We start from the raw sequence: 115,343 nt of genomic DNA on the forward strand, positions 1-115,343 counted from the left end.
TGCCGAGATGATCGGAGCCGCGCTCGTCGCGCTGATCGGACCGGCAACGAAAGCTTCGCCCGCATCGGTCTCGTCGACCGAGACCGAGCTGCCCAGCTGCACGTTCGTGACCGAGGGGCCATCATCGAAGAAGGTGACCGCATCGCCGACCTGGACAGTGCCCTCGTCGGTATCGCCGTCGTTGTCGGTGATCGTGACCGTGGCGGTGACGAGCCCTGCAAGGTCGAGCGTGTCGTTGTCGTCGGTCGGGATGGTGTGCTCGAGAGCGACGTTCTGCGTCACCTTGAGCGAGCCGTCAGCCAGGATCTCGACCGTGAAGGCCGTATCCGCACCGCCGTTGTAGGTACCGGTGATGACGGAGTCGCTGGTCTGTTCCAGCGTGATCGACAGGTCGCCGTCCGAAGTCTTGAGCGTGGTCGTGCCGTCACCGACGATGTCGATCGAGTAGACCGGATCGCCCGCGGCATCGTCGGCACCGAACATCAGCGTTGCCGAGATGATCGGAGCCGCGCTCGTCGCGCTGATCGGACCGGAGACGAAAGCTTCGCCCGCATCGGTCTCGTCGACCGAAACCGAGCTGCCCAGCTGTACGTTCGTGACCGAGGGAACGTCATCGACGATCGTCACGTCGAATTCGCCCGGCTGCGTATCGTTGTCGCTATCGGTAACCTGGAAGTCGATGCCGGCAATGATCGCGGTGTTTTCACTGTTGCCGGTGTCGGAATGATCGATCGCCTGCGAAAGCGTGACCGAATAGGTGTAGGTGATGTCACCCGCGTTGGGGCCAGCGACGAAGCTGTCCAGCGCGATGGTGATCACCGGCGTCGCGCCGCCATCTACGGTGCCGACGATGTCGCCGCCGACCAGCGAGAAATCGACCGGCTGACCATCCGACGAAATCGATCCGTCCAGCGAGTCGACGTTGATGAATTCGAAAGCAGCAGCCGGGTCTGCCGGAACGTCGGCGAAATAGCTGACGACGATCGTGCCGGTGGTGCTGGCCGATCCGGTCGAAGTCACTTCAAGCGGATCAGTCTGGCCCGAGTCCGGATTGGCGCCGGCAAGACCGTCTTCGTCAACGACAACGTCGTTGGCGACGATCGTCGGGGTCGAATCCGGTGCAAGGTTCAGAGTGACGACTGCGGTGGCCGTGTCGCCATCGGCATCGGTGATCTGGTAAGTGAAGCTGTCGGGGCCGACCTGGCCCGGAGTGGGCGTGTAGTTGAAGGTTCCGTCACCGTTGTAGGTGACCGTACCCTTGGAAGGATCGCTGATCACGATAAGGTCGGTTGCCAGATCAATGCCGTCTGTGCCTGCATCGTCATTCGCAAACACGTCGATGTTGAGGAGCGGCAAGTCTTCCATGACCTGGTAGACGCCGTCGTCGTTGGCGTACGGGCCGTCGTCTTCGATCTGGAAGGTGCCGTTGCCGATGTCGATGCTGGCCGTGGCGATATCGCCGTCATAGTCGGTGGCAGTCGCGGTGAGCGTCAGGGCGCCGTTCGCGACGATCAGCGAAGCGGTGTCGTCATCGCTCGTCGTGTCGCCGTGCTGTACGTTTTCCGACTGGGTGAAGGTCACGACACCCGTGTCGGCATCGACCGAGATGCGAACATATTCGGTGCCGCCTGACGTGCCGACGATATCGCCGCCGACGAGGTTCAGGACGATGGCGTCACCGTCGAGAGTGAACAGGCCCGATGCCACGTCGCTGCCGACGAGGCCGAGCGAATAGCTGACATCGCCCGGGACGTCGGCGCCGAAAGCCGTTGCGTTCGGGTCGGTGTCGCTGGGCTGGAAGCTGACCGAGAAGTCGACATCGACGCTGGCAACACCGGCAGGATCGAAGTCGCCGCCTTCATCGAGACCAGCGGGAGATTCGTCGAGGACCGCGACCGGAATGACGCCGGTTGCGACGATGCTCGGCAGGTCGTCGTTGAACTGGATGTTTCCGCCCAGATCGAAAGAGCTCGACGCGGATTCGCTGTCACCGTCGGCGTCGACGATGGTCGCGGAGTAGGTCGCCTGGACGAGTCCGTTGGCGAGAACCGCAAGGTCGCTGTCCGCCGCGTGGTCGATCGGAGCCGACTGCGTGAGGGTGAGTTCGCCGGTCGCCTTGTCCACGCTAATGGTGAAGACCGAGCCTTCACCGGTTGCGCCGGTGACCGTGACGGTCGATGCCGTTTCGCTCAGCGAAAGGGTGATCGGTTCGCCGCCGCTGGCAAGACCGGTCAGTGCGCTACTTTCTACAAGGAGCGAGAGGCCGAAGGTTTCGGTCAGCGAGCCGGGGCCGTCGGTGCCGAAGCTGGTGGCGGCAGTCGTGCTGAAGATGTCCGAGAGAGCAAAGCTGTCGGTGTTCGGATTGCCGTCGTCATCGGTCGTGGCGATATAGTTCGCCTCGCCGGTCGCCTGGGCGCCGATCTTCGGGCCGTCGTCTTCGATCTGGAAGGTGCCGCTGCCAAGATCGATGCTGGCCGAGGAGGTGTCCCCGTCCGCATCAGTGGCGGTTGCCGTCAGGGTCAGTCCGCCTTCGGCGACGAGCAGGGCGGCGGTATCGTCGTCGCTGGTCGTGTCGGCGTGCTGTACGTTTTCGGACTGCGTGAACGTGACGACGCCGGTGTCGGCGTCGACCGAGATGCGAACGTATTCGACGCCGTCAGCCGTACCGACGATATCGCCATCCACCAGGTTCAGAACGATCGGGCTGCCGTCGAGGGCAAGGAGGCCCGAGGCGACGTCAGAACCCGAGAGGTTCAGCGAGTAGCTGACGCTGCCCGGAACGTCGGCCCCGAAACCTTCGGCGTCGGTGTCCGCGTTGCTGAGGCTGAAATTGCCGGAATAGTCGACGCTGACGCTGGCGAGACCGGCGGGATCGAAATCGCCGCCTTCGTCGGCGCCAGCGGCGGATTCGTCGAGGATGGCGGCCGCGATGGCGGCATCGACGGTCGTAATGACCGGGCTGTCATCGTCGATCAGGATCGCGATTGCGCCGGTGGCTGCGTCGCCCTCGGCATCGGTGACGGTAACGGTCACCTGCAGGGTGGCGTCATCTTCCGGGCCTGCAACCGCGTGGGTCACGGGCTGAAGCAGAGTGAAGGTATAGGCACCGGTCGCCACGTCTGTGATTTCGAGCGTGAAGACCGTTTCGCCGGTCACCGAATCTTGGCCGGCAAGGGTGTGCGATGCCGCGTCCCAGACCGTTTCGACCGGATTGCCCGCGGCGGAAACGAGGCCCGTATCGGCCGAAGCCGCAAGGACGACGTCGCCCATGCCGTCGACGCCGAAAGCAAGACCATCGAGCGTGCCGGTCTGCACCGTGGCTTCGCCAGGCAGGTCGGACGCCGGGCCGCCGGCGAGACCGCCGAGGCCTTCTTCGTCGACCGCGATCGAAGCGGCCAGTTCGGAGATCGACGGGCCTTCGTCGGTCAGCGTGACGGTGAAGGTCGAGGGATTGCTGACGTCACCGTCGCCATCGAGGATGGTGTAGGTGAAAGTTTCGACGGCCGTTTCGCCCGGTGCGACATCAGTGCCCGAGGTATAGACGAGGTTGCCGTTCACGATCTGGATCGTGCCGCCAAGGTCGCCCGTGGCGATGGTGATCGCCGGGGAACCGGCGCCGTCCGCGCCGTATTCGTCATTGCCAAGCAGGCCTGCGACCGTACCGACGACCACGCCCGCGGCATTGTCGTCCAGCGTGGCGAGATTGCCGTCGTCGTTCGTGAACGGGCTGTCGTCGATGATGTCGATGCGGGCGGTACCGGTGTCGGAATCGCCGTCGGGATCGATGACCGTGATATCGAATTCGACGAAGGTGTCGTCGCCCAACGTATTGTCGTTCAGCGTGTAGGTGTAGGTGATCGAGCCGTTGACGATGTCGACGGCGTTGATGACCAGCGTGCCGTTGCCGATGGTATAACCCGATACGAACGGTTCCTGGATGACCAGTTCGCCGTCGACTATCTGGAAAACGTCCATGCCGTCGATCAGCAGGCGATCAGTGCCGTCGGGCGAAACATAAAGGATCGTGCCCGTCGTCGCTTCGTCGTCGGTCTGGTCCATCGTGCCCGGCGATTCGGGACGCTCTTCGGTGTTGCCCTGCAGGCCGTCTTCATCGACGATTGTGCCGTCGCCCGTTTCCGGGATGAAGGTGATTTCCGGGATTTCGTTGACGAGACCCGGGATGATTTCCTCGTCCTGCGGTTCGGGGAAGAACAGTTCGGTGTAGGGCAGCAGGTCGCCCAGCGCGTAGGCTGGATCGATCGGGTTCACCGGATCGGCGAAGTCGCCGCCCGAGCTCTGGCTGTCGCCGGCCGCGGGCTGAGGCTCTTCGGAAATCAGCAGGGCGGCAAGGTTCATCGGCGGGACGGTGACGCCGTCGATGACGATCTCGGGCACGTAGATCGCGCCGTTGATGACGACCATCTCGGTGCCGTCGGGCAGTTCGATGATGAGGTTGGCACCGTCGACCTTGATATCGTCGAGCGAGACGCCCGCGGGAAGGACAAGGACGTTTTCGCGGGCCGGGTCGGCGATCACGCGCTTCACCGCACTGCTGCCATTGAACACCGGAGTGGTCTCTGCCAGGCCGTTGGTTTCGTCAGCGCCGTTCGAGCCGTTCGACTGATAGTCCATTTCCATCGCCTCGTCACAACTGCGTCACGCCATGCGCGTGGACACAGAAAAAAGGTTCAGGCCGCCCGTTCGTCTGGACGGCCACTGCCTGTGGTTTCGTGAAGAGCCGAACAGGTGCCCCACATGGTTTCCTGTTCGCGAGGAGCTGACTGTGTCAGTAGCGATGCCCCCCGGCTGAGCTACTTCTTGAAAACGTTAAACAAGCCTTCTGCGTAATCTGTCTTAGGCCACTAGGATGCAATTGTTAAAGCAGATCGTTCAAGCGACCTGATTGCCATGACCCATAATGGGATAAGCGCCGGCCATTTGGCTGTGACCGCAATCACAGACACCTGAATCTAAAAGGTTTTGGAAAATATCGGTCGCTGCGCCCGAAAGGCCGGGAACTAAAAGCATGTTTAACATTCGCGGTTAATGAATCTTAACCTTTTTTCCGACTCGGCGAATCGGTCTTACGCAAAAGCAAAGACCGCCGCGTTCCTGCAGGAACGCGGCGGTCCTTTTTCCGTGAGGTTTGAGAGCGTTATCAGGCGTCTTCGGCGACCTTCGACTCTGCTGTCTGCAGCATCTCGATGAGGGCCTTGCTGAAGGCCGGGATGTCATCGGGATTTCGGCTGGTGATGAGGTTGCCGTCGATGACGCATTCCTCGTCAACGACATGGCCGCCCGCATTGCGCAGATCGGTGCGGACCGAAGGCCAGCTCGTGACCTTGCGGTCTTCGACAATGTCCGCCTCGACCAAAAGCCAGGGGGCGTGGCAAATCGCGGCGATTGGCTTGCCGGCCTCGTTGAACGAGCGGACGAGCGAGATCACGGTATCGTTCATGCGCAGGATGTCGGGGTTCATCTGACCGCCGGGCAGCAGCAGGGCATCGAAATCGTCCACGTCCGCATCTTCGACCGACATGTCGACCGAGACGGATTCGCCCCAGTCCTTCTTATCCCAGCCACGGATAGAGCCTTCTTCGGGGCTGGCGATCGTGGTGATCATTCCTGCGTCCTTGAGGTTCTGGCGGGGCTTGAGAAGTTCCGACTGTTCGAAACCGTTGGTGGCGACGATGAGGACCTTGCTGGTCATTGTATTCTCCGGGGGTTTGCGTTTGTGCATTTACCCTTATAATGCCCGGAAATCCTTGGCGTTCCGTGTCATGCGACGACCCGTAGCCAGCGTCCGCTCAGTCGCTTTCAGGACCCGTTTTTCGTTCGGAAGCCGTCGGCGATGCCGATGGCCTGAACCGGCGAAACAGCTTGAAACCGCCAAGGGCGACAAGGCCGAGCGGTATCAGGACCGTCAGCAGCACGATGGCAAAAGCCAGCATGTTGCCGAGGATGCCCGACACGCTGGACATCGCCTGCCTGACCGGGCTGGCGAAACTTCCCGTTTCGGGCATGCCGGATTCGTACGAGACGTTCACGCGGCTGAAGTCGACGCGTCCGCGCATTTCGGCAAGCCAGCTCTGCGCCTGGTCGATTTCCTCGTTCACCTGGGCGACGGCGCGCTCGGCCTCGACCAGTTCGGCAACGGTTCCGCGCCGCGTTGCCAGCACTTCGAGCAGGCGGTCGCGCAGGATCGTGCGTGCCTTGATCCGGGCCTCGGTATCCACGATCTGTTTCGACAGGTCCTCTCCGCTGATGGCGCTGGAAACCTGCGTTCCGCCTTCCTTGCCTGCAAGCTGGCCCAGCTTTGCCCCGAAAGCCCGTGCCTGCGGTGCGGCTACGGCCAGAGTCAGCGAGCCGGACGAATATTCGCCCTCCATGCCAGACTGGCGCATGTCGAGAATGCGGCAGGTGGCCGGTCCCTGCGTGTCGCACAAGTCGGCATGGGCCAGCTGGAGCGGGGCGATCCTGTCTGCGGGCAGGCGGAAACCGTAGCTGTAGACATAGGCTATTTTCGGAAGCGCGACGGCGATTTCCCCGCCGGTCGCGGCAGATGGCGGCGCTTCTGCGTCGGCAACGGCCTCTTCGGCGACGTCGATGGCGGTCATGCTCTCGGTGCCTTCGTGGACCGCCACGGGGCTACTGTCACACGATGCGAGCGCGAGTGCGAGGATGGGGAGTGCGAGAGCTGTCTGCCGCATTAAGGCCTCCTTTATGCCATATTTTCGCCTTATTCTGACCCTGATCCGACTTGAGCGCAAGTCGCCAGGTTCGCAGCGTAATGGTGGATCAATCGAAACCCGCCGTTTCCGCGGCCTTGCACCGCTGCTAGATCGGCAGGTCTGATGGCTGACGATCTGACTGACATGACCGAACCCGATCCCTTCGACAGGCTGATTGACGCGCCGTTCGACGCGGCGCTGTCCGAGCGTTACCTCGTCTATGCCTTGTCAACGATTACAGCACGTTCGCTGCCAGACCTGAGAGATGGTCTGAAGCCCGTACACAGGCGCCTGCTGTGGGCGATGCGGATGCTGAAGCTCGATCCGCAGTCGGGATTCAAGAAATCGGCCCGCGTCGTTGGCGACGTCATCGGCAAGTATCACCCGCACGGGGATGCTTCGGTCTATGACGCGATGGTCCGCCTCGCTCAGGATTTCGCGCTGCGGTATCCGCTGGTCGAAGGGCAGGGTAACTTCGGCAACATCGACGGCGATAACGCCGCTGCCTACCGTTATACCGAGGCGCGGCTGACCCGCACCGCCATCCTGCTTATGCAGGGGCTGGACGAAGGTACGGTCGATTTCGTCCCGACCTACAACGGGGAAGAGGAAGAGCCGGAGATTTTCCCCGGCCTGTTCCCGAACCTTCTCGCCAATGGTGCCAGTGGCATTGCGGTCGGCATGGCGACCTCGATCCCCAGCCACAATGCGGCCGAGATCATCGACGCAACGCTGAAACTGATCGACAACCCGAAGACCGAGCATGCGGAGTTGATGGAAGTCTTTCGCGGTCCCGACTTCGCGACCGGCGGGCTGGTCGTCGATAGCCCGGAAATCATCAGCCACGCCTACGAAACGGGTCGCGGATCGTTTCGCATGCGCGGGCGCTTCCACGCGGCGGAGGCGGAGAAGGACGAGGATCGCGAAGCCGGGATCGAACGGCTGGGCGGCGGGCAGTGGCAGCTGGTCCTATCCGAAATCCCCTATCAGGTTCAGAAGGGCAAGCTGATCGAGCAGATCGCCAACCTGATCGGCGATCGCAAGTTGCCCATCCTTGAAGACGTGCGCGATGAAAGTGACGAGCAGATACGCATCGTGCTCGTCCCCAAGAGCCGCAATGTCGATCCTGACCTGCTGAAGGAAAGCCTTTACAAGCTCACCGACCTGGAAAGCCGGTTCTCGCTCAACATGAATGTCCTCGACGCCAGCCGCACGCCGGTTGTGATGGGGCTGGGCGAAGTGCTGCGCCACTGGATCGTGTCGCAGATCGATATCCTGGTGCGGCGTTCGCGCTATCGCCTGGAACAGATCGCAAAGCGGCTCGAATTGGTCGAAGGCTACATCATCGCCTTCCTCAACCTCGACCGGGTGATCGAGATCATCCGCAACGAGGACGAGCCCAAGCCGATCATGATGGCCGAATTCGGCCTGACCGACCGGCAGACCGAGGCGATCCTCAACATGCGTCTGCGCAGCTTGCGCAAGCTTGAGGAAATGCAGCTTCGCAAGGAGCGCGACGAGCTTCTGGCCGAGCGGGACGAGCTGGAAAAGCTGATCGAGAGCCCCGGCCGTCAGCGCACCCGGTTGAAGCGCGATCTCAATGCCTTGCGCAAGGAATATGCCGAGACGACCGCGCTGGGCCGTCGGCGCACGACCATTGCCGAGGCAGAGCCCACGGTCGAATTCTCGATGGATGCCATGATCGAGAAGGAGCCGGTGACGGTCATCCTGTCCCAGCGCGGCTGGATTCGCGGGATGAAGGGGCACGTCGACCTTGGCCCCGACGGGATCGGGAGCGAGTTCAAGTTCAAGGAAGGCGACGGCCCGGCCTATGCGCTGCACGCGCAGACGACCGACAAGCTGCTGATCGCCAGCGGGGATGGGCGTTTCTACACCCTGGGCTGCGACAAGTTGCCCGGCGGGCGCGGGTTTGGCGAACCACTACGCACCTCGCTCGACATCGACCCCAATGCGCCCATCGTCGGGCTTATCCTGCACCGTCCCAAGGGCCAGATCCTGCTGGCCAACAGCGCCGGGCGCGGTTTTGCGGCGGGGATGGACGAACTGCTCGCCGAAACGCGCAAGGGCAGGGCGGTCGTGAACCTGAAGCCGGGCGTGACGTTGAAAGTCGTGCGCGAGATACCGGCGGATCACGATCACGTCGCCGTAGTGGGCGAAAACCGCAAGCTGGTGATGTTCAGCCTCGAGGAACTGCCGGTCATGACGCGCGGGCAGGGGGTTCAGCTGCAACGTTACCGCGATGGCGGCATGTCGGATGCCACGACGCTCAAGCTGGAAGAGGGCCTGTCTTGGAAGATGGGCGGCGATAGCGGACGTACGCGAACGGAAAGCGACATGTGGCAGTGGCGCGTCGCGCGCGGGGCCGCAGGTCGTCTTCCACCGCAGGGTTTTCCCCGCGACAACACGTTCGACTAGGCGCGCTTACTCGTCAGGTGTGAGCGAGGCCTTGAACGCTTCGAGGTTCGGCTCACGCCCGAGGAAATCGCGTACCAGTTCGATCGCAGGCTTCGAACCGCCGGGTTCGAGGATCAGTTTGCGATACCGCTGTGCCGTCGCCTTGTCGTTCAGGCCGTTCTTCTCGAACACGCTGAACAGATCCAGTGCCAGGGTTTCCGACCAGTTGTAGGTATAAACGGTCGCGGAATAGCCTGTTAGGTGGCCGAACGAGTCCTGGTACTGCGAGAAATCGGCCACGCCGATCGGGTTGTATTCCGCTCGCAACGCCCTTGATGCGGCACCCAGGTCGTCCGGTGCGGGTCCGCGGTGCAGACCCAGCGAGAGATTCGCCGCACTGAGCAGCACGAGGTTGTTGACCGCCCGGTTGAAGTAGTTCGACCGGCGCATCTTCTCGAACATGTCGCGGGGCATCACGTTGCCGTCCACGTCCATCGCGAAAGTCGTCAGCGTGTCGTAGTCTTCCAGCCACAGCGGCATGATCATCGACGGCGCTTCGACGAAGTCGCGTTCGGTCGCGGTGCCGGATTGTGCGGCCCACTTCTGGTGACCGCCCAGGATGTGATGCATCAGGTGCCCGAATTCGTGGACCATCGTTTCGACAGGCGCCGGGTCCATAAGGCCGTCCGGCAAGTTCATCACGAGAGCTGCGGTCGGTATCGAGCGGCCGCCGGAGAGCCCATGCCGCAACGGCATCATGGCGCCGTGGCTGAACTTGCCCTGTCGGGGATGCGGGTCGATGAAGAACCGTCCGATCAGGGCGCCGTGGTCATAGACTTCATAGGGTTCGACATCTTCGTGCCAAACCTCGATATCCCATGGCCGAATGTCGATGTCGTACATGCTCTCGGCCAGCGCGATCGTCGCGTTGCGGACATTGTCGTAGGAGAAGTATTTCCGCGCCTCCTTCGCATCGAATCCGAAATCGCGCTCCTTCACCAAGGTGTTGGCAAAGGCGTAATTCCATGGTTCCAGCGATTTAGCGTCGGGATGTGTTTCGCGCCAAACCTCCATCGAGCGGGCCACGTCGCTTTCGGCGACCGGAGACGCAGCGGCGTACAGTTCCTCCATGAACGTTTCGACTTTTTCAGTCGTGTTCAACATCATGTCTTCCAACACGAACGCGGCGTAGTCTGGCTGGCCGAGAAGCACCGCATATTCGTGACGCTTGTCCAGCAGTTCGGAAAGAACCGGATCGTTCTGGGGGTAGGCGCGTGTCGAGTTCGCCTCGGCGAGGCGCCTGCGAAGGTCGAGATTGGTGGCAAACGCCATCACCGGGCTGAGATCGGTATAGTCGGTGCTGATCTCCACCAACCCGTCATCGCCGACCGGGTGGGAGGCGATGAAATCTTCGGGCAGGCCGTCCAGGTCTTCGGGACGGGCCCTGATAACCTTGCGGCTGTCGGAGATATTGCGCCGAAATCGCGTTTCCAGTTCGCCGATTTGCGATTTCAGCTCCTGAACTTTCGCGCGTTCTTTTTCCGGCAAGGCAAGACCGCTACGCTCCATCCATGCCAGGTTGCGGGAGAGATATTGTCGCGTGGCAGGGTCTGCATCAGTGGTATCGATTGATTTCAGGCGTCTGTAGATCGGCTCCGAGATCAAGACTCTTCCGCTAAGATCCTTCGTCCGGTTCTGACAGGCGGATCCGGCATCCCGCAGTTCGGCGGTCTGCGCAAAGTGCTGGTAATTCGACGTCCCGTACAGCGCGCTGATCAGGTAGGAGATTTCGTCGAACCGGCGAAGCGTCGTGTCGACCGTCGCAGGGCCGGTCTCGGCCACGATCTCGGCCTCGATCCGCTTGATTTCGCCAATCAGCCGGTCGCACTGGTCCGTAACCGACTGCGCGCTGGCGGGGGCGGGGTCGAACTCGCCCGCGAATTGCCACGCCGGTTCCCGTGCTGCAGCGGTGGTGGAAATTGCGACAAGGCTTGCGCCCAGTAGTGTGCTGCGAACCCAGGATGTCATGGTAATCCCCCCAATGGACATTACGGCAGGCTATGACCTGTTCGTTTGGGGGGCAAGAAAAAGGGGCGCCACAACGGACGCCCCTTTCAAAAATCGATTTGGGATCGATCAAAGCTGGCCGAGCATATGCTCCGCGCTCGACACTTCGAACTGACCCGCTTCTTCGACGTTCAGTTCGACGACTTTGCCGTCATCGACGACTGCCGACCAGCGCGAGCCGCGCTGACCCAGGCCAAAGCCCGAACCGTCCATGGTCAGGCCCAGGGCCTGTGCCATGTCGCCATTGCCGTCGGCGAGCATCGTGATGCTTTCCGAACCGTCGCGTTCCTTCCATGCCTGCATGACGAAAGGATCGTTGACCGCGGTGCAGGCGATCTCGTCGATGCCCTTGCTCTTCAGGTCGTCGGCCTTTTCGACGAAGCCCGGAAGGTGCTTGGCCGAACAGGTCGGGGTGAAGGCACCCGGGACCGAGAAAAGCGCGACCTTCTTGCCAGCGAAATATTCGCCCGACTGGACCTTTTCCGGCCCTTCGCTGGTGGCTTTCACCAACGTCACGTCGGGAATCGTGTCTCCCACCTTGATCGTCATTCGTAATCCTTTCGATGCGTGTTGTGCGCGCGGGTTCACATAGGTTCCGCATTCGCCGCCACAAGGTGCGATCCGCCCAAGTCTGGTTAATTTCCTTTTACCGCCCGCCTTTAACTTTCGGTAAAAGGTTTGGCCGATGATGCTTCCCATAGAGACCAGACAATCTGAATTGGGATTTCACGGGGAGCATCGGACATGGGGAAACTGGGTAAAGCGATCGGTGCCGTTGCTTCGGCTGCCGTTCTGGCGACGGCGATGCCGGCACAGGCGGGCGGTTATGCCGATGCCGAAAAACTGCGCAAACTGGACATCATGCTGATGGTTACGGCCCTGCGCTGCCGCCACGGCGCGGATAATTTCCAGCGCGACTATGAAAAGTTCGCGGTGAAGCACAACGTCGCACTGCAGGGCGCGGCACGGTCGCTTCAGTCGTCCTATCGCGGCAAATACGGCGCGAAGGGCGCCAAGCGCCAGCTCGACAAGATCAGCGTCAGCATGGCCAACGTATACGGCCAGGGTCACCCCTGGCTCGAATGTGCGGAACTCAAGCAAGTGACCAACGGTCTTGCCGCACACCGTGACAGCAGCCAGCTCCTGGTGGCTGCTGACGAGTTGCTTGCAACCAGCCGGCCCGCACAATTTGCCATGAAGCGTTGAGCGCGGACGGCAAGGTCACGGATCGGACAGGATCGTCCACGCACGGGACGGCGGTCACCAAGGGGAACGGGGTGACCGCGGACAGGGCCGCGAGGCGGATATAAAGTTTTCTTTATATTTGCCCTCTGGACGGAGAGCGGGTAGAGGCCTCGGCAACGCCGGGCTTCTGCCCGCTTTTCGTTTTTATGGCCCGTCAAAGGGCCGCAGCCAAGCTCAGGAGTTGCCCGTGGCCACTGCCGCCGTCGAGAACGACTACGTCATCGCCGATATTTCCCTTGCCGATTTCGGGCGCAAGGAAATCGCCATCGCCGAAACCGAAATGCCGGGCCTGATGGCCCTGCGCGAGGAATATGGTGAAGCCAAGCCGCTGGCCGGTGCGCGCATCACCGGATCGCTGCACATGACGATCCAGACCGCGGTTCTGATCGAAACGCTGGTCGCGCTGGGCGCCGAAGTGCGCTGGGCGACCTGCAACATCTTCTCCACGCAGGATCACGCCGCCGCGGCAATCGCCGCGCAGGGCATTCCCGTCTTCGCGATCAAGGGCGAAAGCCTTGCCGATTACTGGGACTACGTCGGCCGCATCTTCGACTGGGGCGCCAGCGACGGTAGCGGCGAGACCGCCAACATGATCCTCGACGATGGCGGCGATGCCACCATGTTCGCGCTTTGGGGTGCGCGTCTGGACGCGGGCGAGAAGATGCCCGATCCCGAAAACGCCGAAGAGATCGAGATGCAGCGCGCGCTCAAGGCGTTCGTGGCCAAGCACCCCGGTTACCTGATGAAGTCGGTTGCCAACATCCGCGGCGTTTCGGAAGAAACCACGACGGGCGTCCATCGCCTCTACCACATCGCCAAGGGCGGCAAGCTGCCTTTCCCGGCGATCAATGTGAACGATTCGGTCACCAAGTCGAAGTTCGACAACCTCTATGGTTGCAAGGAATCGCTGGTCGACGCGATCCGCCGCGCGACCGACGTGATGCTGGCCGGCAAGGTCGCCTGCGTCGCCGGGTTCGGCGATGTCGGCAAGGGCAGCGCGGATTCGCTTCGCAACGGCGGCGCGCGCGTCATGGTGACGGAAATCGACCCGATCTGCGCGCTTCAGGCCGCGATGGAAGGCTACGAAGTTGTCACGATGGAAGAAGCGGTCGAACGCTGCGACATCTTCGTGACCGCCACCGGCAACGAAGGCGTGATCACCGGCGAACACATGAAGTCGATGAAGAACATGGCCATCGTGTGCAACATCGGCCACTTCGACAGCGAGATCCAGATTTCGGCGCTCGACAACTACGACTGGAACGAAGTGAAGCCGGGTACCGACCTGGTCACGCTTCCCGATGGCAAGCAGATCATCATCCTGGCCAAGGGCCGCCTAGTGAACCTGGGTTGTGCCACCGGTCACCCCAGCTTCGTCATGTCGTCCAGCTTCACCAACCAGGTGCTGGCCCAGATCGAGCTTTACACCAAGGCCGACGAGTACAAGAACGAGGTCTATGTCCTGCCCAAGCACCTCGACGAAAAGGTCGCGGCGCTGCACCTTGAAAAGCTGGGTGTGAAGCTGACGACGCTGTCGCAGCGTCAGGCGGATTACATCGGCGTGCCGGTCGAAGGGCCGTTCAAGCCGGACCATTACCGCTACTGATCGAAAATGCCGCGCGGACGGACGCAACTTTTCCCAACTCTATCGGGCGGGGCAGTTGTTTTCGTCCGCGCCAGCGAATAGCCAAGCCCGATGGGAAACTGGTGGGGCGCAGACTCGATCACGATCGGCATACCTGCACTGGTATTGCTTGGGTTGATCATGGCTTGCTGGACGGCTGCGGCCGTCTGGACATTGCTCATGGCGCGCCGCCGGCACGGCTCGTCCCGCAAGACCCGCATCCAGATGCTGCGCATGAGTCGCATGATGGAAGAAGCGCCCGCGCTTCCGCTCATCGTCCGGGCCGATGGCAAGCTTGAAGGCAGCGAGCGGCTGGCGACCTGGTTCGGGCTCGAAGAGGTGCCCAAGAACCTCGACGGTCTTGCCCGTGAAGGCGCACGCGGTGTCGGTCCCGCAGAACTCGAAAAGCTGAAACAGAACGTACAGCGCACGCTGTCTTCGGCCGCCCCGTTCAGGATGATGCTTCATCCGACGGGAGAGGGTCATGCCCTCTCGGTCAGCGGCCACCTTGCCGATCCGCAAATGGCACGCGGCGGTGCGGTCGTCATCTGGGTCATCGACGCCAGCGACAGCGCCGCTGAAATCACCCGGCTGACCGAGGCGCTGGAAAAGGCGCTGGCCGATTTCTCGGCGCTGGTCGGCCTGATCGAGGCGGCGCCCGTGCCGATGTGGTTCCGCGGGGCCGATGCGCGCCTGCGGCTGGTCAACAGCGCCTATGTCTCTGCCGTCGGCGGCGAAAGTGCCGAAGAGGTCGTGGGCAACAACATCGAACTGGTCGAACCGGTCGAAGGGCTCAGCGCGTCCGAAGTCGCGGTGCAGGCAAAGGAAAGCGGCCGCGCGATCCAGCGCAACGTCATGGTCACGATCGAAGGGGAACGGCGCGCCTACAAGGTCAGCGATCTTCCCGTGGGCAGCGAAGGCATCGCCGGATACGCCATCGACGTCGAGGATCTCGAACAGCTCAGCCGCGAATACCGCGCGTTCCGCGCCGCGCAGCGCGCCTTGCTGGACCAGATGTCTTCGGGCGTGGCGCAGTTCGACGCGGCTCGCAACCTGATCTTCGTCAACCTGCCGATGCAGCGCATCTTCCGCCTGCCGCCTACGATCGGGCAGGAAGCGACACCTTTGAACGAGGTGTTCGAGATCATGCGCGATGCAGGACGCTTGCCCGAGGTCCGGGATTTCCCGGCCTGGCGGCGCGAGAAGGAGGCGTGGTTCACCGCGAACGACGTGAAGGACGAGGAATGGGTCCTTCCCGATGGAACGCACTTGCGTATCGTGGCCCAGCCGATGCCCGACGGCGGGTTGATGATGATCGTCGAGGACCGCACCGAGCAGCTTCAGCTGGCCAGCGCCCGCGACACACTCTTGCGGGTCCGCACGGCGACGCAGGACAGCCTGTTCGAAGGTCTTGTCGTGCTCGCCCCCGATGGCCGCCTGCAATTGTGGAACCGTCGTTTCGCTGCCGAGTGGGGGCTGAGCGAGGAGTTCCTTGGCACGCACCCCCATATCGATGCCTTGCTGGAGGCGCTGACGCCGCAGCTGGCGACGGGGGGCGATGCCCGCCGCATCGGCATGGTCATCGAGGCCGCGACCCTGCGCCGCGAACAGTCGGGCGGGCGCGTCAGCCTGGCCGACGGGCGCACCTTGGCGCTGATGGGCGTGCCGTTGCCCGACGGGAACGGCATGTTGACCAGCCTCGACATCACCGACAGCCAGAAGGCCGAGGCCGCCCTGATGGAGCGTAACCAGGCCCTGGTCGAGGCGGACGCGGTGAAGACCCGCTTCCTTGCGAACATGAGCTATGAATTCCGCACCCCGCTGACTTCCATCACCGGCTTTGCCGAAATGCTGCGCGATGGCGTGGCCGGAGAGCTTTCGGAAACCGGCAGCGAATACGTGGCGGCCATCCTCGATTCGACGGCGCGTCTTTCCGACCAGATCGAATCCGTGCTCGACCTGACGCAGAGCGAGGCGGGGCTTTTGCCGCTGACGCGCGAAGTGGTGGAACTCATGCCGCTGGTCACGCGCGTCGTCCATGATCGGGCGGCCTTGATCGAGGGGGCGGGTATCACGCTCAACTTGCGCGGCGATCGCAGTTCGGGAACGGTGCACGGCGATGCGCGCAGGCTTGCCCGCGCGATCGGCAACGTCCTTGACAACGCCATCGCGTCGAGCGGACCCGGCGGGCGGGTCAACGTCGACCTCAAGCGCCGCCGCGACGGGGCCCAGGTCGTGATCCACCACGTGCCGGGCGCGGAAGGGCCGGAGGCGGAAATGGCGCGGCAGAACGCCGGGCTTGGCCTGCCGCTCGCTCGCGAGCTGATCGAGGCGCATGACGGCGCTCTTGAATTCGTGCAGCACGCACGGTCGGGCGTGACCGCGACGATCAGGCTGCCATGACGGCAAAGAAGACTTGTCCGCTGCCCAATGCGGCGGCGACCGAACGGCTGGGGAGGCGCATTGCCGGGCACTTGCGCGCCGGCGACGTGGTCGCGCTTTCGGGCGGGCTGGGTGCAGGCAAGACCACGCTGGCCCGCGCAATCATCGCGTCGCTTGGCCATGAAGGCGAAGTGCCGTCGCCCACTTTCGCGATCATTCAGACTTATGAACCGCCCGCCGTCAGCCTGCCGCTCGTCCATGCCGATTTCTACCGGCTGGAAGATCCATCCGAGGTCGAAGAGCTGGGCCTCGACGATTATCGCCGTGACGGGGCGTTGATCGCGGAATGGCCCGAACATGCCGGCGGTTTCGCGCATGAACGCGCCTGTCTTTCGATCCGGCTCGAAACGGCGGATGAAGGACGCTTGGCGATTGTCGAGGCAGGGCCGGATTGGTTAGAGCGGATGCCATGACCGAGCCAGCCAGCATTCCGAATCCGTCAAATTCAGTGCCGCCCCATGCGCGGGAATTTATTGCCCGCGCCGGATGGGGTTCGGCTGCGATCGAACCGCTGGCGGGCGATGCCTCGTTCCGCCGCTACTTTCGCATCAATCGCGATGGCGAGAGCGCGATGCTGATGGACGCGCCGCCCCCGAACGAGGATCCGCGCCCGTTCTTGAGCGCGGCACACTACCTGCTGGACCACGGCTTCCGTGCGCCCAGGGTGCTGGCCGAAGATGCCGACATGGGGTTGGTCCTGCTGGAAGATTTCGGCCACCGCCGGATGCGCGATCATCTCGATGTCGCCCCCGATGACGAAACGGCGATCTACCGTGATGCGGTGACGGTTCTGTCGAAGCTGCACCGCGTGCCGGCCGGCCCGTTCCGGCCCTACGACCTAAACGAATACCTGCGCGAGGCGAAGCTGTTCACCGAATGGTTCTGCGTGGCTCACAATCTTGCGGTCGACGACGACGGTTACGAGGCGGCATGGCGTGAGGTTCTGGGCCCGCTTCTGGATAATCAGGGGGACGGCGTGACCGTCCTTCGCGATTACCACGCCGAGAATATCATGCTGCTCGATGACGATGACGGCTTTGAGGCCTTCGGTCAGGGTCTGCTGGATTTCCAGGACGCGCTCGTCGGCCACCCGGCCTACGATCTCGTATCGCTGCTGCAGGATGCGCGGCGCGACGTCGATCCGTCGTTGGAGAGCGAAATGCTCGACCACTATCTTGCCGACATCGGCGACCGAGAGGGCTTCCTTGCCGATTACGCACGGCTGGGCGCACAGCGCAACGCCAAGGTCGTGGGCATATTCGTGCGGCTGTCGCAGCGCGACGGTAAGGACCGTTATCTCGACCTGATCCCGCGCGTCTGGGAGGCGATGGAACGCGATCTGGCGCATCCCGCGCTGGGCCCGGTTGCACGCTGGCTGGACGCCAACATTCCCGGCGAACTGCGCGCCGCGCGCGGGTTTACCGGCGCATGAGCGATCATGCGAAACTGGGGCAGGAACCTCTCGCCTCCGACGTGGCGATGGTCATGGCCGCAGGGCTGGGAAAGCGGATGCGACCGCTGACGGTCAGCCGCCCGAAGCCGATGGTGAAAGTCGTCGGCAAGCCGCTGATCGATCATGCGCTCGACAAACTGTCCGCGGCCGGTGTCGGGCAGGCCGTCGTCAACGTGCATTACCTCGCCGATGCGATCGAGGCGCACATGAAACTGCGCAGCGCTCCGCAAGTCACGATTTCAGACGAGCGTGAGCAATTGCTGGAAACCGGGGGCGGACTGGTCAAGGCGCAGGACCTTCTGGGCGACACGTTCTTCTGTCTCAATTCCGACGCCATGTGGCTTGACGGTCCCCGCGACGTGTTCCGCCAGCTGTCGGTAAGCTGGGACGCGGAAAAGATGGACGCGCTGCTCCTGCTCGTGCCGCATCAGCGTGCGCACAATTATCGCGGGAAGGGCGATTTCCATCTCGACGCACTCGGCCGCGTATCACGTCGGAAATCGGGCCGGGTCGCGCCTTTCGTGTTCAGCGGTATTCAGCTGTGTTCCTCTCGCCTGCTGCGCGATCCGCCTGAACAGGCGAAGTTCAGCACCAACCATTTCTGGTCCCGCGCGATCGAGGAAGGCCGCCTTTACGGCACGATCCACATGGGAGAGTGGATAGAGATCGGCCAGCCCGAACATATCGCCCCGGCCGAGGAGCTGTTCACGCGTGTCTGACGGCACGCGGCTCTCCCTCTATTCGATCGCTGCGCACCGCGGTTTCGCCGATGCGCTGGTGGCTGGCCTGATCCCGCGTTATCGCGAAGACCGCTTTGGCCTTGCCCGGCTGACGCTGCTTTTGCCCAGCCGCCGCGCGATCCGCACCGTGACCGAGGCTTTCGTGCGGCTTTCGGGCGAAGGCCTGCTGTTGCCGCGCATGGCGGTGATCGGCGATATCGACCTCGACGAAACGCTGGGGCCCTTGCTCGATCCGATCGGCGAAGGCGCGGCCATTCCGCCCGCCGCGGACCCGACACGGCGCTGGCTGGCACTGGCCTCGATGTTGCGGCAGGCGATGGAGGCCGAAGGGCTGACCGTGCCGGGCCGCGCCGCGCTGCTGCGGCAGGCCCGCGAAATCGCGCGTACGATGGACCGCTTGCTGGTCGAGGATATCGACCCCGACGAGCTGATGGGCGAACGCGTCATCGGCATTGTCGGCGACCTGTCGAAGCATTGGGAGCGCAACTTGCGCCTCTTCATGATCGTGCAGCGCATGTGGCTGGCAGAGCTCAATTCGCGCGGCGAGATCGACGCACCGGCGCGGCGCAATGCCCTGTTCGAACACGTGTCCCGAAGGTGGAGCGTGGTGCCACCGGCGCATCCTGTCGTTGCGGCGGGCATTACCAGCGCCAGCCCCGCCATCGCGCGGCTGCTGCGCACGATCGCGGGGTTTGCCGATGGGGCCGTGATCCTGCCCGATCTGGACCTGACGCTGGACGACGAGGTGTGGAACGCGCTGGGCAGTGCGGGTCATTCGGACAATCCCGACGACCCGCCGCTGTCGCCGGGCGATGCCGTGACCCACCCGCAATACCACCTGAAGCTGCTACTGAACCGTATGGGCGTGAATCGTGGAGAGGTTCGTCCATGGCACAGGCGGGGCCTTGGGGCCGCGCCTCCGGAGCGCAGCAAGGCGATTTCGAACCTGTTCCTGCCGCCGGAACAATCGGCCACGTGGGTCGATCTGCCTGCGAACAGGCGGCGTCTTGCCGGTGTCCGCATCATGGAAACCGCGCATCCGGAGGAAGAGGCGCAGGCCATCGCCGTCCTGATCCGCGAGGCCCTCGAACAGCCGGAGCGACGTATCGCGCTGGTCACGCCGGATCGCGGTCTTGCCGGACGCGTCATCTCGCATCTTGCCCGCTGGAACGTGATCGCGGACGATTCCGCCGGCCATCCGCTGCCCCAGACGGTGGCGGGGCGATTGTTCCTGCACCTGGCCGACGTGATGGGCACGCGCGCTGCCCCGATCCCGTTGCTGTCTGCCCTGTCGCACCCGCTTGCGGGGGCGAGCGGGAACGAGGAGAGGCGGCTCTGGCTGGCCAATGTCCGCAAGTTCGATCTGGCCTTGCGCGGGCCGCGACTGGACGCGGGGCTGGAGCCGCTTGGGCGTGCGGTGATGGAACGTGCGCACAGGCGCGATGACGCCGCGTTGGCGCAATGGTGGCAGGACGCGGCGGACATGCTTGCCCCGCTGACGCAGATGGGAGAGGCCGAGAGCGTCGATCTGGCCGAAGTGCTCGACTGCCTTGTCGTGACCGCCGAAAAGCTTTGCGGAACGCGCATCTGGGGCGAGCCGGACGGCCGTATGCTGGCCTCTTTCGTGGAAGACTTGCGCGAGGCGGCACGGGCAGAGCCGACGACGCTCGACCCGGCGGAGATACCCGCCATCCTGCGCGATGCGATGGATCAGCAATCGGTGCGTCCGCCGTGGGGCGGGCATCCGCGTATCGCGATCTACGGCTTGATCGAGGCGCGGATGAGCCGGGCCGATCTCGTCATCTGTGGCGGGCTTACCGAAGGGTCCTGGCCTGCTTCTGCCTCATCGGACCCGCTTGTCGCGCCCGCCGTTCTGCGCGGTCTGGGCGTTCCGGGCGGCGATTTCCGTATCGGACTTGCCGCACACGACCTTGCCGCCGCGCTGGGCGCGCCCGAAGTCGTGCTCAGCCATGCGTCCCGCGATGTCGGCGGGCCGGTGATCGCCAGCCGGTTCGTGCTGCGCGTGAAGGCGATGTTGGGCGAACAGTTCGAAAGCCACCGGGAGCTTGAGGCCGTGAAGCTGGCCCGCGCACTGGACGACACCGAACCGGCACCACCCTATCCGCGCCCCGCACCCCGGCCCGACGCCGAACAGCGCAAGGTCGCGATCAGCGCCACCGCGCTCGACCGGCTGCGGTCGGACCCTTACCAGTTCTACGCCAGCCACATCCTGCGGCTGCGCGCGCTGGACGCGATCGACGAGGAACCGACCCCGGCGTGGAAGGGCACGGTCGTGCACGACATCCTGCAGAAATGGCACGAACGCCACGACTGTGCACCCGGCACGCTTGCGCCGCTGGCTCTGGAGGAGTTGGGCAGGCTTTCGGGCCATCCCTTCATGCGCGGGCTGTGGCAGCCGCGCCTTCTGGCGGGTCTGGAATGGGTCGAGCAGGAGCAGGCGGCCCTTGTCGAAGCGGGGCGCGAGGTTTTGCTGGTCGAGCAATCGGGCGCGATGACTTTCAATGGCGTCAAGGTCACGGCCAAGGCCGACCGTATCGACCGCCTGCCCGACGGGACGCTGGCGATCATCGACTACAAGACCGGCAAGCCGCCCAGCGCGTCGATGGTGGAACAGGGGTTCGCGCTGCAATTGGGGACAACAGGCCTGATCGCGGAGAACGACGGTTTCGATCGCGTCAGGGGAACGCCGACGCACTTCGAATACTGGTCGCTTTCGCGTGGCAAGGAAGGGTTCGGATATCGCGAAGAACCGATCCCCGAAGGCCGCCGCAAATCGGGCATCCCGCGTGAGGATTTCCTCTACGAAAGCGCGCGTTATCTGGGTGAGGCGATCGATGCGTGGATCACGGGTGACGAACCTTTTACCGCGCGGCTCAACCCCGATCTGGGCGGCTACAACGACTATGACCAGCTGATGCGGCTGGACGAATGGCAGGGCCGGGGCGAACTCGGCACGAAGGACACGGCGGGATGAGCGCGAAGGTCTATCCGCTTCAGGACCGGCAGGCCGATGCCGTCGATCCGCGCGATACCGTCTGGCTTTCGGCCAGCGCGGGAACCGGCAAGACGCAGGTGCTGTCCGCCCGTGTGCTGCGCCTCCTGCTACAGGCCGAGGTCGAGCCTTCGCAGATCCTGTGCCTCACCTTCACCAAGGCCGGCGCTGCGGAAATGGCGACGCGCGTCAATGACGTGCTGGCCAGCTGGGTGCGCGCCGACGACACGGCGCTGGCGCACGATTTGCGGGCCATCGGCGCAGATTTCGGACCCGAAGACATTGCCCGGGCACGCACGCGGTTCGCCGCCGTGCTCGACTGTCCGGGCGGGGGGCTGAGGATCGAGACGATCCACGCTTTCTCGCAGTGGCTGCTCTCCGCCTTCCCGCTGGAGGCCGGGCTGGTCCCCGGCACTCGGCCGATGGAAGATCGCGACCGAGAGCTGCTTTTGCGCGAGACCCTGTCCGACCTCCTGCTCGATGCCGAGGCAAGCGGCGACGAGGCGCTGACCGATGCGCTTGCCATGCTGTCCCTGCGCACCGACCAGTCGGGTATCGAGCGGTTCCTGATGGCTTGCGCCGATGCGCGGACCGCATGGCATGGGCCGGGTGCGTGGCAGCCGCCCCTGTTGCCCCGCGTGCATCGCCTGCTGGGTCTGTCAGCAGACCACGATGCCGATGCGGTTACTGCGCTGTGTGAAGACGCCGCTTTCGATGTCGCGTCGCTGCGTCAGTGTCTTGCCGCGCAGCAGGAATGGGGCACCAAGACCGCGAACGAATTCTGCGACGTGGTCGGGGCATGGCTGGCCAGCGATGCGGAAGGCAGGCTGGCGATGCTCGATGCGCTCCGCAGTGTCGTCTTCACGCAGAAGGGCGATGTCAAATCGCTGAAATCCGTCATGAAGTTTCTGCCCGACTATGCCGAATATGCAGGCCGCGTAGGCGAATGCCTTGCCGAGGTAGAACGGCTGCGCAACCTTGGCGAGCTGGCCCGCTGGCTTGCCCCGGCTTTGACGCTGGGGCGTGCTTTCGCGCTGCGCTGGGCAGAGGCGAAGACCCGCGAAGGGCTGGTCGATTTCGATGACCAGATCCACGAGGCGGCGCGCCTCCTCAAACGGTCCGACATGGCGGACTGGATCCGCTACAAGCTCGACCGCAGGTTCGACCACATCCTGATCGACGAGGCGCAGGACACCAATGCCGCGCAGTGGGATGTCATCGACGCGCTGACCGAGGAATTCTTCGCGGGCGAAGGGGCGAGGGGCGATCGTTCGCGCACGCTTTTCGTAGTGGGCGATTACAAGCAGGCGATTTTCCGGTTTCAGGGCACCAGCCCGGAAAACTTCGAGGCCGCGAAGATGCGCGTGAAGAACCGTATCGACGCGGTTCGCGAAAATTTCGCCCAGCTGCGCGGTGACGGTCAGGTCCGCCCCTTGCGTGAATATGGGTTGGGCCGCAGTTACCGGACCGCACAGCCCGTGCTGGATTTCGTCGATGCCGCGATCAAGTCGATCGGCCCTGAGAACCTGGGCCTGAAGGACGAGCCGGAGCGTCATGTCGGCGAGGAACGGCCGGGGCAGGTCGTGCTGTGGCGCGCCGTGGGCGTCGATGCGGGGGATGAGGGCGACGAGCCTGAGGACGAACATTCCTGGCTGTCGCGTCCCGACCGCAAGGTCGCCGAAGGCATCGCGGAACAGGTTCGGACCTGGCTCAGGACCGGCTATCCGCTCGCCAAGGGCGGGGCGCGCAACGCGCAGGCCGGCGATATCATGATCCTGGTGCGCAAGCGCAAGGAACTGGCTGGCCTCATCGTCGCGCGGCTTCATGCCAAGGGCGTGCCCGTTGCGGGCGTGGACCGGCTTCGCCTTGGCGCGCCGCTGGCCGTGCGCGACCTGATGGCCGCGATCCGCTTTGCCGCGCAGCCCGCGGACGATCTTGCGCTGGCGTGCCTGCTGACATCTCCGCTTGTCGGGTGGAGCCAGGAGGACCTGCTGGCCCATGGCTATCGCGAAGGGAAGGCGACCTTGTGGGATCACCTTCGCAAGGCAACCGAAGAGACCCCGCGCCGTGCCGTCGCCATGTTGCTGGACCTGTTGCAACGCGCCGATTTCACGCCGCCACAGGCTTTGCTGCACTGGATGCTGGTCGGCCCGTGGCAGGGGCGCAAGCGTCTTGTCGCGCGGTTGGGCAAGGAAGCGAACGACCCGATCGACGAGCTTTTGAACGCCGCGCTGGCCTTTTCGGCGAGCAACGTGCCCAGCCTTGCCGCTTTCATCCGCTGGTTCGATGCCGGTGATGGCGAATTGAAGCGCGAGGCCGAGCAGCAGGGCGGGTTGGTCCGCGTGATGACCGTCCACGGATCGAAGGGGTTGCAGGCCCCGATCGTGATCCTTGCCGATGCCGCCGACGATCCGGACATGTCGCCGCCGCGCACGCTGGAACTGGAAGAGCCGGGCGATGCCGCGCTGGGCTTTGCGACCCGCGCCCTGCCGCTGCCGGGGCTGCGCAAGGAAGAGAAACTGGGCCGGATTGCCGAGGCGCAGGACGCGGCGAAACAAGCCGAGGACGAAGAGCACTGGCGCTTGCTCTACGTCGCAATGACGCGGGCCGAAGAAGCGTTGTTCGTGGCAGGCGCCTTGTCGACCCGGCGCAAGGAATTGCCGGCCAAGAGCTGGTACGCCGCGCTTGAGCCCCTGTTCGAGGATGACTGGGCCGAAAACCCGGTCTGGGGCGCGTCAAAACATTGGGGCGTGGAGGCGGAGGCGCAGCCCGGCATGCCGAAGGGCGCGGCGCAGTCGATGCTGCCGCTGGTGCCCGCTTGGTTGACCAGGAACGCGGGTGACGAACCGCGTCCGCCAAGGCCGCTTGCCCCGTCGTCTCTGGGCGAACACGAAGCGCCCGATCCGCCGCGTCCGCCGGGTACGGGCATTGACGCTGCGCGTCGCGGCGTGCTGATCCACCGCCTGCTCGAAAGATTGCCCGAGCTGGCACCCGATGCGCGGGGCGCTGCGGCAAAGAAGTGGTTGTCGCGGCAGGGAAAGGACCTTTCCGAAGAAGTTCGGCAAGAGATGGTCGGGGCCGCGCTGACGGCATTGTCGGACCCTCGGTTCGCCGACGTTTTCGGCCCCGATGCCCTTGCCGAGGTTCCGGTCGCGGCGGTTGTCGGCGGGCAGGTCGTCGCAGGGACGATCGACCGGCTATGTCTGCCCGATGGGGACGCGCCGATCCGCATCGTCGATTTCAAGACCGCCCGCCGTCCGCCCGACACGCTTTCGGACGTTCCGGCCGCCTATATCCGCCAGATGGCGGCCTATGCCTGCGCGTTGGAGACGATCCATCCGGGGCGGCGGATAGAGGCGGCCTTGCTCTATACCCATGCCCCGCGGCTGTTCCTTTTGCCAAACAGCCTGCTCGACCCGGAAAAGGCACGGTTACGCGGGGGTTAGAAATCCTTGGCCCAATCGCGGATTGCGCTTGGCCGCATGCCACCTATCTTGGGGGCAAGATTTTTCAGGAGACGTTTCCAATGCCGACCAAAGCCGTAACCGACGCCAGCTTCCAGAGTGATGTTCTGGATTCCGACAAGCCCGTGCTCGTCGACTTCTGGGCGGACTGGTGCGGTCCGTGCAAGATGATCGCCCCTGCGCTGGAAGAGATCAGCGACGAGCTGGCCGACAAGGTCACGATCGCCAAGGTCGACATCATGGAAAACACCGACATCGCGGCGAAGATGGGCGTGCAGTCGATCCCGCTTATGATCCTGTTCAAGAACGGTGAAGCGGTCGCGAACAAGCTGGGCGCGGCGCCGAAGGGCGCGCTCAAGGCCTGGATCGAAGGCGAACTCTAGGCTTTCTGGCGCTTAAGCGTTCAGGCGTTCGGCCAGTTCGTCCCAAAGGGCCGGGCTGGCCGCGCCGATCATGCCTTTCCGGTCCCATTCGTCGGTCCGGTAAGGCGAACCATCGGGCCGGGCGACCTTGCCGCCCGCCTCGTTCAGCCACAGCGCACCGGGCGCGTGATCCCAGGCAAGGGTTCTTTCGAAAATCGACAGGTCGTTGACGCCCAGCGCAAGGCGCGGGTACTGATCCGCTGCGCAATAGGGGATATCGGCCAGTTCGTAGAAGGGCGCGATCGATTCCTTCATGCGTTCGCGTTGCGTATCGTCCATGAACAGCAATGAGATGGCGGCAATCGGCGGGTTCTGGCCGGTCGTTTTCGCCGTCACCCGGTCCTCTCCGATGTAGGCGCCTTCGCCAAGGCGCGCGTGGCAGAGCCGTTTCTGGATCGGGTCCCAGATCCACCCGGCCTGCGTCTCTCCGTTTTCGGCCAGCGCGATCATCAGGCCGAAGGGCGGCTTTCCGGCGGCGAAGTTCCTCGTTCCGTCGATGGGATCGATGATCCAGCACAGGCTGTCGCCCAACCGCTCGATCAACGAAGGGTCGGCGTGGCAGGCCTCTTCCCCAACGATGGTGGCTTCCGGCAGTATGCGGGAAAGGCCTTCCGACAGGCGTTCCTCGCTCTCCCGGTCGGCTATGGTGACGAGGTCGCCGGGGTTCTTCTCGATAATCTCGTGACGGGCTAGCGTCTGGTAACGCGGCATGACGATCTCGTCGGCCACTTCGCGCATCAGCGCAAAGACCTGTCCGGTCAGGGCATCGATCATGTGCGGTAATCCGCGTTGATCGAGATGTATCCGTGCGTCAGGTCGCAGGTCCACACGGTCGCGGTGCCGTCGCCAAGGCCCAGGTCGACATCCATGCGAATGTCCTGCCCCTTCAGGTGCTGCGCCACGGGTGCTTCGTCGTAATCGGCAAGCGGCAGGCCGTTCTTCGCCGCCCAGATGCCGCCGAACCCGATGGACAGCTTGTCGCGGTCCGCCGGTTCGCCCGCCTTGCCCACGGCCATGACGACGCGGCCCCAGTTTGCGTCCTCACCCGCAATCGCGGTCTTCACCAGCGGCGAATTCGCGATGGCCAGCGCCACCCGGCGTGCGCTTTCGTCGGACACGGCACCCGATACGGCGATTTCGATGAATTTCTGCGCACCCTCACCATCCCGCACGACAAGGTGGGAAAGTTGGCGGCACACGTCATGGATCGCGACGGCAAAGGCGTCCGCGCCGGGGCTGTCCGGTCCAGTTAGCTCGGCATTGCCTGCCTTGCCCGTTGCAAAGGCGAGCACGGTGTCGCTGGTCGATGTATCGCTGTCGACGGTAATGCACGAAAATGTCGCTTCGTTCGCGGCGGAAAGGCACTGCTGAAGGAAGGCGGGGGACACTTTTGCGTCGGTGAAGAGATATCCCAGCATCGTTGCCATATCGGGCGCGATCATGCCGCTGCCCTTGATGACGGCGCTGATCTCGATCCGGGTGTCGCCGATCATGGCACTGGCGGTCGCACCCTTGGCGAAAGTGTCGGTCGTCCCGATGGTCTCGGCCACCGCTTCCCAATCGCAGGGCTCTGCCGAAAAGGCGTTGCGCACACCTTCTTCCGCCTTGTCCTTGGGCAGGGGCACGCCGATCACGCCGGTCGACGAGACGAACACGTCGCTCGGCTCGCAATCGAGATGCGCGGCGACTTGTGCCATGATCTGTTCGACCGCCTCACGCCCGCGATAGCCGGTGAAGGCATTGGAATTGCCCGCGTTGACGACCAGCGCGCGGGCGTGGCCCAGCTTTACCTGTTCGCGGCCCAGTTCCACCTCGCTCGAACAGCAGACGTTTTTGGTGAAGACGCCCGCTACGCTCGTCCCCTCGGCCAGTTCGACATATGTGAGGTCGCAGCGGTCCCACGTCTTGTACCGAGCGCGGGCGACGCGCGGCACGGCCCCGTCGATCGGCGGCATGGCGGGAAAGGGGCGGGCGAGCGGCGAGGTATCCATATTCAGCGCGGGTTAGCGCCGGGCTTTGGTCGCGACAAGCGGGCATTGTGCGCCGCCTTGTGCATCTCTTGCGGATTTCGCGGCATTGCGGGTGGATTTTAGGTCGCGTCGACCTTATCTTGCAGCCCGCATGAAACGGTTTCTTGCCTATATCGCCCTGATGCTGGGCCTTGCTGCGCTGGTCTCGCCAGCGCAGGCACGCCTGCATTACGAGGCCGGGGGCGCGGAAATATCGCGGGTCGATCGCCCGTCTTCCGGGATCGAGGCTATTCGCCGCGACGCCGAAGAAACCAAGCCGAGCACCAGCAGGGCCAAGCGCAACCGCGATCTTGGTGCCCCTGCCACCGGCCAGTCGCGCACGGTGCTGATTCCGCTCGTCATGCTGGCCGACCGGCCGCTCGAGTAGCATTCCCGACGCGCGGGACCTGTATCCGGCGCGCTCCCCCATGCCATCTTTCGCGCGCCGCTCTGCTGCGCGTCATTCCAGCACATTGCACGGCCCGCGCGTTTGTCGCCCGCCAAGACCCAAGGAAAACCCCGAGCCATGTTCGGATCGATTGCCAAAAACCTGTTCGGTTCCTCCAACGACCGTTACGTCAAGTCGATGGGCAAGACCGTCGCCCGTATCAACGCGCTTGAGCCCACTTACGAGGCGATGAGTGACGAGGAACTGCAGAACCAGACCGTCCTGTTCCGCGAACGGCTCGATGCCGGGGAAACGCTGGACAGTTTGCTGCCCGAGGCTTTCGCCGTCGTGCGCGAAGCGTCGAAGCGCGTTTTCGGCATGCGTCACTTCGACGTGCAGTTGATTGGCGGTATCGCGCTTCACCGCGGCGAAATCGCGGAAATGCGCACGGGTGAGGGCAAGACGCTGGTCGCGACGCTGGCCACTTACCTGAACGGCCTGACGGGCAAGGGCGTCCATGTCGTCACCGTAAACGACTACCTCGCCCGCCGCGACGCGGAATGGATGGGGCAGCTCTATCGCTGGCTTGGCCTGACCGTCGGCGTCATCGTGCCCAACATGCACGAACAGGACCGCCGCGCGTCCTATGCCTGCGACATCACTTATTCGACCAACAACGAATTGGGCTTCGATTACCTGCGCGACAACATGAAGCAGTCGCGCGACCAGCAGGTCCACCGCCCGTTCAACTATGCCATCGTCGACGAAGTCGACTCGATCCTGATCGACGAGGCGCGTACCCCGTTGATCATTTCCGGCCCGACCGAGGACAAGTCCGATCTTTACGTCGCGATCGACATGGTCGTGAAGCGGCTGGACGAAGAAGACTTCGAGAAGGACGAGAAGACCAAGAGCATCACGCTGACCGAGGACGGCACCGAGAAGGTCGAGAAGATCCTGTTCGAAGAAGGTCACTTGGAGACCGAGAATCTCTACGACTATGAGAACACGCAGGTCGTTCATCACCTCGACCAGGCCCTGAAGGCCGTGCACATGTTCAAGCGCGATACCGACTATATCGTGAAGGACGACAAGGTCGTCATCATCGACGAATTTACGGGCCGCATGATGGACGGTCGCCGCTGGTCCAACGGCCTGCATCAGGCGGTCGAGGCCAAGGAAGGCGTCAAGATCGAGCCCGAGAACCAGACGATGGCCTCGATCACGTTCCAGAACTACTTCCGCATGTATCCCAAGCTTTCGGGCATGACCGGTACGGCCGCGACAGAGGCGGCGGAATTCTTCGACATCTACAAGCTCAACGTCGTCGAAATCCCGACCAACGTCCCGATTCAGCGCATCGACGAGGAAGACCAGTTCTTCAAGAATACCCACGACAAGTTCCGCGCCATCGCCGCATCGATCCGCGACCATAACAAGAAGGGTCAGCCCGTTCTGGTCGGCACTGTCTCAATCGAGAAGTCGGAACTGCTGTCGAAGTTCCTTGAAGAAGAAGGCGTGCCGCACAGCGTTCTCAACGCCCGCATGCACGAAAGAGAAGCGCATATCGTGGCGCAGGCGGGCCGCATCGGCGCCGTCACCATCGCCACCAACATGGCGGGTCGCGGCACCGACATCCAGCTTGGCGGTAACGTCGAATTCCGCGTTGAGGACGAATTGTCCGATATGCCCGAAGGGCCGGAGCGCGATGCCGCGGTCGCCAAGATCAAGGAAGAGGTCGGGGCAGAGCGTCAGGCCGTGCTGGACGCCGGCGGCCTGTTCGTGCTGGGCACCGAACGTCACGAAAGCCGCCGCATCGATAACCAGCTGCGCGGCCGTGCGGGTCGTCAGGGCGATCCGGGCCTTTCGCGCTTCTACCTGTGTCTTGAAGATGACCTGCTGCGCATTTTCGGCCCCGACACCCTGTTCGCCAAGATGATGAATTCGAACCTCGAGGACGGCGAAGCGATCGGGTCGAAGTGGCTGTCCAAGGCCATCGAGACCGCGCAGAAGAAGGTCGAGGCGCGCAACTACGACATCCGCAAGCAGGTCGTCGAATACGACAACGTGATGAACGACCAACGCAAGGTCATCTATGAACAGCGCGAAGACATCATGGATTCCGAAACGGTCGACGACGTCGTTGTCGACATGCGCAACGACACGGTGAATTCGCTGGTCGGTTCGGCGTGCCCTCCGGGCTCCTATCCCGAACAGTGGGATGTCGATGGCCTGAAGGAAAAGATCGAGCAAATCTTCGGCGAACCGGCCCCCATCGAAACGTGGATGGAAGAAGACGGCATCGAGCCCGAAGACATAGAGCAGCGCCTTGCCGCGATGGCCGATGCCAAGATGGATGCAAAGCTTGCCGAGACCGATCCGTCGATTTGGCGACAAGTCGAAAAGTCGGTCCTGCTCGATCGGCTCGACTATCACTGGAAGGAACACCTCGCGACGCTGGACGCGCTGCGGCAGGTGGTCTTCCTGCGTGCCTATGCGCAGAAGACGCCGATCAACGAATACAAGCAGGAAGCCTTCGGCCTGTTCGAACGCATGCTCGAACAGATCCGCGAAGACGTGACCAAGATCCTGATGACCAGCCAGCTTCGCATGGCAGAGCCCGAGCCTCAGCGCGCGCCTTTGCCCGAACTGCCGGACTTCCTGACCAATCCCGACCTGATGACCGGCCATATCGATCCGCTGACCGGGCTCGACAACTCGAACGACGGTGACGGTTCGTCGCAGCGCGCGGCACTGTTCGGTGCTCTTGCCGGTTCGACGTTCGCACAGGCCGGACCGGGCGGCGCGGAAAGCGAGAATCCGTGGAAGGACCTGGACATTTCGCGCAACGCGCCCTGTCCTTGCGGGTCGGGCAACAAGTACAAGCACTGCCACGGCGCAGCCGCCTGACAAATCACGCAGAAAGCCGGGCCGGAGTTGATCCTGTCCGGCTTTTTTCCATAAAATCGCCCTTTCACGGTGCGGATCGCGATCTAGTCACGATTGCGTCATAGAAGCACGGCATTTGCCCATGGAATTGACCATTCCGGGGGCAATGCGTGGACGTCGTCAATATCTTCCTGAGCGATCCGATCGGCGAGATTCTCGAGCCGTTCGAACACGACGGCACGCGCTTTACGTTCGACAGGCTGGACTGCAATGGTCCGCGACGATTGGTCGAAGGGCAGATGTGGGCGTTCGTCGACTGGGTCATGGACGAATGCTCCGGACTTGAACTTTGCCGCCGCCTGCGGGCCGATCCCCGGACGGAAAACGCACACGTGACTATGGTGCTGGAGGAAGACGACGCCGATGACCGGCGCCGCGCCCTTCGCGCAGGGGCCGACGATTACCTTGTCGGGCCGCTGGACCGTACCGTCGTGCTGGACCGTGTCTTCGCGCTTCAGGATCGCGGGCGTCCGCGTCACGTGACGCAGCAGGTTCGCCTGGGCGACCTGGTGATCGATCTGATGGCGCTTCAGGCGCGGTGGAAAGACCAGGCGATTGGCTTGCGCCCCAACGAATTCCGCCTGCTGCGTTTCTTCGTCGAAAATCCCGACCGGGTTCTGACACGGCTGGAACTGATCGAGGGTCTGGGCAAGCTCGATCCGCCGATCGATGAACGCACGGTGGACGTGTGGATCGGCCGCCTGCGCAGGGCGCTCAAGAACGTGGGCGCAGGCGATATGCTGCGCACTGTCCGCGCGATGGGTTACGTGCTCGACAGCCCCGCCGGGGTCTAAGGCCGTTCAGATCGGCGGTGCGGCAAACTGGCCGTAGTAGTCGAAGACCTTTGCCAGCTTGGTCGCCGGTGCGGCGCCACCGAATTCTGCCAGCTCTTCTGCGTCGTAGTGGGGTGCAGCCTCAAGTTCCTGCCGGCTGAGCGGGACGATGAAGCCTTTGCGCGATGCATCGTAGCTCAGGATCGACCAGGGCAGGGGATGCAGCCGGTTTCCCACGCCCAGGAATCCGCCGAACGACATGATTGCATGTTCGACCTGTCCGGTTTCCCGATCGATGGACAGGTCCTTGATATGCCCGACCAGCCAGCCGTCTTCGTTGAAGACGGGCGTATGCTCAACCCGGCTGGCGAGGATCAGTCTGTGATCGCTTGCCATGTGCCATTCCTCTCTCGAAGGAAGGGCATTCTACGCCTTTCCGCGCCTTTTCGCCACTGTGCCCAAATGTCTGGCCTGGAACAAATCTGGGCCGAAACAAAAAGACCCGGGCTCCCGCTGGGTAACGGGAGCCCGGGTACAGTGATTCCTGCATGAGGGCAGGGTGGCTCGTCAGAACTCCATCGATACGCCCAGCGAGAAGCTGGTGCCGACCGCATAGGTGTTGTTTTCGATCCGGTACGTGTCATTGGCCTGATATTCAAGGTTGTCGCGGCCAAATATGTTGCGAGCCTCGAATTCGAGCTCGACCGGCACACCCAGGAAATCGGCACCCTGCCGGGCCACGAAATCGACGTTCAGACCCGGATTTTCGATGATGTCGGGACGCTGGAAATCGCGGCGGGTCACGCGCTTGCTGGCATAGCTGAGCAGGAACGTGAACTGCGACAGTTCCTCGGTATCTTCGAGACCCAGTTGCAGGTTCGCGATGTGATCGGACTGTCCGGTCATCGGATCGCCCGGATCGACGAAGTTCGATACCAGCGTCTCGCTACCCGGGATCAGCGTGGTGTCGCCGTCTGAATAGCTGAGTTCCGACTTGGTGTAGGTGTAGTTCGCAATCGTGACGAACTGCTTGTTCATGAACCATCCGCCCATGTCGAACAGGTCCACGCTGTACTGCACTTCCAGTTCCGCGCCATAAAGCTCGGCCTGGGGCACGTTGGCGAACGTGGTGTAGCGCCCGCCGCCCGGAAGCGAGAGTACGATGGCCTCGATCGGGTTGTCGATCTTCTTGTAGAAACCGGCGAGGCTGACGTGGTCCTGGCCCGCGATGTAGTATTCGGCGCGCGCTTCCAGGTTCAGCAGTTCGCTGTCCGACAGGAAGGGGTTGCCGCGGTACTGGCGGTTGTTGTCCGGATCGAAATAGGTCTGTTCGACCAGTTCGCGGAACTGCGGACGGGCGATGGTTTTCGAACCCGACACGCGGAACTGCAGTTGGTCGGTCGCTTCCCAAGTCACCGTGCCCGCGGGCAGCAGGTAGTCGTTGGCGATGTAGGTCCCGTTCGCGCCGACGATCGGGGTGTTGAACACCGACTGGTCCAGCGCGACGGTCTGCGTCGCGTCCTCATAGCGCACACCCAGATCGATCGTGACGGTATCGACCGGCAGGTAGCTGATCTTGCCATAAGCGGCATTTATCTCGAGCCCGGCATCGAAGGCCGGGAAATTGGTTGTTTCAGCAAGGCCCACGGCGAAACCGGCCAGGCTGGCGCCGTTGACGAGGTCGCCCGGACGGCGCAGCGAAACCGCGTTCAGGACTTCCTGCGTCAGACCGAGGCCGACCGTGTTCGGATCGGTCGCCATCTGCAGCTGGAATTCGCGGCGGGTCGAATAGCGGCTCGTGTCCGAATAGGCATAGCCGACCGTGCCGGTCAGGTTGTCGAGCACTTCGTAACTGGCGTCGATGCCGCCGAACCACAGCTTTTCGGTCAGGTCGTCGAAGGCCGAAGTGATCGGATCGACGTTGTTGATCTGGTTCGTGACGTTGGCGACATACTGGTCACCCGTCGGCGTATCGAGGTTGGTGCGGACGTAGTTGAACGTGAGGTTGTAAGGCGCCTCGCGGTCCGTCTGCGCATAACCGCCGCGCACGTCGAGCGAGAAACGGCCGAATTCGAACTCGCCCACGAACTGGCTGTCGATCAGCTGGCGTTCGTACCAGCCGGTGTTCTGTTCGATAAGGTCGTAGTCGTCTTCGTAGGCATAGCCGACACCAAGCGACGCCTGTTTCAGCGTGTCGCGGATGTAGAGGTTGGTCCAGCGCAGCGTGTGATCATCGATGTCGAGCCCGACGCCGAGCAGCGCGTTCATCAGGACGCGGTTGTCGGTGATGAACGTGGTCATCTCGTCGGTGATTTCCGACAGGTCCGTGGTCGCCTGCTGCGACAGGACCGAACGGTTGCGCCAGCTGTTCTTGAGCCCGACGGTCGCCACGACGCCAAGGATGCCGTCGCTGCCCACGTCCATCGACGTGCCCGCGGTGACCGAGCCGGAGAAGTTGGGCGGCAGGTCGCCGTCGCGCGTCACCGTGGCGAGATTGAGCGGGAAGAGCTGGGCCGCGATGCCTTCCTGCACGTCGGTCGAGACGTTCTGGAGCCGTTCGCCGCTGTCGATGAAGGCCTGCAGGTTAGAAGGCACGTCGCGGTTGCCGTTGTCGAACCCGACCCAGTCGAGATCGGACCCGTAATAGGTCAGTCCGTCGCGGCCCAGCGTGCGGGTGTCGCCGCCGGCCGATGCCGAGATCTTGACGAAGGATTCGTCGGGAATAGCGCGGGTTGTCAGGTTGATGACGCCGCCGCCGAATTCGCCGGGGAAGTTGGCCGAGTAAGTCTTTTGCACCAGCGAGGATGCGATGACGTTCGTCGGGAAGATGTCGAGCGGAACGACGCGGCTGAGCGGTTCGGGGCTAGGCAGCGGGAGACCGTTCAGCATGGCGAGCGAGTAACGGTCGCCAAGGCCGCGGACATAGACGCGGCCCGAGCCGACGACGGTAAGGCCGGTCACGCGGCTCAAGGCGCCCGCGATATCGCCTTCGCCGGTACGCGCGATGTCTTCAGCCGAAAGGACCGAGACAACTTGCGTCGAGGCGCGAACGGGATCGCGATTGCGGCGGCCGGTCACGATGATCGCGCCGCCCGGGATCGAGACGTCTGGACCTTCGTAGGTTTCTTCACCGAGCTCATCCCGAGCCGGATCCACCTGGTCGAGCATTTCCTGTTCGGCGGCATCGGTGCTCGGGCCGTCGCCCGGCGGTACGCCGATGGCTTGCGCGAACCCGGATACCGGGAACGAAAGCGCGGTGGTCAGCATAAGCAGCCCCGCAAGGCGCTGGCCGGTGGACATGGTGTGGAACCCCCTCAATGGTCCGAAAATCTGGTGCCGGTCGCCCGGCCGTAAAAAGCAGGGAAGGGGAGAGATCCGAACGCCTTAAGGCAGTCCGGATCTCTCCCGCGTATTCCCAACGATTATTAGTAAACCGGCAGCTGGGTGCAGGAGCCGGTGCCGTCGCCGAAGGTCAGGACAGCGGAGTCGCAGGTCCAGCCCGCGTACCAGTCGTCCGACGCGTCCTTGACGGCGCCGATGTAACCGGCATCGTCGAAGAACGACGAGAGCTGGGTCGGGTTATAGTAGAAGCCGGTCGCGTTGATCGCGTCCGAGTTGATGAAGCCGCTCACGAGGTCGATCGTGAAGTTGCTGTCGGTCTGCGCGCTGTTGTTGAACAGGTCGGCGACCTGCTGTGCCGTCACGCCCGAGCCGCCCTGGAAGGGTTCGGTCTGGTCGCAGTCGGCAACGACGGCGGCGAAGAAGGGCGCACCGTCGCCAACTGCGGCGTTGATGGTCGGATCTTCGTCGATGCGCAGGCACGCTCCGTTGTCGGTGTCGATGACCGAGTTCACCAGGCTGAAATCAGCACCGCCGCGCAGGCGCAGAGCGCGCGAGTTGGCCGTGCTGCGTTCGATGAACGTGGCGTTCGAGATGCGCAGGTTGGTGCGGGGCAGGGCGTCGAAGTCGTAGTCGCCATCGGGCGAGTCGAGTTCGATGATGTGGTCGCCGCCTGCCGCACGCTGTGCGACGATGACGTACTGCATGTCGGCCTGTGCGCCGGTGTCGACGTCGATGGAGTCGTCGTCCGCGCCAACGGCCACGACATACTTCATGTTCACGGTGCCGCCGAAGAACTCCATGCCGTCGTCAGAGCTGTTGAAGCTCTGCCAGTGGTCGATGGTCGTGCCTGCGCCGATACCGCCGGTGGTGAGCGACTGAAGCTCGCTGCCGCCGGTAAGGGTGAAGCCCGAATAGCGGATCTGGAAGTACTGCATCGTACCCGAGCTGTCGTTGGCATCGTCGCCGCCGAACAGCGTGGTGAGCGCCGCACCTTCGAGTTCCTGTTCGCAGGAAGCCTGGTTGAAAGCGGTCGAACCGTCGTTGAAGACGCCGCTGCGGCAGTCGGAAACCGGTGCACGGCCCAGAAGGACCACGCCGCCCCACTGGCCGATCGATGCCTCGGTCGCGATGCCAAGGACGTTGTCGCGGCTGGTGAAGACGATCGGCATGTCGGCGGTGCCGACGGCGTCGATCTGGTTGCCGCGGTTGACGACGAGGTAGCTTTCGCCGTTCGGCGTGGTCGCGTTACCGGCGAACAGGATGACGCCCGGTTCGATGCTGAGCGTGACGTCGGTGTCGGCCGACGAAGCGACTGCGCCGCCATCGGTGCCGACGTCGACACGTCCGTCCATCGCGTAGAGCAGGCCCGAGATATAGGGCAGGTTCGTGTCGGCATCGATCGTCGAAGGCAGGACGCAGACGCGGTACGTGCCGGTGTCGCCGGTGATCGTGCCGTCATCGGTCAGTCCGCCACTGGCGCTGATCGTCGGGCAACCGCCGGCCGGGGTCACCGCGGCCGAAGTCGGCGCGGGCGTCGGCGTGGGCGTCGGCGTGGGCGCCGGGTTGTTGATGATGATGTCGCCGCCCGTGCCGGGCGATACGATTTCGTCGCCACCACAGCCGGCAAGTGCCAGCATGCTGCAGCCAATAACGAGATTGCGGTGAAGTTTTGTCACGGCGAGCGGTCCCCTCAAGTACCGAGAATCGAAGATGCGCGAATGCGTTTCGCGAGGCCTCGCCTAGGGGTCGCAAGTGACAGTTTGTTTGCCTGCGTGTGACAGTTCGATGGCAGGCCAAAAGTTTTTCGAATGCGGGAGTATGACCGATCTGTGTCGCGATCGTGTCTGGAATGCCGAATTCTGCCCATGCCCGAATATTACAGTTCAGTGACAATATGACATTTTCATTGCGACTGGGCCTTGCTCGTCGCATCCTCGGGGCAAGATAACGAACGTTGGGAGTAGAAAATGGCTGCGACTTTCATTCTCGCGACCGTCCTTGCCGCAGGAGCACCCGCCGCTGCCGACTCGGTCGATGTCGCTTACGACGCCTTGATCCAGGGCCAGCACGAAGTTGCGATCGAGAAGCTTGAAGGCACCTCCGATGCCGCGCGTCTCATCAACCTGGGTGCGGCATACGCTGCCGAAGGCCGCGTGCTCGATGCACGTGCCGCCTATGAAAAGGCCGCCTTCGCCGAACGCTACGAACTCGAAACGGCCAGCGGGGAGTGGGTTGATTCACGTGTCCTTGCAAGGCAAGCTCTGGCGTCGCTTGATCGTCCGTACCTGGACACGCGGATGGCCAAGATCGACTAAGGGAAACGGGTATAGCGATAGAGGCCCGCATCCGAAGCCACCCCCACGGTTTCGGTTACTGGCTACGCAAGGACACTAACCGTTCCTCGTTTCCGGGGCCGGGCTGGGCGACCAGTCCGGCCCCTTTGCTTTATTATCATGGTACGTGTGCATCACGGGTGGTTCGTCTCGCACTTGCGGGATCGTGCCTTGGCGCTCATTATAAAGATGTCGCGACGGGGCGGGATGGCCCGGCTTGATCGGTATCAGCGCCATGGCCGTAATACGATTGTAACGTGCCGTGACCATGAACCCGCCGATGTCGCAAACCGAAACGCCGCCAAGAGGGCCGATGAACGAGAGAACCTCTCCTCCCCGGGAAAACGCCGCATCGCTGGACTCCATGCCGGCCGAGGCGCTTTACACCAATCGGGAATTGAGCTGGCTCGCCTTCAACCGCCGCGTCCTGGCAGAGGCGCAGCGTGAGGCCTATCCGCTTCTGGAACGCCTGCGCTTTCTCTCCATCTCGGGCAGCAATCTCGATGAATTCGTGATGATCCGCGTGGCGGGGCTGGCCGGACAGATGCAGCGCGGCATCACCAAGATGAGCATCGACGGACGCACTCCGTCGCAGCAACTCGCCTCGATCCGCCGCGCGATCCGCGAACTGGAAACGAAGCAGCAGTCGATATGGCGCGAACTGCGCGGGCTCCTGTCGGACGCAGGGCTGCACGTGTGCGACGAAAGCCGCCTGGATGCGGGTGCCCGTGCCTGGCTGAAGGACTATTTCGAAGAGCACGTTCTTCCCGTCCTGACACCGCAGGCGATCGACCCGGCGCATCCTTTCCCCTTCGTCGCCAACCAGGGCATGGGCCTGCTGTTCAACCTGACACGGCTTCAGGACGGGCAGGGCGTGGTGGAAATGATCCTCGTACCCGCTGCCGTGCCCCGTTTCATCCGGGTGCCGGGGGAGGGCGCGGAAGCGACCTATATCCCGGTTGAAAGGCTGATCTGTCGCTATGCGGACCTGATCTTCCCCGGCTTTCGCGTGAACGGCGACGGCGCATTTCGCGTCATCCGCGATTCCGACATCGAGATCGAGGAAGAGGCCGAAGACCTCGTCCGCTATTTCCGCAGTGCGATCCAGCGCCGACGCCGCGGGCAGGTCATGATGCTGGAACTGGAATCGGACTTCGATCACGATGCCGAACAGCTGCTGCGCGAACAGCTGGGGCTGGAAAATGCGATCGTCATCAAGACCGACGGCATCGTCGGGGTCGAGGGTCTTGCCAGCGTGGTCGAGGAAGACCGCCCCGACCTGAAGTTCGAGCCGTACAGCCCGCGCTATCCCGAACGTATCATGGAACACGACGGGGACTGTTTTGCCGCGATCGGCGAAAAGGACATCGTCATCCACCACCCTTACGAAAGCTTCGAGGTGGTGGTCGATTTCGTCCGGCAGGCCGCCAAGGACCCGGACGTCGTCGCGATCAAGCAGACGCTCTACCGCGCGGGCAAACAGTCCTCGATCATCAATGCGCTTATCGCCGCAGCAGAGGCCGGAAAGTCGGTGACCGCCGTGGTCGAGTTGAAGGCCCGTTTCGACGAGGAACAGAACATCCTCTGGGCCAGCCAGCTCGAACGCGCGGGCGTTCAGGTAATTTACGGCTTCGTCGACTGGAAGACCCATGCCAAGGTGTCCATGGTCGTGCGGCGCGAAGGTGATGGCTATCGCACCTACTGCCATTTCGGCACGGGGAACTATCATCCGGTCACGGCGCGTATCTATACCGACTTGTCCTACTTCACCGCCGACCCGCGCCTTGGCCGCGATGCCGCGCGGCTGTTCAATTTCGTGACCGGTTATGTCGAGCCGCGCCGCATGGAGGGCCTGGTGATGAGCCCGATCCACATGCGCGAGACGATCTATGAAAACATCGATCGCGAAATCGCCAATCATCGCAACGGCAGGCCGTCGGGCATCTGGGCCAAGTTCAATTCGCTGACCGACAAGGGCGTGATCGACAAGCTTTACGAAGCCAGCATGGCCGGTGTGCCCATCCGCCTGGTCGTTCGCGGCATCTGTTGCCTGAAGCCCGGTATTCCCGGCATTTCCGAGACGATCGAGGTGAAGTCGATCATCGGACGGTTCCTTGAACACAGCCGCATCTGGGCCTTTGCCAACGGCTATCGCATGCCCAGTCCGCGCAACCGGCTTTTCATCACTTCGGCCGACGCGATGAGCCGCAATCTCGACCGCCGGGTAGAGGCAATGGTGCAGATCAGGAACCGAACCGTGCACGATCAGGTTCTAGGACAAGTGCTGGTAGCAAATCTTCTCGACACCGAACGCAGCTGGGTGCTGCAGGACGACGGACAATACGTGCGCGCCAGCACGGGCGAACGCTCGTTCAACCTCCACCGATACTTTATGACCAACCCCTCGCTTTCGGGTCGCGGTCAGGCCCTTGCCGAAGACCAGATCCCGCGTCTTGCCCTTCGCCGGGGCGCGACGGCGTGAGAGGATCGAAAAGCTCCTACCGCCGCCGGATCGAGAATTCGTGGACGACCGACGACGGCAAGCGCGCGATCATCGACATCGGTTCGAACACCGTTCGTATGGTTGTTTATGGCGGATCGCCGCGCGCGCCGCATATACTCGCCAACGAGAAAGTCACCGCCCGCCTTGGTCGCGAACTGTCGCAGACCGGGCGCATGGCGGACGAGGCCGTAAACCTGGCGCTCGAAGGGCTGGGCAGGTTCGCGCTGATCCTCAAGGACTTGCAGATCGATGACGTCGAAACCGTCGCTACCGCCGCGGTGCGCGAGGCGGAGAACGGCCCGGAATTCATCGCCAAGCTTGCGGACATGGGCTTCCAAGTCCGCGTCATCAGCGGAGAGGAGGAGGCAAGGACCAGCGCGCTCGGCGTGCTAGGCGCCTTTCCGGGGACAAGCGGCGTGGTTGCCGACCTTGGCGGCGGCAGTCTCGAACTTATCTCCGTTGCGCCGGACGGGCCGGGCGAGGGCGGTACGGCTCCGCTTGGTACGCTGCGGCTTGCGGCCTTGCGCGACAACGGGGACGACAAGTTCCAGTCGCGCGTTGCCAAGGCGCTGAAGAAGATCGGTTGGCAGGACGCGGTGGGCGGCAATCTCTTTCTCGTCGGCGGCACGTGGCGAACGATGGCGATCCTTGCCATGCGGCTTCAGGGGCATCCGCTGTCGGACCCGCACGGCTTGCGCGTTGACGGTGCGACCGCGCTGAAACTCGCCAAGCGCACGGCGAAAAGCACGCCAGAAGAACTCAAGACCATTCCGCGCGTGTCGAGCATGCGCGCGCAGATCCTGCCCGACGCGGCGGCCTTGCTCGTCTGCCTGCTCAAGGTCCTGAAACCCGACAACCTGATCTTTTCGGCATGGGGTCTGCGTGAAGGGCTGCTTTATCAACGCCTGACCGATGCGGAACGCGGACGCGACCCGCTGCTTGCAGGCATCTCTCTTTTCGCCGGGCAACACGGCACGCCGCCCACGCTTGCCACGCGCATCGCGGCCTGGACGATGGATGCCATCGCGCCGACCCGTAATTCCAGTGAACGCCTGCGCCTTGCCGCCACGATGCTTGCTCTGGCCTCGCTTCAGGTAGAACCCAATTTGCGGTTGCAGCAGGCGGTTGATTGGGCCTTGTACAAACGCTGGCTCGACGTCGACGATACCGGCCGGGCGATGATGGCGATGACTGTCCTTGCCAATGCGGGCGAGTTCGAATGGCCGCCGATGCTCGCCGAACTGGCGCCTGACGAAAAGTTGGCCGAGGCGCGCATCTGGGGCCTTGCAATACGCTTGTGCCGCAGGCTGGGACTGCAATCGCGCGCATCGCTGCAGGCGACGCAGCTTCGCATCGCGGGTAAGACCCTCGTGCTTGCGTTCAACGAAAGCCATGCGGCGCTTGCGGTCGGCCAGGCGCGAAAGGACTTGAAGAACCTTGCCGACTGCCTCGATCTTTCGAGCGAGGTCAGAATTCTGGATAACGCCGAGTTTGCCGCATTCCGCGATGACGCTGTCACCTCAGGGCAAAGCTACCGCGAAGTCAGCGGCGCGAAATAGCTCATGCACTTCGGGCACGAAAAAGGCCCCGGAAGGACAAACCTTCCGGGGCCTTTTTCATGGTTTCGTCGGCAGACGATCAGATGTCGTTACCAAGCTTGCCTTCGACTTCGCCCTTGAACTGCTGGGCTTCGCCCTTGGCTTCCTGATTGCGGCCTTCGGCGCGCGTTTCCGGATTGTTGCTTTCCTGCTTCACGTTGCCGATTGCTTCGTTGACGTTACCCTTAACCTTTTCCGTAAGTTCACCCATGGTGATTCTCCAATTCGTTGATAACTGGCGACTTTCGCCTGTCTTTGCATAATCAACGTATGGGAACGGCAAGTGTATCCGATCGCGAATGCGCCCTGTCCGATGCACGGCGCCGCTGACCGCAGCATTGCGGCCAAAGCATGGCGAAGGCCCGATTTCAGAGCCTGCCGGTGTCAGCGATGTGGAAGAAAATGGCTCCCCGAGTTGGATTCGAACCAACGACCAAGTGATTAACAGTCACCTACTCTACCGCTGAGCTATCGGGGAGCAGCCCTGAAAGGGCGCTGCTTGCTGGGCAGGGGTGCGCCTATATGGGGCGCAAAAGATTTTGGCAAGCCCGTTCCGGCACCAAATTTCACCTTTTTTCAAACCGCGAACTGTTCGCCCACGATGCGTTCGTCCAGGCTGTGCCCGCGATCGAAAAGAAGGGTCAGGTCGCGTTCGTGCGCGACCTCCACGTGGATGCTGGAAACGTCGCGGATTTCGCGCTGATCGGCAACGGCGGAGACGGGGCGCTTTTCCCCTTCAAGGCTGCGAATCTCGATCGGAAGGTGATCGGGCAGGATCGCCCCGCGCCAGCGCCGCGGACGAAACGCGGAAATCGGGGTGAGGGCCAGCAACCCGCAGCCCAGCGGCAGGATCGGGCCGTTCGCGCTGAAATTATAGGCGGTCGATCCGGCGGGTGTGGCGACCAGCACGCCGTCGCACATGAGTTCGGGGATGCGCACCTTGTTCCCGACCTTGATCTCCAGCTTGGCCGTCTGGCGCGTTTCACGCAGCAGGGAGACTTCGTTGATGGCGCAGATCCTGTGGGCTTCGCCCGACTGGGTTATCGCCTTCATGATGAGCGGCGACACGTCGAAAGAGCGCGCCCTGTTCACCCGCTCAAGGATCGGCATGCGGCTTGCCTCGCGCTTGTTCATCAGGAAGCCGACCGTGCCCAGGTTCATGCCATAGGCGGGCAGGATGCGCCCGTCGTCGATCATCTGGTGCAGGGTTTGCAGCATGTACCCATCGCCGCCCAGCACGACGACAGCATCGGCCTCGTCCATGCTGACGAAGTCGAACCACGTGCGCAGGCTGGACGCAGCCTTCTGCGCCTTTTCTGTCGGCGATGCGGACAGCGCCAGCTTCTCGTACTTCGCCATTTGCGACTTCCCCCCTTTAGGTCCCGCACCACGACTATGGGTTGGGGTGCGGCATTACAATGGAGTTCAGGGCAATGATAGTCAGGCCGGTTCCTTGACCTTGGCCGCGCGCCGCACAATGCCCGACAGGCCCTTGGTCAGCTGGAACAGCCCATTGAGCCGCGACTTGGGATCGCCCCAGTTGCGTTCGATCACCATCTTGTTGTCCGGCCGCAGCCGCGCGGTGCCTTTCAGGCGCTCTACATAGGAGATGAGCCCCATCGGATCGGGGAATTCGTCCTTGTAGAACGTGACCAGCGCACCGCGCGCGCCAAGGTCGATCTTGGCGATGTTCGCCTCGCAGGCCTGCTGCTTGATCTCGATAAGCTTGACCAGGTTCTCGGTCGGATCGGGCAGGGGGCCGAACCGGTCGATCATCTCTGCGGCCAGAGCTTCGATCTCTTCCTTGTCCTTCGCCTCGTTCAGGCGGCGATAGAGCGCCATGCGGACGGCAAGGTCGGGGACGTAGTCTTCGGGGATCATGATCGGTGCATCGACCGTGATCTGCGGGCTCAAGCCGCTGCGATCTTCCTCCAGCCCCAGTTCGCCAGCCTTGGCCGCGATGATCGCGTCTTCCAGCATCGACTGGTACAATTCGAACCCGACCTCGCGGATATGGCCCGACTGTTCGTCGCCCAGCAGGTTGCCCGCACCGCGAATGTCGAGATCGTGGCTGGCAAGCTGGAAACCGGCACCCAGCGTATCGAGATCGCCCAGCACTTTCAGGCGCTTCTCCGCGACTTCGGAAAGCTGGTTGTCGGCCCCCGTCGTCAGGTAGGCATAGGCGCGCAGTTTCGATCGGCCGACTCGACCGCGCAGCTGATAGAGCTGGGCAAGGCCGAAGCGGTCGGCGCGGTGGATGATGATCGTGTTCGCGCTTGGGATGTCGAGCCCCGATTCGACGATCGTGGTCGATAGCAGGACATCGTATTTCTTCTCGTAGAAGGCGCTCATCCGCTCTTCAACTTCGCTGGGCGACATCTGGCCGTGGGCCGAGACGTATTTCACTTCCGGCACGGTCTCGCGCAGCCAATCCTCGATCTGCGCCATGTCGGCGATGCGCGGCACGACGATGAAGCTCTGCCCGCCGCGATGGTGTTCGCGCAGCAGCGCCTCGCGCACGACCATGTCGTCCCATTCCATGACGTAAGTACGCACGGCCAAACGGTCGACCGGCGGGGTCTGGATGACGGACAATTCGCGCAGGCCTGACATCGCCATCTGCAATGTGCGCGGGATGGGCGTGGCGGTCAGCGTCAGGACGTGGACGTTCGCGCGCAGGGCCTTGAGCTTTTCCTTGTGGTTGACGCCAAAGCGCTGCTCCTCGTCGACGATGACGAGGCCTAGGCGCTTGAACTTCACGCTTTTCGACAGGATCGCGTGCGTGCCGACGACGATGTCGATGGTCCCGTTCTCAAGCCCTTCGCGCGTCTCGCTTGCCTCCCTTGCGGGGACGAGGCGCGAGAGGCGGCCAATGTTGAGCGGGAAACCGCCGAAGCGTTCGCAGAAGTTGCTGTAGTGCTGACGCGCGAGAAGCGTGGTCGGCGCGATCATCACGACTTGCCGCCCGCTCATCGCCGCGACGAAGGCTGCGCGCAAGGCGACCTCGGTCTTGCCGAAGCCGACGTCGCCGCAGACCAGTCGGTCCATCGCCTTGCCATCGGCAAGATCGCCCATGACGTCCTCGATCGCGCGTTCCTGGTCGTCGGTTTCGTTCCAGGGAAAGCGGTCGACGAAAGGATCGTAGCTCTGCGGATCGGCCTCGATGACCGGGGCCTGTTGCAGCGCGCGCTTGGCCGCGGTGGCGAGCAATTCGTGCGCAATCTCGCGAATACGCTCTTTAAGGCGGGACTTGCGCTTCTGCCACGCTTCGCCGCCCAGCCGGTCGAGCGGGACCGTTTCCTCGCCGCTGCCATAGCGCGATAGGACGTCGAGGTTCTCGACCGGTACGTAAAGCTTGTCGCCGCCGTGGTATTCCAGCGCGACGCAATCGTGCGGGCTCTTGCCGACGGGGATCGATTCGAGACCGAGGTACTTGCCCACCCCGTGGTCGATATGGACGATGTGGTCGCCGGGCTGCAGCGCCTGCAGCTCCGCCATGAAAGCGTCGGCGTCTTTCTTGCGCTTTTTCCGGCGGACCAGCCTGTCGCCAAGGAAATCGCGTTCGGTAATCAGTTCCAGATCGTCGTTCGCGAACCCGGATTCGAGCGGCAGGACGACTGCGACGGGACGCTTCTTCGCGGCAAGGCCCAGCGCCTCCTGCCAGCTTTCCGCCGTGGTCGGCGCGGTCTTGCCCGCTTCGCCCAACTGGCTGACGATACGCTTGCGCGCGCCTTCGGAATAACAGGCCAGGATCGCCCGGCGACCGGCCTTGGCCTGTGTTTCGAGGTGGTTCGCGGCGATTTCATAGACGTTGTCGCCGCGCGTACGCTCGGGCGTGAAATCGCGCGCCGAGGTAAAGCCGAAGTTGACCGTCCTCTCCGACTCAGGCTCGGCAAAGATCGAGGTCCGGTGCACGGGCCAGCTGTCCAGCCGCTCCTCGAACTCTTCGCGCGAAAGGTAGAGCGCCTCTGCGGCGAGCGGGCGATAGGCACCGGGACTGGTTCGCGCGCTTTCGGTGCGGGCGCGGTGATAGTCGATGATTTCGTCCAGCCGCTGATCGGCTGCGCGAAGGGTGCCGCCATCGATGACCGTGACATCGTCGCTGCTCAAGTGATCGAACAGCGTGCTGAGCTTGTCCTCGAACAGGGGAAGCCAGTGTTCCATACCCGCGAGGCGGCGGCCGTCGCTGACCGCCTGATAGAGCGGATCGCCCGTCGCCGTCGCGCCCCAGCGTTCGCGGTAGCGGGATCGGAAACGCTTGATCGTATCCTCGTCCAGCAGCGCCTCGCTGGCGGGAAGGAGCAGGTGCTGATCCACCACGCCGGTCGTGCGCTGCGTGTTCGGATCGTAGAGCCGCATCGATTCCAGCTCGTCGCCGAAGAAATCGAGGCGCAGGCCGGCCTGGACCTGTTCACCCTTGTCGTTGGTGTATTTGAGGCCCGCCGGCACGATGTCGAATATCGAGCCGCGCACCGCGAACTCACCCGAATCGATGGCCGTGTCCGAACGCGAGTAGCCTTGCCGCTGAAGCAGGCCGGTCAGGCTTTCGTGTCCGATCTCGACACCCGGTTCCAGCATCCGGGTCGCCTCGCGGATGCGGAACGGCGTCAGGACGCGTTGGAGCAGGGCGTTGATGGTGGTGACCAGAAGCTGCGGCCCGCTGCGCTTGCGCTGCAGCGCCTGAAGCGCGGCAAGGCGACGGGCACTGACCGACAAGGCCGGGCTGGCGCGGTCATACGGGAGGCAGTCCCAGGCCGGAAATTCGATGACTTCCAGATCGGGCGCGAAAAAGGGCGCGGCATCGGCGATCGCGGTCATCGCCTGTTCGTCTGGCGCTATGAAGACGGCGCGGGCAGGGGCCTTGCCATGCGCAGCAGAGCGCGCGAGATCGGCCATGACCAGCGGCAAGGCGCCGCGGGCAAGCGAAGACAGCACCAGCGGTTTTTTCGCGGCGGTAATTCGGGAAAGATCAGCCATGTTTATGGAGGACTATCTGGCTATCGCACGGTTCCTGTGCAAGCCTTAAAACAAACGGTGTTGACGCCCTGAAAACCTGCGCCTAAGAGGCGCGCCTGCCGAGCGCCAAGGCGCGCTCGATGCCTCTCGGGGCGGAGTAGCTCAGCTGGTTAGAGCAGCGGAATCATAATCCGCGTGTCGGGGGTTCAAGTCCCTCCTCCGCTACCATTCCTTGATCCGGAAGCTTCCGCTAGCTTCCGCATTTTTCCATAAATCGAAAGAAAAGCAGAGGGTTGCGGGTGATTCGCGTCCGCATGCGCCCATGGTCTTCCACATGCAGCCAGATTTGGTGTGGGGGTATTTTGGGGGTATTTTCGCGGAGTATCGGAAAGGAGCGATACCCCCAATGCCTCTCACGGAGATTCAGGCCCGAAATTCCAAGCCACGCGAGCGCGCCTACAAGCTGGCCGACGGGGAGGGCTTGTTCCTGTTCGTCCAGCCGAACGGGTCAAAGTTGTGGCGGATGAAGTACCGCTTCGCGGGCAAGGAGAAGTTACTCTCGTTCGGCGCCTACCCAGACCTCGGGATAGCTGCAGCGCGCGACAAGCGCACAGCCGCAAAGGCGTTGCTAGCCGAGGGTAAGGATCCAATGAAATCCAAGGGAGAAGTGATCTCGCAGGAAGGAGCCACCTTCTTCGAGGTCGCAAAGCGCTGGCATGAAAATCGAAAGAGCGCGTTGAATGCCGCGCACGCCGAACGCGTCTGGTCGCGCATGGAAAGGGACGTCTTTCCAGCCATCGGCGAGAAACTCGTGAATGAAATCACGGCACCCGACGTCCTGGCAATGATCCGCAAGATCGAAGCAAGAGGCGCGCTCGATATCAGCCGGCGTGCGAAACAAGGGGTGGGGCAAGTCTTCCAGTTCGCAATCGCGTGTGGTCTGGCCTCGAACGATCCGACGACGCATTTGCGCGGGGCTCTAAAGCCGCGACCAAGAGTGAAGCATATGAGCCGGCTGCCGCTCAGCGAGTTGCCCGCCTTCATCGAGAAGCTGCATGCCTACCAGGAAGAGGGCGAACGACGGTCCGCGATCACCCGTGACGCAGTTCTCTTTGCGCTCCTGACTTGGGTTCGAACCAAGGAACTGCGTTTCGCCGCCAAATCCGAGTTTGAGGACCTGGGCGGGAAATCACCCGTCTGGAGGATACCAGCCGAGCGAATGAAGATGGGACGAGAGCATTTGGTACCCCTCTCGCAGCAGGCAACGCACATCGCGAAATCCATGATAGCAGCAGCGCCTGGCGAGTTTCTCTTCCCGGGTAACGGCCCGAACAAGCCGCTTTCAGAGAACACAATGATCTACGCGCTCTATCGCCTCGGATACCACAGCCGCCAAACCGTACACGGCTTCCGGGGCTTGGCGAGCACCTGGGCCAATGAGCAGTTGGTAGAGTTTGGTACGCCGCCCATTTGGATCAGGAAATACCATGAGGATTGGGTCGAACTACAGCTCGCGCATTCGGAGAAAAACGATGTGCGTGGAGCGTACAATGCCGCTGAATACCTGGCTCCTCGGCGCCGGATGATGCAGGACTGGGCTGACTATCTGAGCGGCGGGAAGGTGATCGACATCAAGAAGGCAGGGAAGCGGGCAGCCTGATAACGATGGCTTCGATCAGAGCGGTCCAATCCAGTCCGCGCGCAATCGATCTCGACCTGCTACAACGCCTTCGACAATCACTGCTAATCCGACGAATTCGCATTCGGGTTCGTCGCTCTCGATGATCCAGACGACTTCGTCTGTTGTGGTCAGGAACATTCCGCGTCTACCGCGGCTTAACGTCCCCGACACGCGTATTCGACCTGCACTCACAATGCCCCCCGCTCAAAAGCGCCAATGGCGCAGCACTTCGCGCACATAGGCCGGCGTCTCGCCATTGCGTGGAACACCGCCGGCGCGCTCGACGGCACCGGGACCTGCATTGTAGGCGGCGAGGGCCAGATGAACTACCCCGAACTTGTCCAGCATCTGGCGTAGGTATCGGGCCGCACCTAAGATATTCGCCTTGGGATCGAAGCGATTTGAAACGCCAAGGTCCCGCGCTGTCGCTGGCATCAATTGGCCCAAACCTGCGGCGCCAGCCTTGCTGATCGCCAGAGGATTATATCGGGACTCCGTCCATACAAGCGCGTCGAGAAGACCTCTTGGTAGCGAGTATTGAGCTTCAGCGGCGTAAACATGAGGAAGGTAGCTTGCCCGACGGAAGCCGGATGGCGCACTGCCCTGGGGCTTTGGATATCGATAGGGCAGATAGGTTCGACCCGCATCGGTAGCCGACGGCTCGGACGAGCCCGCTGGAGGCATTCTCCAAATGCCGTGTTCGACGAGACGAAAGCCATCGGCTCCTTCTGCAACGCGGAAGCCGTCGGTCGTCAACTCCGAGGCAAAGGTCACCTGAGGGGCTTCCAGCTCCTGCGCGTGAGCCGGGCGGACGAACCCAAGTCCTGCCGTTGCCACTGCGGCTACTGCCCATTTTAGTCTCATTCCCGAATCCTTTGGTGGTCGAATCGGGAAAGAACATATATAGAACATCTGATGTAGGAAAATGAAACATCAGCGACGCAGAGCGGAGGCTGCGCGGGTGGAGGCACGTTACGATGGAGATGCCCCATGCACCAACACCGATCATCCCAATTCCAAGGTCTGCAACTGGAAAACCGCGCGCGCAAGATAGTCGAGCAGCTGGGCGGTGCCTGGTCGCGTTCGCGCGGAATGTGCTGCTGCCCGGCCCACGACGACCGGACTCCTTCGCTAAGCATCACACTCGGAAAGCGCGCAATCCTTGTTCATTGTTTTGCCGGCTGCACGAACGAGGCGGTGATAGAAGCCATGGCCGGGCTCGGAATACGAATTGCGGACCTGTTCGATGGCACGAGTGGTCCGATCGTGGCCGAACCGCGCGAGGAAGTCGCCAATCGGAATGCGCTGAGGCTCTGGCGTGAGGCGTCGACCATCGCTGGCAGCCCCGCCGAGAAGTACCTCGTGTCCAGAGGCATCACGATTTCTTCGCCGGAGCTGCGTTTCCACCCGCATATGCCGCTGGGGCCAAAGGGTGCTGTCCGGTTTCTACCCGCGATGGTGGCGGCCGTGCGCAATGATGCCGGAATTCTGGCGCTGCACCGCTCCTTCCTTGACCTCGACAAAACCAGCATGGCTTCTTTCGATCAGCCCAGGCGTGCGTTAGGCAGCCCCGGTTCTGGGGCGGTGCGTTTCGCGTATCCGAATGGGGGACGCCTTGGCCTCGCAGAAGGAAACGAAACGGCCCTCTCCGCGATGCAATTGTTCAATGTTCCCTGCTGGGCGACGCTGGGAAACGAACGCTTCGGCCTAGCCACCATCCCTGAATCGGTGCGGCAGCTGTATCTCTTTGTCGACAATGATGCGGGCGGGCACCTTGCTGAGGAGCGCGCGCGCGAGGCTTACGCTTGCGAAGGGCGGCTGATTGTCACCAGGCGCCCGGAGCTAACCGGCGACGACTGGAATGATGTGCTCATGCGCTCAGTACGAGCTGCGGTCTGAATGTCGGTGAGAGGAAAGCGGGCTTGGGGCATTGTGAGGCCCCCGGGCGGATCCATCTGAACGGACACCCGGACAAACCCAGGGCCTCTTCAGGAGGTCTCTCATGTCACACGCAAATACCGCTTTCGCATTCTCCGATCCCGCCGAGCCGCAAGTGTTGGCAGCGGCGAGGGCGCTGGCCGCGCGGCTAGGTTCAGATGAAGCAATCTCACGGCACACTGTGAATGCAACAATGGCCGATCATTTCGGCGGTAGCGACGCCGAAGGACGCTGGTCCTTACGCGATGCCCATGCCGCACTTGAATTGGCGCAGGTGCTGTTCCTGGCGCAGGCAACTGAATTCTCTCTCGCGATGCCATCCAGCACTGCCGATGAGGCTTTCACGCGCCTTGAAGGTCTGGTCCCGACCCAGTCCAACCGGAGCGACGAGCAGATCGAGTGGCAACAATTCGCAACGCCGCCCCGTCTGGCCTGGATGGCTGCAAAGGCTTGCGCGATTTCTGCCGCTGAACTGGTTCTCGAACCGTCGGCCGGGACCGGGATGCTAGGCGTATGGGCAGCAAAGGCAGCTGCGCGTCTCGCTCTCAACGAGATATCACCGCTGCGCCGCGAATGCTTGGGCGCCGTGTTTCCGGAAGCGACAGTCACGGGATTTGACGGGGAACTGATCGACGAACTTCTCACGCCCGACGTGGGTCCGAGCGTGGTGCTGATGAACCCGCCCTATTCACACGGTATCGAGAGGGGCCACGATAGTCGCACTGGCGATCGGCACTTGCGTTCTGCCTGGAAGCGACTTCTGCCCGGTGGCCGCCTGGTCGCAGTAATGCCAGAATGGTTCGAGCTTCCGAAGTTCCTTGCCGGGATCGCCGGCCCCATCTCGTTGCGCCTCAACGCGACGATCGAGCGCGGTTTCGTCAAGCAGGGCACCTCAATCTCAACCCGGCTCCTGGTTCTCGACAAGGCTGAGGATGGTAACAGTCCGATCATCGCCCAGCCGGCAAACTTTGCCGAGCTTCATTTGCTGATCGATATGCTGCCTGGCCGGGTAAGCCTGCCCGCCGAACCCAGCATCGGCCCCAAGCCAGCCTTGCCGCTTCGACTGGTGGCGAACAGGACGAAACCGGTTCCACTTAAGATCCATCCAGCCGCGGCAGCGGCGTCGATACTGCCGCTTGAATTTACTCCGCTCGAAGCACCTGCGCCGATCGAAAGCCAGGTTGGGCATTATTTGCCTTACCGACCGAGCCGGATCTCGATTGCAGATGCTGTCCCGCATCCGACCCCGCTGGTCGAATCTGTCGCGATGGGTTCGATAACCGCACCCGTGCCCGAAGTGGTGCCTCAGCTTCCTTCGAGCATCATTGCTGGAGGCGCCTTATCCGCTGCGCAGGCCGAGACCCTGATCTATGCCGCAAGCGCTCATGCCCGCGATCTGCCGGGCCGGTTCGAGCCCGACGACAAGGGCTGCGCCTTGAAGGCGAGCGCCGAGGGGCACGCCTACCGCATGGGCTACTTTCTTGGTGACGGAACTGGCGCAGGTAAAGGCAGACAAGTCGCTTCCGTCATCCTCGACCGGTGGGTGAGGGGTGAACGGCGCCACATCTGGATTTCCAAGAACGAAGCTTTGCTCGAAGATGCCCGCCGCGATTGGAGCGCCCTCGGCGGCCTTCCCATCGACGTTCAGCCCCTTGGTCAATGGAAGCTCGGTGTCCCGATCGGGATGCGCGAGGGCATACTCTTCGTGACTTATCCGACACTACGCTCGGGCCGCAGCGATGCGACCCGGTTCGAGCAGATTCTCGAATGGGCAGGGGAGGACTTCGACGGGCTCATCGTCTTTGACGAAGCCCATGCGATGGCCAACGCCGCTGGCGGGGAAGGCTCACGTGGTAAGGTCAAAGGGTCGGAACAGGGCATTGCCGGTGTTCGCATCCAGAATCTGTTGCCGCGCGCCCGCGTGCTCTACGCATCGGCGACCGGGGCATCCGACGTCAATAATCTCGCCTATGCCACCCGTCTTGGCCTGTGGGGTCCCGAGACGGCTTTTGCCAATCGCGAAGCCTTCGTCGCAGATATCCGCGATGGCGGTATCGCTGCAATGGAACTGGTCGCCCGTGATCTGAAGGCACTCGGACTGTACGCGGCGAGGGCACTTTCATTCGCCGGAGTTGAGTACGAGATTCTCGAGCATTGCCTGACCTCCGACCAGGTAGCGGTTTATGACGCCTATGCAGACGCCTGGGCAATCATTCATGCCAACCTGCGAGAGGCTCTCGAGGCAACCCGGATCGTCGACGCTGACAGTGGCGATACCCTGAATTCAGGTGCCAAATCGGCTGCGCTTTCGGTATTTGAAGGCACCAAGCAGCGCTTCTTCGCGCAGCTCCTTCTATCCATGAAGCTGCCGAGCCTGCTGCCTGCGATTGATACGGCACTTGCGGACGGCAACGCTGTTGTCGTGCAACTCGTCTCGACCGCCGAAGCCATGCTCAACCGCCGCCTCGCTGATCTCTCCGATGCGGAACGCGAAGCACTCGAAATCGATCTCTCCCCCCGCGAATATGTGGTCGATTACCTCACCAAATGCTTTCCGGTTCGGTTGATGGCGGTGTTCACGGACGAGAATGGCAATGCCCGGTCCGAACCGATGAGTGATGATAACGGTGCTCCTGTTCTCTGCCGTTCGGCGCTTGCCGCGCGCGATCGCATGATCGAACAGCTCTGTGCCTTGCCGCCGATCGCGACGGCGCTCGATGCGATCATCGAACGGTTCGGTGTCGATCAGGTGGCCGAAGTCACCGGTCGTACCCGCCGCCTGATCGTCGGACGCGATGGACGCCAGGTGCTCCAGTCGCGCTCCCCGCGCGCCAATGTCGCCGAGACGCGAGATTTTATGGACGGGACCAAACGAATTCTGGTTTTCTCCGATGCCGGTGGCACCGGCCGCAGTTATCATGCCGACCTCGCCGCAAAGAACCAGATGCGCCGGGTCCACTTCCTGCTTGAGCCGGGCTGGCGGGCCGATGCCGCAATCCAGGGCCTTGGTCGCACCAACCGCACCAATCAGGCATCGGCCCCCCTGTTCCGCCCGGTGACCACCGATGTGCGTGGCGAACGTCGGTTTATATCGACCATTGCACGTCGGCTAGACAGCCTCGGCGCACTGACCCGCGGGCAGCGCCAGACGGGTGGGCAGAACCTCTTCGATCCTGCCGACAATCTCGAGAGCACATACGCCAAGGAGGCGCTTCACCGCTGGTTCGGCCTGTTGTTCGAAGGCAAGCTGGAAGCCGTTACGCTTTCTCGGTTTGAGGAATTGAGCGGGCTCAGAGTCGAAGGAGCCGACGGCGGGATGGTCGATGACCTGCCAACAATCCAGCGCTGGCTCAATCGCATCCTCGCGTTGCCGATTGTTTTGCAAAACGGCATATTTGACGAGTTTCTCGGCCTCGTCGAAGCGCGGATCGATGCCGCACGCCAGGCCGGCACGCTCGACATTGGGGTGGAGACCATTGCGGTCGAGCATTTCGAGGTGCTGACCGATACGCTACTGCGCACCGATGCGCTGTCGGGTGCGACTACGCATCTCCTGGAACTCGAGATTGCCCGCGCGCTCAAGCCTTTGCGTCTCGAACGGCTCGAGGACCTCTACGGCTTTTCAGGTTCGCGTCAGCAACTTCTGCGTAATGCGCGCTCAGGCCGGATCGGGCTGCTTGTCCCGGCGCGTAGTCTGCTCACCGACGAAGGTATGCGTGTGGCCCGCTTCGAGCTTGTCCGTCCCTTGAAGCATGGGCACATCACCGCCGATCAACTCGAAGAGAGCAACTGGGAAGCGGTGGATCCATCCGAGTTTCGCCGCCTCTGGCAGGCTGAGGTCGATGACGCCGCCTCAAATCACAAGCGCGAGCGCCTGCATCTTGCAACCGGCCTACTGCTTCCGGTGTGGGATAAACTCCCTTCGGACTATGTACACGTCAGCCGGATCTCGGCGCGAGACGGACGCTCGCTGTTAGGTCGGGAGGTTCCGCTCCATTGCGTGCCCGAACTGTGCCAGGCGCTTGGGCTTGAAGACGAACATGCCTTCTCGGCAGAGCAGATCGTCGATGCGGTGAACGGGACCGGGCGGCCGATGCAAATCAGAAGCCGCGAAGCGCTCACGCTCAAGCGTAGCTTGGTCAACGGCGCGCAGCGGCTCGAACTGGCTGGTTGGTCGGCGTCGCGGCTCGACTGGTACAAAGCACATGGGTGTTTCACCGAGATCATCCGCTATCAGACGCGTCTTTTCGTTCCGACCACGAACGCAGTGGCGGTCTTGGCGCGGCTTGCAGGCTGAATTTGACGCATCTTGCCAAATGGCATTCAAAGTGGTATATGCTGCCATATGGAGAATAGTCATGTTGGCTTTGCAACCCGTTGATACCGTCCCCCACGCCTTCCGACCCGATCCTATAACTCAGGAGGAAGCATCGGCGATGTTTCGCGCCGTGCTAAACCTGTTCGGCAAATGGGAACTCACAGACGAGCAGGCAGCGACTTTGCTCGACATGCCGGTTCGCTCCTACCGGCGGTGGAAGGCTGAGGGTGCGGGCCGTGTCTCGCGCGATGGTGCGGCACGGCTCTCCAACCTGATGGGTATTCACAAGGCGCTGAGGATCATCTTTTCAGAAGCCCAGCGTGGCTACGCCTGGATCAAGGCAGGCAACGCCGCCTTTGCCGGAGCGAGCGCGCTTGATGTCATGCTTGGCGGCGAGCTGACTGATATCATGCGGGTGCGTCGCTATCTTGATTCCGAACGTGGTGCCTGGTGATTGATCCCAAGGCAATTCCGGTTGCCCAGGTCGAGTGGAAAGGTGCTGTACGGATTATCCGCAGTGCCTTTCCACCGATCGACCTGTTCGAAGATATCGCAGACCCCGCAGACTGGCCGCTGCTGATCTCTGCCGAGCAAAAAACCAATCCTCGCATCATGGCGACGATCGGCAATCTCGATCTGGTACCTGCAGACCGTCGGGTAGGGGGCAACGGCGCATCATATCTGATGGCCCCGTTCACGCATGTCAGCACTGACCGACCAAGTCGATTCACCAATGGGACCTACGGCGTCTTATACGCGGGGGATGCATTTGAAACTGCGCTGTTCGAGACAATCCATCATCATGCCCGCTTCATGGCTCGCACTTCCGAAGCGCCAGGTTGGACCTCGCAGTTCCGTGAGATCATCCTTTCGGTAAGCGCCGATCTTCACGATCTCAGGAGCCTTGCCGCAGGCGATCCCGCACTTGATCCCGACAACTATGCTGCATCGCAAGCCCTCGCTGTTGAGCTTCAAGGGGGCGGGGCCGAAGGTCTTGTCTATCCGAGCATCCGGCATCCGGGTGGTGAATGTGTCGGCTTGTTCTACCCGGATTGTGCATCCGACCCCATTCAGGGACGTCACCTCGACTACCACTGGGACGGAACGGGTGTCGATCTGGTTCGAGACGCTGGCACAGGGGCGGTATTTCGAGTGGTGGATGCTGCGTAGACCGAAGATCCAACGTCCAGGTTTTGCTGCGGTGATCCCGAAAGCTTTGCGCTCTAATCCCGGCCATTCAAGGTCGATCGCCGATCTCCTGAAAGCGGACGCAATTACCAAACGGCGCAGTTGGCGGCGTCTGGGACTTTCCTGCCATTCTCCCGCAACTTGGCGAACGGCTAGACCGGCCAGCACCGGCCATTCGCCATCTCCCAGGACGCAGCCCCTGCTGGATGACATAAATGCGCGCACAACTCGCGACCAGTCCCGAGAACTGCGTGCGTGTGTCGGTACCGACGCTCACACGCCTCGGCGAAGGTCTACGCAAAAATATCAAACCTTTCTCGTGCTAGAGAACCTGTTTCGTGGGGCGGACTTGGGTGCTAATGTCGCTACTAGCGGGGGCCTTGCGTGTATATTGCTGAGATCAGGATCGAGAACTTCCGGCTGTTCGGATCGGCAGCGCGCGCCTTCGTTCTTCCGCTCAATCCCGGCCTGACGGCGCTGGTCGGCCAGAATGACGCGGGCAAAACCGCGATCATCGACGCGGTCCGCCTGGTGCTCGGTACGCGCGACCAGGATATGCTGCGCGTGGATCCGCTCGATTTCCACCAAAGCGCGCCCGGAGCGGAACGCGCCGACCAGATCGCCATCCGCCTGACCTTCCGCGGCCTAACCGTTGCCGACCGTGGCGCCTTTGCCGAGTTCCTCACCTACGAAAACGTCGGCGAACAGCTCGAGACGGCGCTGATCGTCACCTGGATCGCCAAGCGCAACGCGAAAGAAGGCAGCTCGCGGCGGGTGCTTCCGCCGGAATGGCGCACCGGCGCCAAAGGCGATGGTCCCCTAATGGACTGGGGTGCGCGCTCGCTTTTGACCGCGACCTATCTGCGTCCGTTGCGCGATGCGGAGCGCGCGATGAGCGCCGGACGCGGATCGCGGCTGTCGCAGATCCTCCAGCACACCGCTGAGATTCGGAACACCGGCGTCGCCTTCGATCGCAACGCCAACCCCCCGGTCGAAGCCAAAGACCTCAGTGTGCTCGGGCTCGGCGACTATGCCAGCCACCTGTTCGGCGAAAGCGAAGGCATCAAGCAGGCACGCAAGCGGCTAAACGAGGAATATCTCGCGCCCTTGTCGTTTGCAGATGATCTGCTTCTTGCCCGCATCGGCGTTGCTGGAGCGCAGGAGGACAATCTCAGGCTGCGCCAGCTTCTCGAAAAGCTGGAACTGGCCTTGACGGCCTCGGCCGATGCGGACAGCGCGCAAAACCGCGGGCTCGGGTCGAACAATCTGCTGTTCATGGCCTGCGAGCTGCTGCTGCTCGCAGCCGAAAGCGACGGCTTCCCGCTGCTGCTGATCGAGGAACCTGAGGCGCATCTCCATCCGCAGCGCCAGCTACGTCTCATGTCATTCCTGCAGGCACAGGCAAGCAAGCCCCGCGCCGATGGCCAAAATATCCAGATCATTGTCACGACGCACAGCCCGAACCTCGCTTCGGACCTGCAGCTGGACAATCTGGCGCTGATCAAGGGCGGGCGGGCATTCCCGTTGTGCCGCGGCAAGACTCTGCTCAGCGCCTCCGACTATCGCTTTCTTGAGCGCTTCCTCGACGTGACTAAGGCGAACCTATTTTTCGCACGCGCGGTGATGATCGTCGAAGGCGATACCGAGACGATCCTGATGCCGGTCGTCGCCAAGCTGCTCGGGCGCGATTTCCACGAATATGGCGTGTCGCTGGTCAATGTCGGCGGCGTCGGGCTTGGCCGCTATGCGCGCATTTTCCTACGAAAGGACCCGGAAGAGGATGGCGAAATCGGTATCCCCGTCGCCTGCTTGACCGACATGGACGTGATGCCCGACATGGCGCCGTGGATCGTCGGAAAGCTCGAACCAGGCCAGCCAGTGCCGGCACGACCGCCCTCGCGGCGGCAATGGCGGATCAAGGCTGACCTTCCCGGCGAGCAACTTGCCCAGCGCCGCGCCGAACGCCGCGCCAAGGCGTCTGGCCAGCGGGTCGAGACCTTCGTCTCCGACGAATGGACGCTTGAATACGACCTCGCCTTTCACGGACTCGGCAAGCAGGTCTATCGCAGCGCTTCGCTGGCGCTCGCGGACGATGCACTCAACGCCGGCGGCGCAGTACAGGCCGAGGTAATCGCAGGGGCCGACGCGGCCTATCAGGCTTTGGCCGATGCCGGTCATGATCGGGAGACGCTTGGGTCTCACATCTATTCGCTGTTCGAGGCCGAGGGCGCCTCGAAGGCGATCGCCGCCCAATATCTCGCCGAATTGCTCGAGAAGGAGGTGAATGCCGGAACGCTCACCTCCCTTGCGTTGCGGCAGCTACTGCCGCCCTATGTCGTCGCGGCAATCGCGCACGTCACCGCGCCCTTCACCGCGCCCGCGCCGAACGGCGCCGCGGCACCGGGGCCGGCGGCGGCGGCCTGAAGCCGATGTTCGACGATCTCATCCGCGAGCAGGACGTCGCCTGGGCGGCGGCGCTCATGGGACTGGGACCGGACGGCTTCGCGCCGGTCGGTGATGATGACAGCCGGCTCAGGGCGATGCTCAATCTCGATACGGTCGATTTCGAGGCCTGTCCCGGGAGCGGCAAGACCACGCTGCTCGTCGCCAAGCTTGCCGTGTTGGCAACGCGCTGGCCGCACCGGCACCAAGGCATCTGCGTACTCTCGCACACCAATGCGGCGCGCAACGAGATCGGTACCAAGCTGGGCAATTCGGCTGCGGGAATCTCGCTGACCCGCTACCCGCATTTCGTCGGCACGATCCACGCGTTCGTGAACGAGTATCTGGCGCTGCCCTGGCTGCGCTCCAAGGGTCTCGAAGTAAAGTGCATCGATACGCAAATCGCGCTCGCCAAGCGCCGGGGGCTTCTGCCCGGAAACGCACGCTGGGCGATCCAAAAGGCCCGGCTTAGCGAAGGGTGCCTGATCTACACCCGCCCCGACTATACGGGCGGCAGCACCGGCAAGTTCGGGCCGCAGACGCAGACATACCAGGCGCTCATCGAAGCGCGCCGCGCGGGCAGCCAACAGGGCTATTTCTGCTTCGACGAGATGTTCGTCTGGGCGAACGAATTGCTCGACAAGCGGCCCGAGGTCGCAGCAGACCTCCGGCGGCGCTTCCCGTTGGTGTTCGTCGACGAGGCGCAGGACAACAGCGAGGAGCAGTCCGCGCTCCTACACCGGATCTTTTGCGCGGGCGACGCGCCTTCGCGTCGGCAACGCTTCGGGGACTCGAACCAGGCGATCTATGCGCGCGCCGGCGCCGAGGGCGCTGCAACCGATCCCTTTCCCGGCGCTGCGGTCCAAGCGATACCACGCAGTTACCGGTTTGCGCAGCCGCTCGCCGATGAAGTGAAGGGGCTCGGAGTCGCGCCCCAGGACCTGGTCGGTGCGGGACCGCCGCCCGAGCACGGCATTGCCCACCAGGCGCCCACGTTGTTCCTGTTCGACGACGCCAGCGTGCGGTCGGTGCTGCCTCGCTATGGCGAGCATCTGATCGCGACCTTCGACGCCCAAGTGCTCGAAAGCGGCGTGTTCACCGCGGTGGCGGGCGTGCACGATCTCGATGAAGCTGGTCGGGTGCCGCACGCGATGGGCCACTACGCCCCCGCCTATGATCCGGCCTGCGCGCGCAAGGAAGCGGCGCCGACCAGCTTCGCCCAGTATCTGGCACGAGCGCGGTTCGAGATGGTAGGCAGCGGCAACAGCGACAAATTGGTCAATGCGGCGGCATCGGCGCTACTCGCAGCAAGCGAACTGACTGGCGGGACGCACGGGCGGATGGCGCGCAAGTCGCCGCATCGCCGCGTAGTCGATCTCCTCACAGGCACCGAGGCTCATCCCGCCTACTTCGCACTGATCGAACGGATACTCGCCGGCTGCGGCGAGTTCGTGGAGGCCGATTGGCAGGCGGCGGTGCGTCCGCACGCGGAGATGGTCGTCCATCAGTTGAGCGGCGCCGAGGTGCTTGGAAAAGGGGCGGCATTCCTCGCATGGCCGCAGGACGGACCAGCGCTCTACGCTGGGGCCGCGGCTATCGCGCGAACCAACAATCTGTTCGCCTATCCCGAGGGCGCCCCGCAAGTCCGCATCCGGCTGGGATCAATCCATTCGGTAAAGGGCGAGACCCACACTGCGACACTGGTGCTCGACAGCTTCTACTTCGCACATCACCTGAGCGAGCTTAAACCCTGGCTCCTCGGCGCGAAGACGGGCGGGTCGCGCCTGAATGGCCGAGGAAATGTGGTCGCCGAAGGTCCGCGGATGCTTGGCAGGCTGCGACTGCACTATGTCGCGATGACCCGCCCGACTCATCTCCTGTGCCTAGCAATGCGCAAGGATGTCTTTGCCGCGGGAGAACTCGACATTCTCATCGGGCGCGGCTGGACGGTCATCGATTGCTGTGCGCCTGCGCAGGCCTGAGCATCCGGATGATAGCTTTCAGGAGGTCGACTGACCGACATTGGTCGGGAGCGCAAGTCTGTGAAGCGTATGGCCTCTGGCTCCCGAATGCGCGATGATCGCCTTGCGTACAATCCGGCATCTCGAGGATCGCAGTCGCTTCCAGACAGAGGCCATCAAGTGCATAGTCAACCAGTATTCAGGGTTGGCGTAGCAGGGTGCCTGCGATGAAAAGTAGGTTCGGCTTCACACAGACCTAATCTCAATCTGGCTCCCGTTCGCTCGCTTGTGGACGGTAAATCCGTTCGGGACGGCCTGCTGGACCAGTGGCACGTGTGAAATCAGACCCACGGCGCGCCGCTCACCGACAATATTCTGAAGCACCCGCAGAACCTGATCGAGCGTGCCGGCGTCGTTATCCGTATCGAGGCTGCCGAAGCCCTCATCGATGAAAATGGTGTCGAGCCTGATGGCCCCGTTTGTCATTTCGACGATGTCGGACAAGCCGAGTGCGAGGGACAAGGCTGCGATGAAGGTCTCGCCGCCCGAAAGCGTGATGATCTCGCGGGCGCGGCCGGTCTCGATGTCGTGGACGCGAACGTCCAGCCCTCGTTTTGAGCGTCCTCCGATGCTCTCGGTGTCGCGCTCGAACCTATATCGGCCGGTGGTCATTGGATCGAGCCGGAGGTTCGCCGCTTCAAGAACCTGATCGAACATAGCACCAATGGCGAATGTTTCGAGGCTCGTCCGCATCTCGTTCTGACCATCGAAGGCTTCCGCGATACCGCGAAGTGCCTGCGAGGACTGCTCAAGGACCCGAAGGTTCTCAAGTTGGTCGGCCAAGCTGGCCTGCAGGTCGACGAGTGATTGGTGACGCTGCTGGGCGGCGGCACTCTGCTTCGCCGCATCGTCTGCCGCCGTCTGCGCTTGAACGCAGTTTAGGCGGTAGGGCTCCAAGCTTTGGCGCTGCGCGTTGCTCACGGCGTTTTTTGCTATCGTGTCGCGCGCGCGCGCTTCAGCAATGGCCGTGTCAAAGCCCGCGATTGATTTCTCCAGTTCCGCGATCGCGGCAATATCGGGGATGGCGGTGCGATAGTCTGCCTCGGCAATCCCAAGCTCGATAAGACGGGCTTCGAATGCGGCCTGTTTCGCAGCGAGACCTTTCTCGCTTTCGCTGACTGTGGTGGCGGCGCTCTGGAGTTCGGCTGCGGTCTTGATAGCGATGGCGTTGAACTCCCGCTGCTTTGCGTCAGCATCAGCGAGTGCCTGCTTTCGGCCGCCCAAGTCTGCGGTGGCGGAATCGATTGCGGCCTGCAGAACGTCGTGTTGGCGCAGACTTTCGGGGACCGATGTAATCCGCTCTTCGTAAGCTTGACGAGCCAAGGCTTCTGCAGTCGTTGCAGTTCCCAGCGCATCGCGGGCCTGCTGGAGGGCTTCCGCTGCTGCCAGCTTGCGCTTGCGTGCGTCATCCAGATCCTCGGTGACAATGCCGATATCGACTGCGGCGCCCAACGCATCGATCTGCCCGGCGACCCGCTGCAAGTCGCCTTCGATTTCGCTTAGGCTGCGCTTTGGCTCCGCAAGGCCGGTAAGAACCGTTCTCCTTGCGTCGAAGGTCGCTTTCGCTGAGCTGGCACTCGATTGTGCCTCGCGATCTGCTTTGGATGCGGCAAGCGCTGCGCCTTGGGCGTCGCGCCATGCCTTTTCGAGTGCACTCGCATCGCCTGATCCCTGTGCCGGTTCAGGGTGATCGCAAGCGCCGCATACGGGGCAAGGTTGTCCATCCTGCAGGCGCTCTGCGAGAACACTCGCCTGAGCGGAAATGAAGGCGGCTTCATGCGTTTCAGCTGCCTCGACCGCCTCGGCATGGTGGGCCTGCGCGTCGCGGGCGATTACCGCTGCTGTCTCGTAGGCGTCCTGCGACACGGCCACAGCCTGAGTGGCTTGAACAAAGGCCTGCGCAGCATGGAGCTCGCCTTTCAAGCCATCATATGTTCCAGTCAGCCTCTGCCGCTCAAGAGCATTGGCTTGGGCTGCCGCGAACGCGCTTTCCTTTTCATCGCAAAGCTCTGCGGCCTGCGTCTCGGCGGACATGGCTCGCGAAAGAGCCTGTTTCGCGCGGTCCAGGACTGTCACGGCAGCATCATGGCCAGCCTGACGTTCGACAGCATCGACCAGAACCTGCCTGTGCCGGTTAAGCTGGTCAATCTTGCGCGCGAGGTCCTCGATCTCATGCTCGCGGCAACGAAGATCGGTCAGCGTAGCGCTCGCTGCCGATACAGCTTCACCTGCTTCCCGTGCTGCAGTCTCGGCTTTGGAATGTGCCGCAACCGCGACTGTATGGCGCTTTCGCGCATCGCCAACGGCGGTGTCGAGGTCCGACATGCGCCGTGCCAGGTCCGCCCGTGATTTGCGTGAGCGCATCGTGTCGAAAGCTGGGGCCTCGGCCTCAAGCTGTTTAAGGGCACCTGCTGCAGCCTCGACCTCGACAAACCGCTTTTCTTGTTCTTCAGCGGCCGCGTAGGCCTTGTTGGCCAAGGCGAGCACAGTCGCCGTCTCAGACACCGCCAGCTGGGTAAATTCATATCGTTCAAGTGCGGAGGCAATGCCGTAGGTAAGCTCGTTCGAGCTGGCGAAGCCCTCGGTTTGAAGGCGGTGTCCGTGCAGTCGATAGCCGTCTTCAATCTCACGCCTGATGCTCGCAGCATCGGTTTTGAGCTTTTCGGTGAGCCGGCGGTAGAGCGAGACGTCGAACAGCTCCCGCAATATCTCGAGCCGGTCCTTGCTGTTCGACACGAGGAACCGCTCGAACCGGCCTTGCGGCAGCAGGACGATCTGGCGGAACTGCTGCGCGCCATAGCCGAGAAGACCCTCGACATGGCTGAGTACAGCACCGACTTTCCGTTCCGCCAGCGGAGTCCCGCAGCAGTCCGGACCGACGTCATCGATCGCCAGTTCCGATACATCGAACAGCCAGGCAGCATGTGACTGCATCGTGTGGCCTTCGCCTCGCGCTTTGGGCCGTGCCTGGTCAGGCTGACGCCTGATATAGTAACGCTTTGCGCCAAGCTCGAATTGCAGGCTGACCTCAGTTAGAAGGTCGTCAGGCGCGAAATCAGACCGCATGGTCCCGATGCCCTGTTCTTCCTTGGCGCCCTCGCCAAACAGGGCAAAGGAGATCGCGCTGAAGATTGACGACTTGCCTGACCCCGTGGGGCCGTAGATTCCGAAAAGACCGGCGTCGGTCGCTTCGCGAAAGTCGATGGTCTCGGTGCCGCCATAGGGACCGAAAGCGCTGAGGGTGAGCTTGATAGGTCTCATTGACCTTCCTCCGTCGTGGCGAAGGATCGCAGCGCGGACGCCACAATCTGCCCCTCTGCTTCGGAAAGCGGCTCACCGCGGATAAAGTCGAGAAATGCAGAGGACAGCGTCTGCGGGTCATCGATGACAGCGCGCTGTTCCTCGAGGCGCTGCGCTACGGGGCGCTCGTTGCGCTCGTAGGAGAGCTGAACGGCATTGGGATAGAAGTCTCTGATCCTTTTCATCGGATCGATTTGCGGGGTGTCGTCCGTGAGCACGACGCGGATGATGTCGTTGGAAACCTCCGTGGCGGCGAGCAGCTCGAGTAACTTGCCGCGAATGGTTCTGACCTGTCGCAGCGGCCGCAGCGGCATTTCTGTCACCGCGGCAGTGCCATCGGCCGCGAGATCGATCAGGCTGATGGACTTCTGCTGACCTTCTTCATCGAAGCCGAATGCGAGCGGCGCGCCGGAATAACGGATGTGATCCTGTCCGACCGGTTGCGGGCGGTGGAGGTGCCCAAGGGCTACATAGTGCGCCCCATCGAAGGCGGCTGCAGATACCGTCTCGATCCCGCCCACCGTGCGTGTGAGTGGGCGCTCGCTTTCGCTAGTCGCGGCGCCGTCGACAAAGGCATGGGCGACGACAACCCAACGCATTCCATTGGCCACGTGCTTGCGGGCGCTTGCAAGCTGGGCCCTGATCACATCCGCAGGGCATGCGATGGCGTCGTCTTCGAAACAGAGTCGGGCGGCATATTCGAATGCAAAAGGCAGGGCGGAGATGGCCACCGGGCCGTGGGCATCGGAAATCATGAGCGGCCGTTCATCTTCATCTAGTGGTCCGCGCACAATCGCCGCGCCGCCTTCTGCAAGAACACCCATTGCACCAATCTGCGCGGCGGAATCGTGGTTGCCGGCGATCATAACGATTGCTGCATCGGATGCTGCCCGCACGGTTGTGAGGAACTGCGAGAGGCGGCTGATCGCGCTTTGGGGCGGGTTCGCCCGGTCAAAAATGTCGCCGGCGATGATCACGACGTCGGGACGCTCATCATCGATCATCGCAAGGATCTGAACGAAGATATGGTCGTGGTCCTCATCGAGGGACAGGCCATGGAATTGTCGGCCCAGATGCCAGTCGCTGGTGTGCAAGATGCGCATTAACCTGTCCTTGAATCCAGATGCATATAAATTTTATATAGACGTATGATGGTGCGTCAAGTAGGGTTCGGGCATGGACGATCCCTCACTCAAGCCTGCAATGCTTGCTCGCCTTGTCTATCTGGACAGGTGCCTGACGTGGCGCGGGCAGGTGAACCGCAAGGACCTGATCGAGCGCTTCGGTATCTCATCTCCACAGGCGGCAATCGATCTCAGGGAATACCTCGAGCGGGTCGCCGAGCCGAAGCCTGGCTATGACACAGTGCGAAAGTGCTATGTTGCCGACCCGCACCATCGCGGCCTGCCGTTTGTCGAGGATGCAGGCTCACCGGATGAATTTGTCGGCTATCCCGCATCGGAGGGCCTTTCCGTTCTGCCTTCGCCTGTTCGGCAGTGCCCGCCATTCGTGATCCGGCGTCTCTGGCAGGCGATCGAGCAGCGGCAGAAGATCGAGATCGGCTATGTGTCGATGTCGAGTGGGCTGCGTCAGAACCAATGGATCGCGCCTGCGCATTTTGCTTCCGACGGTGAGCGCCTGCACATTCGGGCCTGGAGCTTCCACCGCGAGGAATGGCGCGACTTCGTGCCGGTCCGGGTTCTGCCTGAGAGCACCTTTGCCGTGGCGCCGGTCGGCGAAGACCTTCCGCGCGATGCAGAATGGGAAGAATTCGTTGAAATTCGGCTTCGGCCGCTGAGCAGCCTGACGGAAGAGCAGCAGGCGGCTGTCCGGCTTGAATATGGGTTCACGCAGGAAGTTCTGCGCTTCGACGTCCGCAGGTCGCTCGAATTCTATGTCGACCGGCGCTGGGGGCTCAACCGAGCGGGCGCGCGACTGGAACGCTTTTAGGCTCGCCGTGCGAACGCAGCCTGCTGCCTCAAGGAAAGGAGATGACCATGGTTGGAAACACGACAATCGATCCGCTGGCGAGGGCAGAGGCGGTGACAAGGCCGGAAATCGACACGGTCAGAAACCTGAGAACTGGCCATGTGCGCGATGTCCGTCGTCTCGTCCGGGCGTTTCGGTACGAGCGCGCTATCCTGCTGCGCCAAAATCTCAAAGCACTCGTGAAACGTGACGAAGCACGCCTCGTCTGCGCGACGTGCGGCGTTCCGGTCTATCTGGCTTGTAGCACGACCAAGAGGTTTTTCTTCCGGCATCGCCATGAAGATGGCTCGTGTCCAGCTGTCACGCGGACAGAGTTGAGCGAAGCCGATATCAGGGCCATGAAGTACCGCGGCGCCCAGGAGAGCGGGGCGCACAAGCGGGTCAAAGCACTTCTTCTGCGAAGCCTCTCGGCCGACCCCCGGTTCAAGGACGTGGTGCAAGAAAAGACATGGAAAGCGAGCGAGGGCCTTATCGGGCTGCGACGGCCTGATGTTTCGGCGCGGACGGACACCGACAGGTTGGCCTTTGAAGTGCAGCTGAGCACCACCTTCATGGACGTCGTGCTGAGCCGGAAGGAGTTCTATCGAGCCGAAGGGGCGGCGCTTGTATGGGTTCTGCCGAGTTTCCACCCGAGCTATCGACGCATGACTGATGACGACATCCTTTTCGGGAACAACTCCAACGTTTTCGTCGTAGATGAAAAAAGCGCTGCTGCGTCCGAAGTGGCAGGAACCTTCATCATGACGTGCTGGTATCGCAAGCCGTTGATCAACGATGACAAGATCGTCGACGAGTGGATCGAGCGCGAGGTGCGGTGGGATGAAATTACGGTCGATTTGGACCGCCAGACCATTATTGCCTTCGACTATGCGCAGGAGGCAGCAAGACTCCGTGACGAGCTGAGGGTTGCCCGCTCGGAAAGGATCGCAGCTGCCGAGGCTGCAAGAAAGCAGGCTCAGCAAGACCGCGAGGATGAGATCCGTGAGCAAATGCTTCGGTTCGTTCTCGATGCCTCGCGCGATGACGAATACCTGCCTCGACACAAGGCATGGTTGCTCCTCAACGATCGCCTTCGTTCCATCGGATGCGGCCTCGACGGGGAATACCCTGATCTCCTAGCAGCCACTCGCATCGTCCATCTCATCGAGAGCGCAAGGGCGGGAAAGCCGGTTGGCTTCGGCTACAAGAGCTTTGCTGAACTTGGGCATCATCTCATCCACCAGCACCCCGAGCTTCTTCTCGCCTTCGGCCACATGCTACGGAAATTCGGAACGAAGGAAGCCCTGTATCGCGACGATCGAACTGGGAAGCTAAAGGCAAAGCTTGAGGCGGTGCGGGCTCACCTTCTCCATGACCCAAAATACAGGATGGCAGAAGATGAGGAGCGCTTGTGCGCATTGCTATCGGAGGGGGCCTCTCGGAAGGCAAGGTCGGAGAACGACAATCCTGATCGGCCCGGTCGCGCGGCGGCGTAGCCGGGCAGGAGCCGCCAGAAGAACACGATCAATCTGGTTTCTCGCGCTCGCCACCGCTGAAGCCGTTTTTTCAGGCAAGGCAATCGAAGTGGTATGGCGGCTTCGGGTAAAACCAGACGATCAAGGTCGCGGTCTTGAATAACCGACTCTGGGTCGAGTTCAGCCGTCGCTGGGTGGCAGACCCGATGGCAGCTTTCCACCGCTTGCCACCCACCGGCAGTCATTGAGAGGGAAGGGGGCTTGCTTCTGTTTGAGCCGAACGAGCGTCGGATGGTCGATGCCCGTGCTCATACTCAGGAGTAAGTCCCATGATCAAGACGATCCCGCTGACCAAGTTGGTCCAGTCCCCTCGCAATGTGCGCCGTCACGGCGACCCCGCCGCAGATGCCGAACTGAAAGCGAGCATTGCAGCCCATGGGTTGTTGCAGAACCTCATCGTTCGGCCTGCTGCTCGTGGCAAATTCGAGGTTGAAGCCGGAGAGCGCCGCCGATGCGCCTTGCTGGCGCTAGCCGAAGAGAAAGTCCTGCCGAAGGGCTACGAGGTTACCTGCCTCGTGCTTGAGGACGATGCGGAAATAGCCATCGAAACGAGTCTGGCCGAAAACTTCCATCGCCTCGCGATGAACCCAGCCGATGAAGCGCAGGCGTTCGCTGCCCTTATTGATGCTGGTGCCTCGACGGAAGATGTCGCGCGCCGCTTCGGGCTGAAGGTCCGCTTCGTCGAAGGCCGGCTGCGTCTCGCGACCCTCGCGCCTGTCGTCTTCGATGCTCTTGCATCCGGTGAAATCACTCTCGATCTCGCCAAAGCTTTCGGCGCGACCTCCGACCAGGAGATTCAGGCTCGCGTCTATGAACAGGCGTCCTCGGGCTATTATGCGCCCAGCGCCGACAGCGTCCGGCGCATGGTGCTCTCCGGCACGGTCCGCGGCAGCGATGCTCGGGCCCGTCTTGTCGGTCGCGACGCATATACCGCTGCAGGTGGCCGGATCGAACGCGAACTCTTCGACGACGATGACAGCGAGTCCTGGGTTGATGTCGCGCTTCTGGAAACCCTCGCCTCGGAGGAGATGGAAAGGCGCGCCAAGGCGCTCGCAGCAGAGCAGGGTCTTGCCTGGGTCAAGCCTACGCTTGACGCTTATGCCAGTCACGATCTCGTAGAAGGTCTCATTCGCCTTCCGGCCGAGCCGGCTCCGTTGACTGACGCCGAACTGGCCCGCCTTGATGAACTCGATGCTTCTTACGACGAGCATGCGGCCATTCTCGAGGATGAAGACAGCGCGGAAGAAGCAATTGCTGCGGCCGAGGCGACGATCGAAGCGATTGAGCGCGAATGCCAGGACATTCGGGCAAAGCCCCCGGAGCTGGCGCCCGAACTGAAGGCCGATGCCGGAATGATCCTCGTTCTCTCGCGCGATGGCGCACCGGTCCTCCAGCCGGTGTTCTACGGCGAGCGCGTTATCGAAGTCGTTGGTGACGACGATGTCGTCGAAGTCGTGGCGAGTGTCGGCAGTGATGGCAAACGTCGTGCAGCGCTTTCCAAGCGTCTGGTCGACGAACTTGCGATGCAACGTCGTGACGTGCTCGCGCTCCACGTGGCATCGGATCCCGGCCTTTCGCTCGACATCATGGTCTTCACCCTCGCGGATGCCGACACCCACGACTGGCGGTCACGCGCGGCCACGACTCTGCGTGGCGGCGTCCCTGCGGGTCCGATTGTCGGGTTCGAAGCGAAGGATGCGCCGGCAAGCGCATCCCTTGCGGACCTGCGCTCGGGTCTCGATGAGAGCTGGCGATCTGGCGAAGACGCTTCGTCGCGCTTCAAGATGTTTCGGGCACTCGCTGATGAAAGTCGCGCAGCATGGCTCGGCTTCGTCGTCGCTCGCACACTCGAGGCGAGCCTCAACATGGCAGGCGAACGTCAGATCACGTTCCAGGATCATCTGGGCAGCACGATCGGCATCGACATAGCGCAATGGTGGCGTCCGACCGCGGCAAACTACTTCGACCGCGTCTCGAAGCAGGTCATCCTTGATGCGCTCTTCGATGTTGGCGGTTTGGAACTGTCCTCACGCTTTGCATCGGTGAAAAAGGGCGATCTCGCGATGAGCGCCGAGCGCGTCTTCGCCGGGACCTACATCACCGAGGTCGAAGTTCGGGAAAGAGCCCTCGCCTGGGTGCCCGAAGTCATGCGTTTTGCCGACCAGCCGGAAATTCCTGCCGATAACGAAGCGCAAAGTCCCGATGCGGATTTCGTCGCCAACGACGACAATCAGCCCCCGAGCGAGCTGGCCGCCTGACCTCCTCCTGACAGGAACGGCTGCTCGCCACCGTGAAGCGGTCCTCCGGCACATGCCGGGGGGCCGCTTCCTTCATGGAAAGAGAGCGGAGGGGGCTCCGGGATCTCCGGCACTGACCGACGGAACTGTCGTCAGGCCATTTCAGGAGATACAACATGGCCTATCGCAAGGGACAAAGCGGCGGAGTGTCGCCTGCTACCCGTATCACCCAGGAAATCATCGCCCGCCTCGAGTCCGGCACGAAGCCCTGGATCAAGCCATGGCGCGGTGTGCCAGTCTCGCGCCCATTGCGGGCGTGCGGCATCCCTTATCGCGGCATGAATGTATTCTGGCTCTGGATGGTTGCCGACATGTGCGGTTACGCCTCGCCGTTCTGGATGACCTACAATCAGGCCAAAGAACTGGGCGCACAGGTGCGCAAGGGTGAAAAATCCACCATCGCCATTTTCTACAAGAGCTACACCAAGGAAGTAGAAGCACCCGACACCGGCGAAAAAACCGACGAAAGTCGTCGCGTGTTGAAGGCCTATCCGGTTTTCAATGCTGATCAGGTCGAAGGTCTTCCGGAACGTTTCCATCCCGCCGCGACGCTTGAGGTGGTGGAGCCCGAGGGCCGTCAGGCTGAACTCGACTCATTCTTTGCCAGTATTCCGGCCGTCCTGCGTCATCAGGGCGACGAAGCCTATTATGAGCCGGTAGCTGACCGGGTGACAATGCCGCCCTTGCATCTCTTCTCAGGCTTCGACCACTATTACGCGACGCTCGCGCACGAGCTATCGCATTGGACCGGTCATGCCAGTCGCCTCGACCGCAATCTCAAGAATCGATTTGGCTCTGCAGCTTACGCTGCAGAGGAACTCATTGCCGAACTTTCGAGCGCCATGCTCGGCGCTGAATTCGGTCTGCCAGTCACACACTTGGATAGCCATGCGAGCTATATCGAGCAATGGCTCAAGCTCCTGAAGCAGGATGACCGTGCCATTCTCACCGCTGCCGCAAAGGCGGAGGAAGCATCAAGGCTTCTGCTCAGACTCGGGGGACGGACCTCTGCCGATGATATTGACGAAGCGTCTGACGACGCTGCGCTGGCCGCTTGAAGGAGGGCATCATGGGCCGATCGGTCAGCTATCCCAGCGGGGCCATTGTCGCCTTCACCGTGCTCGAAGTCGAAAACGACGACGACTGGGACTTCGAATATGAATGGCTCCGCGAGGATCTGCGCGAGCGCGCAGGGCAGGCATTCCCTTCCCTGATCGCGCACGACGGTTGGCGAGGCCGCGAAGACCGTATCCTCATGCGCAATGCCTATGCGGATTTCGGCGTGTCAGTTTACGCCGGCCTGGTTGCGGTGTGGATCGTCGAGCGCGACGATGGCGCCTATTGGGATGCCGATTGGCGCACGGCCAGATCGCCCAGAGCACAACGGTGGCTGTCCCAGATCGCCTCGCGCTTTGAAGCGTTGTTCGGCGACTACGTCTGCCTCGGTCACATGTCGAACGGTGAGGGCGTCTACGCAAAACGGGTGGCCTGAATGCGCCACTCAATCGTGAGCGAACACATGTACCAGTCCTGACTGACGAAGCCTGCATGTGCACTCATGGTCTGAAGCCATGCGAGAGAGGCCCTGGGCCAGCCGCCAGTCTGCCGCAACCCGGCTTGCGCAGGCCCGAGTTGGCCCGGCCCTGTGGGCCGTTGGCCTGCCCGCGCCAGCCTGCCCAAGCGGGTTTCCCCTGTCGGGTGCGGAGACTGCCTCAAGCTGGCCCTGACGGGCTCTCGCTGGCGCAGCCATGAGCGGGTGCGTCAGCCTCACGCCAGTCAGGAGGACAATACCCATGCACTCATCATTTTCTGAGCAACTTGCCGGCCTCGATCTTTCCGGTTTTTCGATTGGTCCTGCCCCGGTTTCCACCAATGATTTTCCGGTCCACGATGCGGTCGTCCAGACTCTCGAAGCAGTATGGTCCGATCTATTTGCGATGGTCGCTGGGACTGCGCTGGAGGCCGATGCCGAGGACCTCGGCTGGGCGTTCGTCAACATCTTCCACCGTTCCGCGACCCGCAAATCGACCGCAGTCGACCGCGCAACCGACGAAGTCCGAGCGCTCCTGGCCACTGCAGATGGATCCGAAATTCATACCCATGAACTCGAGACCCAGGTTGAGCGTGCGCAGTGTGCCGAAGGTGCCATGATCGCCCTCGAAGAGATGCGCGAAGTGGCCGCTGCCCTCTATCTCAACGAATTCGGCTCCTCATGGAAGCCCGTGTCGAGTTCGCGCTTCAATCACAGCGCCATGCTGACTTCCGCGCTTGTGGAGGGCCGCGAGTTCATCCGAGCCCGGTCCGAAGCCAAGCGTCGCGCCGCCATGCCAGAAGGAACGCCGGTAATCTTTGCCGGTGGCCGCACACGCCATCCAAACGAGCAGGACGCGCTCACTTTCGCCAACAACGTCTGGGCTACTCTGGATAAGGTTCACGACCGGGTTCCTGACATGGTTCTTGTCCACGGCGGTGATTCCAAGGGCGTTGACCGTCTGGCATCTTCATGGGCGGAACGACGCAGTATCCCCCAAATCAGCTTCTCCCTCGACATGCGTCTGGGGGCTCGCGCAGGCTTCAAGCGCAACGAGCGTATGCTTTCGCTCGACCCCCGTTATGTCGTCGCCTTTCCCGGAAACGGGGTCCTGGAGCGCCTCGTCATCGAAGCCAAATCCCGTCGGATTACCGTCGTTGATCGCCGCGGTCCGCTTGGAACTTCTCCCAAGCGCGCGGCTCAGGATACCGACTGATGCGTCCGGCATCGCGCCAGCACCATCGGCGCTGGCGCAGCCCGTCAGAGGAAAGAGATCGCCTGTTATCGTGGGCAAGACGATCGGTTCTTGCCCGCACATTGCAGGAGAAATCTGATGACTGATTTTCAGGCAATCATGGCGGACTTTGCTGTCCGCCAGGCCGAACGCGCGGCGCAGGCACAAAGTGAAATCCAGCAACTCAAGGCAGCTATCATTGCCCCGCTGCGCAATGCCGAAATTGTCCGCGTAGAAATCCGTTTCGATGGGTGCGGCGACAGCGGTGCGGTCGAAGAATGCGTCTTCTATGACGCCGGCGGGGCGAGTGTTCCGTGTCCCGAAGTGACGATCGACCGTCCTGGAGAAGGCGGCGACCAGAGCCTCAATTCCGCCCTCGAGCAACTGACTTACCTTGCTCTCGAACGCCATCATCCCGGATGGGAAATCAATGATGGTGCCTGCGACGAACTGGTCATCGACGTGGCTACGCCGAAATTCGTTCTGGACTGCCAGCTGCGTTACACGGCGACCCACGACCATTCGACTGATCTCTAGGAGAAGTGCGATGGCTCATTGCTATTATCACGCCCTATCGTCGGTCCGGAAATGGGGAGGGGTGGTGGAAGATTACCTGCCGCTCCACCAATGGTTTGACCAGTCGAAGGCGATCTTTGCTGATCCGCGGCACCGGGCCCTTCGACACCATGCTGAAGGCATTTTCATGCTCGAAACGCTGTTCGGGCCTACCATCGTCAACGCCGACAGCCGTGTCGTGCCCGTTCGCCTTGTAGGCGAGCAGCACGTCCGCGAGGACTTGGGCACGATTCCTTCCTTTGCGGATTGGGGGCGCCTCATCACGCCCCAAGACTGGATGTTGCGGGGCCATCGTCTGGACGAGCCTATGCCGCTTGGCACTGTGGAGACTGCTGCTGGCGGCGCGTTTTCAGGGGGGCTTTCGTCCGCTTCGGGAGGAGTGTCGGTAGTCGAGATATGACGTCGCCTTTGAAGGCAGGCGAGGTCAAGGGGTACGTCGCATCCCGATAATACGAAAGGTCATGGCTTGGCCTGGCAAGGCACTCGGGACCAACCCGGCCTGTAAGCAAACCTTTCCTGAAGCATCCCCGTCGAGACGCGCAACCCCGATCAGGTCCGGCCGAGTTGCCGGGCTGCGCCCGGCTGCCCGCACCACCCGAACCAGATCGAGGTTTCCCTTCGGTGCGCTTCGCCGTGGCCGCTTCCTAGTCGGGTTTGCAGCCGGGATGGACCCGGAATGCTCGATCAGGAGAAAGACCATGACCAATCTCGTAATCCTCGTTGGCCGCATCGCCCGCGATCCCGAAACCCGCACGACCCAGGGCGGTACCAGCATCACCTCGATCTCGGTCGTCACCGACCGTCCCGCACGCAAGGACGGCAAGACCTACAAGGACGAAAACGGCTACACCGCCAAGGACAGCGAATTCCACCGCGTGACCTGCTTCAACGGGCTCGGCCAGAACGTCGCCAAGTATTGCACCAAGGGCCAGCTCGTGACGGTCGAGGGGCGCATCCACTATACGCAGTGGGAAGACCAGGACGGCACCAAGCGCTACGGCTGCGAGATCATCGCCGACAAGGTGGACTTCCTCACCAAAGGCCGGGCGTCGAACAATGAGGGTGCGCCCGACATCGACGAGGACTGAGTTCCTCCCACAAACAACAAGGCTCCGATGGTTCGCGCCATCGGGGCCTTTTTTCGTGCTCGCTGGCGTGAACGGCGGGGCGGGGCATCGAGCCCACACCCCGCCGCGGTTGAAGTGTCAGGCGGGGGAGAGCCGCTTGAGAGCATCGTCGATTCCGATGGTGAGCGATGCGCGGATGAGCTGCTTCAGTTGCGCCGGTTCGATCGTCTCGGCTCCGCATTCGAGAAGAACCTTGCCCAGTTCGCCGGCTGCTTCATCACGGAGCCTGGCCTCCTGTGCATCGAGTTCTTCGCGCTGTTCACGCAGTTTCTTGAGCGCATTCCGCGCGCTCGGTTTGGACCTGGCCATCAGATTGTCCTTTCGCTGGCCGTTGGTCCCCTCCACGCGCGACAGTGCCAGCATGGGGCCATGTAGGAAAACGGTATTTGCCGCGATGCCAGTGCTTTTCTCGCTGACGTTGGAGAGGTCTCTCTCGCAGAAAGACCAAGTGTGATGCGGGCTTTGGGGCCGCGTCAAGGACGACGGGGCCCCACCATTTTTACCGGGCAAGCCCGGCAAAAATCGTTTCCCCCATCGCCGCTTCGCGGCCGCGCTATGCGCGGTCCCTGACCCGGCCCGTCACCCACATCCTCGCAGCTCCTGATGCGACGCATCGAACATCAGGAGGAAAGATCATGTACGCTTCACTGAATATCGCGCAGGGTTCATTCCAGGCAGATCAGGCAGCTTTCGTTGCCGCACTCGACAAGGCTCATGCCCGGTCCCTTCACAGCTACTTCACCCAATATGTCCTGACCGATGGTGAGGCAGGTTACATCGCGGTCGATGAGGGCGATTACGGCGCACTGCCCAAGGCCATGCTGGACCGGGTCATCGACACAGTGCCAGGAAAGCTGAGCGATGAAATCTGATGCCACACACAAGGAGGAAGTCCGTCAGGGCTTCCTCCTATCTTTTTGCTCGGGTCCCGTATTGTCGCTCCCGGAGGCACCGCGCGAGCATTCCCTGCAGCATCAGTCCTCGGCATCCGACGCATCGAATTTCTCGAGTCGATCGGGCATGTCGAGTACCTTCATGGCCGCTGCTGAAATGGCTTCTGCCTTCGTCGGAAAGGCTTCTGCCGAACTGATCGACACGCCGCTCGAATAGGTCACGGTTGCCTGGAAACCATTGCCTTTGGGTGTCGCGCTCAGTGTTACGTCCGCCATAGCGATGCTCCCGGTGGGATGCCCGCGACACCATTCTTCCTGCCCGCGGACTCGATCGATCTTTTAACACAATTGGCAATCGAGCGGCATCGTCTTCATCCCTTGGACTTGGGACTTCAAAACCGCCGATCCCGTGCTGGTGATGACACTGGGACCTACCCTCTAAGCTGGGGACAGAGGTGCACACCGTACGCCGCCACGCGGCAGAAAGAGATTGTTAAGCAATAGGTTACGTGAAGTTGTTCCTCTACAAAGAGGAGCAAGTCAATGCAAGCGAATGGCTATGTGCTACCAGCAAATGAGGCCCCGAATCATGCCCAGACCCGCTCCGGTGATGGGCGTGGGAGTAGTGAAAAGGCAATGCCGTCCAACCGGGTGCGGCTCAACGGCAATATCGTTCGGCGTAAACCGGGCAAGCGTATCAGAGAGTATTGGGATGTTGATCTGCCGGGCTTTGGCCTTCGGGTAAATCCCGGCGGCAGGCGAACGTGGTTTGTCCTGTTCCGCCAGCGTGGCAAACTGCGGCGTTTGTCGCTCGGAACTTCCCGCGACATTTCACCTGCCACGGCCCGCCGCCTCGCGCGGGCGAAACTGGCCGAGGTGGCGCTCGATGGGCTGCCGACGCGCAAGAAGGCCCGCGCCGCGCAAAAGAGCGATGCGCCCCTGCTGCGCGATTACGCCGAACGCTTCTGGGCCGATTACGCGCGGCACTGGAAACCATCGACCCGAAAGCGCAACGAGAGCGCTATCTTCAAGGAAATTCTCGGGGCATTCGGCGACCGGCGGATTGACGGTCTGGCGAAGGGTGACATCCTGTTCTGGCGCGACAGCTTTGTCGAACGCCCCGGCGTGTTCAACCGCACCCTGCCTGTGTTTTCCGTGATGATGGGATACGCGGAGCGACTTGGTCTGCGACCGCGTGGCTCCAATCCGTGCAAAGGCACGCCGCGTTACAAGCGTAAGCCGATGGAGCGGTTTCTCGCTAGCCATGAATATGCGCGACTTGCCACGGCATTGCGGGACTATGAGGCGGAGCAACCGCTTTACGTCGCGGCGATCCGCCTGCTGGTCTACACCGGCGCGCGTTGCGGGGAGATCGAGCAACTGCGCTGGGAATGGGTGCAGGAACCACGCCTGATGCTGCCGGACAGCAAAACCGGCGCGAAGATCGTCTATCTCAACCGGCAAGCCATGGATGTGATTGCATCGCTCCCAGACCGGCAAGCAACCGGCCTGCTGTTTCCCTCGTTCCGCAATCCCGACAAGCCGATCACGCTCGGCATCCATTGGTCGAAAATCCGTAACCGCGCGGCCCTGCCGGATGTACGCCTACATGACCTGCGCCACAGCTTCGCGTCAGTCGCAATCCGCGACAACATCTCGCTGATGGTGATCGGCAAGTTGCTCGGGCACGCGCTGGCAGAAACGACGACCAGATATGCCCACTTGTCCGATGAGATCGTCGCCGATGCAGCGGAGCGCGTATCCGGCTCAATTGCCCGCCTGATTGGAGTAGGGCAATGAACGCGCTGACCCTGCGGGGGATCGTCGCCGAGGAGCTGGGCAGCCTCAAACTCCATGTGATTGGCAAGTGCGGTGGCCTGGGCGAGCTGCGCAAGACGTGCTGGACCCGCGAACTGCCCGGCTTCGGGACGCGGCATTATGCCAGCGGGCGCAAGGTCTACATCGTCCAGGCACGGATGGAAGGGCGCACCCGAACGGTGACGATCGGCAACGCCAGGGTGCTGAGCCGTGCGCAGGCGATTGACGTGGCGCGCCGCGTGCTGCTCCGCGCCCAGACTGGCGACAACCCGGCAGAGGAGCGCAAGCGCCTGCGCAAGGTTCCGTCCTATCGTGACTTCCTGAAGACCTATTGGGAGCGGGTATCGCCGAAGTGGAAGCCGTCCACGCTCTACACCCACCGCTATTACAAGCGGAAATATCTCGACCGGGCCTTTGAAGGCCTGTTCCTTGATGAGATCGAGGAACGCCATGTGCAGGAATGGTTCAACCGGATTACCGACACCGGTGGTCCCGGTGCTGCCAATCGTTGCGGGGAAATCCTGAGGGCCATGTTCAACAAGGCTGAGGCTTGGGGCGTGCGGCCCGAAGGATCGAACCCCTGCCTCTACATCCGCAAGAACAAGGGGCGGAAGTGCGAGCGTTTCCTGTCCGATCAGGAGTTCAGGCGCATCGGCGAGGTGCTCGACCGGTACCGCAAAACCTTCCCTCTGCATTGCGCGGCAATCAGCCTGTTGATCCTGACCGGCTGCCGCAAGTCGGAGATCACCTGTCTCAAATGGAGCGAGGTACGGGGGAGGCGCTTGCTGCTGACCGACAGCAAGACCGGCCCGCGCACGGTCTGGCTGGCGGAAGCGGCTGCAACCATCCTCCACGCGCTGCCGCGCCGTGAGAAGCAGCGGTATGTGTTCTGGAACCCGGCCACCCAGCGCCCGATCACGGACATCGGTAACCTATGGGGCAAGCTGCGTGACGAGGCGGGCCTACCCGGCGTCCGCATCCACGATCTGCGGCACAGCTTTGCCAGCCACGCCGCCGCCCATTCGGAAACCCTGCCGATGATCGGCAAGTTGCTGGGACATGCCGATGTGCGGACTACGACCCGATATGCTCACCTTGACGATGGGCATGTCATCGAGGCAGCCCAGCGGATCGGCGACCGGATCGAGCAGAACATGAGCGGCTCATATTCATTGAGCCGTAACACTAAGTATGATAGTGGGCCGTTGCTGCATGACTGAGAGCCCGCGCATCCGCATCTACGCCAACCGCTGGTTCGCCAAGTTCGCGGCAAAGGAAAAGATCAGCGATGCAACGCTTGCTGATGCCGTGCATCGGGCCGAATCTGGCCTGATCGACGCCGATCTTGGCAGCGGTCTGATCAAGCAACGCATTGCGCGCCAGGGCGGAGGCAAATCGGGCGGCTATCGCTCGATCCTGATCTTCCGCTCGGGCGAGCGGGCCATATTCGTGTTCTCCTTCGCAAAGAGCGACAAGGCGAACCTGAGTGCGGCGGAACTGAAGGTCTATCGCAAGGCGGCCAGCATCATGCTGGAACTGGACGATGACCAGATCGAAACTGAAGTTGAAGCAGACCGATTGGTCGAGGTGAAAGACGATGAGCAAGGCTAAGGCAAAGACCTACAAGAGCGAGGCGATGGCCGCCGTCCATGAGATGATGGAGGGCCTTCATGACGCGGGCAGCATCGACAAGCGCACCATGCGCGAGTTCGATGAGGCCTGCCTTGCGCCTGCGCCTGTTCTGTCGCCGGATGAGATCAAGGCTATCCGCGAGGCGGAGCATGTCTCGCAGCCGGTTTTCGCGCGCTATCTCAACGTCTCGAAGAACCTCGTGTCGGACTGGGAACGCGGAGCGAAGAAGCCGGGAGGTCCCGCGCTGCGGCTCCTTTCGATCATCCAGCGCAGCGGGCTGGATGCGGTGGCATGACACAACATCGTGCATCCGTCGCTGTCGGATGACAGTCGATCGCCCCTTCCGCACCGGTTGAAGTTTGGAATAATCACACTGTCCGAGTTCAATAGATGCGGAGTGGGTATGCCAAAACTAAAGGTTGAAGCGTTGCCATCCGGAGATTCTGGACGGCACTTGGTCAGGTTGAACCACACGCACCGTTCTGGAGTTGCAAGGTATGGCATCGCGCGAATAACCAACAACGCAAACGGCAGATCGCTCAATGTTCTGTTGCTAGGTCATGACCGATCAGACGCCATCTTCATGCCGTTCGATCTCCGGGAGGCGTTGGGGGTTGCAAAGGGTGGCGAGCTTGATTTTTCAATATCGAAGGTCGGGTTGTGCGGGAAGATGGGCTGGTATGTCGGCTCCATCGATCCTGCCATACACATCCCAGCGTGGATCGCTGTTGTAGGCCTGGTTCTGGCAATCTTCGGTTTAGGGATCGGGATACTATCAATTATCTGTTCGTAACGTCGTGGTCTCGATTCTTTAAATCTTCTGGACGCCGCCACGGATCGGTCGCGTAGCGGCGTGAGTCCATCAACCCGAAGCCTGCCGGGATCCCAAGCAAAAGGGTCCAGAAGAGAAATCTTGCTCCACGTTGTTCCAGCGTTGGCTCATAGCCATCGTCTGCGTATTGTTCACAGCCACCGTATAATGGGTCGCCTGATTCTTCACAGGACGGATTTCCCATCATAGCGGCCGCGAAAAGCGCAATTCCCGCAACCCACGCAATCCCCTTCAACAGAGCGGACCAGCGCCCGGCTTTCTCGCCATAGTCGCGGGTCATTTTGTATGCTTGGAATGCGATGAACGCCAAGAACAACGTTCGACCAACATCCCAAAGAGTGTCTGAATAAAATTCAGACATATCTGCCTCCGATCAATCCCGGAATCCCTGCAGCACATGCATGCCCAGCCGTCAGACACCTATCCATTAATTCCATGTGTCCTATCGAGCGGTACGCGAATTATCGCGAATTTGAAGAGAGCAAAATATTTGCAGAGTCCTCCAATATGCCACGCTGATTGAGTGCTTCTGCGGCGGACATTTGAGACACGGCGATGAACTGCATAATTCCATTTAGGCTGGGAATCTCGACCACCCTAACTGACACGTAGACGTCACCCTCTGAAGTGCGGGCCTGACCTGCTGCCGTCGCCGAATCAAAACCGCGCCACTTGATGAATACCGGGGGACGCCCTGTCGCGCCTGCACCCTCAACCGCCGCCCTCGCGTTCGAAACGAGTGATCTGACGGGGTCGGAATATCGACCGCCGTTTGCCGCAAAGCTGACCCCAATATACGTGGATGGGTCCAGTGTTTGGGAAAGGCTTATCATTTCGACGTCGCGCGCGCCGGGGTTCCGAATCTGTTTTCGTTCCAAGGTGAATGGCGCAAGTGCGAGGATCGACACATGGGCTGCGGGATATTCGAATTCGGTGAGCCGGTCGTCCCAAGAAGGAGAAACGAGTTTAGCGAAACGGAACTCGCTCGCACGGATACCGGACAAGACACGCTCGATCAGATCGCTGGTAATGTAGGTTCGTCCCCCAGGCACATCGAGCGGGCTTCCGCTTCCTGCCGCGGCAAGCAGCCTCTCTGCGGAAGCGATGCTCTCCCGAATCTTGGCCTGATAGCCGGGGTTCGTCGATGCGTTTAGCGCCGCCTCTTTTGAGGCCAGATAGGCTGCTGTCCTGACAATGCGGCCCGCCCTCAGGCTCTCGTTTGCACTTAGCCAAGTCTGTTCCTGAAAGTCCTCCCGCGCTTCGCCAACTTCAGCCAGCAAGCCTTGCAGCATTTCATTCGCAGATGGGGAATCCCGCAAAGCTGAAGGCATCAGCATCCAAAATTCATCATGCAAAGCCTTGTCGATGTAGCCATCGACCGAACGCACGGTTCGCATGATCTCCATCTGCCTTGCGTTCAATTCTGGGCGGGCTTCGTCAGCAGAAGCAAGATTCCTTCGGCCCGCGCATTTCTCAAGTTCCGCTACACCTTCGGCGATGCCATCTAGCGAAACGCGATCAAAGAGGTTGCCGTCTATCTGAATGCCCATCTGCCCATACGAGCGCAGGGCTTGATGAAGCCTTTGAGGATCGAGAAAGAGGGCTACGCCGTGCCCGAACATTCCGAGGTCGAAGGCCTCTGCAGTACGCTCGCCAGTGTTTAGATCGAAGCTTCCACCGTTCCCGAACAACAGTGCCACTCGGTGGTCCTGCTGTGAAAAATCGGTATAGCGAGGGCTATAAACCATTATGCTTGACGACCCCTGCGCAACGGGCAGTTCGATCGTCACATTTGTCCGGTTTTCGGCCAAACCCTCCCTGAGATTTGTCTGAGAAAGATTGCAACTCCCATCCTGTTTCCAGACCCGCCAGTTGTCCGAGCGCCAGACGGTATTCGACGAAGTCTGCGCCGAAACGGGTGCGCTCACAGCGCCCAAAACAAGAGCGGCAAACACGCATTTCGCTTTTAAGTTCTTCAATCCCGCCGCCCCCCAAAGAATGCCCGATGTTGTTATGCTCTAACCTAGCGATGAAATGTTGCCAGTCCATTTAGCTGGTGCCAGTCGTTTCAGCATGAGATTGGCCTTCGCAAATGGCTATCCGCTACAAAAACGCAGTTGCAAGTTCGAAGAGATGGGTCTGCGCTGGCTATCCATCATGCGCCGGATAGGCTAGGAAATCCACGTGAAACCAAAGCCTTTGCCTTCACAAATCGGGCGGGGAAGTGGTCGATCACAACGGTCCATATAGGGAACAACTTCGCGCACACCGTACGCGACAAATCGCAAGCGGGAGGCAGTAAAAAAGATAGTAAATGCATCGTGTTGATGGATTTTTGCAAAAATGGCAGCTTCTCAATCAGAAATGAATAGTCGCCAATTCGCCAATCGGATTCGATTGAATGCAGCCAGAAATGGCGCATTCCTGCGCATCTCGCATGTTCTTGACATGTTCTCGTTTCTGATTTAGACAATAACCGCCTTTCGCAGTGCGTTCCGGGCTCCTGACCACAAGGAGTCCGTGCATGACACGGCCAAAATCTCTCCAGGTACATGTCACCGTCGAGCTCGCTGAGCGGGTTCGTGCTGCAGCTAAGCGGCGCGATATCAGCGTCAGCGAATGGATCCGGTCGCTGCTTTCGCAGGCATGCGAAAATGACGATCTTGCATCAAAGCTCGAAACATCTGTGGACCGCGTCAGCCGTCAATCGGTGTTCACAATGGTCGGCGTCGATGCCCTTCTCGCAGGGCATGCCGATCACGGTCTGCGTGAGCGAGCCCATCAGGCCTACGCGCGCAAATGCAAGGAACTGGGGCTCTCCGCAAACGCCGGCGAGGGAGGTTCCGATGAAGCGTAACCTCGTCAACTTCACGCGCGGAAGCCAGCTGCTCGGGCACTTCAGCTTCATGTTTGCAGCAGGTCTCAAAGGGCCGCTGATCATCGCCGCCATCGGCATTTCCTGGACTAGCTGGTGGACCATTTCGGCAGGGCTGAGCGATCACGAAACCTACCTCGTCTGGATGCGCATTTATGCTGCCATCTACGGCTTCATGGAGTTCGATCCGGCCAAACAGGTCGCACTCGAAACGGGGTTCGGAGGAACCGTCCAGCTCCCCATCATAATGCTCGATGCCTATCCGCCGGTGATCCGTGCGTGGGATCATCTGCTCGACTTGCTGGGCGATGCACTGGTGCGTTCGGCCTTGCTTCTCGTGCCGGCCTTCGCGCTGTTTTACTGGTTCGCAGCGCGCTTCGGCAGCCGTTCGAAAGAGCGCAAGCATGAACGCGGAGCCATGCTCGTTACCTTACCGGAACTGGTTGATGAGTTGCGCGGGCACAACCAGCGCGAGCGCGCCCGAGAGCTTTCGAGCGCCATGGGTTGGAAATGGCATCTGTGTTCGCCCAAGGAACTGTCGGCGGCATTTCCATACCGGCCGTCGCATCTTGCGACAGTTGTCTATCCCTGGCGGCTCGAACAGAGCCACGCCATGCTCATCGGGACCACCGGCATGGGCAAGACAGTCGCCATGTCGGACATGATTGCCGAAGCCGGCGCGAAGGGACAGCGCTGCGTCGTATTCGACCTAACCGGCGCTTTCATCGAACACTTCTACCAGGCCGACCGGGACATCATTCTGAACCCGCTCGACGCGCGCTGTCCGCAATGGAGCCTCTTCGACGAATGCCGCACCGAAGGTGAATTCTGGGCGGCAGCGGAAGCCCTCGTACCCCATGACGGGGGCGGGGAGGCGCAGTTCTGGGTCATCGCGGCGCGTGCGCTGTTCGTCGAATTCTGCCTCAAACTGGCGGCCGAAGGACGGGGCACAAATGCCGCGCTTGCCCGCGAACTGATGACCGCTGATCTCTCGCGGGTCCACGCAATGATGCGAGGCACGATCGCCGATCCCCTGACCGCTCCTGAAGCCGCGCGTATGGCGGAATCGATCCGGGCAGTGTTCAACGTGAACGCCAAGGCGCTGAAGCTCCTGCCCACTTCCGGGCGCCGCTTTTCGGTCCGAGACTGGATCGAGGAGGGCGCCAATGAAGACGAGGGCACTCACGCCAAGAAAAGTGGCTCGATGGTCTTCATCTCCGCGCGCTACGTCGACATGAGCGTGTGCGCGCAGCTGCTCACACTGTGGCTCGATACGGCGATGAACACGCTGATGACGATGCCCCGCACCAAGGACCTCAAATGCTGGTTCTTCATCGACGAGCTGGGCGCGCTTCACCGGCTACCCGCTCTTGAGAAAGGACTGCAGACAGCGCGCAATTTCGGCGGCGCAATCGTCACCGGCATCCATGCCTATGCCAAGCTCAAGGAGGTCTACGGTGAGAACATGGCGATGACGCTTGCATCGCTTGCCAGGACCAAATTGATCCTCGGTACGGCAGACCGCGAGACGGCCACCTGGTGTTCCGACTTCATCGGGCATCGCCAGGTTCGCGACATGGAAGAAGGCTATACCTATGGCTACAACAATGCCCGCGACGCCGTCAGCCTGACGCCGCGCAAGCATATCGAGCCTTTGCTGCTGCCCGACCAATTGATGAACCTGCCGCGCCTGTCAGGCTTCATCAAATTCCCGGATGGCTTTCCTGCAGCGCCGGTCCGTTTGAAGCCGATAGACCGGGAAAGAATCGCACATGTCTTCGTCGGTCGGGCCAAGGATCGAGAGCCAATCCGGAAAGCCGAAGGCGAAACTGGGGGCGGCCAGACGTCTGCTAATCCGCCAACAAACCAGAGCGAACATCCCTCGTCGAACGATGACGGGGCAGGCAAGCCTGTCGTCCCAAAGCAAGGTACTCTTCCGCTTGAGCCAGCAGTCGAGGTCGATGCCAAACAGGTACGCCAGCGGGTGGCGAAACAGGCCGAAAAGGACGTTCCTGAAGACACTAGGAAGCCGTCAGCCAAATCCGGTCATCCACGAGGATCGTCGCCCGACGAGCGCACGGCAACGCCACGCAATTCCCGTCCGCTGCTGCCGACCAATGCGGCGTTCCGCAAAGGCGATCATCCCGATGAGAAGGAGCCATCGAATAGCGTGAAGGAGGGACGCCGAAGCGACTTGCCGCGGGCCAATCCACCCTCGGATAAGCCGCAAGCCGTCGATCGAGCAGCCCAGCGTCAGCGAGAGGCAGAAGCCCGCAAGCTCATGCTCGAAGACGGCGTTCCCGAGCAGGATCAGCCATCGCAGGAGGGGCCCGATCTCGGCGATTTTGAACTGTGACGCACGAGGCAGATGCCGCCTGGCGGAGTGAGACCTGATGCTCTCTGTAGCCAATGTCCGTACCGCCAGCGGCGCTGCCAACTACTTTGCCGCCGACAATTACTATACCCGCGCCGATGCCGAGAGATCTGGTCAGTGGCTTGGCAAAGGCGCGGAGACGCTTGGCCTGCGAGGCGTTATCGAAGCCTCGCAGTTCGAGGCCGTGCTCAAGGGCATGCTGCCCGATGGAAGCCGTGTCGGGAGCGATAACAGGGCCCATCGCGCCGGCACCGACCTCACTTTCTCGATGCCCAAGAGCTGGTCCATCCTTGCCCTCGTCGGCGGAGACAGGCGTATCCTCGATGCCTATGGCGCGGCCGTCCGCGAGACGCTGGCCTGGGCCGAGAAGAATCTCGCCGAAACCCGCATGGAGGTCCGAGGCAAGGAACGGGTGGTCGCGACGCTCAATCTCGTGATCGGGCTTTTCCAGCACGATACGAACCGCAATCAGGAGCCCAACGCGCACTTTCACGCCGTGGTTGCCAATGTAACCCAGGGGCCCGATGGCAAATGGCGAGCGCTGAGAAATGACAAGATTTGGGAGCACAACACGCTGCTCAATGCCATGACCATGGCGCGCTTCCGCTTAGCCGTAGAAAAGCTCGGCTACCAGGTTGGGGAATACGGCAAACATGGCAATTTCGAAGCGGTGGGCGTTCCCAAACCCGTTCGTGATGCCTTCAGTTCGCGCCGTGCCGAGATCCTCGACAAGCTTTCGACGATGGAAGGCAATGGCCTCGCGGCACGCAATGCGGCCAATCTGATGACCCGAGCGGACAAAGGGCCGGTGGCAGACCGCCAGGCTCTCGTGAACCAATGGCGCGAGGCAGCAGCAAAGTTGGGCTTTGATCCGAGGCTTGTCATTTCACAGGCCAATGCACGGGCCGCCACCGACATTGGCTCCGTCTCCGGAATTGGAAATTCAGTACGATCGATCGGCCAGCGCGCGCGCCTTTTGGCTGCGACCTTTGCGGAGCATCTGGGGCTACGTCAGGGCGACCCGCTAGTGCCTCGCGACATGGGGCGCCGGACGCCCGAGCAGATCGCGGCCGTTCATGCGGTCGCATCGGCAATCCGGCATTTGGGCGAGCGCGAGGCCGCCTTCTCGCGGACCGAGATATATCGCTCAGCGCTAGGCTTTGCCTTGCCCACCACGCTCCCCGACATCGAACACCGCGTCGACCAGTTGCTGCGCCAGGGCTACCTGCAAAAAGGCAATGGTGCAGATCGCAATCTTGTCACGACCCGCGATGCGATCGGGCTCGAGCAGCGCATCATCGCCGCCGTCGAAACCGGACGCGGGCATGGAACTGCCGTAGTCGCAGCTGATGTGGCCGGAGAGCGGCTACAGGCGCTATCTCAGCTCAAATATGGCCTGACCTTGAACCCTGGGCAGGAAGGGGCAGGGCGCCTGCTTCTCGCCTCGCACAACCGGATTGTCGCCATTCAAGGCGTAGCTGGCGCCGGCAAGAGTACCGTCCTCAAACCTGTGGCGGACATCTTGCGCGAGGAAGGCAGGTCCGTGCTCGGGCTCGCAGTCCAGAACACGCTCGTGCAGATGCTTGAACGTGACACCGGCATTCCCTCGATGACGGTCGCGCGCTTCTTGCGCCAACATCGGGATCTTCTGGAAAAAGCAGACCAGGCGAGGCTTGCCGAGGCTCGCGCGTCTCTGCGCGGCACCACGGTTCTGCTCGACGAAGCCTCGATGGTTGGCAATGCCGACAAGGAAAAGCTGGTGCGCCTCGCCAACCTGCTTCAGCTCGACCGCTTCGCCAGCATCGGGGACAGGAAGCAATTGGGCGCTGTCGATGCGGGCAAACCCTTCGACGTCATGCAGCAGGCAGGCATCGAAACCGCCACCATGAACACCAATCTCCGGGCCCGCGATAAGGCGTTGCGCGATGCTCAATATGCAGCGCAGGGCGGACATATCGATGAGGCCTTGCGACACCTTGGCCCGCATGTCGTCGCGTCGGGAAATACAGCTGCCGTCGACGCCGCGGCGGCCTGGCTATCGCTTTCACCTGCTGAGCGTGAGGTGACCGCGATCTATGCGTCGGGTCGCAATTTGCGCGGACAGGTGAATGAAGCCGTCCAAACTGGGCTCAAGGCCAATGGCGAATTGGGACCGGGTTCCTTGGGTCTCACTGTGCTGTCGCGCGTCAACCTGACGCGTGAGGAAATGCGCTATTCGCGCAGCTATGCGGCCGGCATGGTGCTCGAAGTCGACCGCCGGCAAAGGGGGCAGGGGCTGCAGAAGGGCCGCTATGACGTGGTCGAAACCGATCCCACCCGCGAACGCGTGATGCTGCAGAACGAGCGGGGCAAGCGCTTTGAATTCCGTCCGGGCCAGATGCGACCGCAAGGTGACCAGGATCCGCTGCGTCTCTTTGAGGTTCGCCCACTAGAAATTCACGATGGTGACCGCATCCGCTGGACCGCGACCGATCATAAGCGCGGCCTGCTCAACGCCGATCAGGCGCGCATCGTGGCGGTTGATCCGAAGGGTGTCACAGTGAAAACGTCGCTTGGCGCCGAACACCTTCTGGGGCTGGGCGACCCCATGCTCGAGCGTCTTGATCTCGCCTACGCGCTCAATGCGCACATGGCGCAGGGTCTGACCTCCGACCGCGGGATCGCCGTCATGGATAGCCGCGAACGCAATCTTGCCAATCAGCAGACATTTCTGGTGACGATAACCCGCCTGCGCGATGGTCTGACCCTGTTTGTCGACAATGCGGTCAAGCTCGAAGCAGCTGTTGAGCGCAATCCGGGAATGAAGCGCTCGGCGCTTGAAACGGTCAATCAGCTGCGCGATGCGGCAGCAACGGGCCAGGCGAAGGGCAAGGCGTCTGATCGTTCGCAAGAACCGGCCCGCGAGCCGCCCGAACTCGATCGCTCGATCACCAAGCCCTTCGAAATCGGGATCTGACGCAGCTGCGATCCGAAAGGGTCCGTATGGGACCGGTTGACTGTTAGTTCTGCTTTTGTTCTCATGGCGACATGTCCCGAATCGCCGATGAAATCCTGTTCACGCATATCGAAGTCGCGCTTGCGGTTGCGTCCGAAGCAACGCTTGTCGGGCTCGGTGCTGACGACCCGCGAACCCAGCGTAATGCTCGTGTTGATCTCGCGCGCCACCTGGTCGAACGCATGCAGGGTTTGGAGATCGAAGGAGAGGGGAATGCGGGCGGGAGCTCTCAGCCCACACTCTTTCCGGGCGATCTATCGCCGATCGGCTAACCGTTGCTGTGAATTGGCTGAGGCAGTTCTGGCTTATTGAAGCTGGGTCGGGCCTTTCTTGCCCATCAGCTCCGCCACGCGTTTGGCAATGGCTTTCCAGGTGGCGATACCCGCCTCGTCCCGTGCCAGAGCGAGCGCGCCGATCTGCTCGGCGACATGAAGCGGTGCATCATCGCCATGTGTCTTCAGGACCTGGTTGGCACAGGCCCAGAGTTCCCAATCGCTCAGCATCAGCCGAGACGTCCAACAAGGCCGAGGAAGAACGCGATCAAACCGTAGCCCACGACACTGCCCGCCAATAAAAGTTCAATATTGAATTTGGAGCGAGGAGGGCGGGGTTGTCCTGCTGGCCAGATCTGATCGCAGATGAGCTCGTTGAACCCAGCGCGGCGTCCGCAGACTTCCACTTCGCATCCGAGCAACCGGCGTGCTCCACGCCCGGTGTCGAGCTCCCACACACCGCCTCCCGAATGCAGTTCAAGCCCTAAGGGGCCTTCGGCAAGACGGCCTGTCAGACAGAGTTCCGGGCCTAGCGGCATGCAGGACCTTTCCAATAGCGATCCCAGCGCAGCACTGTGCGTGTCTGGATCATCGCGCAGGAGAGATCGGCTCCGTTCGGCAGTTGGCACCAGGCAGCCGTCCGGTTGCCGCCTGCCGAACCTTCCGACCGGCACGTCAATCTCGGTCCGCGAACCACGACGTGCCCTGTCGAGATGGTCCCTCGAGGGCCGCCAAGAAGATCGACGAGCGCGTCGCGCGCTTCGATAGCCGACGCGTCGGGGCAGGGCTGGTTGGTTCGGCATGTTCCGTCCATTTCGCGCGCGGCGATTCCTGCAATTCGGACATGGGGGCCTTCGGCACACCAAATGGGCCCGTCGCCATCCCACACACGCGTGGGTGTGCAGGTAAATGTCTGGCCGGCAGCGACGATCGAGGCAGCGAGGAAGGCAAGCATTGGCGAGCTACCTAGCGCAGCGCGCGGCCGAACCAAAGCACGCGGCCGACGATATTGATCGTCCGCTTTTCCAGGCCGCGCCAACTTGGATAGGCCGGATTATCGCTGAGCACCGAGACCCGCTTGCCCTGTGGTTCGATAGCGACCCGCTTGACGCTAAGCATGTCATCCATGCGCAGCACATAGATCCCGTCGCGCAGCCGCGACTGTCCATCATTGAGATCGACCATGACTTCATCGCCGTCATGCAGGGTCGGTTCCATCGAATCTCCATGCACGGCGATGATCGAAAGGCTCGTTGCCTTGCTTGCGGTCAGACGGCGCAGCCATTTCTCGTCGAACCCGAACTGGGCGCATTTGGATTCCATTTCGGCCAAAGCGCCGTGCCCTGCCGAAGCTTCGACATCGAGAACAGGGACATGGACCAGTTCGACGACTGGGCCGGATCGCCGTTCGGGCGCACCGAGGATCTTCTCGTCTACTCCGAAGAAGCGGGCGAGCACGGAGCGGTCCTGCTCGTCCAGTTGTCGCGGGCTGCCGCGGCGGATGTATTGCTGGATGTAGGCCGCGTTGCGTCCAAGAAGGCGGGAGATCGAGGAGTAATTGCATCCTCGTTGCTGGATCAGATCGTCCAGGGCTTTGCGTGCATCTTCCATCGCTGCGGGTCCTATCGCATCCGTCTAGGAAATTCGATCCTAGACTCTAGGAAGCCTTCCTAATAAGAACATATCAAGAACACAAGCGGAAAGCGAGTCGAAGGCGATGGAGCTCCTGGACCAGATTGAGGGCTATTTGGCGCGAAGCGGTATGAAGGCCAGCATGTTTGGTAGGCAGGCCGTCGGCGACCCACGGTTTGTTCAGGATCTTCGCGAAGGGCGTCGGCCGAGGCACAAGACGACGCAACGTGTCCTTAATTTTCTCGCGTCTACAGAGGGAGTTGCGTCCACGCTCTCGGATCGTGTTGACGTGTTGGCGGATTAGATTCGCATTGCCTTAATCACATCCGTACAGTAGGTGTACCCATACAGAAACTGGTCAGTCCAGCTTTTGTGGGGGCTACGGGGTATGGACGGCGAATCAGGATTACGAAGAGGGGTCGAGAGCAGGCTGGAGTTCATCGAATTCCGGTTGTTCTGGGAAGGCCACGTAAACCGAAGCGACATCGTCGAGACTTTCGGGGTTTCAATCAATCAGGCGTCAGCCGATCTCAACAGATATCTGGGTCTGGCCGAGACCAACATGGTCTACGACAAAAGCGCACGGACCTATGTGCGAAGCTCTTCCTTCAAGCCAATCTTCCATAAGCCTGACGCCGAGCGGTATCTCACCCAGATCCGGTCGATCGCTGACGGGATCATTACTCCTGACGATGTCTGGATCGGCAGCGTTCCGGGGTTTGCTTGCGCGCCAACACCTGCCCGCGGTGTGTCTGCCCCCATTCTCCGAGCGGTCGTGACCGCGATCAAGCGCAAGGAAGCACTCGAGGTCCTTTATCAATCGATGTCCTCGCCGGATCCGTCCTGGCGCTGGATCGCGCCACATGCCTTGGTCTTTGACGGGTTCAGATGGCACGCCCGGGCCCACTGCGTCCGTAGCGGGGAGTTCAAGGACTTCGTTCTGTCCCGCATCGGTGAAACGCGCGCGAGCAAAGCTAGCGAGGGGACAGCTTCGCGCGATCATGATTGGCTCAATGACATTGAGCTCGTCATCGCGCCCCACCCTGAACTGAGCGTCGGCCAACGAAAGGCGATCGAACTCGATTATGCGATGGATCGGGGCAGGGCGACCATCCCGGTCAAGCGGGCGCTTCTGTACTACGCACTCAAGCGGCTTGGGCTCGACACCGACCCGTCGGCTCGGCGCCCCCAGGACCAGCAGATCGTTCTGTTAAATTCGCACGAAGTCAATCTAAGTTTGGGTGGCGTCGATAAGTAATGCGCCGTGTTGATTATTTACTAAGCGATCTTGGGCAAGCACCGAGATCAAATAGATGCTTACATCGGATTATGGGGAACTGCAGATGAGTTTGGGTTACAATATTCCTTTGGTCACCTCTCTCTGCGACGTCAGCCCAGACGTGTTTTCTATGAGCCGGTCGGAGCAAGTGGAGCACCTCTCATCGATTGGCGACGCGGATTTATCGACCGCGCGCTCTTTCTACGCGCGAAACCATGTAACTAGCGGGATGTCCGAGTTTTTGGGGGGCGCGCTTCGGCGCCTGTCCGGCCAGAGTCAGCAGGCGGTCTTTGAACTTCGTCAGGCCATGGGGGGAGGCAAAACCCACAATATGATCGCCCTCGGTCTTCTGGCCCGGTTCCCAGAGCTGAAAGACCAACTCCCGGACACAGTCACGGCTGGAATGAGCGACGAGCCTGCCGTGATCGCCACCGTCAATGGGCGGGACGTTCAGAATTTCATTTGGGGAGACATCGCCGAGCAGCTCGGTCAGGCGGAAGCGTTCCGGGACCACTGGGTCAACGGGCCGAAGGAGATGAACGAGGGGGACTGGATCCGGCTCATAGGAGACCGGCCCACCCTGATCATGCTCGACGAACTTCCCCCGTACCTCGCCATGGCGCACACCAAAACAATCGGTCAGGGGACCCTGCTCGACCTTCTGAAATACTCAATCGCCAACCTCTTCTCCGCTGCGATGAAGCTCAAACGCTGCGTGGTCGTCGTCGCCTCCCTCGATGCCGCTTATGACGAGGCGCGCCGGATCCTGGGCGGGCAGCTCGCGGACCTCCAGAAGGAGACGAGCCGCGGCGCGAAGTCCATCACCCCGGTCGATCTGAACACGGGCGAGATCTACGATATCCTGCGCAAACGCCTCTTTACCCGGTTACCGGATCCGGACGGGGCGGAAGTGGACCGGGTGGCGCAGGCCTATCTCGCCACCTACCAAGAGGCGATCCGGGGCCGGGCGCTGGCGAAATCCGCAGAGCAGATGGCGGACGAGATCGTCGGCTCCTATCCGTTCCACCCGAGCTACAAGGACATTCTCTCCCTGTTCAAGGAGAACGAGAAGTTCCGCCAGACTCGGGGCCTGATCCAGTTCACCGCAAACCTGATGCGCGGGGTCTGGGGTAGGAAGGACCAAGAGGAGGTATTCCTGATCGGAGCTCAGTTCCTCGACTTCTCCGATCAGGAAACCCGAGATCAGGTGAAGGAGATTGAGCGGTCGCTCGAGTCCGCCCTCGCCAGCGACGTCTATGACACGGACGGGTCTGCTCATGCGCAGGGGATCGACGGCGACCGCCACGATCGCGTCGCGTCGCAGGTGGCGACGCTCCTGTTCATCTCGTCGTTGTCGGACAACACGGATGGGATCCGTGGCCTGCCGCGCGACACGGTCGTCGAGTATTTGGTCTCTCCCGGCCAAGAGCCCACGCGGTTCATTGAGGCGTTCGACCAACTCCGCGACAGATGCTGGTACCTGCACAACCGGGACGGGGACCGGTGGTATTTCTCGGACATAGCCAACGTCCGCAAGCAGATTGAAGACAAGGTCGGGAAGATCCCTCAGGACCGGGTCGATGAAGAGATGCGTCGCCGCCTCACAGACATCTTCCGTCCAGTGAACAAGCTCGCCTATTCCGAGCTGGTGGTGCTTCCGCGGGTCGATGACGTGAACCTGACTCCGTCTAAGCGGACCTGTCTGGTCCTCTCTCCCGACGCGAAGTCCCCGCCCGCTGCGGCGGCGCGGTTCTTCGAGGACGTGGTGTACAAGAATGCGTTCTGCGTGGTTACCGGTGACGGGTCGAAGATGGCCAGCGCGGAGGACAGCGTACGCCGTCTCCTCGCGATCGCTGCCGTGAAGACGATCGTCGCGGATACCCCAAGGCATCAGCGGGAGATCGAGACAGAGCAGGAGACGACCGAGATCGGCTTCAACTCCACCGTCAAGAGCCTATTCAACGCGGTCTGGTACCCCCAGACCAAAGAGTTGAAGAGCGCCCGGATCGACCTCGGCCACTTCCAGGAGCGGGGAGTGATTCAAGGGGAGAAGGCTGTTGAGGCGGCCCTCGCGGGGGGAGGGGCAAAGAAGCTCGTCGAACTTGACCCGGAGAAAATGGACGGGCTGATCCAACGCTGCGAGGATCAACTCTTTCCGGAGAACCAGTCCCGCACACGCTGGTCGGACGTGCTGGAGCGCGCCGCGTCGAACCCTCGCTGGATATGGCTTCCGCCGAAGGGCATGGAGGAGATCAAGGCAGCGGCCCTCGCGGAGGGCCGCTGGGTCGAAGAGAATGGCTACGTCGACAAGAGCCCGCCCCCGCCCCAGCCCGTGGTCAGGGTCACCCGGATCGGTGGGGACGACACGACCGGGGAGAGCGAGCTTGAACTCGCTGTCTCGAATGCCGGACGAGCACCCGAGGTGCTAGTCGCCCCGACCCGGGAAGGTCTGGGCGCGGGTGAGACCATCACGGACCGGACCTACCGGACCACGGAAGTCGAGCTCTGGTTCCAGGCCCGCAACCCGGAATCGGGCGAAGTGAGCGAACCCTATCGCTGGGCTGGGTCGATCACGATTACCCATGAGAGGCGCGATAACGCGGGCATGTGGCAGGTGACTCTCGCGGCGCGCCCCGAGGCCGAGCTGCGTTGGAACATTTCGGGCATCAATCCGAAGGACGGGGCGATCTACGATGGGGAGGCGATCGAGATCGATGGGCGCCAGAAGACCACGCTCTACGTTTACGCGGTCAAGGGGAGCGTATCGGCCCAGAGGACTTTCGCTTTCGACGCAGTCGGTGCGCAGCGAACTATCAACAACGAGCGCCCCGCGAAGGCGAAGCGGGACTTTCAGTTTGCCTCGAAGGGTGAGGTTCTCAGGGTTGTCCGGGCCGCGAAAGGGAAGGAGAGCGTCCGGTTCCACGGGGTCAGCGTCACCGTTGGCGAGGGAGAGCGGAGCCTCCGCGTGCGCAGCGGCGGGGACGTAGCCCTGTCGGGTGCGGACATCGAGACGATGATCGAGGGTCTGCGCGGTGCACTTGGGCAGGCGGACGCGGAGGTGCAGCTCCGGTTTCGTGAGGCGGAGTTCCCGGATGGGTACGCCCTGAAGGACTTCGCGACCCAGGTTGGGATCGACATCCCGGTTGAGGACGTGGAGCAGGAGGCCTGATGGCGGAAAAGGTGATTACTCACGGGTTCGGGGTTCCGAATGACCCACTGCCGCACCAGTTCCTGGTCCGGGTCCCGGCTGGCCGCACAGACCCAGTCGAGGTCTGGGAAGATTTCGGCGCGGTCGGGGTCGGGACAGCCGCGCAGCGGCTCTGTCGGGCTGCAGTACCGCGCGACACCTGGCGCCAGGTTGCGGAGGGGGTGAAGGCCCACCTGAACCGGCGCTTGAAAGAAAAGGACCTGAAGGCGTCCCGGTTCAACGCCGGGGACAACCGCGTCGAGCGGATCCTCGGGCGCGAACTCTGCGTGCTGGCCTGGGCGATCGAGGACGCGATCCCGGACGAGGCAGCGATCGCCTTCACCCGGTGGTCCTCTCACCGGCCGGAGGAGCTTTGGTGGCTCTTCCAGCAGATCAATAAGGACGGGGGGGAGTGGGATAGCCCCAAGACCGGGTGGCGTATCGCGATTCGGCATGCCCTAATTCGAGAAGGGGAGGAAGTTTCAATAGGAGCGCGTCGCGTGCGCCCCGCGACACCTCCAGAGAAAATCCCTGATCTATTTACCAAATTGTAAGGACCGACAATGGCCGTGACCGCTGCCTTGAAGACCGAAATCGTGCCATTCAGCTTGCGGGATGCACCGTCCCTGATTGAGCGGGCCTGGCCGACAGCGAAGATATCGGCTGAGACACGTCGAGAACGAAACGCAAAACAGGCTCAGACACTTACCGGCCTAGGTTCCTATTGGAAGGGGAGGAAACCCCTTTTTCTAACTCGCGCCTGTGTGTTGGCATCACTTATTCCAGCAACCGATAATATTGAACGCGATGTCGAAATATTTGAACTATTGATGGGGATTAACAACGAAGCTTTTGGTAAAAGATACTCAGGAACGGCAAGGGACTTAAAGAATCTATTTCCTGAAAGGTATGCGGATGTCGTTGAAGACAGCGGACGATCGTGCTCTTGGAGAGATGATATAGATTTAGAGGAGCGTCAAAATTATATATCCGCAATGTTTAGTGAAATACCTTATGATTTTCGGCTTGAGAAAGAGTACTCGATAAGGCGTCCTGAAGAAATTTCTGAGAAAAATCTTCTGAATGGGATTTGGGAAGAAGTTAATAGTCACCTAAATACATCTGCCTCGTCTGTTTCGGAGCTTGTCGAGCAACTTGGAATTATGCGCTTCGGTCGCCGCCCGAAGCTCGCTGACACCTTCTCGGGCTCTGGTTCAATCCCCTTTGAGGCGGCCCGCATGGGATGCGATGTTTACGCTTCAGACCTGAACCCGGTCGCCTGTATGCTCACGTGGGGCGCGTTCAACATCGTTGGCGCTGCCCCGGATGAACATGCGCGCATGAAGGCCGAGCAAGAGCGGATTGTAGCTGCGATTGATGCGGAGATAACTGCCATGGGGGTGGAGCATGACGAGGCTGGGAACCGTGCTAAGGTGTTCCTCTACTGTCTCGAAACCCGCTGCCCCCAAACAGGATGGATGGTGCCAATGGCGCCCTCTTGGGTCATTTCAAAAAAGCGTAATGTCGTCGCCCGTATGATCCCAGATCACGTGCACCGCCGTTATGAGCTGGAGGTTCATAGCGGCGTTGACGACAGTGATATGAAGGAAGCGGCACTCGGAACCGTTCGCAACGGGCGCCTACATCATCCGATGTTGGAAGATGGTCTTGGCGTCTCTCTCAAAGATATACGAGGTGATTACAAAGACGAGAATGGAGTTGGTCGTAATCGTCTACGGCGCTGGGAAAAATCTGATTTCCGCCCGCGCCAAGATGACATTTTTCAAGAACGGCTATACGCTATTCAGTGGATGTCCGGGAGGGATTTATCGGAAGGCAAGAAGAACCCGTTGTTCTGGTTCTCGTCTCCAAGTTCTCATGACCTACGTCGCGAGGATATTGTATCTGAGTATATCGAGCGAAACCTTTCCAATTGGCAAGATTCGGGGCTTGTGCCCGATATGGCCATTGAGCCCGGGTACAACACAACTCAGCCCATTCGAGAGCGTGGATGGACATATTGGCATCATCTCTATGGACCTAGGCATCTTCTTATAAATGCGATCGCTACCAAACATGCCAAAAGCCTTCCCTTTATGAATATTGGATTGGCTTGCCTATACGATAGGTCGGCAAGGACTAATCGCTGGCATTCGAGGGAAATGAATGTCGAGCAGACTTTCGACGATCAGGTGATTAATACCTTACTTAATTATGGATCTAGAGGCTGGCGACATGCAGCGCCAAACCTGAATTTGCCGGAAAGAGTTGAAAAATTCCCAGAAAAATCGTGGATCATAAAGAACTGCGTTTCATCCGAAGTATCCGAATGTACCGATATATTTCTTACAGACCCCCCTTATGCGGATGCTGTGAACTATGATGAAATTACGGAATATTTTATTGCGTGGCTTCGGAAAAACCCACCTGTGCCGTTCAACCAATGGTTATGGGACTCACGCCGAAATTTGGCGATCAAAGGCGACGGTCAAGCGTTCAAATCGGCGATGATAGAAACCTACCGGTCGATGACCGAGCATTTGTCGGACAACGGGCTCCAAATCGTCCAGTTTACCCATCAAGATGCCAAGACGTGGTCAGACATGGCCCAGATTTTTTGGGGCGCGGGCCTTCAGGTCGTACAGGACTGGTACGTCTCGACTGAAACTGTGACTGAGTTGAAGAAGGGCGGCTACGTCCAAGGTACCCACATAATCGTCCTTCGAAAGCGCCATAGTGAACAGTCGGGTTATACGGATGAGATCGTCCACGAGATCCGAGAAGAAGTAGAGCGCCAAATCAAGGACATGATTGGGCTAAATGACCAGACGGACGCAGCGCGCGGGGAGAACATCTTCAACGATGCAGATCTTCAAATGGCTGGTTACGCGGCAGCACTTCGGGTTTTGACGTCCTATACCAAGATTGATGGGATTGACATGACTCGGGAGGCGCTGCGCCCTCGCAAGAAGGGAGAAAAGACCCTGGTCGACGAGCTGACCGAGTTCGCTGTTCAGACTGCCAACGAGTTCCTCGTCCCGGACGGGCTGGAACGGGAGCTATGGCTACAGCTGAACGGCGCGGAACGGTTCTACCTCAAAATGATGGACATCGAGGAGGCGGGTGAGGCGAAATTGGACCAGTTCCAAAACTTCGCCAAGGCGTTCCGGGTCGGAGATTATGACGACCTGATGGCGTCGAAGTCACCTAACAACGCCAGGCTCAAGACTGCCAAAGGTCTCGGCCGCAGTGCCATGGCGGAGGGCGTGCAGTTCGGCCGAGACAGCATTGCCCGGCTCGCCCTTCGCGGAATCTGGCGTGTCGATAAGGGAGACGAGGTTGAAGACGTTCTCGAGGAGCTGCGCGACTTGATCTCGGACTACCTGCGCCAGCGGGATACGCTACTCCAGATCGTGGCCTACCTGGCCACGAAGCGGGCACGGACCGACCCGGAGGAAGCGAGCGCGGCCCGGATTCTTGGTACGGCTATCCAGACGGAGCGGATCTAATCATGACGAAGATACGCGCATGGAAGTTGAGACCTGGGTCTGACGATATAACTGTCCAGCAGGTTCTGAAGACTGGCCAGATCCAGCTGGACTACGAAGTCCCCGATCTGCGTCTGGATATGACACGAGACGATCTGATCAGCGCAATTCGGACCCATAATCAGGACCGGTCCGAAAAGGGAGTGCGTGCACGCGCCGGTCAGATCGACAACCTGTTCAATGAGGTCCGCAAGGGGGATCTCGCGCTCGTCCCTCGAGACAAGGGTCGACTTATGATGATCGGGGAGATCTTGTCAGAACGCTCGAACGTGACCGGCACATCCATAACGGTCCAGGTGAGCTGGATAGACCCGGGGGTGCCCATGTCCCGCTTCGATCAGGACCTTCAGTACTCTTTCATGGCAATTCATAAATTCTGCGAAGTCTCCCGGAATGACGCGGTGCGTCGCTTGCTTCGGATCGCACAGGGTGAGGTGGATCCGGGGGATTCAGAATGAACAGAGAAGTTACCAGGTGCGAGATTTATGATCTATGCCTGACCTAATTTCCCGCTTCTCCTCCCGTAACCAGCGCCTCTCGCATGTGTTCCTGAAGGACCGGCTGATGGGGGCGCAGACCTATGACCGGATTGCGGGGTACTTCCGTTCTTCCATCTTCGACCTGATCCACGAGGAGATCAGCACGATCGGTAGGGTCCGAATCGTCTGCAACGCCGACCTTGATCCGCGCGACCTGACCGCAGCTACCCTGAGCCAGAAGGCCCGAGACCAAGCGCAGGTTGAGCGGTGGCACGAGCACGAAAACGATATCGACGCGCTCCTCGAACGGCCTCGCTGGCGGCGCCTGCACGAGCTCCTGACCGCCGGGAACGTCGAAATCCGAGTTGTCTCGCGAGACAATGCCCCGTTCCTGCACGGCAAGGCAGGAGTGATCACGCGTCCGGACGGGACCACTTCCAGCTTTATCGGCTCCATCAACGAGACAGCGAACGGCTGGGCCCAATCCTACGAGATGATCTGGGAGGACCCGTCCTCGGAGGCCGCCGCTTGGGTTCAGTCCGAGTTCGACTGGCTATGGAAGAAGGGGGTACCCCTCTCACAGGCGGTAATCGACGAGATCGGCCGGACAGCCAATAAGGTGGAAGTCCAGATCGAGGCGATGCGGACGGACCCGGTCGGGCTAGCAAAATCCGTCACCGTGGAGAGCCCGCTCGTCCGACGCGGCGAAGGACTCGCGCCGTGGCAGAAGGCTTTCGTGAAGGTCTTTGTTGAGCATGACCAGAAGTACGGTGCTGCCCGACTCCTGCTCGCGGACGAGGTCGGAGTGGGTAAGACCCTCTCGATGGCAGCGACCGGGGCGCTCACAGTTCTGATGGGGCATGGGCCCTTCCTGATCCTCTGTCCGGCGACCCTGACTCTCCAGTGGCAGATGGAGCTCTGGGACAAGTTAGGGCTGCCTGCCTGCGTCTGGGCTCGGGCTCCGCAGCGGGGCTGGGTGGACCAGCGCGGTCACCTTTACAGATCTCGGGATCCGGAGGACGTGCTGCGCTGCCCAGCACAGATCGGTATTGTTTCTACCGGCCTTCTGGTTCGAGGCGGTCCCGAGGCGCAGGCGCTAATGCGCGGGACCTTTGGGATGATCGCGCTCGACGAGGGGCACAAAGCCCGAGTCAAACGTGGGATCGGGACGGAGGAGCCGGAGCCGGGTAAGCTCTATCAGGCAATGGAACGTCTCGCCGGTCGAACACGGCACTTGGTGATCGGGACTGCTACACCGATCCAAACGCACCGGGAGGAGATCTGGGACCTTATGAAGCTGCTCGCTTACGGGCAGGATCATGTTCTCGGCCGGCCAAGCGCGTCTCGGTGGTGGGACTCGGAGCAGGCACTCGACCTGGTGTCCGGGCGAACGGCCCTGCCGGATCCGGAGGTAGCTTGGCCATGGCTTCGTTCCCCACTCCCTCATGCCCGCGAGGCGGCTGTGTTCCGCGGGATCCGGGAGGACTTAAAGGTCCCGGAAGACGAGTTCTTTACTGACCGCGGTCTCGCGGACTTGGACGATTTTACCCGCGAGGATTTAACCGAGGTTATCGAAAGGGGGGAGATCGCTCGGAGACTACCTTTCATGCGTTACCACAACCCGCTGGGCCGCCACGTCGTCCTCCGGCGCCGCAAGACGCTTGAGGAAGCGGGACTAATGGATCGGATCGCGGTGAACATCCACCCTCGGTCCGGCACTTCCCCGGCGGTGTTCGAGCGCAGCGCGGTCCGCACCCCGCATTTCTATGACCGTGCGTACGAGGAGATCCAACTTTTTACGAAGGCAATGAAGGCGCGTCAGGCTGGAACTGGATTTCTAGGAAACCTGATGATGCAGCGCATATGCTCCTCCGTCGCGTCCGGAATAGCCACCGCCACAAAGATGCTCGAGCGTCGCCGCGAAGGAATTATGGCCGAGGAGGCTGAAGATCCGGACCTCCTCGAGGCGATCGAGGAAATGGGGGCAGAGGCCTATGCGGCCGTCGTGGATGTGGAGGCGATCCATCTGGAACGGGTTTTGGAGATTCTGTCTTCGGCCAAGCAGGAAGACCCAAAAGGGCGGGCGGTCCTCCACTATCTCGACCAGGAGGGATGGATCGCGCTCGGCTGCATCATTTTCTCCCAGTATTATGATACGGCTCGCTGGGTAGGCGAGCTAATCAGCGCGGCGCATCCCACCGAGCCGGTCGCGATATATGCCGGGGTTGGAAAGTCAGGTATTTTACTCGGCGGCGAGTGGCGGTCGATCGACCGCGAGGAGATCAAACGTGGGGTCAAGGAACGGAAGCTTCGGGTCGTCTGTGCGACCGACGCGGCCTGTGAGGGTTTGAATCTTCAGACCTTGGGCACCCTAATCAATGTCGACTTGCCATGGAATCCGTCTCGTCTCGAACAGCGGATCGGGCGGATCAAACGGTACGGTCAGCAGCGCCGCGAGGTGGACATGGCGAACCTAGTCTATTCGGGCACCATCGATGAACGGGTCTATCAACGTCTCTCTGAGCGAATGCAGGACCGTTACGACATACTTGGCTCGCTGCCGGACACAATCGAAGACGATTGGATTGAAAATATCGAACGACTTGAGGAGGAGCTGAAATCCTTCACCAAACCGGAAAGTCCGGCTGATGTTTTCAGCTTGAGGTACGGTGATTTTCTTGAGGTTGGCGACGGGGACGCTGACTGGGAGCTTTGGACCAAAGTAGTTTCGCGCAGAGATATCGAGACTTTGCTTGAACTTCCATGGAGCTCTCGGCGGTAACGGGCCTTAATTTTTTTCAGAATTTTTAGCATTTGCGTCTGAATGGCCATGCGACTGGGGGAATTGTGACCGAATCTGACGTTATTGGCGCTCATGCTCAAGCGATAGAAATTCGGTCGAGTGGGCTGGTGCATTCGGCGGAAAGCGACATTCTCCGCCTGCAGCAAATCTTGCGTGAGGGATACGCTTCGGGCTTCACGATCTTCAAGGAACTCCTTCAAAATGCGGAGGATGCAGGCGCGCGCCGGATGGTGGTTGCCGGTCATAGAGGGTTTGATGACGCAACCAATCCGTTACTTCGAACTCCGGGGTTGATCGTCGCAAACGATGGTCCCGTGCTTGCACGTCACATGGAGGCAATCACCCGAGCGAGTGGCGGTAGTAAAGCGGATGAGCGTTCGGCAGTGGGGCGTTTCGGTCTTGGCCAGAAGTCAGTCTATCACCTTTGCGACGCGTTCATTGCGGTAGGTCGAGTAGAGGATCGAGAAGGCCAGTCGCAAACGTTAATCATGAATCCCTGGGGACAGGTTAGCGAAGCCAATACCGCGCAGCGCGATTGGCACAAACTGGGGCCCATCGAAGCAGCGGCTCTAATCGAAGCAGCTGCGAAGCTTGGCATGGACCGAGGGATGGTACTGTTTCTTCCACTTCGCACAGAGCATTTGCGGCCTGGCCCAAACCTTTGCCTATCGGATACGAATTGGTCACCCGATGGAGCCATTGCCGAGATCCTGGAAGGAGACGAACTAGCCCCGACCCTTGCGTGCCTAAGAAATATCGAGGCCATTGAGATCATTCCGATAGATGGCGAGGCTCGCAGAATTTCGATGTCCCGCGGGGCGCGACGCCTAGCCGGACCAGGGGTCGAGGACGGTCTGACTATCATTGGCGGCAAAGTCGATGGTGCGGTCTCTGAAGTGACATTCAGTGGCTTTCAAAAATGGGCGCCCGAAGGGAAAGCAGCGCGGCTGCTACATGATGTCGGCTGGGATAAGGTCTTCGACATACATGGGAAGCATATCCAACCCAAAGCCAACCCACATGGCGCTGTAATCTTATGTCGTACTGCAGCGGCCGATGGCGCAAGCCATCTTAGATTGCGTCACGCAGTATATTTGCCGCTGGGAGATCCGCTGTTTTCTGAACCGATGGAACGCGGTTCCTACAACATAGAACTGCTGATTCACGGCTACTTTTTTGTCTCGAGCGACCGTCGCAAGCTGCGTGATGATGATCATATCGAAACCCGATGGAATCAGGCTCTCCGCCGCGAAGCGACGCTTCCTTTGTTGCTCGAAACTTTGGCTGACGCATTGCCCAGTTTGCCTAGCGATGCGGAGCGACATGCACTTGTCCGCACCTTACAACGTACGCCGTGGTGGGACGAAAACCGAAGTGACGTCTGTCAAGGTCGGGCGCTAGCCAAATGCTGGCCAGGCGATAAAGCTGAAAGCTGGAATACATGTTCGGGCGTGTCACTACGTCCCATCTTGAGGGGTGAGGCAACGACGCTCACCCGGCTTAAGTTGGCTTTTCCAAGGATTGAAGAATGGTGCGATAAGAACGGCCTCGTTTTGGCGTTCGACACTGTTTTGGCGGATGTCGAGCCAAGGTGGCCAGATACTCAATTAGCCGAGTTGGTGAGGCTTGCCGGACCAGCTGTCTTTCAAAAAGGCCAAGTGGCCGAGACGCTGGTTGCGCTCCTCGACTCGGTACACCTTGGCGCGGAAACAGAGGCAGCCTTGGCGGACATCTATCGGGAAGCTGTCGCCGACGTAAATCAGAGTTTCGCAAGAACGGAAAAGCTGCGGGGGTTGGTACGCCACCTTCCTCCGGATCGCATTTTCGTCCTGCCTCCCAGCGTCGAAAGCCGCGAACTTCTTAGCGCTCTCGTCGCGGCGGGCAGCAGCATCCCGATCAAATCGTCCTGGGCAGAGCAGAGCGGATCGATAGCTCGGCAATTGGGTTTGAACGAGACGATCGAATTGTTGGCGGTGACAGAACCCTTCCTTTCGGCTCGAGGCACAGTAGCGCAAGAGGCGTCTGCCCTAATTTCGCACCTTCTGCGAAATGGCCCGTCGCTGGACGCGCTCGCTGCCGATGATCGGGGGAATAAATTGGAGGTCATCCCTGCGCGATTGATGCAGGATGAGAACGACGTTCGCCTCTCGTTGGGATCCATTGCAGCTCTTACTCGACGAGGTTTGCTCTTCGATGCCGCACCCAATCGAGAGCTGGGCGTGCTTGCCGCGGCAGTGGCGACACCTCCTATTTACCGGCTAGGTTTGAAGGACGGTGGTCTTGAAAATCTGGCGTCGGCCAAAAAGACGGACTGCCTTTTGGCCGTTTTGAGACAGGCCGAGCGCTTCGGGGATCCCGGTAGTTGCGGTAAGCTTGCGGAGCTGCTCGGTACCGATGCTTCGCGCGACGATCTGCGCAAACTTGTTGCACTCGATCCGGCTTTGCCTGCGAATGTCGCCTTGATCGAACTGGATGAACTCGGTGGCATTCTCGATGAGTTGGTCCAAGTCCTCTTGCTGGACAGGGAAGATCGTCTCGTTGCCTCCGCAACAACGGCAGAACTGAAAAAGGCACTTCGCGACCGCATTGGCTTGCGTCGGATCGATGTCGCGGAATTGGGGGATTGGCTCCGTGATGCACAAGTTGAGGGCAGTTTGCCTTCGATGGATGAATCCAAGTCCATCGCATTGCTCAAGTCGGGTATCGATGACGGCATTCTGAAAATGCTGCCTTTGCATCAATCCAATAGGGCTGATATTTTATTGCCAGCCACGGACATTTTCCGGGGGCGAGCCTCTGATGTTCCGGCAGCGCTGATGCCACTCACCCATCTTGTCGAGCTTTGGGGGGATACTTCGGCAGCGGGGGTCCAGAACAGGCTTATCGCGCGATGGGGGCCTGAGGCGGCAATTCGGACAGCGTTGTCCGCGTCTAACCCCCATCGGTTCACCTCGGAAATAGCCAGTGCATTGGGCGAATTGGAGCATTTGCCGGATGATTTGATCGATACGCTTCGTCAGACGGCCTGGGTCAGTGCAGATGGTGATGCATGGGCGCCAACTAGTGTCCTCGACTTACCTCTGGAAGCCGAACATGCACTCGAGGGGCTGATTATCGAGAAGGGCGGGTATCTGTTTGCCAGTGCGCTTCCCGGCCCTCTACGCGACCCGAAAGTGCAGCTGCATCTGGAGAGGCTTCGACCGGATCGATCCCAGTCATTCCTTCTGGCAGCCCAACTTGCCGCTGATCACGGTGCGACCGGCCTTTGCTTCGATATCGTAGAGCACCTTGATGACTTGGCGAAGCTGGCTGGCGCGAATACCGAGCTGAACGCTGAAGCGTGGCCCCTGATTTCTGCGGCGTTGCGAGACGGCATGGTGGACGCGACCATTGCCGGGATGGGTGAAGTTCTATGCGTGCCATCTTCGATAGGCATAGTTGCTCAAATGAACGCAATGGCTGCGCAAACTGGACTTGATTCGTCTGCTGAAGCGGCACGAAGACTTTATCGGGCCGCGTTTGACGGAAACTTGCCGGTTTTGACGCATGGTCCCCGCTTTCTTCCGCCAGATCTGCTCGTTCCAACCGAAGCCGGTCGGTTCGAAAGGGCGGACAGCGTTGCGCTCGCAGCAGCGGGTATCGATCCATCAGCGCTCCTTGAACGTGGATATGCGGGCAAACTCGACCAGCCCACAGATCAATCGACCCAAGAAATTTTGACGGCCCAGTCGGTCGATGCAGATTGGCTTGAAGGCATCGAACGCGCCTTCTCGCCGCTCACCCAATATGATGTGCATGACGGCATTCTTTTGGCCTTGGCTATGCTCGGCCGTGATCGCGGGATCCAGTCGCTTGCGGCGAAATGGGAAGGGCAGCGTTCGTTTCACCGAATTTGCGATGATCTCGATAAGCTAGCCGACGAACAGCGCGATGTGGACAACGCTAATCTGGACCGCCTTGCAGAAATCCGCTTCGCCGTAGCGCTGCCAGATCAGGGGCAGGTTAGTGTGCCGTCGGCAGCTGGGACTGACTGCACGGTGCCATTGTCCGGCAAAGAGGATGCATTACTCCTCGATTGCATCCAGCGAGGAATTGAGCGCGACGAAGCGGGATACCGACACGTCTACGATTTGGTGATCGGACCAGTGTCACCATCCGATGAAACCGAGGCTCGGCAGCTACTGGATCAGTTTGTCAGAAAACTGGCCATTGCTCTGATGCTCGGCTTCGAGCGTCACAAAACGGCACTGTCCGAGCTGTTGGCCAGCTATTTCGCTAGCGATCAACGCACACTCTCAGACACCTGCGCGGAATTGCAGGAGGTCCTTCATGATCGCCTGGCCGGTATCAAGACCGGGCCTGTGATGCGAACTGCATTAAGTGACTACCATCGCGATGCGCCTCGCGACCGCGACAAGGCGCGCTGCGCGCTTTGGGCCGCCGCGCAGTCGGACGAGGGTGCGAAGGAACTCCTCGATGCCACCCGCCAAAAGATCGATGAGATGGGCTATGCCCCACATCGCGTGCTGTTCGAACTGTACCAGAATGCTGTCGATGCACAGGCGCAGTGGCACGGCAACGGACGCTTTCGTGTCGAAGCCATCTCCGACGGCGATCAAATGATCACGTGTTTGCGGGTGATCCATTGGGGGCGGCCGGTCAATCAGCCCGGGAGTGATCCCCTGAAGGCCGAAGAGGAAGGGCACCGCCGCGATCTTTCGAACATGCTCGCGATCAATCACTCTGCAAAGGATGGGGATGCAGTAACCGGTCGCTTCGGCCTTGGATTTAAGACCGTCCACATGCTCGCCGACGAAGTTCGACTGGCCAGCGGTGGCATAGCCATTCGTATCCTGGGCGGCATGATCCCTGCCGACTGGGAAGGGGGAAGCAGGACGATCGCCCCTTTTCACGACAGGGGGCGCAAAGCGACACTCATTGAAATTCCTGTGGCACCTGGTCGAGAAGATGAGGCGCTTGAGGCATGGGAAGCGTTTCGGGAGGCAGCTCCGTTCTTGGCTGCACTCGGTCAGGACGCATCCATCGAAGTGGCAGGCCCTGAAGGCGAGAAAGTATTCCGACACGAGGAGCATCGGCTGGTTGATGGCGTAAGCTGGCTGGCAATCGATGGCACTCGCCGCGTACTGCGCTTCGATTTGGGGAATGATTTCCGGCTCTTCCTGCCCTTCGGTCGCAATGGACCCCATGCCTTCCCGAGTGATGTGCCTCAGTTCTGGCATCTTGTCCCGCTCGTTGGCGAACGCCGCCGGGGAGCCTGGCTATTGGAAGGCCGCTTTCCGGTCGATCCCGGACGCACCCAATTGTCCGGTACGGCAGACGAGAAGGAAAGCCGATTTGCGCGGCTGGGCCTTTCCCTTGGCCCCCGGCTTATCGCCTTTTACGACGCTTGCAGTGCCGACTGGAAAGGCTTTGCGCACGCGACGGGACTGGATCCCGAAGGACGAGAGGACTTCTGGCGAAAACTCGTGCAGCTCTTTGGGCATGACTTGGCAAGTTACGGACCTGAACATTCACTTCATAAATCAGGCCAGGGCCTCGCACGACTATGGGCGGAACGCCCCCTAGTTCCCTTGGCATTCGGCGGTGCATCGTGCGCGGCTGATGTCAAATGGCGCTTGTCAGGAGCGATCGCCGACCATGATGCTCAAATCGCGATTACTGAATTGCTCGCCTTGGAAGAATTCGCGAATGCCGTTGTCACGGAGGAAACTGGCCGGCTGCTAAAATCTGTTGGGCTCCCTTCGGGGCAACGTTTGGATACCGTTACGTTGGTCGAAGCGCTCTCCGGAGGCGAGGGAATAGACTGCGCACTAGCGGAAAGTCTTGCCTGCCTTTGCGGAGAAGCCGTGTCGCTTGCCATGACCGGCGAGGAAGAAGCGGAATTCCGCAAGGTCCTGCGAGAGCGGAACTGGCTAGCCGAAGATGGAAGTTGGCAGCCCATCCGGCTGCTGGCATTTCCGCAGGGCAATAGCGATGAACAAGAGCGGGCAGCCTTCGCGCCTCCTTCAGGGCGGTTGGCTTCGAATTACACGGGATCTGCCTTTGACCTCGCCGCCTTCGCACGTGAACAGTCCGGACATACACCAAATGTTTGGGAGAAATGGGCTGAGAGTGCTGGTGACAGTCCAGTGCGCCAGACAGCCTTCATTCGCTATTTGGTCGGCGCGGATGATCGGACTGTCGCTCAATTGGCGAGCGCGGCAAAGTGGCTTCCCACTGTGGACGAATTGGTGAACTCTCCGTTGCTCGCCGGACTGCAGCAGGACGAAAAAAACCGATTGCTCGCCAAACTTGGATATTCCTTTGGGTTTCCTTCAATACCGACCGATACGACCAGCCCTTGGCAACCCGATGCTGAGCAGGCGCTTTCGGGCATCGCGCAATGGTGGCACGCCAATAAGGTCGGTCTGCGCGAGGCGTATGATCGTGCGGTCTATCCTGAGGATTTTTCCTCCGGGGCTTTGGCTGACGGGGATAAGCCTGCTTGGTTTACCATGCTCTCGCTCGCAACCTTCCAGACGCTTGGGAGGATCAAACCGGCTCAGTCCCGGCAATTTGTTGCCAGGGCGATCCAGGATGGATGGTGGCAAGAACTCGCGACAATCGACCCTTGTGACGAGGAGCTGAGACCTTTTGTCGAGCGGCTTCGAGCCTGGAGCGATCCGGATGCGGATGAGAGCTACCTGATGTGGCGCCGATGCCTTCCCGATCTATGCATGATCGCACGGCACCTCGAGAGCTACCAAAGGCTATTTATGAAATTTCCGGCGGTAGTTGCCCAAGAGGGCGATGTATCCCTTCGCGGGCACTTGCGGCCGGCGTTCTCCCACGTTGCGGCCCGCATGGGCATAGAGGCAGCGCCCCTAGCAAGATCGCTTGGTATTGGCGCAAACTGGCTGGTGCGCGAATTAGGCCGCAAGGGTATCTATTCGCAGGCTCAATCCGAACAGATTATGCCTTATGGCTGGAGCGCAGCGGAACGCGTCCGCCGCCTCGCCCACACGCTTGGCATGGGCCAGTTCGAGCGTGGCATTGACGAAGGACGCGCCCTGTATGGGGCAGTCGAGCGTTGCATTGGAGATGCCGCCCATTTCGATGGTGACGGTGATTTGCCACTGCACGTCATCACACTCGCCAAGCACCGCGATGACCTCGTGTCGATCCTCTATGATGCCGACGTCGCAGAATGGCCAGATAACAGTTGGGACGATGCCGAAGATGACGATGCCTGAAGCGCTGGCCGCCGATACAAGGGTCAATCACCCACGCCACGGCGCTGGCCAGGTGATTGCGGATGCAGGTGAATTTGTCGTTGTTCGTTTCGGCGCAACGATTCAGCAGGTCTTGCGCACCGAACTCACCCTTGCTCGGGCGCTCGAGCTGGCTCTTTCCACCGGCACATTTGATGAAAGCGCAGAAACTTTAATGCGCGCCAGCGCCATGGCTATTCGCTCTGTGAACGATCAGTGGGGGGTATTTTCAAGATCGCGGGTGCAGCTGCTCCCGCATCAGCTTTGGGTTTGTCACAAGGTCAACCGGACATTCCCCTTCCGCTGGCTGGTGGCCGACGATGTGGGGCTGGGAAAGACCATTGAGGCTGGCCTTGTGCTCATGCCTTTGGTGGCACGAGCACAAATCCGCCGCCTACTGGTATTGGCGCCTGCCAAACTGGTGCCCCAATGGCAGAAGCGGCTCCGTCAGATGTTCGATATCCGTCTGCAGGTGTATGATCGCTCGGTTGATACGCCGACCGTGGACTTCTGGGACACAGCGAACATGGTTGTGGCATCGGTTCACACTCTGCGCCGTGAAGTTGCCGATGGTCGATCGGATGGTAGTCGCTTCCTTTCTGCCGACCCTTGGGACGCTGTGGTGGTCGACGAGGCGCACCATCTTCACGCCGATGAGCGGACAGGGGAAACTCTATCCTTCCAGCTCCTGCGCGCGCTGGAAGAAAGACATAAGATCCGCTCGCTTTTGCTTTTCACCGGTACACCGCACCGTGGAAAGGACTTCGGCTTTCTTTCCCTACTCAGCCTGCTCGATCCGGACCAGTTCGGACCCGAACATGATATCGACGAGCAGTTGACCAAGCTTCCGGATGTGATGATCCGCAATAACAAGGCGACGGTTACTGACCTCAAAGGCAACCGCCTCTTCACGCCGGTCACGGTGGAGACGCGAGAATACGCCTTCAGCCCCGAGGAAAGCGCCTTTTACGAAATGCTGAGCAGCTTCATCATTGATGGGCGAGCTTATGCATCGACACTCGATGGCCGGGCGCAGTCAGCCCGGATGCTCTTGCTCATTGCGCTTCAAAAACTGGCAGCCAGTTCGATCGCTGCAATTCGAAGCGCTTTGACCAAGCGCCGGGCCAAACTGGCAGATGTCGCCGAACAGGCTCGCGCCCCTATTCCGACGATAACGGAGGAAGACGAAGACGAGACTTTGGATGATCGCGCCCGAGCCGATGAGGAAGCGTGGAGCAAGATGCTTGCCGAACTCATGGAGGGGGAGATTGCTCGGCTTGATGAGTTGCTCGAATTGGCAGAGCCTATTCAGCAGGAGCGCAAGATCGAACGTCTAGTCGATCTCATTGAACGCGAGCTGCCTTCAGGTGAGCCCGTACTTCTCTTCACCGAATATAAGGCGACACAAGCCTTGGTCGTTGATGCCCTGCACGCTCGATTTGGGCACGGTTGCTGTGCCTTTATCAACGGCGATGAGCGCTTGGAGGAGATCAACAAGGCAGACGGGTCTCGCGGGCCAAAAAGTTGGTCGCGCGACGCGGCGGCCGAGGCTTTCAATCAGGGTTCGATCCGGTTTCTGGTCTCAACTGAGGCAGCAGGCGAGGGGATCGATCTCCAAGAGCGTTGCGCCACGCTGATACATGTAGACATGCCATGGAATCCGATGCGTTTGCATCAGCGTGTCGGGCGACTTTCCAGATATGGTCAGACACGGCCGGTCCAGGTCTTTATCCTGCGAAACCCGGACACCGTAGAGGCGCGAATTTGGGACCTATTGAACGCCAAACTCGAGCGAATTCAGCGCGCTCTCGACGAAGCCATGGACGAGCGCGAAGACATCAGTCAGCTCGTCATCGGCATGACCGGCCCGAGCGCATTCGAGAAGATTTTTGCGGCTGGACAGACGCAGTCGCGCGAAAGCCTTGATCAGTGGTTCGACCGGGAATCCGCTACCATTGGCGGAGAAGACCTGGTCGACAAGGTCAAGACGATGATGGGGAACGTAACCCGCTTCGATTTTGCGCAAGTTGGACGAAACCTCCCGCAGGTCGATCTTCCCGATCTCGAACGTTTCTTCGCGATGATGATGGAGTCGCAAGGCCGCCGCGTGTTTCGGAGGGACGATGGGCTGGATGTCCTGTCCCCTGAGAAATGGGTGGATGACGATTACGCGATGCAGGATCGGTACAAAGGCTTGCTGTTCGATCGCAACGTCCGCCTAGGCGATCGGGAAGGCCCAATGCGTCTCGTGGGTGTAGGGCATACACTTTTCGATCGCGCTTTGAAGGAAGGAGAGGGCTTGCAAAGCACGCTGGCGATTTGCCTGCGATTGCCAGCTCCCATGCTCATTGCTTCGGTCGAGGACCAAGTCACCGGCCAAGACCATTCGGTTACCAGGATTGTGTTGGGGGCATGGCGCGATCATGAAGGGCAGACCCATGTCCTGCGGGATTGGGAGGTTCTGCAGATGCTCAACACATTGGGCCGAGCAGACAATCCCAAACCACCTTCTGTGAACGGCGAGCAACTGAAGGCACTCGAGGCGAGTCTACTTTCGTCCATGAAGGCAAGCTTGCCAACTATCGCCGAAATGATGACCCGGCCCGGCATCCGCAGTGAGATCATGCTTCTGCCGGATGAAAACGCCGGTACGTGACCGCCCTGCCTAGGCTCTGAGGAAAGGCTGCCGCGTCTATTGTGGGACATGTTTCTATGGCGTGGGCCCTTGTTTCTGCTATGTTCTAAGGAGAAGCGAGATGAATGCGATCATGACCAAGTTTGACATCGACACCGCTGAGCATCGTACTCCGAAGTGGGAGGGGCTGTCCGAAATCGATCAGGCGATCCGTGACAATCGCGTGATGGAGTATCGGATCAAGAAGTCCTGGGCCGACCCGTGGGGACGGAAGCTGACTGTCGCGGTATTTCTAATTCTCACGATTTTCGCCTCCTTTGTCCTCTACTGGGATGTCTTGAAGGGCTGAAATTCTACCATTCCTTCACGTCATCGGCTGCTTCCGCGCTTGCTCCCTGCGCTCCTTTGGTAACTGCGTCCAGACGGTGTCTGGACCCGCGGATCCGTTGACGACCGGCATCCTGAGCGCGCTGTACTTCGTCGTGAACAGTGCCCTGATCCACCTGCGGCACGGTTCCTGAACCCCCTCCACCGATTTGGGCGCGGCCACGTACAGATCCGGGTCCTGTCACCGAAGGGCGCGAGATTGGCTGTCCTGGTGTCAGTACGAGCCTGTCTTCGATCCCGTCGCGCAGCTGTTCCGCGTAGCTTTCAATGAATTTGCCCTGCAGCGCCTGGCCTTCCGGGCTGAGTTGGAAGGTCAGGTCGTCGAAGCGGACATTGCCGTAGAAGTCGCGATTGCGTTCAATTTCGACCAAGCCCCATTCGCGGTAGGCCTGTGACAAGTTTAGGCTGCCTGCGGCGCTGTTGCCTTCGAAGAACGATGCCTGGCTTTCGAGGCGGTTCGCCAGTTCCTCAGCCCGTCGTGCTTCGCGGCTGTAACTCTGGGCCTCGGTGAGCGAAGCGTTCATGCCGCTCGCGGTCGAGGAAATCGAGGAACTCGACGATGTGCTGACACTGCGAACAAACCCATCGCGCGTGCTCGACCAGTTCCGACTGTCCGACATTTGCGCGAGGCTGCCGAAAATGCGTGAGCGGTCTTCGGATGCGATACCAATGTCGCTGTCAGTCCACGATTGGTTGCGCCCACCTTTCGCTCCGATATTCGCGGAAGCCACACCATTCGTCACACCAGCGCTGGCGCCGGCCTCGCCGTTAAGGAACCAGGCAACAGTAATGTCGTCAGCGGCCCTTCGTGATAGGCCGAATTGACGCTGCAGGTTGGTGGACGCCTGGTCAACCTCGTTGAAGGCGGTCTGGATGCTGTCGGAGTTGGATGTGCCGGTCGCGCTCTCGAAAGCCGATCCGCGGCTGAATTGGCTGCGCAGCTCCCGGAACTTCGTGACCGCGCTGGTGGTCGATTCCGTCGCAATGTTCGCATAGCTCTCGCTGTTCGAGCGGGCTTGCGATGCCATCGTCGACAGGCGCGAGGTGAACTCCTGTCCGAGGCTGGGCGTGAAGGGATAGCTCGAGTTCGGAAGCTGGTCATAGCTGGCTTCGGGGAAACTCGTCGTCATCGAGCCGGTATCGCTGAACGTGCGGGTCTGCGCCGCGCCATAGGTGAAGCTTGGTGCGATTGTCCCTTGTGCGAACTGACGCGTCAGAACGCTCGAATTCTCGAAGCTGGTATTGCCCAGCGAGACGTTGCCTGTGCTTGCCTCGCGCGCCGCTTCCTCGGCCGCGTTCTGGCTCGGATTGAGATAGCTTGTCGCATGGTGCGAAATCGCCATGGCGCCCTTGGCGACGCCGCCGGCCAGAAACGGCACCGAGGCGATGAGATAGCCTGCGAGCAGCCCGATATCGCTGTTCACATCGGCCATGCCGGTGAAGCTTGCAAGACTGAGCCCGCTGCTTCCAGCAACCGCGCTCATGTCCGAGGCCCCCTTGTACATCAGCATCATATGCAGGATTACGAACAGCGGTCCCCATGCCGCCAGGTAGAAGAAGCCCGTCACATAGCCTTTGAGTGCCAGCGGCCCGGTCTTGGGCAGCAGGAACAGGGGGAAGAGAACAGGAAACAGGGCGTAGAAAAGCACGGTCAGCACGACATTGAGGAGCGGCACCCACTTCATCGCGTTGCTGGCAATCGAGCCGTAGGTCCGCTCGGTCTGGATATCGGCGCGCGTCTGGGCGTAGACATCGACATTGCCCGCGCCGCTCGTCGCCGCCATCGAATGCATGGCCTGGCTCATCGCGTTGATCGTCAGCGTCTGCTTGAAGATCTCGGTCGCATTGGCCGAGACCCCGGTGAGGTACTGGTAAGCCACCGGCAAGTCAGCAAAAAGCTTGGCCTTGGCGAGGGCGGCGGTCTGGTTGGGATAAAGCTGGCGCCCGAAGACCGTCCCCATACCGTCGATCAAACCGGCCCACTGCGCGTTCAGGGCGTCATAGGCTTCGCGGCAGGTGATGATATTCGAAGTCACCTGACCGGTCCCGGTGTCGCGGGTGAGGAAGCGCTGGGCCCGCGCCTGACTGCCGGGCGCAATGGTCGTCCAGATGTCGCTGGTCTCGGCGAGCTCCTTCATCGAATAGCGGCCAAGCAGCACGTCGTAGAAGACGCATTGCCGGAAGTGCTCGTCGAGATTGGCGGCAAATTCGGGGTCGGAAATACGCAAGGAGCGCGTAGCATCGTAGAGCCGCGCGCCGTAGATCATGCCGTTCTTCGAGTAGTTGAGATCGCCCGGCAGCCCGAACACCACCTCGGCCGAGCCGGTCAGGTAGTCGCCGACCTGGCTGGTGAAGCTCGCCATCAGCGCAAGCCCCAGCGGCACATTGCTGACATTGGCGGGAGCAAGACTAGGGTTGAGCCGGTCGGTCACATGGACGTCGAGCCGCGGCACCATCAGGCACGAATAGATCAGCGTCGCGCCGAGGAACCAGTTGATCCAGGCCCGCCAGTCCTGATTGAACGCCAAAGTAATGGCGGACAGGCCAAGCCCCATGACCATGACGACCTGCAGGAGGCTCTTGTAGCCCCCATTGCCCGTCCAGGCGGCGACCGCCTGAAAGACATTGACCAGGTAGTCGCCGCCGCCAACCGTGAAAATCTCGACCATGATGCTGGGCTCCCGCCGCTGTCGGCGCGCTGAAAGGGATCAGTGGGTAAGGGCGCGCGATTGCACGCCGCGCGACCAGTCGAGCGAAGCGGCCATGCCGGGCGACATCGAGGCGGCGAGCACGTTCTCGATGAAGGCCGTCTTCTCGATGATCTGCATGATGGCGTTGACCTTCAGATGCGTGTTCGCCTGCCTGTCGGCGAGTGCCTGCCGAACGACATTCACCTGGCCCTGCCACATCGCGATCTTGGCTTCGTCCGCGCCGATGAAGCTCGACATCGAGCGGCCCGCCTCGCTGACGATCCGGTCGAGGACTGCGAACAGCAGGTCGACGCTTGCGATCTCCGCCAGCGTCTCGCGATCGTCGGTTGGCATGCCGCGACCATAGGCCGCCTGGACCGTCAGGATCTTGTAGAGCGGGATCGAAGCGACCTGCAGCAGCTCCTTCTGTGCGTCGGTGATCGCGGTGTCGTCATGGATTGCCTGGATCATGCCGGCGATCAGGGCCGCAACGCGCGGGCGCAGTGCTTTGGATGCGGGAAGGCTGAGCGACTTGAAGCCGGGATCGAGGCACTTGTCCGGCTCGTCACAGTCGAAGATCAGGACGTTTCCGTTGCTCGTCCCATCGAGCAGTGAGGTGACAAGCGTTGAGGACGCTTCCCCGACGATCGGCACGAACTTGCCCGGCTCGTCATCCTTGGGCGGGACGTAGATGATCGTGCCCAGGAGCGTCATTGCATATTCGGCGAGTTCCTCGTCGAAAGTGCCATTCGGCGAAAAGAATGCGGACTTCTTGAGGATCGTCCAGGTGTAATTTCTCGCGACGGCGGGATTGACGTCGTCATATTTGCCCGAGCCCTGCGCCGTCGTGCTCGACCGCTGGCCCTTGGTGCCGCACCCGTGCTTGGCGGCGGCATAGTCGGTGAAGATGCCTTCCGAATTGCCGATCGCTTCGCAGATCGCCTTGTCGGCCAGATCGCCCTTGGGCCAGATGCCGCCCACCAGCCCCTGAGCCATTTCGCAGGAGTTGATGTTGAGGTTGTTCATGAGCTGAGCCTTCTGGCTGAACTCCTGCATGATCTTCGAGCATTCCGGGCAAACCGTGTCGATCGCCAGGCTGAAAGCAAAGCCGACCGCATTGTTGGCGACAGCCTTCAGCATCGCGACGATCTCGCTCGCGTTGATGAAGCTGAAGGATCCGGCGAAGATGTCGATTCCGCCGCAGCCCGCACGGGCGCGCGGCAATTGCAGATTGGCGATGTTGGTCGTCTTCTGCGGGAAGCGCGTCCAGACGTTGCCGAGGCTGTAATAGCCTGCCGACTGACCCTCGAACGCGGTCGGCCCATTGACGTTGGCGGCGCCGCCAACATCGTTGAGGAACGAGTCCATCGAACTGCCGACATCGGCCGATGCGCTTGTAAGGGGCAGGGTGGCCGCGAGGATCGCGGCGACGGCACGTTTCATCCTAGTAGTCACGTCCGGCTTCCTTCGATGTGAGGAGGTAAATGCGGTCCTGAAGCTCGTCGGCACTCATCACGCCGTAGCCGATCGGGATGGGCTGGCCCTTGGCGGCATCCCAGAGCACCACCGCCGGCGTGACCTTGGGCTCGAGCCCCATGCGGCTGCGCTGATTGGTCTCGACCGTGTAATTTGGGAAATGGCGTGAGGGGCCGCCGTCGGTCGAAATCGCGCGCACCGTGATGTGCCAGGTCGAAGCAACGCTCTGGACGATCGGCGACATGACTTCGCAGGCGCCGCAGCTCTGGGCGAAGAAGTAGAACAGCCCGTAGCGTTCGGACAGCTGCGCCATGACCGCATTGCGCTCGGCGTTGCGCGAGTCCTGCCACTGGCGCTTGCCGAGCGTCGAGACTGGCCGCTGGAGCGTGTAGTCGAGATCAGGATCCTGCCAGATCGCCCGCTGCCAGACATCGCTGAACAGAGATGCCCGGTCGAGCTGGGCGCGCTGGAAGCGGATATAGGCCGTCACATTGGCCGGCGTCGGCTCGAGAATCGCCTTGGCTTTCAGTTCGCGCAGATTTGCCGTGATGGCATCGAGCTGGCTCGTCGCACTCGGAGCAGGCTCGGATGTCTCCTCCTGCCCTTCGGGCGGCTTGGGCCTGGTGCAATAGAACCAGTAAC

General features: G+C 61.3%; 79 protein-coding genes and 2 tRNA genes (1 of these 81 running past the window's edge). 52 read left to right on the forward strand and 29 right to left on the reverse strand.

What is annotated here, in order from left to right; translation table 11 throughout:
* From FAX90_RS00005 to FAX90_RS00015, 3 genes are all read right to left on the reverse strand, one after another.
* Positions 1-4,632, reverse strand: a 4,632-nt coding sequence (locus FAX90_RS00005) for a DUF5801 repeats-in-toxin domain-containing protein (protein ID WP_144094397.1), incomplete at its 3' end; no start/stop codon positions are given.
* 526 nt (positions 4,633-5,158) lie between these two features.
* Positions 5,159-5,710 carry a type 1 glutamine amidotransferase domain-containing protein gene (locus FAX90_RS00010; RefSeq protein WP_144094398.1) on the reverse strand — a complete coding sequence of 184 codons (552 nt, stop codon included), beginning with the start codon at positions 5,708-5,710 and terminating at the stop codon, positions 5,159-5,161.
* A 97-nt stretch (positions 5,711-5,807) separates the two neighbouring features.
* Positions 5,808-6,710, reverse strand: a complete 903-nt coding sequence (locus FAX90_RS00015; RefSeq protein WP_144094399.1) for a DUF4349 domain-containing protein — start codon at positions 6,708-6,710, stop codon at positions 5,808-5,810.
* A 144-nt stretch (positions 6,711-6,854) separates the two neighbouring features.
* On the opposite strand from FAX90_RS00015, the gene parC reads away from it, so the two are divergent.
* The gene (gene parC, locus FAX90_RS00020; protein ID WP_240704636.1) at positions 6,855-9,167 is read left to right on the forward strand and encodes a DNA topoisomerase IV subunit A; all 2,313 of its coding nucleotides are present in this window, start codon (positions 6,855-6,857) and stop codon (positions 9,165-9,167) included.
* A 6-nt stretch (positions 9,168-9,173) separates the two neighbouring features.
* Here the strand turns inward: parC and FAX90_RS00025 are convergent, their stop codons facing one another.
* Together FAX90_RS00025 and FAX90_RS00030 are read right to left on the reverse strand one after the other, a co-directional pair.
* A complete protein-coding gene (locus FAX90_RS00025; RefSeq protein ID WP_170234800.1) occupies positions 9,174-11,174 on the reverse strand; it encodes a M3 family metallopeptidase in 2,001 nt (666 codons plus the stop codon).
* Between the two features lie 108 nt (positions 11,175-11,282).
* Positions 11,283-11,762 (reverse strand): peroxiredoxin, encoded by a 480-nt coding sequence (locus tag FAX90_RS00030; protein ID WP_144094401.1) that lies wholly within the window; start codon positions 11,760-11,762, stop codon positions 11,283-11,285.
* A gap of 195 nt (positions 11,763-11,957) precedes the next feature.
* Here FAX90_RS00030 and FAX90_RS00035 point away from each other — a divergent pair, with 195 nt between their 5' ends.
* The 9 genes from FAX90_RS00035 to trxA all read left to right on the forward strand — a co-directional run bounded on the left by FAX90_RS00035 (position 11,958) and on the right by trxA (position 25,577).
* On the forward strand, positions 11,958-12,419 hold the full coding sequence (locus FAX90_RS00035) for an S-adenosyl-L-homocysteine hydrolase (protein WP_144094402.1): 462 nt from the start codon (positions 11,958-11,960) through the stop codon (positions 12,417-12,419).
* A 226-nt stretch (positions 12,420-12,645) separates the two neighbouring features.
* A complete protein-coding gene (gene ahcY, locus FAX90_RS00040; protein ID WP_144094403.1) occupies positions 12,646-14,064 on the forward strand; it encodes an adenosylhomocysteinase in 1,419 nt (472 codons plus the stop codon).
* Positions 14,065-14,223: 159 nt separating this feature from the next.
* Positions 14,224-16,485: a PAS domain-containing sensor histidine kinase gene (locus tag FAX90_RS00045; RefSeq protein WP_240704637.1), complete on the forward strand. Its 2,262-nt coding sequence runs from the start codon at positions 14,224-14,226 to the stop codon at positions 16,483-16,485.
* The gene (tsaE, locus tag FAX90_RS00050) at positions 16,482-16,937 is read left to right on the forward strand and encodes a tRNA (adenosine(37)-N6)-threonylcarbamoyltransferase complex ATPase subunit type 1 TsaE (protein ID WP_144094407.1); all 456 of its coding nucleotides are present in this window, start codon (positions 16,482-16,484) and stop codon (positions 16,935-16,937) included. The genes FAX90_RS00045 and tsaE overlap by 4 nt, the downstream gene beginning before the upstream one ends.
* Positions 16,934-17,956, forward strand: a complete 1,023-nt coding sequence (locus FAX90_RS00055; protein WP_144094409.1) for an aminoglycoside phosphotransferase family protein — start codon at positions 16,934-16,936, stop codon at positions 17,954-17,956. Before tsaE ends, FAX90_RS00055 begins: the two co-directional genes overlap by 4 nt.
* The gene (locus tag FAX90_RS00060; RefSeq protein ID WP_205700595.1) at positions 17,953-18,696 is read left to right on the forward strand and encodes a nucleotidyltransferase family protein; all 744 of its coding nucleotides are present in this window, start codon (positions 17,953-17,955) and stop codon (positions 18,694-18,696) included. Before FAX90_RS00055 ends, FAX90_RS00060 begins: the two co-directional genes overlap by 4 nt.
* Positions 18,689-21,712 (forward strand): double-strand break repair protein AddB, encoded by a 3,024-nt coding sequence (gene addB / locus FAX90_RS00065; RefSeq protein ID WP_144094411.1) that lies wholly within the window; start codon positions 18,689-18,691, stop codon positions 21,710-21,712. The genes FAX90_RS00060 and addB overlap by 8 nt, the downstream gene beginning before the upstream one ends.
* Positions 21,709-25,176: a double-strand break repair helicase AddA gene (gene addA, locus FAX90_RS00070; protein WP_144094413.1), complete on the forward strand. Its 3,468-nt coding sequence runs from the start codon at positions 21,709-21,711 to the stop codon at positions 25,174-25,176. The genes addB and addA overlap by 4 nt, the downstream gene beginning before the upstream one ends.
* An 80-nt stretch (positions 25,177-25,256) precedes the next feature.
* Positions 25,257-25,577 (forward strand): thioredoxin, encoded by a 321-nt coding sequence (gene trxA, locus FAX90_RS00075; RefSeq protein ID WP_144094415.1) that lies wholly within the window; start codon positions 25,257-25,259, stop codon positions 25,575-25,577.
* A 12-nt stretch (positions 25,578-25,589) separates the two neighbouring features.
* Here trxA and FAX90_RS00080 read toward each other — a convergent pair whose 3' ends face one another.
* Positions 25,590-26,390 carry an inositol monophosphatase family protein gene (locus FAX90_RS00080; RefSeq protein ID WP_144094417.1) on the reverse strand — a complete coding sequence of 267 codons (801 nt, stop codon included), beginning with the start codon at positions 26,388-26,390 and terminating at the stop codon, positions 25,590-25,592.
* Positions 26,387-27,607: a bifunctional glutamate N-acetyltransferase/amino-acid acetyltransferase ArgJ gene (argJ, locus tag FAX90_RS00085; RefSeq protein WP_420810952.1), complete on the reverse strand. Its 1,221-nt coding sequence runs from the start codon at positions 27,605-27,607 to the stop codon at positions 26,387-26,389. Before argJ ends, FAX90_RS00080 begins: the two co-directional genes overlap by 4 nt.
* 130 nt (positions 27,608-27,737) lie before the next feature.
* Between argJ and FAX90_RS00090 the strand changes: the two genes are divergently transcribed.
* The 3 genes from FAX90_RS00090 (at position 27,738) to FAX90_RS00100 (ending at position 31,756) form a co-directional block, all read left to right on the forward strand.
* The gene (locus FAX90_RS00090; protein WP_144094420.1) at positions 27,738-28,013 is read left to right on the forward strand and encodes a hypothetical protein; all 276 of its coding nucleotides are present in this window, start codon (positions 27,738-27,740) and stop codon (positions 28,011-28,013) included.
* Positions 28,014-28,151: 138 nt separating this feature from the next.
* A complete protein-coding gene (secA, locus tag FAX90_RS00095) occupies positions 28,152-30,923 on the forward strand; it encodes a preprotein translocase subunit SecA (RefSeq protein ID WP_144094422.1) in 2,772 nt (923 codons plus the stop codon).
* Positions 30,924-31,072: 149 nt separating this feature from the next.
* Positions 31,073-31,756: a response regulator transcription factor gene (locus FAX90_RS00100; RefSeq protein ID WP_240704638.1), complete on the forward strand. Its 684-nt coding sequence runs from the start codon at positions 31,073-31,075 to the stop codon at positions 31,754-31,756.
* 6 nt (positions 31,757-31,762) lie between these two features.
* Here FAX90_RS00100 and FAX90_RS00105 read toward each other — a convergent pair whose 3' ends face one another.
* The 3 genes from FAX90_RS00105 to FAX90_RS00115 form a co-directional block, all read right to left on the reverse strand.
* Positions 31,763-32,131: a PRC-barrel domain-containing protein gene (locus FAX90_RS00105; protein WP_144094424.1), complete on the reverse strand. Its 369-nt coding sequence runs from the start codon at positions 32,129-32,131 to the stop codon at positions 31,763-31,765.
* A 171-nt stretch (positions 32,132-32,302) separates the two neighbouring features.
* Complete coding sequence (locus FAX90_RS00110) at positions 32,303-35,035, reverse strand: TonB-dependent receptor domain-containing protein (RefSeq protein WP_144094426.1); 2,733 nt, start codon at positions 35,033-35,035, stop codon at positions 32,303-32,305.
* Positions 35,036-35,160: 125 nt separating this feature from the next.
* Positions 35,161-36,714, reverse strand: a complete 1,554-nt coding sequence (locus tag FAX90_RS00115; protein ID WP_170234801.1) for a hypothetical protein — start codon at positions 36,712-36,714, stop codon at positions 35,161-35,163.
* Positions 36,715-37,044: 330 nt separating this feature from the next.
* Between FAX90_RS00115 and FAX90_RS00120 the strand changes: the two genes are divergently transcribed.
* The 3 genes from FAX90_RS00120 to FAX90_RS00130 all read left to right on the forward strand — a co-directional run bounded on the left by FAX90_RS00120 (position 37,045) and on the right by FAX90_RS00130 (position 41,472).
* Positions 37,045-37,392 (forward strand): hypothetical protein, encoded by a 348-nt coding sequence (locus FAX90_RS00120; protein ID WP_144094430.1) that lies wholly within the window; start codon positions 37,045-37,047, stop codon positions 37,390-37,392.
* 331 nt (positions 37,393-37,723) lie between these two features.
* Positions 37,724-39,892: an RNA degradosome polyphosphate kinase gene (locus FAX90_RS00125; protein WP_144094432.1), complete on the forward strand. Its 2,169-nt coding sequence runs from the start codon at positions 37,724-37,726 to the stop codon at positions 39,890-39,892.
* Entirely contained in the window at positions 39,889-41,472 is a 1,584-nt protein-coding gene (locus tag FAX90_RS00130; protein WP_240704639.1) for a Ppx/GppA phosphatase family protein, read from the forward strand. The genes FAX90_RS00125 and FAX90_RS00130 overlap by 4 nt, the downstream gene beginning before the upstream one ends.
* Before the next feature lie 79 nt (positions 41,473-41,551).
* Here FAX90_RS00130 and FAX90_RS00135 read toward each other — a convergent pair whose 3' ends face one another.
* From FAX90_RS00135 to mfd, 4 genes are all read right to left on the reverse strand, one after another.
* On the reverse strand, positions 41,552-41,722 hold the full coding sequence (locus FAX90_RS00135) for a CsbD family protein (RefSeq protein ID WP_144094434.1): 171 nt from the start codon (positions 41,720-41,722) through the stop codon (positions 41,552-41,554).
* Between the two features lie 192 nt (positions 41,723-41,914).
* Positions 41,915-41,989, reverse strand: a tRNA-Asn gene (locus FAX90_RS00140).
* A 98-nt stretch (positions 41,990-42,087) separates the two neighbouring features.
* Positions 42,088-42,870 (reverse strand): NAD kinase, encoded by a 783-nt coding sequence (locus FAX90_RS00145; protein WP_144094436.1) that lies wholly within the window; start codon positions 42,868-42,870, stop codon positions 42,088-42,090.
* 81 nt (positions 42,871-42,951) lie between these two features.
* The gene (gene mfd / locus FAX90_RS00150; protein ID WP_144094438.1) at positions 42,952-46,488 is read right to left on the reverse strand and encodes a transcription-repair coupling factor; all 3,537 of its coding nucleotides are present in this window, start codon (positions 46,486-46,488) and stop codon (positions 42,952-42,954) included.
* Between the two features lie 130 nt (positions 46,489-46,618).
* Here mfd and FAX90_RS00155 point away from each other — a divergent pair.
* Both FAX90_RS00155 and FAX90_RS00160 read left to right on the forward strand, forming a co-directional pair.
* A tRNA-Met gene (locus tag FAX90_RS00155) sits at positions 46,619-46,695 on the forward strand.
* Between the two features lie 178 nt (positions 46,696-46,873).
* Complete coding sequence (locus FAX90_RS00160) at positions 46,874-48,127, forward strand: tyrosine-type recombinase/integrase (RefSeq protein ID WP_144094440.1); 1,254 nt, start codon at positions 46,874-46,876, stop codon at positions 48,125-48,127.
* A 15-nt stretch (positions 48,128-48,142) separates the two neighbouring features.
* On the opposite strand, the gene FAX90_RS16740 is transcribed toward FAX90_RS00160, so the two are convergent.
* Positions 48,143-48,340: a DUF5818 domain-containing protein gene (locus FAX90_RS16740; protein ID WP_338080208.1), complete on the reverse strand. Its 198-nt coding sequence runs from the start codon at positions 48,338-48,340 to the stop codon at positions 48,143-48,145.
* Positions 48,341-48,352: 12 nt separating this feature from the next.
* Positions 48,353-49,012 (reverse strand): lytic transglycosylase domain-containing protein, encoded by a 660-nt coding sequence (locus FAX90_RS00165; protein ID WP_240704641.1) that lies wholly within the window; start codon positions 49,010-49,012, stop codon positions 48,353-48,355.
* A 126-nt stretch (positions 49,013-49,138) separates the two neighbouring features.
* Here FAX90_RS00165 and FAX90_RS00170 point away from each other — a divergent pair, with 126 nt between their 5' ends.
* From FAX90_RS00170 to FAX90_RS00195, 6 genes are all read left to right on the forward strand, one after another.
* Positions 49,139-50,047 carry a DUF7146 domain-containing protein gene (locus FAX90_RS00170; protein ID WP_144094442.1) on the forward strand — a complete coding sequence of 303 codons (909 nt, stop codon included), beginning with the start codon at positions 49,139-49,141 and terminating at the stop codon, positions 50,045-50,047.
* Positions 50,048-50,150: 103 nt separating this feature from the next.
* Complete coding sequence (locus FAX90_RS00175) at positions 50,151-54,383, forward strand: strawberry notch-like NTP hydrolase domain-containing protein (RefSeq protein ID WP_144094444.1); 4,233 nt, start codon at positions 50,151-50,153, stop codon at positions 54,381-54,383.
* 61 nt (positions 54,384-54,444) lie between these two features.
* Entirely contained in the window at positions 54,445-54,858 is a 414-nt protein-coding gene (locus FAX90_RS00180) for an antitoxin Xre-like helix-turn-helix domain-containing protein (RefSeq protein ID WP_144094446.1), read from the forward strand.
* Positions 54,855-55,574 carry an RES family NAD+ phosphorylase gene (locus FAX90_RS00185; protein WP_144094448.1) on the forward strand — a complete coding sequence of 240 codons (720 nt, stop codon included), beginning with the start codon at positions 54,855-54,857 and terminating at the stop codon, positions 55,572-55,574. Before FAX90_RS00180 ends, FAX90_RS00185 begins: the two co-directional genes overlap by 4 nt.
* Positions 55,575-55,976: 402 nt before the next feature.
* Entirely contained in the window at positions 55,977-58,016 is a 2,040-nt protein-coding gene (locus tag FAX90_RS00190; protein WP_144094450.1) for an ATP-dependent nuclease, read from the forward strand.
* Positions 58,017-58,021: 5 nt separating this feature from the next.
* Positions 58,022-60,016 (forward strand): UvrD-helicase domain-containing protein, encoded by a 1,995-nt coding sequence (locus FAX90_RS00195; protein ID WP_144094452.1) that lies wholly within the window; start codon positions 58,022-58,024, stop codon positions 60,014-60,016.
* Between the two features lie 225 nt (positions 60,017-60,241).
* On the opposite strand, the gene FAX90_RS00200 is transcribed toward FAX90_RS00195, so the two are convergent.
* Together FAX90_RS00200 and FAX90_RS00205 are read right to left on the reverse strand one after the other, a co-directional pair.
* A complete protein-coding gene (locus tag FAX90_RS00200; protein WP_144094454.1) occupies positions 60,242-63,316 on the reverse strand; it encodes an AAA family ATPase in 3,075 nt (1,024 codons plus the stop codon).
* The gene (locus FAX90_RS00205) at positions 63,313-64,458 is read right to left on the reverse strand and encodes an exonuclease SbcCD subunit D (RefSeq protein ID WP_144094456.1); all 1,146 of its coding nucleotides are present in this window, start codon (positions 64,456-64,458) and stop codon (positions 63,313-63,315) included. Before FAX90_RS00205 ends, FAX90_RS00200 begins: the two co-directional genes overlap by 4 nt.
* A 73-nt stretch (positions 64,459-64,531) precedes the next feature.
* On the opposite strand from FAX90_RS00205, the gene FAX90_RS00210 reads away from it, so the two are divergent.
* The 9 genes from FAX90_RS00210 to FAX90_RS00250 all read left to right on the forward strand — a co-directional run bounded on the left by FAX90_RS00210 (position 64,532) and on the right by FAX90_RS00250 (position 73,584).
* On the forward strand, positions 64,532-65,305 hold the full coding sequence (locus tag FAX90_RS00210) for a BrxR family transcriptional regulator (protein ID WP_144094458.1): 774 nt from the start codon (positions 64,532-64,534) through the stop codon (positions 65,303-65,305).
* Positions 65,306-65,346: 41 nt separating this feature from the next.
* Positions 65,347-66,819, forward strand: a complete 1,473-nt coding sequence (locus FAX90_RS00215; RefSeq protein WP_144094459.1) for a DUF6035 family protein — start codon at positions 65,347-65,349, stop codon at positions 66,817-66,819.
* 308 nt (positions 66,820-67,127) lie between these two features.
* A complete protein-coding gene (locus tag FAX90_RS00220; RefSeq protein ID WP_144094461.1) occupies positions 67,128-69,116 on the forward strand; it encodes a ParB/RepB/Spo0J family partition protein in 1,989 nt (662 codons plus the stop codon).
* Positions 69,117-69,271: 155 nt separating this feature from the next.
* A complete protein-coding gene (locus FAX90_RS00225) occupies positions 69,272-70,213 on the forward strand; it encodes an ArdC family protein (RefSeq protein WP_144094463.1) in 942 nt (313 codons plus the stop codon).
* 11 nt (positions 70,214-70,224) lie between these two features.
* A complete protein-coding gene (locus tag FAX90_RS00230) occupies positions 70,225-70,647 on the forward strand; it encodes a hypothetical protein (RefSeq protein ID WP_119594991.1) in 423 nt (140 codons plus the stop codon).
* 301 nt (positions 70,648-70,948) lie between these two features.
* A complete protein-coding gene (locus FAX90_RS00235; protein ID WP_144094465.1) occupies positions 70,949-71,902 on the forward strand; it encodes a DUF2493 domain-containing protein in 954 nt (317 codons plus the stop codon).
* 117 nt (positions 71,903-72,019) lie between these two features.
* Positions 72,020-72,457, forward strand: coding sequence for a DUF6878 family protein (locus tag FAX90_RS00240; protein WP_144094467.1), 438 nt, complete (start codon positions 72,020-72,022; stop codon positions 72,455-72,457).
* Positions 72,458-72,467: 10 nt separating this feature from the next.
* On the forward strand, positions 72,468-72,896 hold the full coding sequence (locus FAX90_RS00245) for a DUF6915 family protein (RefSeq protein ID WP_144094469.1): 429 nt from the start codon (positions 72,468-72,470) through the stop codon (positions 72,894-72,896).
* A gap of 298 nt (positions 72,897-73,194) precedes the next feature.
* Entirely contained in the window at positions 73,195-73,584 is a 390-nt protein-coding gene (locus tag FAX90_RS00250) for a single-stranded DNA-binding protein (RefSeq protein ID WP_054529553.1), read from the forward strand.
* 117 nt (positions 73,585-73,701) lie between these two features.
* On the opposite strand, the gene FAX90_RS00255 is transcribed toward FAX90_RS00250, so the two are convergent.
* The gene (locus tag FAX90_RS00255; RefSeq protein ID WP_229668155.1) at positions 73,702-73,986 is read right to left on the reverse strand and encodes a DUF6437 family protein; all 285 of its coding nucleotides are present in this window, start codon (positions 73,984-73,986) and stop codon (positions 73,702-73,704) included.
* A gap of 272 nt (positions 73,987-74,258) precedes the next feature.
* On the opposite strand from FAX90_RS00255, the gene FAX90_RS00260 reads away from it, so the two are divergent.
* On the forward strand, positions 74,259-74,495 hold the full coding sequence (locus tag FAX90_RS00260; protein WP_109807379.1) for a hypothetical protein: 237 nt from the start codon (positions 74,259-74,261) through the stop codon (positions 74,493-74,495).
* Positions 74,496-74,597: 102 nt separating this feature from the next.
* On the opposite strand, the gene FAX90_RS00265 is transcribed toward FAX90_RS00260, so the two are convergent.
* Positions 74,598-74,792 carry a hypothetical protein gene (locus FAX90_RS00265; RefSeq protein WP_120216640.1) on the reverse strand — a complete coding sequence of 65 codons (195 nt, stop codon included), beginning with the start codon at positions 74,790-74,792 and terminating at the stop codon, positions 74,598-74,600.
* A 267-nt stretch (positions 74,793-75,059) separates the two neighbouring features.
* Here FAX90_RS00265 and FAX90_RS00270 point away from each other — a divergent pair, with 267 nt between their 5' ends.
* The 5 genes from FAX90_RS00270 to FAX90_RS00290 all read left to right on the forward strand — a co-directional run bounded on the left by FAX90_RS00270 (position 75,060) and on the right by FAX90_RS00290 (position 78,759).
* Positions 75,060-76,316: a tyrosine-type recombinase/integrase gene (locus FAX90_RS00270; RefSeq protein WP_144094471.1), complete on the forward strand. Its 1,257-nt coding sequence runs from the start codon at positions 75,060-75,062 to the stop codon at positions 76,314-76,316.
* Positions 76,313-77,554 carry a tyrosine-type recombinase/integrase gene (locus FAX90_RS00275; RefSeq protein WP_144094473.1) on the forward strand — a complete coding sequence of 414 codons (1,242 nt, stop codon included), beginning with the start codon at positions 76,313-76,315 and terminating at the stop codon, positions 77,552-77,554. The genes FAX90_RS00270 and FAX90_RS00275 overlap by 4 nt, the downstream gene beginning before the upstream one ends.
* A complete protein-coding gene (locus FAX90_RS00280) occupies positions 77,547-77,945 on the forward strand; it encodes a type II toxin-antitoxin system RelE/ParE family toxin (protein ID WP_240704644.1) in 399 nt (132 codons plus the stop codon). The genes FAX90_RS00275 and FAX90_RS00280 overlap by 8 nt, the downstream gene beginning before the upstream one ends.
* Positions 77,932-78,261: a helix-turn-helix domain-containing protein gene (locus FAX90_RS00285; RefSeq protein WP_120323635.1), complete on the forward strand. Its 330-nt coding sequence runs from the start codon at positions 77,932-77,934 to the stop codon at positions 78,259-78,261. The genes FAX90_RS00280 and FAX90_RS00285 overlap by 14 nt, the downstream gene beginning before the upstream one ends.
* A 168-nt stretch (positions 78,262-78,429) precedes the next feature.
* Positions 78,430-78,759 carry a hypothetical protein gene (locus FAX90_RS00290; RefSeq protein ID WP_240704645.1) on the forward strand — a complete coding sequence of 110 codons (330 nt, stop codon included), beginning with the start codon at positions 78,430-78,432 and terminating at the stop codon, positions 78,757-78,759.
* Here the strand turns inward: FAX90_RS00290 and FAX90_RS00295 are convergent.
* Complete coding sequence (locus tag FAX90_RS00295) at positions 78,746-79,159, reverse strand: hypothetical protein (protein ID WP_144094477.1); 414 nt, start codon at positions 79,157-79,159, stop codon at positions 78,746-78,748. The two genes, FAX90_RS00290 and FAX90_RS00295, sit on opposite strands and share 14 nt — an antisense overlap.
* Positions 79,160-79,259: 100 nt before the next feature.
* On the reverse strand, positions 79,260-80,777 hold the full coding sequence (locus FAX90_RS00300) for a hypothetical protein (RefSeq protein WP_144094479.1): 1,518 nt from the start codon (positions 80,775-80,777) through the stop codon (positions 79,260-79,262).
* A gap of 545 nt (positions 80,778-81,322) precedes the next feature.
* Between FAX90_RS00300 and FAX90_RS00305 the strand changes: the two genes are divergently transcribed.
* The 4 genes from FAX90_RS00305 (at position 81,323) to FAX90_RS00320 (ending at position 87,314) form a co-directional block, all read left to right on the forward strand.
* Positions 81,323-81,655 (forward strand): ribbon-helix-helix protein, CopG family, encoded by a 333-nt coding sequence (locus FAX90_RS00305; RefSeq protein ID WP_144094481.1) that lies wholly within the window; start codon positions 81,323-81,325, stop codon positions 81,653-81,655.
* On the forward strand, positions 81,645-84,029 hold the full coding sequence (locus FAX90_RS00310; RefSeq protein WP_144096762.1) for a type IV secretion system DNA-binding domain-containing protein: 2,385 nt from the start codon (positions 81,645-81,647) through the stop codon (positions 84,027-84,029). The genes FAX90_RS00305 and FAX90_RS00310 overlap by 11 nt, the downstream gene beginning before the upstream one ends.
* A gap of 37 nt (positions 84,030-84,066) precedes the next feature.
* A complete protein-coding gene (gene mobF, locus FAX90_RS00315; RefSeq protein ID WP_144094483.1) occupies positions 84,067-87,003 on the forward strand; it encodes a MobF family relaxase in 2,937 nt (978 codons plus the stop codon).
* Positions 87,004-87,074: 71 nt separating this feature from the next.
* Positions 87,075-87,314: a hypothetical protein gene (locus FAX90_RS00320; protein ID WP_144094485.1), complete on the forward strand. Its 240-nt coding sequence runs from the start codon at positions 87,075-87,077 to the stop codon at positions 87,312-87,314.
* 33 nt (positions 87,315-87,347) lie between these two features.
* Here the strand turns inward: FAX90_RS00320 and FAX90_RS00325 are convergent, their stop codons facing one another.
* Genes FAX90_RS00325 through FAX90_RS00340 form a run of 4 tightly spaced genes read right to left on the reverse strand, consistent with a single transcriptional unit; the run spans position 87,348 to position 88,925 of the window.
* Positions 87,348-87,545, reverse strand: a complete 198-nt coding sequence (locus FAX90_RS00325; RefSeq protein ID WP_144094487.1) for a DUF6961 family protein — start codon at positions 87,543-87,545, stop codon at positions 87,348-87,350.
* Positions 87,545-87,853, reverse strand: coding sequence for a DUF5818 domain-containing protein (locus FAX90_RS16745; protein WP_240704646.1), 309 nt, complete (start codon positions 87,851-87,853; stop codon positions 87,545-87,547). Before FAX90_RS16745 ends, FAX90_RS00325 begins: the two co-directional genes overlap by 1 nt.
* Positions 87,844-88,269: a thermonuclease family protein gene (locus tag FAX90_RS16750; protein ID WP_144094489.1), complete on the reverse strand. Its 426-nt coding sequence runs from the start codon at positions 88,267-88,269 to the stop codon at positions 87,844-87,846. The genes FAX90_RS16745 and FAX90_RS16750 overlap by 10 nt, the downstream gene beginning before the upstream one ends.
* Positions 88,270-88,280: 11 nt before the next feature.
* A complete protein-coding gene (locus FAX90_RS00340) occupies positions 88,281-88,925 on the reverse strand; it encodes a S24 family peptidase (RefSeq protein ID WP_007011047.1) in 645 nt (214 codons plus the stop codon).
* 409 nt (positions 88,926-89,334) lie between these two features.
* On the opposite strand from FAX90_RS00340, the gene FAX90_RS00350 reads away from it, so the two are divergent.
* The 9 genes from FAX90_RS00350 (at position 89,335) to FAX90_RS00390 (ending at position 110,497) form a co-directional block, all read left to right on the forward strand.
* Positions 89,335-90,204: a BrxR family helix-turn-helix transcriptional regulator gene (locus FAX90_RS00350; RefSeq protein ID WP_144094493.1), complete on the forward strand. Its 870-nt coding sequence runs from the start codon at positions 89,335-89,337 to the stop codon at positions 90,202-90,204.
* A gap of 85 nt (positions 90,205-90,289) precedes the next feature.
* On the forward strand, positions 90,290-93,394 hold the full coding sequence (locus FAX90_RS00355; RefSeq protein ID WP_144094495.1) for an anti-phage-associated DUF499 domain-containing protein: 3,105 nt from the start codon (positions 90,290-90,292) through the stop codon (positions 93,392-93,394).
* Positions 93,394-93,966 carry an anti-phage-associated DUF3780 domain-containing protein gene (locus FAX90_RS00360; RefSeq protein ID WP_144094497.1) on the forward strand — a complete coding sequence of 191 codons (573 nt, stop codon included), beginning with the start codon at positions 93,394-93,396 and terminating at the stop codon, positions 93,964-93,966. The genes FAX90_RS00355 and FAX90_RS00360 overlap by 1 nt, the downstream gene beginning before the upstream one ends.
* Before the next feature lie 9 nt (positions 93,967-93,975).
* On the forward strand, positions 93,976-96,921 hold the full coding sequence (locus tag FAX90_RS00365; RefSeq protein WP_144094499.1) for an anti-phage-associated DUF1156 domain-containing protein: 2,946 nt from the start codon (positions 93,976-93,978) through the stop codon (positions 96,919-96,921).
* 2 nt (positions 96,922-96,923) lie between these two features.
* Complete coding sequence (locus FAX90_RS00370) at positions 96,924-97,418, forward strand: hypothetical protein (protein WP_144094501.1); 495 nt, start codon at positions 96,924-96,926, stop codon at positions 97,416-97,418.
* 34 nt (positions 97,419-97,452) lie between these two features.
* Entirely contained in the window at positions 97,453-100,221 is a 2,769-nt protein-coding gene (locus FAX90_RS00375) for a phospholipase D-like domain-containing anti-phage protein (protein WP_144094503.1), read from the forward strand.
* A 65-nt stretch (positions 100,222-100,286) separates the two neighbouring features.
* Positions 100,287-107,495 (forward strand): sacsin N-terminal ATP-binding-like domain-containing protein, encoded by a 7,209-nt coding sequence (locus FAX90_RS00380; protein WP_144094504.1) that lies wholly within the window; start codon positions 100,287-100,289, stop codon positions 107,493-107,495.
* Positions 107,488-110,169, forward strand: a complete 2,682-nt coding sequence (locus FAX90_RS00385; protein WP_170234802.1) for a DEAD/DEAH box helicase — start codon at positions 107,488-107,490, stop codon at positions 110,167-110,169. The genes FAX90_RS00380 and FAX90_RS00385 overlap by 8 nt, the downstream gene beginning before the upstream one ends.
* Positions 110,170-110,269: 100 nt before the next feature.
* Positions 110,270-110,497, forward strand: coding sequence for a hypothetical protein (locus tag FAX90_RS00390; RefSeq protein WP_144094506.1), 228 nt, complete (start codon positions 110,270-110,272; stop codon positions 110,495-110,497).
* A gap of 4 nt (positions 110,498-110,501) precedes the next feature.
* Here the strand turns inward: FAX90_RS00390 and FAX90_RS00395 are convergent, their stop codons facing one another.
* The 3 genes in view from FAX90_RS00395 to FAX90_RS00405 are tightly spaced (at most 39 nt apart) and all read right to left on the reverse strand, a layout consistent with a single transcriptional unit that may run on beyond the window.
* Positions 110,502-113,204 (reverse strand): conjugal transfer protein TraG N-terminal domain-containing protein, encoded by a 2,703-nt coding sequence (locus FAX90_RS00395; RefSeq protein ID WP_144094508.1) that lies wholly within the window; start codon positions 113,202-113,204, stop codon positions 110,502-110,504.
* A 39-nt stretch (positions 113,205-113,243) separates the two neighbouring features.
* The gene (locus FAX90_RS00400) at positions 113,244-114,668 is read right to left on the reverse strand and encodes a conjugal transfer protein TraH (RefSeq protein ID WP_144096764.1); all 1,425 of its coding nucleotides are present in this window, start codon (positions 114,666-114,668) and stop codon (positions 113,244-113,246) included.
* 1 nt (position 114,669) lies between these two features.
* Positions 114,670-115,343: the 3' portion of a conjugal transfer protein TraF gene (locus FAX90_RS00405; RefSeq protein ID WP_144094510.1), read on the reverse strand. It continues 163 nt past the right edge of the window; 674 of the gene's 837 nt are visible here — the last part of the coding sequence; its start codon lies beyond the right edge, outside the window; its stop codon occupies positions 114,670-114,672.

It is taken from the genome of Croceicoccus sediminis (genome assembly GCF_007570835.1).
In the GTDB taxonomy this organism is placed as follows: domain Bacteria; phylum Pseudomonadota; class Alphaproteobacteria; order Sphingomonadales; family Sphingomonadaceae; genus Croceicoccus; species Croceicoccus sediminis.

Excerpts from the sequence above, each read along its gene's own strand:
- FAX90_RS00305 (WP_144094481.1), top strand. The coding sequence starts at position 81,323 with ATGACACGGCCAAAATCTCTCCAGGTACATGTCACCGTCGAGCTCGCT.
- FAX90_RS00275 (WP_144094473.1), top strand. The coding sequence starts at position 76,313 with ATGAACGCGCTGACCCTGCGGGGGATCGTCGCCGAGGAGCTGGGCAGC.
- mfd (WP_144094438.1), bottom strand. The coding sequence starts at position 46,488 with ATGGCTGATCTTTCCCGAATTACCGCCGCGAAAAAACCGCTGGTGCTG.
- FAX90_RS16750 (WP_144094489.1), bottom strand. The coding sequence starts at position 88,269 with ATGCTTGCCTTCCTCGCTGCCTCGATCGTCGCTGCCGGCCAGACATTT.
- FAX90_RS00160 (WP_144094440.1), top strand. The coding sequence starts at position 46,874 with ATGCCTCTCACGGAGATTCAGGCCCGAAATTCCAAGCCACGCGAGCGC.
- FAX90_RS00080 (WP_144094417.1), bottom strand. The coding sequence starts at position 26,390 with ATGATCGATGCCCTGACCGGACAGGTCTTTGCGCTGATGCGCGAAGTG.
- FAX90_RS00180 (WP_144094446.1), top strand. The coding sequence starts at position 54,445 with ATGTTGGCTTTGCAACCCGTTGATACCGTCCCCCACGCCTTCCGACCC.
- FAX90_RS00200 (WP_144094454.1), bottom strand. The coding sequence starts at position 63,316 with ATGAGACCTATCAAGCTCACCCTCAGCGCTTTCGGTCCCTATGGCGGC.
- FAX90_RS00320 (WP_144094485.1), top strand. The coding sequence starts at position 87,075 with ATGTCCCGAATCGCCGATGAAATCCTGTTCACGCATATCGAAGTCGCG.
- FAX90_RS00195 (WP_144094452.1), top strand. The coding sequence starts at position 58,022 with ATGTTCGACGATCTCATCCGCGAGCAGGACGTCGCCTGGGCGGCGGCG.
- FAX90_RS00215 (WP_144094459.1), top strand. The coding sequence starts at position 65,347 with ATGACCATGGTTGGAAACACGACAATCGATCCGCTGGCGAGGGCAGAG.
- FAX90_RS00375 (WP_144094503.1), top strand. The coding sequence starts at position 97,453 with ATGCCTGACCTAATTTCCCGCTTCTCCTCCCGTAACCAGCGCCTCTCG.
- FAX90_RS00115 (WP_170234801.1), bottom strand. The coding sequence starts at position 36,714 with ATGCTGGCACTTGCCGGCTGTGGTGGCGACGAAATCGTATCGCCCGGC.
- FAX90_RS00390 (WP_144094506.1), top strand. The coding sequence starts at position 110,270 with ATGAATGCGATCATGACCAAGTTTGACATCGACACCGCTGAGCATCGT.
- FAX90_RS00105 (WP_144094424.1), bottom strand. The coding sequence starts at position 32,131 with ATGGCAAGCGATCACAGACTGATCCTCGCCAGCCGGGTTGAGCATACG.
- FAX90_RS00295 (WP_144094477.1), bottom strand. The coding sequence starts at position 79,159 with ATGTCTGAATTTTATTCAGACACTCTTTGGGATGTTGGTCGAACGTTG.
- FAX90_RS00060 (WP_205700595.1), top strand. The coding sequence starts at position 17,953 with ATGAGCGATCATGCGAAACTGGGGCAGGAACCTCTCGCCTCCGACGTG.
- FAX90_RS00165 (WP_240704641.1), bottom strand. The coding sequence starts at position 49,012 with ATGAGACTAAAATGGGCAGTAGCCGCAGTGGCAACGGCAGGACTTGGG.
- FAX90_RS00205 (WP_144094456.1), bottom strand. The coding sequence starts at position 64,458 with ATGCGCATCTTGCACACCAGCGACTGGCATCTGGGCCGACAATTCCAT.
- FAX90_RS00135 (WP_144094434.1), bottom strand. The coding sequence starts at position 41,722 with ATGGGTGAACTTACGGAAAAGGTTAAGGGTAACGTCAACGAAGCAATC.
- FAX90_RS00035 (WP_144094402.1), top strand. The coding sequence starts at position 11,958 with ATGGGGAAACTGGGTAAAGCGATCGGTGCCGTTGCTTCGGCTGCCGTT.
- FAX90_RS00265 (WP_120216640.1), bottom strand. The coding sequence starts at position 74,792 with ATGGCGGACGTAACACTGAGCGCGACACCCAAAGGCAATGGTTTCCAG.
- FAX90_RS00245 (WP_144094469.1), top strand. The coding sequence starts at position 72,468 with ATGGCTCATTGCTATTATCACGCCCTATCGTCGGTCCGGAAATGGGGA.
- FAX90_RS00175 (WP_144094444.1), top strand. The coding sequence starts at position 50,151 with ATGTCACACGCAAATACCGCTTTCGCATTCTCCGATCCCGCCGAGCCG.
- argJ (WP_420810952.1), bottom strand. The coding sequence starts at position 27,607 with ATGGATACCTCGCCGCTCGCCCGCCCCTTTCCCGCCATGCCGCCGATC.
- FAX90_RS00110 (WP_144094426.1), bottom strand. The coding sequence starts at position 35,035 with ATGTCCACCGGCCAGCGCCTTGCGGGGCTGCTTATGCTGACCACCGCG.
- FAX90_RS00210 (WP_144094458.1), top strand. The coding sequence starts at position 64,532 with ATGGACGATCCCTCACTCAAGCCTGCAATGCTTGCTCGCCTTGTCTAT.
- FAX90_RS00145 (WP_144094436.1), bottom strand. The coding sequence starts at position 42,870 with ATGGCGAAGTACGAGAAGCTGGCGCTGTCCGCATCGCCGACAGAAAAG.
- FAX90_RS00310 (WP_144096762.1), top strand. The coding sequence starts at position 81,645 with ATGAAGCGTAACCTCGTCAACTTCACGCGCGGAAGCCAGCTGCTCGGG.
- FAX90_RS00365 (WP_144094499.1), top strand. The coding sequence starts at position 93,976 with ATGGCCGTGACCGCTGCCTTGAAGACCGAAATCGTGCCATTCAGCTTG.
- FAX90_RS00025 (WP_170234800.1), bottom strand. The coding sequence starts at position 11,174 with ATGACATCCTGGGTTCGCAGCACACTACTGGGCGCAAGCCTTGTCGCA.
- FAX90_RS00125 (WP_144094432.1), top strand. The coding sequence starts at position 37,724 with ATGAACGAGAGAACCTCTCCTCCCCGGGAAAACGCCGCATCGCTGGAC.
- FAX90_RS00235 (WP_144094465.1), top strand. The coding sequence starts at position 70,949 with ATGCACTCATCATTTTCTGAGCAACTTGCCGGCCTCGATCTTTCCGGT.
- FAX90_RS00230 (WP_119594991.1), top strand. The coding sequence starts at position 70,225 with ATGGGCCGATCGGTCAGCTATCCCAGCGGGGCCATTGTCGCCTTCACC.
- tsaE (WP_144094407.1), top strand. The coding sequence starts at position 16,482 with ATGACGGCAAAGAAGACTTGTCCGCTGCCCAATGCGGCGGCGACCGAA.
- FAX90_RS00355 (WP_144094495.1), top strand. The coding sequence starts at position 90,290 with ATGAGTTTGGGTTACAATATTCCTTTGGTCACCTCTCTCTGCGACGTC.
- FAX90_RS00170 (WP_144094442.1), top strand. The coding sequence starts at position 49,139 with ATGCACCAACACCGATCATCCCAATTCCAAGGTCTGCAACTGGAAAAC.
- FAX90_RS00325 (WP_144094487.1), bottom strand. The coding sequence starts at position 87,545 with ATGCTGAGCGATTGGGAACTCTGGGCCTGTGCCAACCAGGTCCTGAAG.
- FAX90_RS00340 (WP_007011047.1), bottom strand. The coding sequence starts at position 88,925 with ATGGAAGATGCACGCAAAGCCCTGGACGATCTGATCCAGCAACGAGGA.
- FAX90_RS00385 (WP_170234802.1), top strand. The coding sequence starts at position 107,488 with ATGCCTGAAGCGCTGGCCGCCGATACAAGGGTCAATCACCCACGCCAC.
- secA (WP_144094422.1), top strand. The coding sequence starts at position 28,152 with ATGTTCGGATCGATTGCCAAAAACCTGTTCGGTTCCTCCAACGACCGT.
- FAX90_RS00255 (WP_229668155.1), bottom strand. The coding sequence starts at position 73,986 with ATGCTGGCACTGTCGCGCGTGGAGGGGACCAACGGCCAGCGAAAGGAC.
- FAX90_RS00250 (WP_054529553.1), top strand. The coding sequence starts at position 73,195 with ATGACCAATCTCGTAATCCTCGTTGGCCGCATCGCCCGCGATCCCGAA.
- FAX90_RS00280 (WP_240704644.1), top strand. The coding sequence starts at position 77,547 with ATGACTGAGAGCCCGCGCATCCGCATCTACGCCAACCGCTGGTTCGCC.
- FAX90_RS00400 (WP_144096764.1), bottom strand. The coding sequence starts at position 114,668 with ATGAAACGTGCCGTCGCCGCGATCCTCGCGGCCACCCTGCCCCTTACA.
- FAX90_RS00090 (WP_144094420.1), top strand. The coding sequence starts at position 27,738 with ATGAAACGGTTTCTTGCCTATATCGCCCTGATGCTGGGCCTTGCTGCG.
- FAX90_RS00285 (WP_120323635.1), top strand. The coding sequence starts at position 77,932 with ATGAGCAAGGCTAAGGCAAAGACCTACAAGAGCGAGGCGATGGCCGCC.
- FAX90_RS00220 (WP_144094461.1), top strand. The coding sequence starts at position 67,128 with ATGATCAAGACGATCCCGCTGACCAAGTTGGTCCAGTCCCCTCGCAAT.
- FAX90_RS00370 (WP_144094501.1), top strand. The coding sequence starts at position 96,924 with ATGACGAAGATACGCGCATGGAAGTTGAGACCTGGGTCTGACGATATA.
- FAX90_RS16745 (WP_240704646.1), bottom strand. The coding sequence starts at position 87,853 with ATGCCGCTAGGCCCGGAACTCTGTCTGACAGGCCGTCTTGCCGAAGGC.
- FAX90_RS00045 (WP_240704637.1), top strand. The coding sequence starts at position 14,224 with ATGGCTTGCTGGACGGCTGCGGCCGTCTGGACATTGCTCATGGCGCGC.
- FAX90_RS00270 (WP_144094471.1), top strand. The coding sequence starts at position 75,060 with ATGCAAGCGAATGGCTATGTGCTACCAGCAAATGAGGCCCCGAATCAT.
- addA (WP_144094413.1), top strand. The coding sequence starts at position 21,709 with ATGAGCGCGAAGGTCTATCCGCTTCAGGACCGGCAGGCCGATGCCGTC.
- FAX90_RS00360 (WP_144094497.1), top strand. The coding sequence starts at position 93,394 with ATGGCGGAAAAGGTGATTACTCACGGGTTCGGGGTTCCGAATGACCCA.
- FAX90_RS00010 (WP_144094398.1), bottom strand. The coding sequence starts at position 5,710 with ATGACCAGCAAGGTCCTCATCGTCGCCACCAACGGTTTCGAACAGTCG.
- FAX90_RS00260 (WP_109807379.1), top strand. The coding sequence starts at position 74,259 with ATGTACGCTTCACTGAATATCGCGCAGGGTTCATTCCAGGCAGATCAG.
- mobF (WP_144094483.1), top strand. The coding sequence starts at position 84,067 with ATGCTCTCTGTAGCCAATGTCCGTACCGCCAGCGGCGCTGCCAACTAC.
- FAX90_RS00240 (WP_144094467.1), top strand. The coding sequence starts at position 72,020 with ATGACTGATTTTCAGGCAATCATGGCGGACTTTGCTGTCCGCCAGGCC.
- FAX90_RS00055 (WP_144094409.1), top strand. The coding sequence starts at position 16,934 with ATGACCGAGCCAGCCAGCATTCCGAATCCGTCAAATTCAGTGCCGCCC.
- FAX90_RS00395 (WP_144094508.1), bottom strand. The coding sequence starts at position 113,204 with ATGGTCGAGATTTTCACGGTTGGCGGCGGCGACTACCTGGTCAATGTC.
- FAX90_RS00225 (WP_144094463.1), top strand. The coding sequence starts at position 69,272 with ATGGCCTATCGCAAGGGACAAAGCGGCGGAGTGTCGCCTGCTACCCGT.
- trxA (WP_144094415.1), top strand. The coding sequence starts at position 25,257 with ATGCCGACCAAAGCCGTAACCGACGCCAGCTTCCAGAGTGATGTTCTG.
- FAX90_RS00015 (WP_144094399.1), bottom strand. The coding sequence starts at position 6,710 with ATGCGGCAGACAGCTCTCGCACTCCCCATCCTCGCACTCGCGCTCGCA.
- parC (WP_240704636.1), top strand. The coding sequence starts at position 6,855 with ATGGCTGACGATCTGACTGACATGACCGAACCCGATCCCTTCGACAGG.
- FAX90_RS00350 (WP_144094493.1), top strand. The coding sequence starts at position 89,335 with ATGGACGGCGAATCAGGATTACGAAGAGGGGTCGAGAGCAGGCTGGAG.
- FAX90_RS00120 (WP_144094430.1), top strand. The coding sequence starts at position 37,045 with ATGGCTGCGACTTTCATTCTCGCGACCGTCCTTGCCGCAGGAGCACCC.
- FAX90_RS00030 (WP_144094401.1), bottom strand. The coding sequence starts at position 11,762 with ATGACGATCAAGGTGGGAGACACGATTCCCGACGTGACGTTGGTGAAA.